General features: G+C 58.0%; 117 protein-coding genes (2 of these 117 cut by a window edge). 34 read left to right on the top strand and 83 right to left on the bottom strand.

Annotated elements, in window-relative coordinates; genetic code table 11:
- The 7 genes from pstA to GVI59_RS07680 all read left to right on the top strand — a co-directional run.
- Positions 1-676, top strand: the 3' portion of a protein-coding gene (pstA, locus tag GVI59_RS07710) for a phosphate ABC transporter permease PstA (protein WP_173573777.1). Its footprint begins 146 nt before the window's first position; 676 of the gene's 822 nt are visible here — the last part of the coding sequence; the start codon falls outside the window, past its left edge; the stop codon is at positions 674-676.
- A 4-nt stretch (positions 677-680) separates the two neighbouring features.
- Entirely contained in the window at positions 681-1,472 is a 792-nt protein-coding gene (gene pstB, locus GVI59_RS07705) for a phosphate ABC transporter ATP-binding protein PstB (RefSeq protein ID WP_173573702.1), read from the top strand.
- 12 nt (positions 1,473-1,484) lie between these two features.
- Positions 1,485-2,183: a phosphate signaling complex protein PhoU gene (phoU, locus tag GVI59_RS07700; RefSeq protein WP_173573701.1), complete on the top strand. Its 699-nt coding sequence runs from the start codon at positions 1,485-1,487 to the stop codon at positions 2,181-2,183.
- A gap of 9 nt (positions 2,184-2,192) precedes the next feature.
- A complete protein-coding gene (phoB, locus tag GVI59_RS07695) occupies positions 2,193-2,903 on the top strand; it encodes a phosphate regulon transcriptional regulator PhoB (protein WP_173573700.1) in 711 nt (236 codons plus the stop codon).
- Positions 2,904-2,933: 30 nt separating this feature from the next.
- Entirely contained in the window at positions 2,934-4,109 is a 1,176-nt protein-coding gene (locus tag GVI59_RS07690) for a sensor histidine kinase (protein WP_173573699.1), read from the top strand.
- 189 nt (positions 4,110-4,298) lie between these two features.
- Entirely contained in the window at positions 4,299-5,315 is a 1,017-nt protein-coding gene (gene pstS / locus GVI59_RS07685) for a phosphate ABC transporter substrate-binding protein PstS (RefSeq protein WP_173573698.1), read from the top strand.
- A gap of 515 nt (positions 5,316-5,830) precedes the next feature.
- Positions 5,831-7,141: a DUF763 domain-containing protein gene (locus tag GVI59_RS07680; RefSeq protein WP_242013007.1), complete on the top strand. Its 1,311-nt coding sequence runs from the start codon at positions 5,831-5,833 to the stop codon at positions 7,139-7,141.
- A 406-nt stretch (positions 7,142-7,547) separates the two neighbouring features.
- Here the strand turns inward: GVI59_RS07680 and rplS are convergent, their stop codons facing one another.
- From rplS to GVI59_RS07630, 10 genes are all read right to left on the bottom strand, one after another.
- Positions 7,548-7,943: a 50S ribosomal protein L19 gene (gene rplS / locus GVI59_RS07675; RefSeq protein WP_010667942.1), complete on the bottom strand. Its 396-nt coding sequence runs from the start codon at positions 7,941-7,943 to the stop codon at positions 7,548-7,550.
- Positions 7,940-8,671 (bottom strand): tRNA (guanosine(37)-N1)-methyltransferase TrmD, encoded by a 732-nt coding sequence (gene trmD / locus GVI59_RS07670; protein WP_173573697.1) that lies wholly within the window; start codon positions 8,669-8,671, stop codon positions 7,940-7,942. The genes rplS and trmD overlap by 4 nt, the downstream gene beginning before the upstream one ends.
- On the bottom strand, positions 8,668-9,192 hold the full coding sequence (rimM, locus tag GVI59_RS07665) for a ribosome maturation factor RimM (RefSeq protein ID WP_173573696.1): 525 nt from the start codon (positions 9,190-9,192) through the stop codon (positions 8,668-8,670). The genes trmD and rimM overlap by 4 nt, the downstream gene beginning before the upstream one ends.
- A 30-nt stretch (positions 9,193-9,222) precedes the next feature.
- Positions 9,223-9,573, bottom strand: coding sequence for a 30S ribosomal protein S16 (gene rpsP, locus GVI59_RS07660; protein ID WP_173573695.1), 351 nt, complete (start codon positions 9,571-9,573; stop codon positions 9,223-9,225).
- A gap of 44 nt (positions 9,574-9,617) precedes the next feature.
- A complete protein-coding gene (gene ffh, locus GVI59_RS07655) occupies positions 9,618-11,030 on the bottom strand; it encodes a signal recognition particle protein (protein ID WP_010667938.1) in 1,413 nt (470 codons plus the stop codon).
- Positions 11,031-11,260: 230 nt separating this feature from the next.
- Positions 11,261-12,415: a Hint domain-containing protein gene (locus GVI59_RS07650; RefSeq protein ID WP_338422077.1), complete on the bottom strand. Its 1,155-nt coding sequence runs from the start codon at positions 12,413-12,415 to the stop codon at positions 11,261-11,263.
- 704 nt (positions 12,416-13,119) lie between these two features.
- Positions 13,120-14,580, bottom strand: coding sequence for an NAD-dependent succinate-semialdehyde dehydrogenase (locus tag GVI59_RS07645; RefSeq protein ID WP_173573693.1), 1,461 nt, complete (start codon positions 14,578-14,580; stop codon positions 13,120-13,122).
- 109 nt (positions 14,581-14,689) lie between these two features.
- Positions 14,690-15,460 (bottom strand): exodeoxyribonuclease III, encoded by a 771-nt coding sequence (locus tag GVI59_RS07640; RefSeq protein WP_173573692.1) that lies wholly within the window; start codon positions 15,458-15,460, stop codon positions 14,690-14,692.
- Positions 15,461-15,580: 120 nt separating this feature from the next.
- Positions 15,581-15,922 carry an iron-sulfur cluster insertion protein ErpA gene (gene erpA / locus GVI59_RS07635; protein ID WP_173573691.1) on the bottom strand — a complete coding sequence of 114 codons (342 nt, stop codon included), beginning with the start codon at positions 15,920-15,922 and terminating at the stop codon, positions 15,581-15,583.
- A gap of 178 nt (positions 15,923-16,100) precedes the next feature.
- Entirely contained in the window at positions 16,101-16,439 is a 339-nt protein-coding gene (locus tag GVI59_RS07630; protein ID WP_077811719.1) for a P-II family nitrogen regulator, read from the bottom strand.
- A gap of 213 nt (positions 16,440-16,652) precedes the next feature.
- Here GVI59_RS07630 and GVI59_RS07625 point away from each other — a divergent pair, with 213 nt between their 5' ends.
- A complete protein-coding gene (locus GVI59_RS07625) occupies positions 16,653-17,882 on the top strand; it encodes a UbiH/UbiF/VisC/COQ6 family ubiquinone biosynthesis hydroxylase (RefSeq protein ID WP_173573690.1) in 1,230 nt (409 codons plus the stop codon).
- Positions 17,883-18,159: 277 nt separating this feature from the next.
- Here GVI59_RS07625 and GVI59_RS07620 read toward each other — a convergent pair whose 3' ends face one another.
- The 4 genes from GVI59_RS07620 to GVI59_RS07605 all read right to left on the bottom strand — a co-directional run bounded on the left by GVI59_RS07620 (position 18,160) and on the right by GVI59_RS07605 (position 21,407).
- Positions 18,160-18,453 carry a hypothetical protein gene (locus GVI59_RS07620; RefSeq protein ID WP_173573689.1) on the bottom strand — a complete coding sequence of 98 codons (294 nt, stop codon included), beginning with the start codon at positions 18,451-18,453 and terminating at the stop codon, positions 18,160-18,162.
- A 196-nt stretch (positions 18,454-18,649) separates the two neighbouring features.
- Positions 18,650-19,729, bottom strand: a complete 1,080-nt coding sequence (gene hisC, locus GVI59_RS07615; protein WP_173573688.1) for a histidinol-phosphate transaminase — start codon at positions 19,727-19,729, stop codon at positions 18,650-18,652.
- Positions 19,726-20,235 (bottom strand): ankyrin repeat domain-containing protein, encoded by a 510-nt coding sequence (locus GVI59_RS07610; protein ID WP_173573687.1) that lies wholly within the window; start codon positions 20,233-20,235, stop codon positions 19,726-19,728. The genes hisC and GVI59_RS07610 overlap by 4 nt, the downstream gene beginning before the upstream one ends.
- 89 nt (positions 20,236-20,324) lie before the next feature.
- A complete protein-coding gene (locus GVI59_RS07605; RefSeq protein WP_242013006.1) occupies positions 20,325-21,407 on the bottom strand; it encodes an MBL fold metallo-hydrolase in 1,083 nt (360 codons plus the stop codon).
- A gap of 220 nt (positions 21,408-21,627) precedes the next feature.
- On the opposite strand from GVI59_RS07605, the gene GVI59_RS07600 reads away from it, so the two are divergent.
- Positions 21,628-22,977, top strand: coding sequence for an aspartate aminotransferase family protein (locus GVI59_RS07600; RefSeq protein WP_173573685.1), 1,350 nt, complete (start codon positions 21,628-21,630; stop codon positions 22,975-22,977).
- A gap of 35 nt (positions 22,978-23,012) precedes the next feature.
- Positions 23,013-23,414: a tautomerase family protein gene (locus tag GVI59_RS07595; protein ID WP_173573684.1), complete on the top strand. Its 402-nt coding sequence runs from the start codon at positions 23,013-23,015 to the stop codon at positions 23,412-23,414.
- Between the two features lie 51 nt (positions 23,415-23,465).
- Here the strand turns inward: GVI59_RS07595 and GVI59_RS07590 are convergent, their stop codons facing one another.
- On the bottom strand, positions 23,466-23,981 hold the full coding sequence (locus GVI59_RS07590) for a 3'-5' exonuclease (RefSeq protein ID WP_173573683.1): 516 nt from the start codon (positions 23,979-23,981) through the stop codon (positions 23,466-23,468).
- A gap of 464 nt (positions 23,982-24,445) precedes the next feature.
- Here GVI59_RS07590 and GVI59_RS07585 point away from each other — a divergent pair, with 464 nt between their 5' ends.
- The 5 genes from GVI59_RS07585 (at position 24,446) to dgt (ending at position 30,886) form a co-directional block, all read left to right on the top strand.
- A complete protein-coding gene (locus tag GVI59_RS07585; RefSeq protein ID WP_173573682.1) occupies positions 24,446-25,828 on the top strand; it encodes an ethanolamine ammonia-lyase subunit EutB in 1,383 nt (460 codons plus the stop codon).
- A gap of 1 nt (position 25,829) precedes the next feature.
- The gene (eutC, locus tag GVI59_RS07580; RefSeq protein ID WP_173573681.1) at positions 25,830-26,630 is read left to right on the top strand and encodes an ethanolamine ammonia-lyase subunit EutC; all 801 of its coding nucleotides are present in this window, start codon (positions 25,830-25,832) and stop codon (positions 26,628-26,630) included.
- Positions 26,627-27,982: an ethanolamine permease gene (gene eat / locus GVI59_RS07575; RefSeq protein WP_173573680.1), complete on the top strand. Its 1,356-nt coding sequence runs from the start codon at positions 26,627-26,629 to the stop codon at positions 27,980-27,982. The genes eutC and eat overlap by 4 nt, the downstream gene beginning before the upstream one ends.
- 35 nt (positions 27,983-28,017) lie before the next feature.
- Positions 28,018-29,496 carry an outer membrane beta-barrel protein gene (locus tag GVI59_RS07570; RefSeq protein WP_173573679.1) on the top strand — a complete coding sequence of 493 codons (1,479 nt, stop codon included), beginning with the start codon at positions 28,018-28,020 and terminating at the stop codon, positions 29,494-29,496.
- Positions 29,497-29,653: 157 nt separating this feature from the next.
- Positions 29,654-30,886, top strand: coding sequence for a dGTP triphosphohydrolase (gene dgt, locus GVI59_RS07565; RefSeq protein ID WP_173573678.1), 1,233 nt, complete (start codon positions 29,654-29,656; stop codon positions 30,884-30,886).
- Positions 30,887-30,967: 81 nt separating this feature from the next.
- On the opposite strand, the gene GVI59_RS19290 is transcribed toward dgt, so the two are convergent.
- The 6 genes from GVI59_RS19290 to GVI59_RS07535 form a co-directional block, all read right to left on the bottom strand.
- Positions 30,968-31,843: a CatB-related O-acetyltransferase gene (locus GVI59_RS19290; protein WP_277876332.1), complete on the bottom strand. Its 876-nt coding sequence runs from the start codon at positions 31,841-31,843 to the stop codon at positions 30,968-30,970.
- A gap of 282 nt (positions 31,844-32,125) precedes the next feature.
- On the bottom strand, positions 32,126-35,146 hold the full coding sequence (locus GVI59_RS07555) for a glycosyltransferase (RefSeq protein ID WP_173573677.1): 3,021 nt from the start codon (positions 35,144-35,146) through the stop codon (positions 32,126-32,128).
- Positions 35,147-35,273: 127 nt separating this feature from the next.
- The gene (locus GVI59_RS07550; protein WP_173573676.1) at positions 35,274-35,813 is read right to left on the bottom strand and encodes a protein-export chaperone SecB; all 540 of its coding nucleotides are present in this window, start codon (positions 35,811-35,813) and stop codon (positions 35,274-35,276) included.
- Positions 35,814-35,909: 96 nt separating this feature from the next.
- Complete coding sequence (locus GVI59_RS07545; RefSeq protein WP_173573675.1) at positions 35,910-36,218, bottom strand: hypothetical protein; 309 nt, start codon at positions 36,216-36,218, stop codon at positions 35,910-35,912.
- A gap of 239 nt (positions 36,219-36,457) precedes the next feature.
- Complete coding sequence (locus tag GVI59_RS07540) at positions 36,458-37,273, bottom strand: aminotransferase class IV (protein ID WP_173573674.1); 816 nt, start codon at positions 37,271-37,273, stop codon at positions 36,458-36,460.
- Positions 37,270-38,625, bottom strand: a complete 1,356-nt coding sequence (locus GVI59_RS07535; RefSeq protein ID WP_173573673.1) for an anthranilate synthase component I family protein — start codon at positions 38,623-38,625, stop codon at positions 37,270-37,272. The genes GVI59_RS07540 and GVI59_RS07535 overlap by 4 nt, the downstream gene beginning before the upstream one ends.
- A 110-nt stretch (positions 38,626-38,735) precedes the next feature.
- Between GVI59_RS07535 and GVI59_RS07530 the strand changes: the two genes are divergently transcribed.
- Complete coding sequence (locus tag GVI59_RS07530; protein WP_242013005.1) at positions 38,736-39,833, top strand: DMT family transporter; 1,098 nt, start codon at positions 38,736-38,738, stop codon at positions 39,831-39,833.
- Positions 39,830-40,180, top strand: a complete 351-nt coding sequence (locus GVI59_RS07525; RefSeq protein ID WP_173573672.1) for a hypothetical protein — start codon at positions 39,830-39,832, stop codon at positions 40,178-40,180. Before GVI59_RS07530 ends, GVI59_RS07525 begins: the two co-directional genes overlap by 4 nt.
- A 72-nt stretch (positions 40,181-40,252) precedes the next feature.
- On the opposite strand, the gene GVI59_RS07520 is transcribed toward GVI59_RS07525, so the two are convergent.
- The 3 genes from GVI59_RS07520 to GVI59_RS07510 all read right to left on the bottom strand — a co-directional run bounded on the left by GVI59_RS07520 (position 40,253) and on the right by GVI59_RS07510 (position 45,487).
- The gene (locus GVI59_RS07520) at positions 40,253-40,999 is read right to left on the bottom strand and encodes a DNA/RNA non-specific endonuclease (protein WP_173573671.1); all 747 of its coding nucleotides are present in this window, start codon (positions 40,997-40,999) and stop codon (positions 40,253-40,255) included.
- 101 nt (positions 41,000-41,100) lie between these two features.
- Positions 41,101-44,103, bottom strand: a complete 3,003-nt coding sequence (locus GVI59_RS07515; RefSeq protein ID WP_173573670.1) for an SGNH/GDSL hydrolase family protein — start codon at positions 44,101-44,103, stop codon at positions 41,101-41,103.
- A 415-nt stretch (positions 44,104-44,518) separates the two neighbouring features.
- The gene (locus tag GVI59_RS07510) at positions 44,519-45,487 is read right to left on the bottom strand and encodes a mitochondrial fission ELM1 family protein (protein WP_173573669.1); all 969 of its coding nucleotides are present in this window, start codon (positions 45,485-45,487) and stop codon (positions 44,519-44,521) included.
- 583 nt (positions 45,488-46,070) lie between these two features.
- Between GVI59_RS07510 and eno the strand changes: the two genes are divergently transcribed.
- Both eno and GVI59_RS07500 read left to right on the top strand, forming a co-directional pair.
- Positions 46,071-47,348 (top strand): phosphopyruvate hydratase, encoded by a 1,278-nt coding sequence (eno, locus tag GVI59_RS07505; RefSeq protein ID WP_173573668.1) that lies wholly within the window; start codon positions 46,071-46,073, stop codon positions 47,346-47,348.
- Between the two features lie 184 nt (positions 47,349-47,532).
- Positions 47,533-47,862, top strand: coding sequence for an FtsB family cell division protein (locus GVI59_RS07500; protein WP_018308182.1), 330 nt, complete (start codon positions 47,533-47,535; stop codon positions 47,860-47,862).
- Positions 47,863-48,072: 210 nt separating this feature from the next.
- Here the strand turns inward: GVI59_RS07500 and rpmG are convergent, their stop codons facing one another.
- Positions 48,073-48,240 carry a 50S ribosomal protein L33 gene (gene rpmG, locus GVI59_RS07495; protein WP_010668957.1) on the bottom strand — a complete coding sequence of 56 codons (168 nt, stop codon included), beginning with the start codon at positions 48,238-48,240 and terminating at the stop codon, positions 48,073-48,075.
- Between the two features lie 157 nt (positions 48,241-48,397).
- On the opposite strand from rpmG, the gene GVI59_RS07490 reads away from it, so the two are divergent.
- On the top strand, positions 48,398-49,603 hold the full coding sequence (locus tag GVI59_RS07490; protein WP_173573667.1) for a molybdopterin molybdotransferase MoeA: 1,206 nt from the start codon (positions 48,398-48,400) through the stop codon (positions 49,601-49,603).
- A 77-nt stretch (positions 49,604-49,680) separates the two neighbouring features.
- Here GVI59_RS07490 and GVI59_RS07485 read toward each other — a convergent pair whose 3' ends face one another.
- Positions 49,681-51,726: an NAD(+) synthase gene (locus GVI59_RS07485; protein WP_173573666.1), complete on the bottom strand. Its 2,046-nt coding sequence runs from the start codon at positions 51,724-51,726 to the stop codon at positions 49,681-49,683.
- Positions 51,727-52,037: 311 nt separating this feature from the next.
- On the opposite strand from GVI59_RS07485, the gene accD reads away from it, so the two are divergent.
- From accD to GVI59_RS07465, 4 genes are all read left to right on the top strand, one after another.
- Positions 52,038-52,961, top strand: a complete 924-nt coding sequence (accD, locus tag GVI59_RS07480) for an acetyl-CoA carboxylase, carboxyltransferase subunit beta (RefSeq protein ID WP_173573665.1) — start codon at positions 52,038-52,040, stop codon at positions 52,959-52,961.
- Between the two features lie 105 nt (positions 52,962-53,066).
- Positions 53,067-54,398, top strand: coding sequence for a bifunctional folylpolyglutamate synthase/dihydrofolate synthase (locus GVI59_RS07475; RefSeq protein WP_173573664.1), 1,332 nt, complete (start codon positions 53,067-53,069; stop codon positions 54,396-54,398).
- 79 nt (positions 54,399-54,477) lie between these two features.
- A complete protein-coding gene (locus GVI59_RS07470) occupies positions 54,478-55,590 on the top strand; it encodes a hypothetical protein (protein ID WP_242013004.1) in 1,113 nt (370 codons plus the stop codon).
- 466 nt (positions 55,591-56,056) lie between these two features.
- Positions 56,057-58,138, top strand: coding sequence for a hypothetical protein (locus GVI59_RS07465; RefSeq protein ID WP_173573663.1), 2,082 nt, complete (start codon positions 56,057-56,059; stop codon positions 58,136-58,138).
- Positions 58,139-58,277: 139 nt separating this feature from the next.
- Here GVI59_RS07465 and gabT read toward each other — a convergent pair whose 3' ends face one another.
- The 7 genes from gabT to GVI59_RS07430 form a co-directional block, all read right to left on the bottom strand.
- Positions 58,278-59,558: a 4-aminobutyrate--2-oxoglutarate transaminase gene (gabT, locus tag GVI59_RS07460; protein ID WP_173573662.1), complete on the bottom strand. Its 1,281-nt coding sequence runs from the start codon at positions 59,556-59,558 to the stop codon at positions 58,278-58,280.
- A gap of 179 nt (positions 59,559-59,737) precedes the next feature.
- Positions 59,738-60,649 carry a LysR family transcriptional regulator gene (locus GVI59_RS07455; RefSeq protein ID WP_173573661.1) on the bottom strand — a complete coding sequence of 304 codons (912 nt, stop codon included), beginning with the start codon at positions 60,647-60,649 and terminating at the stop codon, positions 59,738-59,740.
- Positions 60,650-60,820: 171 nt separating this feature from the next.
- Positions 60,821-61,609: an ABC transporter permease gene (locus GVI59_RS07450; protein WP_173573660.1), complete on the bottom strand. Its 789-nt coding sequence runs from the start codon at positions 61,607-61,609 to the stop codon at positions 60,821-60,823.
- Positions 61,606-62,457: an ABC transporter permease gene (locus GVI59_RS07445; protein ID WP_173573659.1), complete on the bottom strand. Its 852-nt coding sequence runs from the start codon at positions 62,455-62,457 to the stop codon at positions 61,606-61,608. The genes GVI59_RS07450 and GVI59_RS07445 overlap by 4 nt, the downstream gene beginning before the upstream one ends.
- Entirely contained in the window at positions 62,457-63,587 is a 1,131-nt protein-coding gene (locus GVI59_RS07440; RefSeq protein ID WP_173573658.1) for an ABC transporter substrate-binding protein, read from the bottom strand. Before GVI59_RS07440 ends, GVI59_RS07445 begins: the two co-directional genes overlap by 1 nt.
- Positions 63,588-63,635: 48 nt before the next feature.
- Positions 63,636-64,652, bottom strand: coding sequence for an ABC transporter ATP-binding protein (locus GVI59_RS07435; protein WP_173573657.1), 1,017 nt, complete (start codon positions 64,650-64,652; stop codon positions 63,636-63,638).
- A 5-nt stretch (positions 64,653-64,657) separates the two neighbouring features.
- On the bottom strand, positions 64,658-66,088 hold the full coding sequence (locus GVI59_RS07430; RefSeq protein WP_173573656.1) for a gamma-aminobutyraldehyde dehydrogenase: 1,431 nt from the start codon (positions 66,086-66,088) through the stop codon (positions 64,658-64,660).
- Between the two features lie 502 nt (positions 66,089-66,590).
- On the opposite strand from GVI59_RS07430, the gene GVI59_RS07425 reads away from it, so the two are divergent.
- From GVI59_RS07425 to GVI59_RS07405, 5 genes are all read left to right on the top strand, one after another.
- Entirely contained in the window at positions 66,591-67,103 is a 513-nt protein-coding gene (locus GVI59_RS07425) for a dimethylamine monooxygenase subunit DmmA family protein (protein WP_173573655.1), read from the top strand.
- Entirely contained in the window at positions 67,100-68,041 is a 942-nt protein-coding gene (locus GVI59_RS07420) for a PDR/VanB family oxidoreductase (RefSeq protein ID WP_173573654.1), read from the top strand. The genes GVI59_RS07425 and GVI59_RS07420 overlap by 4 nt, the downstream gene beginning before the upstream one ends.
- A 33-nt stretch (positions 68,042-68,074) precedes the next feature.
- Entirely contained in the window at positions 68,075-69,151 is a 1,077-nt protein-coding gene (locus GVI59_RS07415) for a heme-dependent oxidative N-demethylase family protein (RefSeq protein WP_173573653.1), read from the top strand.
- A 31-nt stretch (positions 69,152-69,182) separates the two neighbouring features.
- Positions 69,183-70,670: an APC family permease gene (locus GVI59_RS07410; RefSeq protein WP_173573652.1), complete on the top strand. Its 1,488-nt coding sequence runs from the start codon at positions 69,183-69,185 to the stop codon at positions 70,668-70,670.
- Positions 70,671-71,059: 389 nt separating this feature from the next.
- On the top strand, positions 71,060-71,932 hold the full coding sequence (locus GVI59_RS07405) for an EamA family transporter (protein WP_173573651.1): 873 nt from the start codon (positions 71,060-71,062) through the stop codon (positions 71,930-71,932).
- A gap of 44 nt (positions 71,933-71,976) precedes the next feature.
- Here GVI59_RS07405 and GVI59_RS07400 read toward each other — a convergent pair whose 3' ends face one another.
- The 50 genes from GVI59_RS07400 to rplK all read right to left on the bottom strand — a co-directional run bounded on the left by GVI59_RS07400 (position 71,977) and on the right by rplK (position 112,283).
- On the bottom strand, positions 71,977-72,828 hold the full coding sequence (locus GVI59_RS07400) for an energy transducer TonB (RefSeq protein ID WP_173573650.1): 852 nt from the start codon (positions 72,826-72,828) through the stop codon (positions 71,977-71,979).
- Positions 72,825-73,292 carry a TonB system transport protein ExbD gene (gene exbD / locus GVI59_RS07395; protein WP_173573649.1) on the bottom strand — a complete coding sequence of 156 codons (468 nt, stop codon included), beginning with the start codon at positions 73,290-73,292 and terminating at the stop codon, positions 72,825-72,827. Before exbD ends, GVI59_RS07400 begins: the two co-directional genes overlap by 4 nt.
- A gap of 6 nt (positions 73,293-73,298) precedes the next feature.
- Positions 73,299-74,021, bottom strand: a complete 723-nt coding sequence (gene exbB / locus GVI59_RS07390) for a tonB-system energizer ExbB (RefSeq protein ID WP_173573648.1) — start codon at positions 74,019-74,021, stop codon at positions 73,299-73,301.
- A gap of 34 nt (positions 74,022-74,055) precedes the next feature.
- Positions 74,056-74,775: a tetratricopeptide repeat protein gene (locus tag GVI59_RS07385; protein ID WP_173573647.1), complete on the bottom strand. Its 720-nt coding sequence runs from the start codon at positions 74,773-74,775 to the stop codon at positions 74,056-74,058.
- A gap of 13 nt (positions 74,776-74,788) precedes the next feature.
- Positions 74,789-77,071, bottom strand: a complete 2,283-nt coding sequence (locus GVI59_RS07380) for a TonB-dependent receptor (protein WP_173573646.1) — start codon at positions 77,069-77,071, stop codon at positions 74,789-74,791.
- A gap of 374 nt (positions 77,072-77,445) precedes the next feature.
- Positions 77,446-78,129, bottom strand: coding sequence for a Fe2+-dependent dioxygenase (locus tag GVI59_RS07375; RefSeq protein WP_173573645.1), 684 nt, complete (start codon positions 78,127-78,129; stop codon positions 77,446-77,448).
- A 225-nt stretch (positions 78,130-78,354) separates the two neighbouring features.
- Positions 78,355-79,245, bottom strand: a complete 891-nt coding sequence (locus GVI59_RS07370) for a TIGR01459 family HAD-type hydrolase (RefSeq protein ID WP_173573644.1) — start codon at positions 79,243-79,245, stop codon at positions 78,355-78,357.
- Positions 79,242-80,315: a quinone-dependent dihydroorotate dehydrogenase gene (locus tag GVI59_RS07365; protein ID WP_173573643.1), complete on the bottom strand. Its 1,074-nt coding sequence runs from the start codon at positions 80,313-80,315 to the stop codon at positions 79,242-79,244. The genes GVI59_RS07370 and GVI59_RS07365 overlap by 4 nt, the downstream gene beginning before the upstream one ends.
- A 294-nt stretch (positions 80,316-80,609) precedes the next feature.
- A complete protein-coding gene (locus tag GVI59_RS07360; RefSeq protein WP_173573642.1) occupies positions 80,610-80,786 on the bottom strand; it encodes a DUF1328 domain-containing protein in 177 nt (58 codons plus the stop codon).
- 123 nt (positions 80,787-80,909) lie between these two features.
- Positions 80,910-81,137, bottom strand: coding sequence for a hypothetical protein (locus GVI59_RS07355; RefSeq protein ID WP_173573641.1), 228 nt, complete (start codon positions 81,135-81,137; stop codon positions 80,910-80,912).
- 69 nt (positions 81,138-81,206) lie between these two features.
- Complete coding sequence (locus GVI59_RS07350) at positions 81,207-81,998, bottom strand: ABC transporter ATP-binding protein (protein WP_173573640.1); 792 nt, start codon at positions 81,996-81,998, stop codon at positions 81,207-81,209.
- A complete protein-coding gene (locus tag GVI59_RS07345) occupies positions 81,995-82,762 on the bottom strand; it encodes an ABC transporter permease (RefSeq protein ID WP_173573639.1) in 768 nt (255 codons plus the stop codon). Before GVI59_RS07345 ends, GVI59_RS07350 begins: the two co-directional genes overlap by 4 nt.
- A gap of 22 nt (positions 82,763-82,784) precedes the next feature.
- Positions 82,785-83,831, bottom strand: coding sequence for an ABC transporter substrate-binding protein (locus GVI59_RS07340; RefSeq protein WP_173573638.1), 1,047 nt, complete (start codon positions 83,829-83,831; stop codon positions 82,785-82,787).
- A 282-nt stretch (positions 83,832-84,113) separates the two neighbouring features.
- Positions 84,114-84,539 carry a 50S ribosomal protein L17 gene (rplQ, locus tag GVI59_RS07335; RefSeq protein WP_173573637.1) on the bottom strand — a complete coding sequence of 142 codons (426 nt, stop codon included), beginning with the start codon at positions 84,537-84,539 and terminating at the stop codon, positions 84,114-84,116.
- Positions 84,540-84,563: 24 nt separating this feature from the next.
- The gene (locus GVI59_RS07330) at positions 84,564-85,583 is read right to left on the bottom strand and encodes a DNA-directed RNA polymerase subunit alpha (protein WP_173573636.1); all 1,020 of its coding nucleotides are present in this window, start codon (positions 85,581-85,583) and stop codon (positions 84,564-84,566) included.
- Positions 85,584-85,708: 125 nt separating this feature from the next.
- Complete coding sequence (rpsK, locus tag GVI59_RS07325; protein ID WP_010666031.1) at positions 85,709-86,101, bottom strand: 30S ribosomal protein S11; 393 nt, start codon at positions 86,099-86,101, stop codon at positions 85,709-85,711.
- Between the two features lie 110 nt (positions 86,102-86,211).
- A complete protein-coding gene (rpsM, locus tag GVI59_RS07320) occupies positions 86,212-86,589 on the bottom strand; it encodes a 30S ribosomal protein S13 (RefSeq protein WP_010666032.1) in 378 nt (125 codons plus the stop codon).
- A gap of 139 nt (positions 86,590-86,728) precedes the next feature.
- Positions 86,729-87,397, bottom strand: coding sequence for an adenylate kinase (locus tag GVI59_RS07315; protein WP_173573635.1), 669 nt, complete (start codon positions 87,395-87,397; stop codon positions 86,729-86,731).
- Positions 87,394-88,755: a preprotein translocase subunit SecY gene (gene secY / locus GVI59_RS07310; protein WP_173573634.1), complete on the bottom strand. Its 1,362-nt coding sequence runs from the start codon at positions 88,753-88,755 to the stop codon at positions 87,394-87,396. Before secY ends, GVI59_RS07315 begins: the two co-directional genes overlap by 4 nt.
- 124 nt (positions 88,756-88,879) lie before the next feature.
- Positions 88,880-89,371 (bottom strand): 50S ribosomal protein L15, encoded by a 492-nt coding sequence (gene rplO / locus GVI59_RS07305; RefSeq protein WP_010666036.1) that lies wholly within the window; start codon positions 89,369-89,371, stop codon positions 88,880-88,882.
- A 1-nt stretch (position 89,372) separates the two neighbouring features.
- Positions 89,373-89,558 carry a 50S ribosomal protein L30 gene (gene rpmD / locus GVI59_RS07300; protein WP_010666037.1) on the bottom strand — a complete coding sequence of 62 codons (186 nt, stop codon included), beginning with the start codon at positions 89,556-89,558 and terminating at the stop codon, positions 89,373-89,375.
- Positions 89,551-90,129 (bottom strand): 30S ribosomal protein S5, encoded by a 579-nt coding sequence (gene rpsE / locus GVI59_RS07295; protein ID WP_010666038.1) that lies wholly within the window; start codon positions 90,127-90,129, stop codon positions 89,551-89,553. Before rpsE ends, rpmD begins: the two co-directional genes overlap by 8 nt.
- Positions 90,130-90,142: 13 nt before the next feature.
- Positions 90,143-90,505, bottom strand: coding sequence for a 50S ribosomal protein L18 (gene rplR, locus GVI59_RS07290; protein WP_173573633.1), 363 nt, complete (start codon positions 90,503-90,505; stop codon positions 90,143-90,145).
- Positions 90,505-91,038: a 50S ribosomal protein L6 gene (rplF, locus tag GVI59_RS07285; protein ID WP_173573632.1), complete on the bottom strand. Its 534-nt coding sequence runs from the start codon at positions 91,036-91,038 to the stop codon at positions 90,505-90,507. The genes rplR and rplF overlap by 1 nt, the downstream gene beginning before the upstream one ends.
- Before the next feature lie 10 nt (positions 91,039-91,048).
- The gene (gene rpsH, locus GVI59_RS07280; protein WP_010666041.1) at positions 91,049-91,447 is read right to left on the bottom strand and encodes a 30S ribosomal protein S8; all 399 of its coding nucleotides are present in this window, start codon (positions 91,445-91,447) and stop codon (positions 91,049-91,051) included.
- Positions 91,448-91,456: 9 nt separating this feature from the next.
- A complete protein-coding gene (rpsN, locus tag GVI59_RS07275; RefSeq protein ID WP_010666042.1) occupies positions 91,457-91,762 on the bottom strand; it encodes a 30S ribosomal protein S14 in 306 nt (101 codons plus the stop codon).
- Between the two features lie 144 nt (positions 91,763-91,906).
- Positions 91,907-92,473 (bottom strand): 50S ribosomal protein L5, encoded by a 567-nt coding sequence (gene rplE, locus GVI59_RS07270; protein WP_010666043.1) that lies wholly within the window; start codon positions 92,471-92,473, stop codon positions 91,907-91,909.
- 10 nt (positions 92,474-92,483) lie between these two features.
- On the bottom strand, positions 92,484-92,804 hold the full coding sequence (gene rplX / locus GVI59_RS07265) for a 50S ribosomal protein L24 (protein WP_010666044.1): 321 nt from the start codon (positions 92,802-92,804) through the stop codon (positions 92,484-92,486).
- Positions 92,804-93,172, bottom strand: a complete 369-nt coding sequence (rplN, locus tag GVI59_RS07260) for a 50S ribosomal protein L14 (protein ID WP_010666045.1) — start codon at positions 93,170-93,172, stop codon at positions 92,804-92,806. The genes rplX and rplN overlap by 1 nt, the downstream gene beginning before the upstream one ends.
- A 16-nt stretch (positions 93,173-93,188) precedes the next feature.
- Positions 93,189-93,461: a 30S ribosomal protein S17 gene (rpsQ, locus tag GVI59_RS07255; protein WP_099347534.1), complete on the bottom strand. Its 273-nt coding sequence runs from the start codon at positions 93,459-93,461 to the stop codon at positions 93,189-93,191.
- An 11-nt stretch (positions 93,462-93,472) separates the two neighbouring features.
- Entirely contained in the window at positions 93,473-93,706 is a 234-nt protein-coding gene (gene rpmC / locus GVI59_RS07250) for a 50S ribosomal protein L29 (protein WP_010666047.1), read from the bottom strand.
- Position 93,707: 1 nt separating this feature from the next.
- Complete coding sequence (rplP, locus tag GVI59_RS07245) at positions 93,708-94,124, bottom strand: 50S ribosomal protein L16 (protein ID WP_010666048.1); 417 nt, start codon at positions 94,122-94,124, stop codon at positions 93,708-93,710.
- A gap of 13 nt (positions 94,125-94,137) precedes the next feature.
- Complete coding sequence (rpsC, locus tag GVI59_RS07240) at positions 94,138-94,815, bottom strand: 30S ribosomal protein S3 (protein ID WP_077811585.1); 678 nt, start codon at positions 94,813-94,815, stop codon at positions 94,138-94,140.
- A gap of 2 nt (positions 94,816-94,817) precedes the next feature.
- Positions 94,818-95,225, bottom strand: coding sequence for a 50S ribosomal protein L22 (gene rplV / locus GVI59_RS07235; RefSeq protein WP_173573631.1), 408 nt, complete (start codon positions 95,223-95,225; stop codon positions 94,818-94,820).
- A 1-nt stretch (position 95,226) separates the two neighbouring features.
- On the bottom strand, positions 95,227-95,505 hold the full coding sequence (gene rpsS / locus GVI59_RS07230) for a 30S ribosomal protein S19 (protein WP_010666051.1): 279 nt from the start codon (positions 95,503-95,505) through the stop codon (positions 95,227-95,229).
- A gap of 13 nt (positions 95,506-95,518) precedes the next feature.
- A complete protein-coding gene (rplB, locus tag GVI59_RS07225; protein ID WP_010666052.1) occupies positions 95,519-96,349 on the bottom strand; it encodes a 50S ribosomal protein L2 in 831 nt (276 codons plus the stop codon).
- A 16-nt stretch (positions 96,350-96,365) separates the two neighbouring features.
- Entirely contained in the window at positions 96,366-96,662 is a 297-nt protein-coding gene (locus GVI59_RS07220; RefSeq protein ID WP_173573772.1) for a 50S ribosomal protein L23, read from the bottom strand.
- A 35-nt stretch (positions 96,663-96,697) separates the two neighbouring features.
- On the bottom strand, positions 96,698-97,312 hold the full coding sequence (gene rplD / locus GVI59_RS07215; RefSeq protein ID WP_173573630.1) for a 50S ribosomal protein L4: 615 nt from the start codon (positions 97,310-97,312) through the stop codon (positions 96,698-96,700).
- A 5-nt stretch (positions 97,313-97,317) separates the two neighbouring features.
- The gene (rplC, locus tag GVI59_RS07210; RefSeq protein WP_026200129.1) at positions 97,318-98,001 is read right to left on the bottom strand and encodes a 50S ribosomal protein L3; all 684 of its coding nucleotides are present in this window, start codon (positions 97,999-98,001) and stop codon (positions 97,318-97,320) included.
- 10 nt (positions 98,002-98,011) lie between these two features.
- The gene (gene rpsJ, locus GVI59_RS07205) at positions 98,012-98,320 is read right to left on the bottom strand and encodes a 30S ribosomal protein S10 (protein WP_007282720.1); all 309 of its coding nucleotides are present in this window, start codon (positions 98,318-98,320) and stop codon (positions 98,012-98,014) included.
- Positions 98,321-98,466: 146 nt separating this feature from the next.
- Complete coding sequence (tuf, locus tag GVI59_RS07200) at positions 98,467-99,657, bottom strand: elongation factor Tu (RefSeq protein WP_173573629.1); 1,191 nt, start codon at positions 99,655-99,657, stop codon at positions 98,467-98,469.
- 103 nt (positions 99,658-99,760) lie between these two features.
- Positions 99,761-100,237: a 30S ribosomal protein S7 gene (gene rpsG / locus GVI59_RS07195; protein ID WP_173573628.1), complete on the bottom strand. Its 477-nt coding sequence runs from the start codon at positions 100,235-100,237 to the stop codon at positions 99,761-99,763.
- Between the two features lie 14 nt (positions 100,238-100,251).
- Positions 100,252-100,623: a 30S ribosomal protein S12 gene (gene rpsL / locus GVI59_RS07190; protein WP_010666058.1), complete on the bottom strand. Its 372-nt coding sequence runs from the start codon at positions 100,621-100,623 to the stop codon at positions 100,252-100,254.
- Between the two features lie 515 nt (positions 100,624-101,138).
- Positions 101,139-105,308, bottom strand: coding sequence for a DNA-directed RNA polymerase subunit beta' (gene rpoC, locus GVI59_RS07185; RefSeq protein ID WP_173573627.1), 4,170 nt, complete (start codon positions 105,306-105,308; stop codon positions 101,139-101,141).
- Entirely contained in the window at positions 105,305-105,451 is a 147-nt protein-coding gene (locus GVI59_RS07180) for a hypothetical protein (RefSeq protein ID WP_173573574.1), read from the bottom strand. The genes rpoC and GVI59_RS07180 overlap by 4 nt, the downstream gene beginning before the upstream one ends.
- Entirely contained in the window at positions 105,444-109,616 is a 4,173-nt protein-coding gene (gene rpoB, locus GVI59_RS07175; RefSeq protein ID WP_173573626.1) for a DNA-directed RNA polymerase subunit beta, read from the bottom strand. The genes GVI59_RS07180 and rpoB overlap by 8 nt, the downstream gene beginning before the upstream one ends.
- Before the next feature lie 271 nt (positions 109,617-109,887).
- Positions 109,888-110,262, bottom strand: a complete 375-nt coding sequence (rplL, locus tag GVI59_RS07170; RefSeq protein ID WP_173573625.1) for a 50S ribosomal protein L7/L12 — start codon at positions 110,260-110,262, stop codon at positions 109,888-109,890.
- A gap of 95 nt (positions 110,263-110,357) precedes the next feature.
- Positions 110,358-110,882 (bottom strand): 50S ribosomal protein L10, encoded by a 525-nt coding sequence (gene rplJ, locus GVI59_RS07165; protein ID WP_173573624.1) that lies wholly within the window; start codon positions 110,880-110,882, stop codon positions 110,358-110,360.
- Positions 110,883-111,151: 269 nt separating this feature from the next.
- A complete protein-coding gene (gene rplA, locus GVI59_RS07160) occupies positions 111,152-111,844 on the bottom strand; it encodes a 50S ribosomal protein L1 (RefSeq protein ID WP_173573623.1) in 693 nt (230 codons plus the stop codon).
- Positions 111,845-111,848: 4 nt separating this feature from the next.
- Positions 111,849-112,283, bottom strand: coding sequence for a 50S ribosomal protein L11 (gene rplK, locus GVI59_RS07155; RefSeq protein ID WP_173573622.1), 435 nt, complete (start codon positions 112,281-112,283; stop codon positions 111,849-111,851).
- Between the two features lie 205 nt (positions 112,284-112,488).
- On the opposite strand from rplK, the gene GVI59_RS07150 reads away from it, so the two are divergent.
- The 5 genes from GVI59_RS07150 to GVI59_RS07130 form a co-directional block, all read left to right on the top strand.
- Positions 112,489-113,139, top strand: coding sequence for a regulatory protein RecX (locus GVI59_RS07150; RefSeq protein ID WP_173573621.1), 651 nt, complete (start codon positions 112,489-112,491; stop codon positions 113,137-113,139).
- On the top strand, positions 113,139-113,651 hold the full coding sequence (locus GVI59_RS07145; RefSeq protein ID WP_173573620.1) for a CHAP domain-containing protein: 513 nt from the start codon (positions 113,139-113,141) through the stop codon (positions 113,649-113,651). Before GVI59_RS07150 ends, GVI59_RS07145 begins: the two co-directional genes overlap by 1 nt.
- Positions 113,652-113,830: 179 nt before the next feature.
- Positions 113,831-114,091: a twin-arginine translocase TatA/TatE family subunit gene (locus tag GVI59_RS07140; protein WP_173573619.1), complete on the top strand. Its 261-nt coding sequence runs from the start codon at positions 113,831-113,833 to the stop codon at positions 114,089-114,091.
- Positions 114,092-114,138: 47 nt separating this feature from the next.
- The gene (locus tag GVI59_RS07135) at positions 114,139-114,813 is read left to right on the top strand and encodes a methylthioribulose 1-phosphate dehydratase (protein WP_173573618.1); all 675 of its coding nucleotides are present in this window, start codon (positions 114,139-114,141) and stop codon (positions 114,811-114,813) included.
- Between the two features lie 2 nt (positions 114,814-114,815).
- Positions 114,816-115,343: the 5' portion of a 1,2-dihydroxy-3-keto-5-methylthiopentene dioxygenase gene (locus GVI59_RS07130; RefSeq protein ID WP_173573617.1), read on the top strand. The gene runs 18 nt beyond the window's last position; 528 of the gene's 546 nt are visible here — the first part of the coding sequence; the start codon lies at positions 114,816-114,818; the stop codon falls past the right edge of the window.

Raw genomic sequence — 115,343 nt, 5'->3', positions numbered from 1 at the left:
GGCCTCGCCGGGACTGAACGGCGGTCTGGCGAACGCCATCGTCGGCAGTCTGATCCAGACCGCCGTGTCGATCCTGATCGGCGCGCCGATCGGCATGATGTGCGGCATCTATCTGGCGGATTACGGACGTGGCTGGATGGCCAGCACCACGCGGTTTGTCTCGGACATGCTGCTGTCCGCGCCGTCGATCCTGATCGGCCTGTTCATCTATGAGCTGGTTGTGGTGCCGACAGGGCAGTTCTCCGGGCTTGCCGGTTCGCTGGCTCTGGCGATTCTGGCGCTGCCCATCGTGGTCCGCACGACGGAAGACATGCTGCGTCTGGTGCCTGTTTCCCTGCGGGAAGCCGGGATCGGGCTGGGCGCGTCCAAGTGGCGTGTCATTCTCTTCATCTGCCTGCGTGCGGCCCGCACGGGTGTCCTGACCGGCGTGCTGCTGGCCGTGGCCCGCGTGGCGGGTGAGACAGCCCCGTTGCTGTTCACTTCTCTGGGCAATCTGGACTGGTCCGTCAGCCTGACACGCCCGATGGCCAGCCTCCCGGTCACCATCTATCAGTATGCGGGTTCGGCGTTTGACGACTGGGTCCAGCTCGCATGGACCGGCGCCCTGCTGGTCACGGTAGGCGTCCTGATCATCAATATTCTTGTCCGTGTCGGCTTTGGCCGTAAGGGAGCATAAACGAATGACCACCCAGACAGACAACGGACAGGCTGTCACTGAAAAACCGGCGATTTCCGTAAAATCGCTCGACTTCTATTACGGCGAGCACAAGGCGCTCCGTAACATCTCCATGGATTTCGCCCGCCGCAAGGTGACCGGCATGATCGGTCCCTCCGGCTGCGGCAAATCCACTCTGCTCCGTGTGCTCAACCGGATGTATGACCTCTACCCCGGCCAGCGGGCCACCGGCGAGGTCGTGTTTGACGGTCGCAACATCATCGGACAGGGGATTGACCTCAACCGGCTGCGCGCCCGGGTGGGCATGGTCTTCCAGAAGCCCACGCCGTTCCCGATGTCGATCTATGACAACATCGCCTTCGGTGTGAAACTGCACGAGAAACTCTCCCGCTCCGAGATGGATGGTCGTGTCGAGGACGTGCTGCGGCGCGTCGCCCTGTGGGCGGAGGTGAAAGACCGCCTGAAGGCTTCCGCGACGGCCCTGTCCGGTGGCCAGCAGCAGCGCCTCTGCATCGCCCGCACCATCGCCACCCGTCCGGAGGTCGTTCTGCTTGACGAACCGACCTCCGCTCTCGATCCTGTCTCCACGGCCCGCATCGAAGAACTGCTTGATGAACTCAAGAAAGAGTTCACGATCGCCATTGTGACACACAACATGCAGCAGGCGGCGCGCTGCGCGGATCAGGTTGCGTTCTTTTATCTTGGTGAACTTGTGGAAATGGACAGCACTGACCGGATGTTCACGGCACCGAGGGAAACCCGGACGCAGGATTACATCACCGGTCGATTTGGCTGAGGAGAGCAGGCGATGACTGAATCGACACACACCGTCAAAAGCTACGAGCAGGAACTCGAGCATCTCGGCAGCCTGATGGCCCGGATGGGGGGACTGGTCGAGCGCCAGACAGCACAGGCCGTAAAAGCCGTGGTGGAAGGTGATGAGGAAGCGGCTCTGGAAGCGCCCGAGCTTGATCCGGAAGTCGACGAACTGGAGCGGGAGGCCGAAGCGCTGGCCATCCGTATCCTCGCCCTGCGTTCGCCGATGGCTGTCGATCTGCGCACCATTGTCGCGGCCCTGAAGATCACCGGTGATCTGGAACGGATCGGCGACTACGCCTCCTCCATCGCCCGCCGGGCCATGAAGCTCGAGACGGAAGGCAACATCTCCCTGGTGGGTCTGCGGAATATGGGTCATCTGGTGCAGAACAACCTGCGCCGCGCCATCGACGCCCTGACCACCAAGGACCGGGATGGCGCTGTCGCGGTGTGGCAGTCCGACACGGCGGTCGATGAGCTCTACACGGCCATGTTCCGTGAACTGATGACCTACATGATGGAAGATCCCCGCAATATCGGGACCTGCATCCATCTGCTGTTCGTGGCCAAGAATCTTGAGCGTATCGGCGATCATACGACCAACATCGCCGAACGCGTCTATTATGCCGTAACGGGCGAAATGCTGCCTGCCGTTCGCCCCCGCGGCGGTCGCAGCTATCCTGCTTCCTGAGGAATATGAATGTCGGAGACATCCGGTAACAGTGGATTACGCATCCTTGTAGTGGAGGATGATCCTGCCCTGCAGGTCATGCTGCGCTACAATCTGGAAAAACAGGGGTACCGGGTCGAGGTCGCCGGAGACAGCGAGTCAGCACAGGCCGCCTTTTCCAGCTTCCGTCCCGCTCTGGTCCTGCTGGACTGGATGCTGCCCGGCGGAGCGAGCGGGCTTGATCTCTGCCGACGCTTTCGGGCCTCCCCGGGCGGTCATGAACTACCCATCATCATGCTGACCGCCCGCTCCGAGGAAGCGGATTCGATCCGTGGTCTCGAGACCGGCGCGGATGATTATCTGACCAAGCCCGTCAGCATGGCGACTCTGGAAGCGCGTATCCGGGCGCTCCTGCGCCGCACTCAGGCCCCGGCGGAAACACTGGCGTTCGAGGACATCGTTCTGGATCTGGTCAAACACCGTGTGGAACGCGGCGGACGTTCCGTGCAGCTTGGACCGACGGAATTCCGTCTGCTTGAATTCTTCATGCGTCGTCCGGGCCGGGTCTTTTCACGCGAGGAAATCCTGCGGTCGATCTGGGGCGAGAACATCCACGTCGAAATCCGCACTGTGGACGTGCATATCCGGCGACTGCGCAAGGAGATCAACGGTCCGGATGAAAAGGATCTGATCCGCACCGTACGCTCGGCGGGTTACGCGCTGGACAGCGAGGGCGAATAACATCCCCGCGCTTCTCGGAAAGAGCGGGACATGACGGCGGCAGATATTGTGGCCTGCCTGCTTCCTGTCTGCCTGACAGGTGGACTGGCCGGATGGTTCCTGCGGGGACGCAGTCTGTCCCGCGTGCTGCCCGGCAGCGTGCGGGCCCGGAGGGAAGAAGTCGGCACCTCCTCGGTGTCTCTGGAGGAAGTGCTCGACCTTCTTCCGGAAGCCGCCGTTCTACTGGACGGGCATGGCGCGCTCCGCTTCGCCAATATTGAGGCGCGCGAAGCGTTTGGTGACGCCCTTGGCACGATCATGCGCTACCCGGACGTGTTTTCCGCCATGCGGCACCTCAATGGCGTCATGGTGAAGGCCAGCGCCGAGTTCGTGCTGACGGTTCCTGTGCGACGGGTCGTGCGGGTCGATCTTCGTCTGTTACCTGAAGTGCTGGCGACCGGACCGGCCCATATTCTGGCCATTCTGACGGATTGTTCGGAACGTGACGCCGTTGAGAGAATGCGTTCCGACTTCGTGGCCTACGCCAGCCACGAGCTGCGCACACCGCTGACGGCCCTGATCGGATTCATTGAAACCCTGCGCGGTCCTGCCGCCGATGACCCTGCCGCGCAGCAGCAGTTTCTGGCGATCATGGCGACCCAGGCGCACCGGATGCAGCGTCTGATCGAGCAACTGCTTGAACTGTCCCGCGCCGAAATGCTGGAGCACCGCAAACCGCGGGGCAGCATAGATGCGAAACACGTCGTTGAGCTTGTCCGCGATGAACTGAGCAACCTGTGCGCCGCACGGCACGTTCAGCTGGAGACGAAAGCGACCGACATTCCTGTTCTCGGAGACCAGGAACAGATTATCCGGGTCATTGTAAATCTCGTCGAGAATGCGGTGAAATATGCGGGCGCGGATGGCCGTCCCGTCAGGATTTCGCTGTCCGCGGAACACAAGGTCCTGCTGGGACGGCCGGGGGTGGCGTTTGTCGTGCAGGACAATGGCGTCGGTATCGACGAGGAACACCTCCCCCGTCTGACCGAGCGATTCTACAGGGTGGATGGGAATCGCAACGCGCCCGCCTCCGGCTATGGACTGGGACTGGCGATTGTCCGTCATATCGTGGACCGACATGACGGGAGTCTGAAAATCACCAGCCGGATCGGACAGGGCACCCGCTGCGAGGTCTGGCTACCCTGTGTACGGGAAGCCCGGGCGTAGTATCTGCCCATAAGCCTCCGGCATTGTCAGGGCGCTCATTCCTGCTGTCTGGCAAAGAAGGAAGATCAGTGTCAGTCTTTAAAGGACTGTCATCAACTCATCATTTTCCCTCGCGGGTTCCGTGAGGTAGAGCGATGCATCGGCGGCCTTGGTCCCATCGGCCGCTGCGCTATTTCAATGGAGTTGGGAATGCTCAACAAAACCCGTTTTCTCACCGCTCTTCTGCTGACAGCGGCGCCGGTCATGGCTCATCAGGCGCACGCCGCCGACATCACCGGCGCTGGCTCGAGCTTTGCCGCACCGATCTATCAGGCCTGGGGTGACGGTGCGAAGTCGGCGATTGGCGTTTCCCTGAACTATCAGAGCGTCGGTTCCAGCGCCGGCCAGAATCTGGTGACGGCCCGCACGGTCGATTTCGGTGCGTCCGATGCGCCGATGGCTGACGACAAGCTGACATCGTCCGCTCTTTACCAGTTCCCGACGGTCATCGGCGGCATCGTGCCGATCGTCAACATTCCGGGCATTGCATCCAACCAGCTGAAACTGAACGGTTCCGTGCTGGCGGACATCTATCTCGGCAAGATCTCCAACTGGAATGACCCGAAGATCGCCGCTCTCAACCCGGGCGTTTCCCTGCCGGACGTCGCCATTGCTCCTGTGCATCGCGCAGATGGCTCCGGCACGACCTTCGTGTTCACATCCTACCTGACCAAGATGTCCGCTGACTGGAAAGATCAGGTCGGCGCCGCGACATCCGTTCAGTGGGCCGGTGGCGCAGGTGCTCGCGGCAATGATGGTGTCGGCTCCTCGGTGCGTGCGACCGAAGGTGGCATCGGTTACGTCGAGTATGCCTACGCCCGTCGCAACAGCATCCCGACAGTCCAGCTGCAGGACAAGGATGGCGAGTTCGTATCCCCTGACCTCGGCAGCTTCTCCGCCGCTGCGGCTTCGGCTGACTGGGATCATGCATCGCACTTCGCTGTCGATCTGCTGAACGGCGCTGGCAAGAACGTGTGGCCTATCGTTTCCGCAACATTCGTGCTGGTTCCGACCAACCCGAAGGACGCGGCTCGCGCCGACGCGGTTTACAAGTTCTTCGACCACTCCTTCCGCACGGGTGATGCAACGGCTCAGAAGCTCGATTACGTCGCTCTGCCAGAAAGCGTGAAGCAGAAGATCGAAGCCGGTTATCCGGGCAAGAAATAATAGTTTGCCTTATCGCTCCGGGCTGAGGCCCGGAGCATCCCTGAACACTGTCAGGCTTTCATCTGGTTGTCCTGCTAAATGCACCAGAAACGAGAACAGACGTTTTACTCACCTTATCCCGATCTGTTTCAAGTCAGCCTGAATGGTGCGCTCCTGATAAAGCAGCGCCCGTTGATGACATCCCGTTTCAAATCAAAAATCCTCATAACCTGAAAAAGCGAACAGGCTTTCTCCGGCAGGACATGCCTGCCCTATGGAGAAGCGATCCGGTCATGGAGTTCGGCAGAGAACGGCATGGGCTGCATCCTTCTGTGAGAGCCCCTATGCTTCGCCAGTCCGTTTCATTGAGGACACAGGCTGAGGAAGCCATGATCGCATCCCTCCTGTCGGTTCTAAATCACCCCTGCCCGGAAGCGTCCGATCACAGGTGGAACCTCGGCTTCCGATACTGCGATACCAGGCATGGCGAATAACTGATAAAACCATTTCCCAAGGCAAAAGCAGGGTGAGTGGACATGACGCGTCGATCCGGAAGTGCCGATATGCCGCTGCATGGCGGTCGCGTGCCGCAGTGGCTTGCCGATCGGATGAGCAGTCTGGGAGCCGTGATCACACAGGCCATTGTCCATCATTACGGACGCGATGAATTTCTGCGACGTCTGGCCCATCCCTTCTGGTTCCAGTCCTTTGGCGCTGTCATGGGCATGGACTGGCATTCTTCAGGCATAACAACCAGCGTGATGGGAGCCCTCAAGCGCGGGCTGGCCCCCTTGTCCGATGAACTGGGCCTGCATGTCTGTGGCGGTCGGGGCCGACATTCCCGGCACACGCCGGATGAACTGACTGCCGTGGCGGACATGACAGGGCTGGACGGCGCGGCGCTGGCGCGAGCGAGCCGACTGGTCGCCAAGGTGGACAGCGCTGCGGTTCAGGACGGCTTTAACCTGTATCTGCACAGTTTCGTGCTGGCGGATGATGGCCGCTGGGTGGTCGTGCAGCAGGGTATGAACGGGGGAAGCCGCTATGCCCGTCGCTATCACTGGCTGTCGGAAGGGCTGACGAGCTTCGTTGCCGACCCTCACAGCGCCATCGACGGAAAACCGCTCGGAAACATCGTCAATCTTGCCGATCGGCGCGCGGACAGGAGTCGTGTCGCGCAACTCGACCTGTTGCGTGATCTGGGACCGGACAAGGTGGCGCGTGAAGTATCCGCGCTGAGAACCGCGGAACAGGCCGCTCCGGAACAGGGAATGTTGCCGCATCTGGTGATGCCGGAACATCATGATGTGCGCTCTGGTGACGTGATGATCCGGCGGCTGCATGGCGCGCTTGCCGCGGCGGCCGATCGGGGACCGGAGGACTTTCAGGATCTGCTTCTGACGCCGGGCGTAGGCGCGAGAACCGTGGAGGCATTGGCCATGGTGGCGGAAGTCGTGCACGGAACGCCCTGTCGTTTTGCCGATCCCGCCCGTTTCTCCATGGCGCATGGTGGAAAAGACCGCCACCCCTTCCCTGTGCCGACCGAGGTGTATGATCGCACCATCGCCATGCTGAAAGGCGCTGTGGAGCAGGCGAGTCTCGGAAATGATGAACGGCTTGAGGCCATTCGCCGGCTGGATGCCCAGGCGCGACGTCTGGAGCAATGGGTCTCAGGCCCCTCGCTGGACGACCATATCGCGGCGGAAAGAGCTCAGTCCCATGCCTATGGAGGTCGAAGCGTGTTTGGCTGGGAACCACCTTCGAAAGCAAAAGCTGAACGACCAAAGGCTGAAGCAGTTCGGGTGGAGAAAAAGCGCAGACCACCCCGGTTTGCGCTTACGCCTTGAGGCAGGAACAATCCGTTCCGTTTCTGATCCATCCTCGACCGGCATTTAAAAGACAGCCGGAATGCATCCGCTTCAAAAGCGTTCATCGTGGACACGATACATGACGCTGCTTGCACTGTGATGGGAGCACGATTCTCACAGGTTTCCACTCAAGGAAAACTGTCGCAGCTTACGGCAGGTCCGTGTCAGATTTTATGGATGGAATAGAAAGCGGATACTGCTGACAGAATGGAAGCAGTTCTGAGGCATCGCAGGATGCGTGGAACGCAAAGAAACGGCTTTTTCAGCGCGTTCAGTTCATCACCACCATCGTCAGTCCTGACTGACGGAACGCCGGGAAATCAGCGTTGAAAGCCTTGCTGCCCGGAAAATCTTACCAGATCTTCCGGGCAGAACCTGAATACTATCAGGCGCTGGCTTTTGCCTTGGCAGCCGGTGTCACGTCACGGGGACGCTCGGCGATACGGGCGGACTTACCGCTACGGCCACGCAGGTAGTACAGCTTCGCACGACGGACCTTACCGCGACGGACGACCTTGATCTCGGCAAGCGTCGGCGCATAGAGCGGGAATACACGCTCCACGCCTTCACCATTGGAGATCTTGCGAACCGTGAAGTTGCTGTTCAGGCCCTTGTTGGAGCGGGCGATGACAACGCCTTCGTAAGCCTGAACGCGCTCGCGCTCGCCTTCCTTGACGCGGACGGACACGCGGACGGTGTCGCCAGCCTGGAAAACAGGTACTTCACGAATGGCGGTGAGGCGGGCGATTTCGTCGGCCTCGTACTGCTGGATGATGTTCATAGGGACTGTCCTTCCTGAACGGATGGTCTGGAACTACTGTGCGACAGATGGGCTGCCCACAGGTCGGGCCGACGCTCGCGCGTGACCCGCTCGGATTGTTCGCGCCGCCAACGGGCGATGGCCGCGTGGTTTCCGGACAGAAGGACGTCCGGCACCGAGCGGCCCTGCCATTCAGCGGGGCGGGTATAGTGAGGATATTCAAGAAGACCGTCGGAAAAGCTTTCCTCGACACCGCTTTCCGCAGAGCCCATGACGCCGGGCAGCAGCCGCACGCAGGCATCCAGCAGCACCAGCGCCGCCGTCTCCCCACCTGAAAGCACATAATCCCCGATCGAGACCTGCTCGATGGAGCGTGCTTCCAGAACGCGTTCGTCCACACCTTCGTAACGCCCGCAGAGCAGGGTCACGCCCGGCCCCGCCGCGTAACGACGGATATCGGCCTGGGCCAGCGGACGACCACGCGGGGTCAGGTAGACGCATGGAGCGCCATCCTGCCGCGAGACAGAGTCCAGCGCCGTGTCCACCACATCCGCACGCATCACCATGCCCGCACCACCCCCGAAGGGTGTGTCGTCCACGGCGTTGTGACGTCCGAGCCCGAAGGCCCGCAGGTCGCGCACATCGCAGTTCCACGTTCCGTTCTCCAGCGCCCGACCGGCCAGTGACTGGCCAAGCGGTCCCGGAAACATCTCGGGGAACAGGGTGAGGATTGTCGCCGTCCAGCTCATGCCTTCTCCCCTTTCGGCACCTGCGCTTCCTCGCCGATCACCTCCACCGGACGCACGACGATCATGCGACGGTTAGGAAAATCGATTTCGGGTACACAGGCCTTGGAAAAAGGCAGGATCAGACCGCTATCGAGTTCGAGACTCGTACCCGCGCCATAATCATGCACCGTGACAACCCTGCCGATCGAAGCCCCCTCTTCCACAGCGTCCAGACCGAGCAGGTCACTGTGATAGAACTCGTCCTCGTCCGGCTCAGGCAGCACGTCGCGGCTGACATAGAGCTTGCGGTTGACCAGCGCCTGCGCCGCTGTCCGGTCGGCAAGTGGCTTGCCCTGCGCGTCACGCAGTTCCGCCACACCGCCCGAACGCCAACTCAGCGTCCAGCGATCACCACGATCATCCGTCAGCACCCCATAGGAGACCAAGGAGTCCTCATCGGTGGCGTAGCTGTGCACATGCACAAGCCCGCGCACACCGTGCGGCCTCCCTATGACTCCAATCTGGATGCGTTCGTCAGTCATGGCGAGAAAGCGTCTTCCGGTCTTTCAGCCTCAGGCTGCGGCTTCAGCGGCAGCGGCAGCGGCCTTCGCACGCTCCTGCGCCTTCTTCTTCGGCGCTGCCTGCTTCGGCTGCTCGTTCCAGGTCGGCTTCGCGATCAGGCCGGCATTGCCGAGGAAACGGGCGACACGGTCGGTCGGCAGAGCGCCCTGAGACAGCCAGTGCGTGATGCGCTCGCTCGTCAGCTTCACGCGGTCAGCGTGGTCGGACGGCAGCATCGGGTTGTACGCGCCAACCTTCTCGATGAAGCGGCCATCGCGGGGTGAACGGCTGTCAGCAATCACGATGTGGTAGTAAGGACGCTTCTTTGCACCAGCGCGTGCAAGGCGGATTTTGAGGCTCATTCAACTACTCCGGTAAAGCCAGAAAAAGATAAAAAGGGGACAGGTCAGCCGAAGGGAGGCCGGCCACCGGGACCACCGGGGAAGCCGCCGGGGCCTCCCGGCATGCCGCCCCCGGACATGAGCGCGGAGGCCTGCCGCATCAGGCCTTTCAGCCCGAGCTTGTTGACCCGCTTCATCATGGTGGACATGTCATCGAACTGCTTGAGCAGCTTGTTGACTTCCTGAACTGTGGTTCCAGACCCGGCGGCGATACGCTTCTTGCGCGACGCCTTGATGATGTCGGGCGTCTTGCGCTCCGCCTTGGTCATGGAGGAAATGATGGCCTGATGCTTCTTGAAGATCGTGGTGTCGAGCTTCTTCTCGTCCACCATGTCCTTCATCTTGCCCATGCCCGGCAGCATCCCGAGGATGCCCGAAATCGAGCCCATCTTCTGGATCTGCTTGATCTGCGACACATAGTCATCGAGATCGAACTTGCCGGCCATCATCTTCTTGGCCAGCCGCTCTCCCTCTTCCTGATCGAGCGTATCAGCAGCTTTCTCGACCAGACCGGCGATGTCACCAAGGCCGAGGATACGGCCCGCGACACGCTCCGGATGGAACTCCTCCAGCGCGTCCAGCTTTTCGCCCGAGCCCGTCAGCTTGATCGGCGCGCCGGTGATCGCACGCATGGACAGCGCAGCGCCGCCACGGGCGTCACCATCCATACGGGTCATGACAACGCCGGAAACGCCAACGGCCTCATTGAACAGCTTGGCCGTGTTGACGGCGTCCTGACCCGTCATCGCATCGACGACGAGCAGCGTTTCAGCCGGATGCGTGACGTCACGGATCTGACGGACTTCATCCATCAGCGCTTCATCAATGGACAGACGGCCCGCCGTATCGAGAATGACGACGTCGTAGCCTTCACGACGCGCCGTATCCATCGCACGATTGGCGATCTCGACCGGCGTCTGGCCTGCGATGATCGGCAGGGACGCCACTTTCGCACGCTCGGCAAGCTGCTGGAGCTGAAGCTGCGCGGCCGGACGCTGCGTATCGAGGGAGGCCAGCAGCACCTTCTTGCGCTCGCGGGTCGCGAGACGCAGGGCGATCTTGCCAGACGTGGTGGTCTTACCTGAGCCCTGCAATCCGACCATCAGGATCGGCACAGGCGGGGCTGCGTTCAGGTTCAGGGGAACCGCGCCCGCACCGCCGAGGGCGTCGATCAGCGCGTCATTGACGATCTTGGCGACGGCCTGACCGGGGGAGATGCTTTCCAGCACCTCCGCGCCGACAGAGCGCTCTTTGACCTTATTGACGAAGTCCTTGACGACCGGCAGCGCGACGTCCGCCTCCAGCATCGCCAGCCGAACCTCGCGCATGGCCTCCGCAACGTCGGCCTCGGTCAGCGTGCCGCGCTTGCCGAGATCGCCAATAACGCCGGAAAACTTGTCGGACAGAGATTCGAACAAGAACCGTTTCCCCAAAAGAATACGCGCCACTGCGCGAATACTCGCGGGGTGGCGTGACTTATGTGCAGGTCATGTCCCTACGCTCCGCAGGCGCAGGAGTCAAACAGAAACGCCCAATTCCGTCGCGCTGGATGACACAAAAAAAGTCCTGCCGCCCGGTAGCAGGGCGGCAGGACTGTCGAATCACTCTCACTCGGTTATGCAGGGCAGCACTACGCGCCCTGAGCTACTCAAGCAGTCTGGACGTCATCGGCTCCAGCCACCTCAGCCAGCCTGTAAGGACCGCCTGCGAGAATACGGACCGCAAGCTGGGCAAACGCACCGGTTTCATGCCCTTCGAACGACAGCAGAGCATTGCCATCCGTCCATCGCGCGCCCTCCGCATCGCGGCACTGCCAGCCAGACAGTTCCGTCTCCGTCAGATGTGGCGTCAGGACATGCGGCTTGCCGCTGTCAAACAGCTTGATCTCTCCGATGGCGACGCCGAGCGCGCGCCGGTCATCCACAAACACCCCCATGACATCGCTGGGGCGGCTGGTGCGGGAAACGATCCGCACCGATTTGACGCCGGACGGAAGCCGGAAGGCGGTGTAACCATCCACCTGACGCGATTCCCTGATGACCTGCCCGCTTTCCGTAACAAGATGGAGATCCGCATCATGCGTCAGAACCGGCAGCGCAGCATGCATCGGGACGTCACACTCGATCGCCCGGGCTTCAATGCGACGATAAATCGGCTCGACAGAGGCGCTGTCCGTTTTCAGCGGAGCAGCGGCATCCGTTTCCCACCGCAGTCCACGACTACCGATCCGGGCTGCTCCGGCAACCTGCCTGAATGCATGACGGTCTCCTGTGTCGAGATAGCTTTCCGTCAGCACGCCATCCGCCATGATGATGGCGTGGTTTTCAGTCTCAATGTGATAGTAATCGTAGGAAAGAATGGACCGGTCATAGAAGATGGATCTGCCATTCACCAGCATCCGGACAGGAACAAATCCGCCATCCAGATACAGGCAGTGTTCGGCAGTCACCAGCATATCCTGAGCAGGCACGGCGGGGGCGATGGCGTCTTTCAGAACACGCACCGGATAACCCGCCTCATCCTCATGAGGCAGAGGACGGACCACGGCATGGGATTTTCCAGCCCACACCACCTTGCGCGCAACAGGAGCGCCGCCCGCATCTGACCATGTATTCAGGATGTCGCCTTCCTGAATATCTTCGACGCGCACGTCGCCGGAAACTGTCGAGATCAGTGTTCCCGCAAGAAAACAGGCAGTGATTTCATAGTAACCACCAGACTGCGGAACAACATCCGTCAGATTTTTCTGAACGTAGTGCGCTCCAGCTTCTATCGACGATCCCAGATTCAGAAAATCACCCACGATCCGGAAAGATATGCTTTTCCCATCCGCAGTGTCATAATTTATGATCGTTATATCAGTCGCCTTGTTATAAACGACAGTGGAATCTGAAGAGATATTCCCAGAGCCAATCTCTATACTGAAATCAGCATTGTTTGACTGGTTGATATATACCTGAGTACCTGACGAAGCCGCCTGAATGGAATCCAGATATATTGACGCTCCGGAAGCACTCACGTTGATATAGTTCGTTCCATACTTACTGAACGAACTACTACTTGTATGTAGAGAGCTGTTTTGTGAATTGAGATTATAGACGGTCATGACGCAAGGCCTCTCCGTGAAGGAGTGAATTTCGTCTATTTTATTAACCATAAGTGAATCATGAAAGGTCAATTTTTATTTTTAATTAAAAATTTACGTCGTTATGTAAATTAAAAACCAGTTTCTCATTATCGACATCAATTCTGCGATATTAAAACAATTTAAGTATAACACTTACAATGTCAGAGAGCGCATGCGCTTCACCCCACATGCGGGCGACACTATTTCCGAAAGATTTCTTTTGGCAGAAACGTGCGCGGCACGAATAGAAGCTCAATAAAAAGCAGAGAATAAACAGTATTTATTGCACTGCTTTTTGCGACTTACCGAGAAAAACCAGCAACAAAAGATCTGAAAGCGGCCCAGTCAGACCTCTCGCCTGGCTGGGCACGTGCTTCAGATTACAGCTTGAGACCCGCCATATGGAGCGCCTTGACCTCAAGGAACTCGTCGATGCCTTCCGCTCCGCCTTCACGGCCAAGCCCGGACTGCTTCACCCCGCCGAAAGGCGCACATTCCATCGACACCATGCCGGTATTCACGCCGACCATGCCATATTCCAGCGCCTCGCCGACACGCCACGCCCGGCTCATATCCGTCGTGAAGAAGTAGCTGGCCAGACCGAATGGCGTGTCATTGGCCTTGCGGATCGCTTCCGCTTCATCGCTGAACCTGAAGATCGGCATCAGCGGCCCGAACGTCTCTTCGCTGAACACACGCATCTCGGTCGTCACGCCTTCCAGCACGACCGGCGTGGCGAAGTTGCCGTTTGTCTCAAGAGGCGCGCTGACATAGCGGGCGCCTTTGGACAGAGCGTCCTCGACATGCTCGCGGACCTTCTTCACGGCGCCTTCATTGATGAGCGGCCCCATCGTCACGCCCTCCTCAAGCCCGTTACCGACCTTGAATTTGGCGACCTCTTCCTTCATCCGGGCGACAAACCGGTCGTGGATGCCGTCCTGCACAAAGATGCGGTTGGCGCAGACGCAGGTCTGTCCGGCATTACGGAACTTGCTGGCCAGAGCGCCAGCAACAGCCGTTTCCAGATCGGCGTCATCGAAGATAATGAACGGCGCGTTTCCACCAAGCTCCAGACTCAGGCGCTTGATGGTGTCGGCTGACTGGCGCATCAGCAGCGCGCCGACATGTGTGGAGCCGGTGAAGGACAGCTTGCGCACGACCGGGCTGGAGGTCAGTTCCGGGCCGATTTCCTTCGCGTCGCCGGTCACGAGAGAGAACAGCCCCTTCGGCAGACCGGCGCGCTCGGCCAGAACGGCCAGCGCCAGCGCGGAATAAGGCGTCAGTTCGGACGGCTTGAGCACCATGCTGCATCCGGCGGCGAAAGCCGGACCGCACTTGCGGGTGATCATGGCGTTGGGGAAGTTCCACGGCGTGATGGCGGCAGTGGTGCCGACCGGCTGCTTCACGGTAAGGACGCGGCGATCCTTCTGCGGCGGCGTAATGACGGCCCCGTTGATACGACGGGCTTCTTCCGCGAACCACTTGATGAAGGTAGCGCCGTATTTCACCTCACCCTTCGACTCGGACAGAGGCTTGCCCTGCTCGACCGTCATGATGAGCGCCAGATCTTCGGCGTTCTGCAGAATCAGGTCATACCACGCCATCAGGAGGTTGGCGCGCTCATCAGGACTGGTGGTTTTCCACTTGGTCTGCGCCCGGTCCGCGGCTTCGATCGCCCGCTGGGTCTCCGCGGCCGTACAGGCCGGAATCGTTCCGATCACTTCACCCGTCGCCGGATTGGTGACGGACAGCGTCTTGCCGGAAGACGACGTCATCCATTCGCCCGCGATATAGGCCTGTTCACGGAAGAGAGATGGATCGGAAAGATTGGCAATGCCCATGATGGACCTCCGGATGAGCGGCGCTCTGTTGAGATGCCGGCATTCTGTCACCCAGAGTTAGAGTGACATCCCGCCAGACAGATTAACCTTTCTGACGCTGGAGGGTTTTTCAGTCCAGCGTGATCATGACGGGAACATGGTCGGACGGCTGAGGCAGCGCCCGCTCGGCCTTGTCCGGTTCCGCTTTGACAAGACGCTCCGCCACGGCGGGCGAGAGCAGAAGATGGTCGATGCGGAGTCCCATATCACGGTTGAAGGCCCCGGCCTGATAATCCCAGAACGTATAGATCGTCTCGTCGGGATGAAGCGCCCGCACGGCGTCCGTCAGGCCAAGCCAGAGCAACCGCCTGAAGGCCGCACGGCTTTCGGGGCGGACAAGAGCATCCGTGGCGGACAGCGCGCCGGGGGCGAGATCCCGGTCTGTCGGACAGACATTGTAATCACCGGCAAGAATGAAATTCGTGCCCGCCCGCAGCATGGTTTCCGCATGACGGGCAAGAGCGTCCAGAAATTCCAGCTTGCCGAGAAAACCGGCTTCACCGCCGGAATTGCCATTGGGGAGATACAGATTACCCACGGTCAGGGAATCAAGCCTGACCTCAATATAACGCGCCGGCGGCTCAGGGTCGCCCAGACCCGGCAGGCTGCGAGCCAGAACCTCGACAGGACGGCGGGAAAGAACCGCCACGCCATTGTAGGATTTCTGCCCGACACAGTGAGAGATATAACCGGCTTCTTCAAAGACCGAAGCGGGAAACAGATGGTCCTCGCATTTGATTTCCTGCAACAGAAGCAGGTCCGGTTCGTTGCGCTTCAGCCAGTCGAGGACAAGAGACTGACGCTGGCGGATGGAATTGACATTCCAGGTCGCAATTTTCATGGCGTTATGGCGGCCTTGTGAACCGGGTGTGCGGACGGACCTGTATGTGCAGGTCCGATGGAAGACCGCGCTGTCGTTCTGCTGCGAAGGAAACAGGTCACGGCGGAGGAAACGACTGCGTCAGGCGAGCGAGAAGCTCGTGCCACATCCGCACCCGGAGGCCGCATTCGGGTTCTTCACCGCAAAATGCGCGCCCATCAGTTTGTCGACAAAGTCGAGTTCGCCGCCATTCATCAGATCCAGACTGACGGGATCGACCACGACGCGGATACCGTGACTGGTGACGACAAAGTCATCCGGCGACGTTTCCGGATCGAGTCTGAACTCGTACTGAAAGCCGTTGCACCCTCCCGCTGAAACGGAAACGCGCAGGGCGGACGTCGATTCGGCAGCCCCTTTCGTCGCGATGATCTCGGCGATGCGTCGGGCGGCGGCGTCGGAAACGGTGAAGCTCTGGGTCATGGGAGGATAATGGGTTGTCGAAGCGTCAATGTGAAGAGGGACAGGTGCGAGAGAGCTTCGCGACAGAAGAACTGGTGAAAGATTGTCTCAGGAAGTGACCGGATGACTTCCGACACCATCCGTCGGCAGGCTGCCGGCAGGCAGCCTTTCCCGGAGGATGTCGCCGGTCTGGACAGGCTTAAAGCGCCTCGTCACCACTTTCACGTGTGCGGATACGCACAACGCGGTTCAGGTCGCTGACAAAGATCTTTCCATCACCGATTTTCCCGGTATGGGCAGACTGAAGAATGGCCTCGACCACCTGATCGACAAGCGCGTCGGAGGTTGCGATTTCAATTCTGATCTTCGGCAGAAAGCTGACGTGGTACTCCGCGCCGCGATAAATCTCGGTCTGCCCTTTCTGACGACCGAAGCCTTTGACTTCAGACACGGTCAGCCCTTGGATCCCCAACGGCGAGAGCGCGTCGCGGACGTCGTCGAGCTTGAAGGGCTTGATAATTGCCGTGACGAGCTTCATCCCAGTTCCTCTTTAATCACCAGAAAATTCACAACGATGCCGTAATGGCTTTGCCAAGGAAGCATATTGTTTCCTTCCTGTCACGTCATATGGAACACATCGCTTGGGATAGCTCGAACGCTCAAAGCATGTCATGAGTTCCGCCACTGAGACCGGGCTGTTTTCTGCGTATGCGGGCCCGGCATAAATTGTTGAATTCATGGAGGCCTCGGTATGTCCAGCATGACGGAACAGGGCACTGGCGAAACAGTCACGGACGTTGCGGTCTGCATTATCGGCGCGGGTCCCGTGGGGGCCACGCTGGCCTGCCGCCTTGCCAGGGATGGGGTTCCCGTGGCTGTCGTGGACCGCTCAGCGCTGCCGCCGATGGAGAATCCGGAATTCGACGGCAGGGCCTACGCCATCGCCGCCGGCTCAAAAAACCTTCTCGAAGCCGCCGGTGTCTGGGAGCATCTTCCGCAGATCGCCTGCCCCATCGAGGATATTCTCGTCACGGATGGCAGACCGGGCCAGCCTCCTTCCTCGTTGTCCCTTGAATTCACCCGTGAAGACTCGACGCAGCCTTTCGGCTGGATGGCGGAAGCCCGCGCCCTGCGTGTGGCCCTGAACGCCACGCTGCACAATTCTCCGCTGGTGACGGTGCTGGCGCCTGCCGACGTCTCGATCATGCGGAATGAAAGCGGCGTGACCGTGAAAGCCACGGATGGCCGCACGATACGGGCGCAGCTTCTTGTGGCCGCAGACGGTCGCGGCAGCCGGACACGGTCCAGGGCCGGTATTCCCATCACGAAACTCGCCTATGGACAGAGCGGCATCGTCTGCGCGATCGCCCATGAGTACCCGCATGACAACGGCGCGCTGGAGCATTTCCTGCCGGGCGGCCCCTTCGCCCAGCTCCCGATGACCGGGACCGCCGAGCATCCTTATCTTTCAGCAATTGTCTGGAGTGAAAAGGACGCGATGGCCCGGCGGATCGCCGCCCTCCCGGAAGAACAGTTCAAGCGCGAGCTGAAGCGTCGCATCGGTGATCGGCTGGGAGACGTCACGCCAGTGGGTCGCCGCTGGGTGTATCCGCTCGCAGCGCAGTATGCCCAGCGCTACACCGCCACACGTCTTGTGCTGGCGGGTGACGCAGCGCACGGCATTCACCCCATCGCCGGGCAGGGTCTCAATCTCGGGTTCCGGGATGTGATCGCACTTTCGGATATTCTGATCACCGCGCACGGCAAGGGGGAGGATCTCGGCAATCCGGCCCTGCTGGCCCGCTATCAGGCGCGATGCCGCCCTGCAAACATGATGATGTTTGTGGCGACCGACGCGCTGGATCGTCTGTTCAGCAACGACAATCCGGTGTTGCGCTTAGCGAGGGATGTCGGGATTGCGACTGTTCAGCGTCTGCCGCGTCTGCGGAAGGCGTTCGTCAAACATGCGATGGGTGTCTGATCCGACAGGTCTTCTGTCTGACTTTGTAGATTACTGGGGCTCTGCCCCGCACCCCGCCAAAGGCTCGCCTTTGGAAACCGTTTAATCCGGGTCAAGGCCCTGGGTGCTTTGCGGGTGCGAACAGCGTCTGCTTACGGATCATTGGCTTTTCTTCCGACAAGTATCATCGGTCGCCGTAAAAACAGAAAAGGTCCGGGGACACCGGACCTTTGAGCCTGCCGAAATCATGATTCCGGCAGGCAACGACACCCGCAGGTGTCGCGCCATGGACAGTCATTCAGCCCGTCAGGTCTGAACGGATGCGACTACGTGGCCGACGGGGGGCTTCCCCTGCGCGGGCAGCAGCCGGACGCTGTGTCCGATTGTCGGACGAAGACTTCAGAGCGGGAGCCGCAGTCAGTTCGGCCTCAAGCTGGGCGATACGCTTGCGCACGCTGTCCCGCAGGGCGGGAGCCGTGTGCGACTTCATGGATGCCAGCGTTTCCTTGAGGTCACGAAGCTGCTTCTGCTTCTCAGCAAGAGTACGGCGGATCGGCTGATTATCCGAAAGCTGGCCGTGAAAAGCACGCATGTTTCAAAACCCAATCAGGCAGGACAAAAGGTTACCCCCATATCTGGAGGACAGATTCTAACAAAAAGTGAAAAAACAGACTCTCTCACCTGTCCTTTACGACTGACCAGTCCTGCCGACGGGCGAGAACGACAGACGTGAGAGGGCTGTCTGTTTTTCGGAGTGCGGGGAAGTGTTCAGAAAATGGAAGTCGGCGTTAATCCGGCGACTGATCATTTCTGTGCAGGATATCCTGCAACGCCTTCACCAGTGCTGCGCATTGCGCATCGGTTCCGACCGTGATCCTGAGCCAGGATGATGTTCGCGGGCCTTTAAGATGGCGCACGATTATCGCCCTTTCTCTCAACGCGGCCGCCAGCATGGCAGCCTCACGATCCTGATGCCGAGCGTAAACAAAGTTGGCGCTGGAAGGCAATACCTCAAAACCGAGTTCCGCGAGGGAACCCGACAGAGCCGTCCGGGTCGCCATCACCCTGTTGACGCATTCGGCAAGCCATTCTTCGTCTTCATAGGCCGCCAGAGCGCCAGCCTGCGCCAGACGATCAAGCGGATATGAATTGAAGCTGTCCTTTACACGGACCAGCCCTTCGATAAGGGCCGGATCACCGACAGCAAAACCGACACGCAGGCCAGCCAGTCCCCGTGATTTGGAGAATGTCTGGACCACCAGAAGATTCGGATAGCGGCTGACAAGTGAGACAGCGGATTCAGCGCCGAAATCCACATAGGCTTCATCAATCAGCACCACCCGGTCCGGATGCGCAGCCAGCAGCTTTTCTATGTCCCCAAGCCCCAGCGCAATCCCGGTCGGCGCATTGGGGTTGGCCAGCACGATGCCGCTGTTCGGACGGTTGAAATCCCCGATCCGCACACGCAGCCCGTCATCGAGCGGAATGGTCTCGAAGGGCAGACCGTAAAGACCGCAATAGACCGGATAGAAACTATAGGTCACATCGGCGAACAGCACCGGCTCGCCATGGTTGAAGAACGCCTGGAACGCGTGCGCCAGAACCTCATCCGAACCATTGCCGACAAAGACGTGATCCGCCGTCACCCCCTCGCGGCGGGCGACAGCCTCACGCAGGGCTAGAGACGCCGGGTCGGGATAGAGGCGGAGCGTCTCGTCGGTCGCCGCCTGCATGGCCGCAATCGCCTTGGGAGACGGACCGTAGGGACTCTCGTTGGTGTTCAGCTTGATCAGATTGGTCAGACGAGGCTGCTCACCGGGAACATAAGGCGTGAGGCGATGAACCAGCGGACTCCAGAAACGACTCATGAAGAAATTCCAAAAAGAGTGAGCATATCCGGCTGTCCCTGTGTGACCGCCATTTCGCGGGCGCTCTGGCCTTCGCCATCCTTCCGGTCCGGATCAGCGCCTGCTTCAAGCAGATAACGCACCATATCCGTGCGCCCGAACATGACGGCGAACATCAGCGGCGTGCGCCCGACACTGTTGACGGCGTCCACAGCCGCACCGTGCTCGATCAGGATTTCGGCAATCGGGCGATCGCCCTTGAACGCCACGCCGGCCAGCGCCGTCGCACCCTTGGCGTCCGTCTTGTCAACGGATGCGCCGGATTCGAGCAACTGCTTCACCGTCTCGCCGCGCCCGTTATAGGCGGCCAGAATCAGCGGCGTGTATCCTTTGTCATTCGTGGCGTCAGGACTCAGACCCGCCGCGATGAACTCGCTGACAAGATCCGTCTGACCGTCACGCGCAGCCTCAAGGAACAGGGCTTCGATTTCCGCCTGATCGAATGTCTCGCCTTCATGTTCTGGCATCTGGCTCTCCCTTCCCGGTTCCACTGCAACGCCCCGCACGGAAGGCGCTTCTGGTCTTCTACGTTATTCGTCCGTCTCTGCGAAGGACGCTACCGGCGTAACAGGCGCGTTTCACCAAACCCGAGCGGCGCAAAAGCGTCCGGCGCAAGTCCGGCCCATTCCGCCGTCTCCCTGAGACAACGCTCCGGCTCACCCAATGGCTCCTGCGACAACGGAAAAGTTCCGAAATGCATGGCGATCCCGTGACGTGCCTGCAACTGCCGAAACGCCTCCACCGCTTCCACCGGGTCCGTATGAACCTTGCGAAGCAGCGGACGCGGCGCATACGCCCCGATCGGCAGCAAAGCTATATCAGGCGCGCCGAGCCGGGTGCGAATCTCCTTCCAGTGAGGTCCGTGCGCGGTATCACCCGCAAAGAAGACAGAAGGAATTTCCTGTGATTTCGGAAAGCGCAGAAAAAAGCCGCCCCACAGACGCTTCCCGGCGTCAGTCAGACCACGCTGCGTGAAATGACGGGCTGGCGTGCATACAACCTCAAGGTCACCGATCCGCACATTCTGCCACCAGTCCAGTTCGGACACCCGCGACAGACCGGCCTTGCGAATCAGATCGCCCGTCTGCGCCGTCGTCACGACCACGGGATTGTCCCGACGGGCCAGCGCCCGCAGAGATGGCAGATCGAGATGGTCATAATGACAATGCGAGACCAGAACGACGTCGATGGGCGGCAGATCGGCCAGTTGGTATGCTGGCGGCCGGAAGCGCTTCGGCCCCATAAACGGCAGGGGCGAACAGCGTTCCGAGAAAATCGGGTCCGTCAGAACAGAGAGCGTGCCGCCATCCGGCAATGGGAATCTGAGAAGGAAGGTGTCGTGACCGATAAAGGTGACAGCAACCTCCCCCTGCCCCGGCACGGCGTGCGGATTTCCCGGCACATCCGGCTCAAGGTCTTGCGGCGGCTTTTCCCGAAGACTCGCTATCATCCAGCGCAGAAACACCAGAGGTCTTACCCCCCGCCGTTTTTTACCTGCCTGAGCCGCCGACTGCGGAGGAGCCGGCGGCTCAGGCCAGGCCGGAGGCCTTGGAGCTTCCCGCCAGTCTTCCGGAAGAGGTGAATTGACGAAAATCTCTCCGTTGCAATGATCGGAAAGCGGAAGGACTGTCTGTTTCATGACGGGAAAATAGCACCGGGAAGGGAAGACGCCATCAGAACTTCTGACCACAGTCCGTTGATAGATCTGCGGGACATTCCCTTTACCGATTGCGTCATGTCCTCCTGGCGTCACAGGAAATGGCAGAAAAGATGTGCCGCGCATGTCTATACGAAATCGCAATGATCACGTAACACAGACGCGAATATCCCCGAGCGGGGAAAAAGCGGGAGCCTCAAGCATGCCTGAACTGAAAAACGAGTTCGATTGCGCCAAAAGCCTCAGAGAAGGGCGCTACTGGATGCCGTTCACGGCCAATCGTCGGGTCAAGGAACAGGGCATGGCCCGCGTTCTGGAGAGCGCGAGCGGGCCTTATTACACGACAGCTGACGGTGTGAAGCTGTTTGATACCCTGTCCGGCCTGTGGTGCTCCCCGCTCGGACACGCCGATCCACGGATCTCTGAAGCCCTGAAAAAGCAGGCTGACACACTCGACTATGCGCCGGGCTTCCAGCTTGCCAATCCTGTCACGGTCCGCCTCGCCGAGCGCATCGCCAACATGGCGCCGGCCGGACTTGAGCATGTCTTTTTCGCCAACTCCGGTTCGGAGGCCGCCGACACAGCCCTGAAGGCCGCCATCGGCTATCATCGACTGCGTGGCGAAGGCGGCCGGTTCCGTCTGATCGGCCGTGAGCGTGGCTATCACGGCGTCGGACTGGGCGGCATGTCGGTCGGCGGCATTGTCCCCAACCGCAAGATGTTCGCCACGATCATGGCGCCGGGTGTGGACCATATCCGTCACCCCTATGATCACGCCAAGGTCGCGTTCTCCAAGGGGCAGCCCGAGTGGGGCGCGGAGGTGGCCGAGGATCTGGAACGTGTCATCGCACTGCATGACGCCTCCACCATCGCGGCGGTCATGGTGGAACCGGTACAGGGTTCCACTGGCGTGCTGGTGCCGCCGATCGGCTATCTTGAGCGTCTGCGCGAGATCTGCACCAGGCACGGCATCCTGCTGATCTTCGACGAGGTCATCACCGGTTTCGGTCGTATGGGCGAGAACTTCGCCTCGCAGCGTTTTGGCGTGAAGCCGGACATGATCACCTTCGCCAAGGCCGTGACCAACGGCATTGTCCCGATGGGCGGCGTGATCGTGAGCGACGAGATCTACAATACCTTCATGACCGGCCCCGAAAACGCGATCGAGTTCGCGCACGGCTACACCTATTCCGGCCATCCGCTGGCGGCTGCCGTGGCGCACACGGTTCTCGACATCATGGAAGAGGAAAGTCTGGTCGCCCGCGCCCGCTCACTGGAGCCAGTGCTGGAGGAGGCCATTCACAGCCTGCGCGACCTGCCCATCGTGCATGACATCCGCAATATCGGTCTCACGGCGGGCGTCGATCTGAAGCCACGGGAAGGCGCGCCCGGCGCACGAGGTCTTGAACTGTTCGAAAAAGGGCTGAAGAGCGGGCTTCTCCTGCGCTGCACCGGCGAGACGATCTCTTTTGGTCCTCCGTTCATTTCGACACCTGAGCAGTTGCGTGACATGGTGGCGACCGTCCGCAAACTGATTACCGAGCTGGACTGATCCCGGCTCCCTTCCGACAAGACAAGGAGATTTTCATGCCTCTTCTGCATTTTCACGTCTACGAAGGCCGCAGCGAAGCCGAGATCAAGAAGCTGCTCGACACCACGCATGAAGCCATGCTGGAGGCGTTTCAGGTGCCCCGTGGCGATCGCTACCAGATCGTCACCGAGCACAAGCCGTCACACATGATCCTTGAGGATACGGGCCTCGACATTCCGCGCACCAAAAACATGGTGCTGTTGCAGGTCTTCAGCCGTCCGCGTGGCGATGGCGGGCTGGCTCTGTTCTATCGCCTGCTCACGGACCGTCTGGAAGCGGAATGCGGGATCAAGTCGTCCGACGTCATGATTTCCGTGGTGGAGAACAAGGACGCCCACTGGTCGTTCGGTCTTGGCCGCGCCCAGTTCCTGACAGGCGAGCTTCCTCTCCGCAAGTAATTGCGACCGGGCAGGCCTGATGCGCTTCGGGCCTGCCCCGCTCTATCACTATTACGTCACGCCATCCCGGAGATCTTTCCAGATTCTCCACAACTCCAGCGCATCCGGCAAAGCCCTGTGTCTGGGTGCTGTCCGCTTTTCTTCCCGTACGCGAACCTGAGCCAGCAACGTGGCGTCTTCCTCCGCCGACGCGCCCCCGTGCGCCAGTCGGAGTGCCTCCACCCATGCTTCCAGCACAGGATGGACAGCGGGCTCCTTCTCCCCGACAACAGTGCACAATCTTTTCAACCAGCCGCGATCGAATGCAGGCGCATCCGTGACAATCCGGCAGTTTTCCGTAGCCGCCAGAAAGCGCTGCGCCACGAGGGCCGCAGGACTGCCTTCCCGCATGAGCGTGTCCCGGCTCAGCCCATGTAAGGCTTCGGCTTCCTCCGACCAGTCTGTCCACCCCGGTTCCGGCCGGATCAGGAAGCTTTCACTCCGTCCATCCTCTCCTACCCAGGCAATTTCGATGGGATAGCTCTCAACATTGAGGGAGGAGGCCTCATTATCCAGAAAAATGAACATGTTAGCTCCAGCATCGTATGCCTGTGCCGGATATTCCGCCGGACTTTGAGCACCACACAGGACAGAAACAGACGTATTTCAGGGGAATCTTTGCATCATTTTATGTCCATTCAACGCCAGATCATATAATTTTTCCTTTATTTTCAGTTGATTAATATTTTTCATTTTTCGTCCTCCATATTTTTTATGTCAAAACATTGCTGATTGTTCTTTTGTTTCATGATTACGATTTTCCATTTGCTTCATACTCAACCAAAAAAACCTCCAGATTCCGAAAAAACCGTTTTTTTGACACGACCCATGCAAAGCTACTCTGCACGGCGAAAACACCTTCCGGATTGAACGCCTCTTCTTTGGTGTTTTGACGTATATCCGGTATGTTTCGAAAACGCATCGTTCTGCGCATCAGACATCAATCACACAAGCCGGGCCTAGCCCGAAACTGGACGGCAGGAGCTTTCGGGATGAGCTTCCATCATACGCTCGGCGGAGAACGCTACGGGTTTGATGACCTCAAAGGGCTGCTCGCAGCGGCTTCCTCACAGAGATCCGGGGATGAACTGGCAGGCCTTGCCGCCACATCCGACGGTCAACGCATGGCCGCCCGCTATGCACTGGCGGAACTGCCTCTCAGCACCCTCCTGAGCACCGATCTCGTTCCGTATGAAGAAGACGAGGTCACACGCCTGATTGTGGACACCCACGACAAGGCCGCCTTCGCTCCCATCGCCCATCTGACGGTTGGTGGTTTCCGTGACTGGCTCCTGTCGCATGAAGCCGACACCGCCACACTCGCCGCCGTAGCGCCCGGCATCACGCCCGAAATGGCCGCCGCCGTCAGCAAGATCATGCGCAATCAGGATCTGATGAGCGTTGCACGCAAGATCAGGGTCATCACCCGGTTCCGCAACACCATCGGGCTTGAGGGACGCCTCGCCTCCCGTCTGCAGCCCAACCACCCGACGGATGATCTCAAGGGCATCGCCGCCTCCACGCTGGACGGGCTGCTCTACGGCATGGGTGACGCGGTCATCGGGATCAATCCCGCGACCGACAGCGTCGCCAACGGGCTGGCGCTGCTCGACATGCTCGACCACGCCCGCCAGCACTACGACATTCCCACCCAGACCTGCGTTCTGACCCATGTGACCAACACCATCGAGATCATCAACCGCGGCGGCGCGGTCGATCTGGTGTTCCAGTCCATCGCCGGCACCCAGAAGGCCAACGAAGGGTTTGGCGTCAACCTCGCCATTCTCAAGGAGGCGCATGACGCCGCTCAGGGACTGAAACGCGGTACGGTTGGCGACAACCTCATGTATTTCGAAACCGGACAGGGTGCGGCTCTTTCAGCCGACGCGCATCACGGCATTGACCAGCAGACCGTGGAGGCGCGGGCCTACGCCGTTGCGCGGGCCTACAGGCCGCTGCTGGTCAACACGGTCGTGGGCTTCATCGGTCCCGAATATCTCTATGACGGCAAGCAGATCATCCGCGCCGGTCTTGAGGATCATTTCTGCGCCAAGCTGATGGGTGTCCCGATGGGCTGTGACGCCTGTTACACCAACCACGCCGAGGCCGATCAGGATGACATGGACAACCTGATGGTGCTGCTTGGGACGGCGGGCATTTCCTTCCTGATCGGCGTGCCGGGCGCGGATGACATCATGCTCAACTATCAGAGCCTGTCCTTCCACGACATTCTGACATTACGGACGCTGCTGAATCTGAAACCGGCGCCGGAATTCACTGCGTGGCTTGAAAAAATGGGCCTGTATGACAGTGGCAATGACAGAATGCTGCCTCTGTCTCCCAGCCAGACACTTCTTGGCCAGATGATTGCCTGACATGACAGACAAGATGCTCCCCACCTCACCGACCAAAGGCGGCAGTCCGGACCCATGGCACGGACTGCGCTCCCTGACCCGCGCACGCATCGGGCTGGGCCGTAGCGGAAATGCGCAGCGCAGCACGGATGTTCTTGCTTTTCAGGCGGCGCATGCGCAGGCGCGTGACGCAGTGCACGCGCCTCTCGACATCGACACGATGCAGGCACAACTGAAGGACGAGCCCTACCTGATCGTTCACAGCCGGGCACCGGATCGCCCGACCTATCTGCGACGGCCTGATCTGGGACGACGTCTTGATGCAGAAAGTCTTGCCGGTCTGAAAAAAGGCAATTGGGACGCCGTGTTTGTCGCAGCGGATGGTCTCTCATCCGTCGCCACGACTGAAGGCGCGGTCGCCCTGTACCACGCGATGAAAGAGCGCCTGAAAGACTGGTCGATTGCGCCTCTTGTTATCGCAAAGGAAGGCCGTGTCGCCATTGGCGATGAGATCGCCGCCGCCATGGGCGCGAGCATGGTCGTCATGATGATCGGCGAACGTCCGGGCCTCAGCGTTGCGAACAGCATGGGCGCCTATCTCACATATGCGCCACGCGTTGGCTGTCCGGATTCGGCCCGCAACTGCCTTTCCAACATTCACCCACATGGCCTGAACACAGCCGTAGCGGCTGACAAACTCGCCTGGCTGATGCGCGAGGCCAGGCAGAGAAAGCTGACAGGCGTCGATCTGAAAGATGACGCACCGGGAAGCACACTTCTCGAACAGGCACCACCCGCTCTTGATAAGGACACACGCGCATGACAACGGGTGCGACAAAACTCCACAAGACACTGAGCGCTTTCCATTTATGGGGCATCGGTGTCGGTCTTGTGATTTCCGGCGAATATTTCGGCTGGAGTTATGGCTGGGGAACAGCCGGAACGCTTGGCTTCATGGTCGCCACGATTTTCGTGGCCCTGATGTACACGTCCTTCATCTTCAGTTTTACGGAACTGACGACAGCCATTCCCCATGCAGGCGGCCCCTTCACCTACAGCTTCCGTGCGCTGGGTCCACTGGGTGGACTGATTGCCGGCCTTGCGACTCTCGTTGAGTTCATCTTCGCCCCCCCAGCAATCGCTCTTGCGATTGGTGCGTATCTGAACGTGCAGTTTCCAGCCCTGTCGCCAAAAGTTGCAGCTGTGGGCGCCTACATCATCTTCATGGCGCTCAACATTATTGGCGTTCACATTGCGGCATCTTTTGAACTCTTTGTTACCATTGCCGCCATTATCGAACTTCTGGTCTTCATGGGTGTGGTCGCACCCGCCTTTTCATGGAGTAATTTCGTCCATGACGGCTGGGGCGTTGCTCCCCATTTCGGTCTTGAGGCGATGGGAGGCATTTTTGCCGCCATTCCTTTTGCCATCTGGTTCTTTCTCGCCATTGAAGGCGTGGCGATGGCGGCAGAAGAAGCGAAAGATCCAAAACGCTCGATTCCCGTGGCCTATATCGCAAGTGTGCTGACGCTCGTTTCTCTTGCTTTCGGTGTCATGATCTTTGCCGGTGGCGTTGGCGACTGGAAAGCGCTGGCGAATCTGAACGATCCTCTGCCCGAAGCCATGAAACGCGTTGTCGGAACCAACAGCGGCTGGCTGCACATGCTGGTATGGCTTGGACTTTTCGGTCTGGTCGCCTCCCTGCACGGCATCATCATGGGCTACGCCCGTCAGATCTTCGCCCTTGCCCGCGCCGGATTTCTTCCTGCGGTTCTGGGAAAACTCCATCCGCGTTTCCAGACGCCCTACGTCGCCACCATTGCGGGTGGAATCGTGGGAATCGCTGCTATTTTCTCTGACGATGTTGTTTCGATTGCTGGCCAGTCCCTGACGGCCACACTCGTCACGATGTCCGTTTTCGGCGCTCTGACCATGTATATTCTCAGCATGATCAGCCTGTTCGTGCTGCGTCGCAAGGAGCCGAACATGGAGCGTTCCTACCGTGCGCCGCTCTATCCGATCCTTCCAGCACTCGCCCTGAGTTGCGCAATTGTCGCACTGACTGCGGTTATTTTTTACAACACAACAATCTTCTTGATTTATATCGCGTTCGTAATGATCCTGTCCGTGTTCTTTATGATGAGATCCACAAAGAAGCGTCTGCAGGCTTCCTGAGCCAGTCAGAGTCGATCGCAAGAGAGGGAAGTTATATGATCGAAAAATACCGCAGAAAAGGCCTGCTTCTTTCATCCACACTGGTGACAGCAAGCCTGATCCTGCCGTATGCGGCCCACGCACAGACTGTGCCATCGCCTGCCCCGACGGCGGCCCCCGTCGTCAACCTCACCACACCGAACGCCAGCACGGCGCCTGACGCCGTCGCTGACAACAACAAGCTTGTCGATGACGACGTTGCGGAAACTGAAGAAAGCCTGAAAGTCGTACAGGGCAACATCTTCCACCCCAAAGCAGGCAAACCCCTCTCCTACTGGGATGGACTGGTGGGACACCTCACCGTGGAAGCCGGTATCGCCGGCAACCCCTGGACACGCTCGGCCCGCAACTTCGGACAGTTCTATGTTGACCGCGCCAACACCGTTACGCTCAACCAGATCATGGGCTCCCTCTCCCATCCTGTAACGAACATCGGTGATGGCTACGGCTTCGGCTTCAACTTTGAAGTCATGTATGGTTCGGACGCCCGTTTCGATCCGACCGCAGGCATGGGTGACGGCTCTCTGACGGGCCTGTACCAGTGGGTGCCGACGCAGGCGCATGTTGATTTCCACATGCCCTGGCTCCTCAAGCGTGGTATCGATATCCAGCTCGGCCAGATGTATGGTCTCCTCGGTTCCGAAGGCACACCGGCTCTTGCCCGTCCCTTCTATACCTTCAACTATGCATCGGATTACATCGTACCGTTCCAGGTTATCGGTATCTATACCACGCTTCACCTGAACAAGTATGTTGACTGGGTTCTGGGCATTGACGCCGGCAACTCCACGTCCTTCGGCAATGCCGGTAACAACAGCCGTCCGAAAGGAACCTTCGGTTTCGCCTTCAACAATCTCATGGACGGCAGGCTGAGCTTCCATCTCCTCGGCCACTTCGGACCTCAGGGCAACAACGGCGAATCCCGTGCAGCAGCCGGCTGGTACAGTGCAGGCGTCGGCAGAATCGCCAACGAAAAGATGCAGTATAACGGCGATATTCTTGCGACCTACAAGCTCAACAAGAAGATGACCGTCACTGTTGACGGCACCTATCTTCATGATGATCTGACACGCGATGATGTCTATGGTGTCACTGCCTATTTCGCTTACGACATCAACCCGAACCTGACCTTCAACGCCCGCGGTGAAATCCTGCGTGACAACACCGGCGGCACGATCGCGGAATATTCGAGCTTCACATCCTTCACCAAGGCGCTCACCAACCAGCCCTATCCATACTATGTCGCTGCGCCAACGACGTTTGGTGCGCTGACGGTCGGTGTCACCTACCGTCCGGAGTTCATCAACAAGCATGTTGGCTTCGGGCAGTTCACGTTCCGCCCGGAAATTCGCCTCGACAAGTCGCTCAACGGCACCCGTCCCTTCAACCAGGCCGGAACACCTGAGAATCCGGTTGTCAACAACGGCACCAGCAACATGCTCTGGTTCAACGCCGATGCGATCTGGGCCTTCTGATCCAGTCACATAACCAGACTATTTATCCGGGGAGCGCTGTGCGCTCCCCATTTTACTGGAATATTTTCCAGAGCGCAGAAAGCCCGTCACAAGCGCCTCTCGCCATGATCCTGTGAACATGATCTTATAGGCCAACCAACCACCATGGATGGGCCTGATGGTCACAGCTCCTTTTGCAGTCAACGCACACGCCTCACGCGGCAGACTCTATGACGAGCCCGCATCTCCCACACGCTCGCCCTGGCAGCGGGATCGTGATCGGGTCATCCATTCTTCAGGCTTTTGGCGGCTCCAGTACAAAACACAGGTTTTCATCAATCATGAAGGGGATTTCTTCCGTACGCGCCTGACCCACTCCCTTGAGGTCGCACAGATTGCCCGCTCCATGGCCCGTCATTTCGGCGCTGATGAAGACATCACGGAAGCCATCGCCCTGGCCCATGACCTTGGCCATACGCCCTTTGGACATGCAGGCGAAGACGCCCTTTCCCTCGCCATGGAGCCATGGGGCGGGTTCGATCACAACACGCAGGCTCTCCGGCAGGTGACAGTTCTGGAGCAGCGTTATCTCCAGTTCGACGGCCTCAATCTGACATGGGAAACGCTGGAAGGGCTGGTGAAACATAACGGCCCTGTCAGCCATGTTTCCGGCTGGCTGCGCGATTATACAGCGGCGCATGATCTCGAGCTGAACACCTTCGCCTCGCTTGAGGCGCAGCTGGCTGCTTTGGCGGACGACATCGCCTATCACGGACATGATCTGGACGATGGGATAAAGTCAGGCCTTCTCACACTGGACGATCTTGTCGATGTACCGGTGGTCAGCGACGCCTTGCGGGAAGCGCGTCGGATCGCTTCGTCCCTGCCGCCGCGCCCGGTCACGGCTTTTGGCGCAGGCAGCCGCACCGGCGACGCACCCACGACTTCCAGCGCGTCCATCGCCACACAGGATCAGCGTCTCCGCCACGAGATGGTACGCCGCATAGTCCATGCACTGGTCTCGGATGTTCTCACGCAAACCCGGAAAAATCTTGTCGAACTCGCCCCGGAGTCCGCCAACGACATTCGCCATGCAGCCAGGCCGGTTGTGAGTTTCAGTCCCGCCATGGGTGAAGCCAACGCACAGATCCGTTCGTTCCTTTTCGCCAATCTTTACCGGCACTGGAAAGTCAAACGAATGACGCACAAGGCGAAGCATGTCGTTGCCGAGCTTTTCGATACGCTGGGCTCATCCCCCGGCCTTCTGCCGGATGGATGGCGTGAACAGGCCGATACCGCAGCTGATGAAGCTGGACGCCGCCGGGTCGTCGCCGACTATCTGGCGTCCATGACCGATCGCTTCGCCATGGAAGAACATCGACGTCTGACAGATTTGTCCGTGCCGGGATGACATCTCCCCCCAATCTCTCTGTGAAACCAAAACAGGACAGCTCACGAACTTGCCAGTCAAGACAATTCATTCAATCTCTGCTCAAGGAGAGAATTTTGCGACGAAATCATCTATATTCTCAGACATTATGCATTCAATGTTTTCATTTATTTTTTCATCACTCCAATCCCACCATTTTATTGAAAGCAATAATTCTATAATATTTTCTGGAAATCTATACTTCAATATTTTTGCCGGATTTCCTCCAACCATTGAATAGGGCGGAACGTCTTTTGTAACGATTGCTCCAGCCGCAATAACAGCCCCATCACCTATAACAATTCCACCTTTTATAATAACACCATATCCAATCCAAACATCATTACCAATAATTGTCTTTTTGTTGTATAAATGATCTTCAATTTCATCGAGAGGCTTCCAGAAATCATTCCCTATCGACTTGAATGGATAGTTAGAAACAAATTTATAATTATGATTTCCAACTATGAGTTTTACTTGTGGTCCTATACTTGTAAATTTACCGACCTTTAAATCATTACTGCCATTTGAATCAATTATTTCAAATGTCCCATATGTATGATCACCTATTTCCCTTGATGGAAAAATCTCTCTAGTTGGAGCAAATGGCTTTGGAGTATAATCTGCTTCACGAGAAGAAAGATAGAAAACCGGTCCATCTGCCTCATGCAGTATATGCTTCCCTTTCAAAATTATCTTATCAGGCGATAATGTTATATCATCAAATTCGGCAGAAACTTCCTTTTCTCTATTAAATATCAATAGTCTTCCATTAAAAAAATCCCAAAATCGTTCATTCGGATTTCTATAACCAGATATAGAACCATCATTTAGAAATTTTATATTTCCCGCCATTTCAAAATCATTTTCCCAACACCACCTCCAATATCTATTAGTCAGATGTTCTTTTAAAAATTGATCAAGACCATTGTCTATCATAGAAATCCATCACAGAGCATTTTTAAAACTTCATGGTGTATGCAGCATCTCCGGACAAACAAACACCACCGCACAGAACCTGTTTTTAAACTTCAGAAAAAGGAAAATTTTATATCTCTAGTCATATACTCCAAAAATAAAAAAATTATGCAGCCTATCCATAATCACAAAATGACCACACATAGCCATTCTTGAAAAAATTTGATAATTTTTCGACCGACTACAGAGCAATCATTATAATTCTTTTCTATCCAAAACGTTACTTCAGATAAAAGACCACATCTAAAAATTTACATTTCTTTCTTCAAACACATCCTGCAAAATGCTGTTCAGCCGCACCGCATAGGCTTTCGCGCTGTTTTCCTGCTCCAGCATGCGCAGCGCGCCGGTGCGCACCGTGTTCCACAGTTCCTCGTCCGCGTAGAGGTCCACCACGCGCTCGGCAAAACGCTCGGCATCGTTATCTCCACCCGACACAATTTCCAGACCATCGCGCCAGCCAAGCTGACGACAGAGCAGGCCGGACGCAACGACAGGTAATCCGTAAGATGCAGCTTCATGCACCTTGAACGGAATACCCCCTGCGTAGCGGGTGGGTGCGATAAAGATGCGGTGCGTCGCGTACAGTTCTGACGGATCTTTCACCGGTCCGAGCAACTCAACGCGGGGATCACGTCCCAGAGCGCTCAGATCAACACCCGCACCACGAAAACCGGCGACACTGAACCGGACATCCTCCGGCAGACGATCGCGCAACAGAGGCAGAACCTTCTCCACGAACCAGATCAGACTGTCATGGTTCGGCGAGTTAGGCTCGTGAATGGCCCCAAGAAAAAGCATATCACGGCGCTCGGCCCATGCCGCCGGTGTTGGCCTGACGGGGCACATGTGCCCGAGTTCAGCGACATTTTCAAAGCCCGCCTCATGAAGAGTGCGAACATCCAGCGGATTGACCGCGATAATCTTCCGACAGAACCATGCTGCCGCAAACTCGGCCCTCAGCGCTTCGTCCAGTGTTCGAGTCTGCGGTTCGTCAAACAACTGCGCCTTCAGCAGATCACGAGGAGACGTGACCGCCTCCGTGTCGAGCGCAACCGCATCAAGCGGCAACGCAGGAGCCTGTGCCGTCAGGATCGGCAACAGCCTGCCGATGTTATGCGTCCGGCCAATCCACACACAGTCCCAGGACCCGCTGCGCTCCTGCAGAAAAGCATCGAGTGTTTCAAACCCCCGATCGTGCAGAACCTCCACTTCGGGAGGAAAATCCGCATAGATCCGCGACAAGGGGTCAACCGATGCATAGATCGGAAATACCGTGACCTGATGACCAAGCGCCGCCATGGTGCGCACGATGTCATTGGAACGCACGAAGCCGGACCCGAGACTACGCACCGGAATCCTGTCCTCGATAAAGAGAATGCGTTTGCTCGATGGGCTGGCGGCGCTTCTGGCGCGCGCTACAAGCCGGGGTGACGGCGGGAAAGCCTGCGCAAAAACGGCGGCGTGACTCTGCTTCAGACGGTGACGATCCGCTTCATCAAAGGCGGACGCTTCCCTGTCGCTGACATCCTGCGCACTCAGGAACGCGGGTTCGTAGAGAACATGCCGCCCGAGGTCGGCAGCACGCAGACAAAGATCGGCCAGTTGCGCCGCTTCAGACTCCAGCCTCTCATCAAACCCTTCCAGCTTTTCCAGCAGGGCGCGGTCGATCAGAAGAGCCGGGACTGTCGCGCACGCGACAGGGCGACGGAAACAGGCGGCAGGCTCCTCCATCGGAGCGTTTTCAAGATAACGGGTCAGCGACCCATCCCGTCCGATCAGGGCGCCCGCTTCAAGAATACGACCGTCAGCCCGCAAGGTCCTGCCCGTCACGACGCCGATACGCTCCCGCGCAGCATCCGCCTGAGCGTCGAACGCTTCGAGAGCGGCATGCAGGCTGCCGTGAGCCAGACGTACACCCTGCCCCAGCCACAGAACCGCGGCTCCGCGCGTGCGGGGCAGCGCAGCCTTCAGCGCTTCGGCCCGCGTCGCCGACCGGTCCATTCTGATGATCTGCATACCACGGGCGTAATGCTGCAGACGCGTCGTATCGTCGCGTGATCCGGCGTCCACGACGATGACATCCAGAGACCCGGCATAGGTCATGCGCAGAGCAGACAGAGCAGACAGCGTCAGAGGAAGACGGTTGCGGACAGGAAGGATGACACTGAGACGCGGCTCATCCTGCGAGGTGAAATCCAGCGGACGGGCGGCGAGAAGCGGCAGAAGGTTCTCGGCCTTCCGCACTGCAAGCCCTTCGAACACTTTCAGATCGGGGCGTTCAAGCCCCGCATCGAGCGGCTGCTGATGCCGACGGGACAGCCAGTGCTCGAACACATCGCGCACCAGACCGCACTCGATATCAGCCCGGACCGTTCCCGAGAAAAAATAGGCGTTGAGATCGACATCCGGATGGGGACGACGGCGCTCGAACGCGCCATAGCGCAGGAAGTGATCGTAGGCGGAGCGGAGCTGCCCTGTTGCTATGGCGTCCGCGATATCGGGATACTGCTCCAGATAATAGGCTTCACTGAACCATTCCAGACCACAGAAATCGACCGGTGTCGTATTGGTCAGGAAATGGTGCAGCGGATTGCGGATCTGTCCCGATTTTACGGCTTCCGCCACTTCCGGATAGGTTTTCAGATACCATTCAGGATCGAAATACCAGCTGACCCTGAGTGTATTCTGCTCGGCCTCGTCAGCCAGAAAAGCCGCAAACGGCCCAGTCTCCGGGATGGAAAGCGCGCTGGCCTTTCCTGTCCCTTTCCCGAGAGCGCCGTCACCCCTGACGCGCGCGTGGGCGTAATAGAGATGCGGATCAAACAGCAGGTGGCCGGACCGGAATTCACGGTCTCCATACCGGAGATAGTGATCGTATCCGTTGAATGCTCCAAGCCGCTCCAGTGTGGCGCGGGTCAGGTCCGGATAGCGCGCAAGGTAGATAGTTTCTGAGAACAGCCAGTGCGGGGACCGGTTGATGTAACCGTCCGAACAGTAATGAGCGAAGCCGGACTCAAACGATCCCGCATGCACTGCGGCTGCGACATCGGGATTGACCTGCAGATACCATTCTTCATCAAAGAAACGGTTGGGTGAGAGATGCTGTTCTCCGACAGTCTCCGCATAGTGTGCAGCGAGCGCTTCCGGGTCCGCATCGGCCAGATCACCCAGCACATCCCGATAACGGACGCGATACCAGTCGGCGTCAAAGCGCCTCCAGAGAGGAGCATTATCAGCAGGAAGCGCAGAAACGACAGACACCCATGGCCCTTTCAACACCTGACGGAGAGAACTCTCCGAGCATGTCAACGGTTATGCTGTCGGAGACCATGTATGAAGACTTCTGACTCATCCGACAGCTGTCGCCTGCGGCATTACGCGTCTGGCGTCAACCTGCTGCCGGCTGTGAGCGACGGGACTGCCACAGGGCGAAAAAATCGATCTGCTGAATGATGACGGGAATGAAGCCCGCTTCCCGTGTCAGATCGGCCAGATAGTTCCGTGCAGCAGGGAACAGCATCTTCGGCGCTTCCACCAGCAGCATCGGCTCGAACGATTCTGACGTCACGTTGCGCAGGGTAAACATCCCCGAATAGGTGATCTGGGCTTCGAACAGTGTCGGCGCTTCGCTACCATCGACAGGCGCATCTCCACGTCCCACGCAATTCATCACCACGTCGACCTCGAAATCCGGCTGGTTCTCCGCGACCTGCCGCGCCATGACGTCGAGCGTCATGGATGTATTGGGACGCACGGGTGGACGGGTATGCAGCAGGGCGGAATCGAGCGCCCTGAACGACACACTGCGGATATATTGCGCACCCATCAGAAGCGTCGGCGTTGCAGGTGCCTTTGATCCGGAGCCGCCCACGCTGTCCGTAGGGTTTTCCGCACCTGTTACTGTTTCCATCGTATTCTGACCGGCCATACCTGAGGAGACTTTCCGTTACATATAAATCCTGTGCGCAGGAGGACTTAGCAAACTCCCCGCATGACTGCGAGTGTAATCCGGAAGCTGTTTCCATTAAATGAAGCGGCCATGTAAAATTCCAAGTGCAGGCATCGGGATCCAGCCTTTCGGCAATTCTCCCTTGTAAATCAGGGCGATATAATAGTCCGGCGCGGGGTCGCGCGCCTCGGCAAGGAATCGGGCGTAAGCCGTAACCTGTTCCGTTCGCCACTGACAGTCCGCCAGAGCAGCCTCACGCGAGACATGAATACTTGCAATCCGCCGTCTGCGTCCGATCATCGCCACCACGGCCCAGATCTTGTCCTTTCCGGACTGTCTGCTTTCCTTTTTCCCCGGCAGTTCGAACGGCAGAACAGTCACCATCACACCGGTCCTTTTTCATCTCTGTCGTTTTTTCCTGTCTGATAACCCACGCTACAGACAGGGAAACGACAGAAAGGAAGAGAACGATCCTTCACGAAACCACGCGGTTCAGAGGATGGCAAGATACTGGAGAGCGTCCGGGCGCTCCGGAAACCGGCAATGCCGTCCGTCCCGCGACATCATCGCACGCCCGGAGAAAACCGCTGGACTCGACTGTCCTTTCTCCTCTCTTCAGAGCATCAGGACATCGCTGTTCCGAACAGCAGCTCGCGTAAAACCGCTTCCTGTTCCGGATCTGCCTTGAGTTCATGTGCGTCGACAGACGCAACGGGTTGCAGGGACAGGGCCGACACCAGCCACGCCGCCCTCACCTCCCTCATGCGGGCGAGCGGCACGGACTGTTCGACGCACAACCCTGCCTCCAAGAGTCGGGCCCGCGATGTTCCCGGCAGGGCTCCGTCCTCCACCAGCGGCGTGACGATGCGTCCTTCCAGCATCAGCAGGATATTCGCAGCGCTCGCCTCCGCCACGTTGCCTTTTCCATCAAGCAGCAGGGCATCATCATGTCCCGCGGCGACCGCTTCCATCCGGGCCATGACCATCGGCAGGTAATTGAGAGATTTGACGCGAGACAGAGGTGAGCTTCCATCCCGCCTGTAACGGCTGACGCCCAGACAAACGGGTCCCGGCATGGCGTTCGAGGACGCGGCACAGGTCAGCAGGACCGTTGGCTGCACCTGTGCCGGGGGACGAAGCCCGCGCGGTCCACAGCCCCGTGTGACCGTGAGGCGCATGCTCCCCCCCACAAGGCCGGACGCAGTCAGAAGGTCGCCCACAGCCTGCCGGAGCATGGCCCGGTCGGGTGGCGGCAGAAACAGCGTCGTACACCCGACGGCCAGCCGGTCCAGATGCCGCTCAAGCAGGGGCACACAGCCCGCCGCCACCCGCATGGTCTCGAACAGCCCGTCCCCCAGCAGCAGGCCGCGATCGGCTGGATCTATTCCGGCCTCACTCGCTGGAAGAAGGACGCCATTCAGCCAGAGCAACGGGGTCATTCTCCGAACACCCTGAGCAAAGCCGCGCCTTTCAGCCGCATCTCGTCATATTCGCGCGCCGGATCGGACAGCCAGGTAATCCCCCCGCCAACACCGATCCTCAACCTGTCATCACAGCGCTCCACGCTCCGGATCACAACCGAACTGTCCATCGCCCCATCCCTGCCAATCCGGAAGACGCTGCCACAATACGCCCCACGCGCCGATCGTTCGACCTGATCGATAATTTCCATGGCGCGCTTCTTCGGCGCTCCTGTCACCGAGCCCGGCGGCAGCGTCGCACGCAGAAGATCAAACGCATTGAGACCGGACCTCAGACGCCCCCGCACGCAGGAAACGAGGTGCTGCACATGCGCGAACGGCTCGACCTCGCACAGTTGCGGCACCGACACCGAACCGATGTCACAGACACGCCCGATATCATTACGCATCAGGTCAGTGATCATGAGGTTTTCGGCATTTTCCTTTTCGTCCTGTCGCAACTGTTCAGCCAGACGCCGGGTTTCCGTCGCATCCTGCCCCAGAGGCGCGGTCCCCTTGATAGGACGGGTCTCGACAACGCCTTCAGGTGAGAGCGACAGAAACCGCTCCACCGATGCGCTCAGGAGAGAAAACGGACGGTCCGCGTCCAATCCGGCACAGCCTCGAAGAAAGGCGCCGAAAGGAGCTGGCGATCCCTTCCGCAGCAGGCCGTACACTGCGAGGTCATCAAAATCGGATGGCGCATCCGCCTGCCAGCGTAGCGTCAGATTGGCCTGAAAAATATCACCTTCACCGATCAGGCGGACAACTTTCCTGACAGCCGAAATCCATTGCTCCCGATCCATATCGGGCTGAAAATTCACGCGGATAGAACCGGACTGCGTCAACACACCTTCGCCAGATGGCAAAGACAGGGCGCTCTTCCCTGCCCTGAAACAGCGCCGCTCCAGCCGGTCAAAAGCAAAAACGGTGTCATAAGAGGCTGCGAGAATGTCCGGCGTCTCCGTCTGATGGCGCGACACCACCCCTTCCAGCGCCATACCCGTAGCATAAGACGTCAGACCAACCAGCCCACCTGAAAAAGGAAGTCCCGTATTCTCTGCGGACTGCAGCCGGGCGTGCATATCCTGCAGATGGCTCCACGCATCACCGGCGACAGACCGGCTATTTCTGACCACTCGATCCTGAAACGATACAAGTGTTTCAGTCGGTTCCACACACAGAAAAGACCAGCGAGCCCGCTCGTCGCCGGGGGTTGCGGCTGGAGTCCCACCACTATCGAGAAATGCGACCCACGGCGCGGCTTTCCAGGCCTGCAGAGCGGTCCACGGATCAACCCAGGGCAGTTCGGTGACAGAGAGGGAGCGCATTTCCGCTTCTTACACACACAGGAGCTTCAGGAGAAATATCGTCTTAAATCGCGACCATCTGATTCCATTCACGGGTTTCCACGCATCCTCGCGGCGAAGACGGCAGGAGAATGTCACCAGAGAAAGACGATCAGGGCGCGACACAGCACAGAATGAGGAGGCAATGCATTGTCTTTCAGAATCATAAACATAGCACCCGTGTGAAGTGGAAAATTCAGTGGGCAACCCTGTCATATTGTCCTAAAAGCACATTCATTGTCATTCAGGAACAAAATATGAGCGCCACGCCTTCTCGCCGGGAAGTAGATAAAACAGCCATATTGCTCATGATTTTTCTCTGCATGATATGGGGCCTCCAACAGACGGCAATCAAGGCGATTTCCGCCGATATGGCCCCTGTTTTGCAGGTAGGCATCCGATCGGCGTTAGCCGCTCTCATCGTTGGCCTGATAATCGTATGGCAGAAAGACTATCCGGCATTCCGTAAACTCCCGGTGTTCGCAACCCTTTCCGTCGGAATCCTTTTTGCGCTCGAGTTCCTCCTGACCGGTGAGGGACTCTGCTTTACGAGCGCGGCTCACATGTCGATCTTTCTTTATACTGCCCCAATCTTTGCGGCACTCGGTCTTCATGTCGGATTACCTGAAGAACGCCTTTCTCCGATACAATGGGGTGGAGTCGCATTGGCTTTTCTGGGCGTAATCGTGTCCTTTATGGGCCCCGACGGCGGCCTGAACGACCCTGCGCTCCGCTATGGCTGGGTCGGAGACATACTCGGATTACTGGCGGGTGCATCATGGGGTATGACAACCCTTATCATCCGCTTTACCAGCCTTTCAGAGGCGCCAGCGACGGTGACGCTGTTCTGCCAGCTTTCTGTTGCCAGTATCATATTGATACCAGCAGCGTTTCTTTCACATCAGACAACGTTTCATCCCACAGGATTTGTCGTCCTCGATTTTGCTTTTCAGCTTGTTCTCGTTTCCGTTATCAGTTTTCTGATCTGGTTTTCTCTTCTCAGAGTGTATCTGGCTTCCCGCCTTGGCGTGCTGTCGTTGATGACACCACTTTTCGGCATTCTGTTTGGAGCCGCACTTCTTCACGAAACTCTCAAGCCCGAATTTCTGGCTGGGTCTGCCCTGATCCTCACCGGCATCAGCCTTGTCAGCAGACATGCCCTTTTCAAAAAGAAATTACGTTACACATGAATGTTCTTTTCTTTTGGAAGACTCTTCTTTCAGGAACAATGCGGCCACCACCTCTGAACATGCGCCACCCACACGAACAGACCGCAGCAGGCCAAAGTTATTTAGATGGGTATTTCGAACCTTGCATGATTCGCAATAATTTTCACGGCAGACCCATCAATTCCGATTTTTTTAGCAATTACTGTGGAGAGACACATGCTGTCGCAACACAGATTCCTGCTTCCGACACCCCTTACGAACAGAAGCGTGATTTTGTCTGCACGGCCGCCCCAAGCATGGCACGGGCCTGTTTCCCGACAATAGAACATCCGCAGAAACCAACGCGCCAGATGGCATTACGCCGCTAAACAGGACAGGTCGCCTTCCGGTCTATCTCCTATAAAAAATATTCAGAAAAATTCTGAACTGACAAAGGACTGTCATGGCAAGAGGGTGCGGTCCAGAACGGTATTCCGATTTTTATCGGACAACGGAACGCCCGGAAACGGATCAATTCCCGTCACCCGTTCCAGTGAGGCCTGACTGACAGCATTGCATCGGTATGGCGTCGTGTTTTTGCAGACAATGACCGAAACAGATTTTTTCGATGGCAGATATACCGCTTTCCAGAGCGATGAAGGAATACGCACGTGATCAGGCCCGATCGTCCCCAACGGGGCACGAAAGGCCGGTCCGGTCACCACATAGGCTTCCCGGGACCGTTTCACTATTTTTCGGACATTGGCTTCAAGGTGGTTCCAGGCCCCCGAATTGAGACGTGCTGCCTGAGGAACGATATTGGACAGCAGGAATGTTTCTGCTCGGGCGTTTTTCGTAGAAACATCACCTGATGGCGTCAGGTGACCGCGCGACCATCCTGAGCGTTTATAGTCCATCAGTTCGGATCGACCCTCAAGCGGAAGCCTGAGATCTTCCTGAAAATCCGCTCTCCCCTCAAGCGCTTCCGCCTGAGTGATGCTGTCCGCCGTCAAATGCTCTGCACTCCATGCGGCTTCTTTTGCCTGCACTGAGTAACCTGTTGCGAAAGAGAGAGAACAGAGCAGAACCACTTCTCGAGAGGAAAAAGGCTGGCTTTGTGCTGCAAAATGATCGGAACATGCCGCGCTGGCGGAAATCGGTGTCAGAAATGCCAGCAGGACAGGAAGCCATAATGGGAGACGATTCATGCAGCAAAGTGTGCCGCATAGTCCGCATGCAGATCAACTCCCGGAAAAAATGGAACTTTCTGTGCCGGAGATTAAGCCTCCGGCACAGAAAACTGGCGCAATCAGAAAAATGTGTAGGACTGGTTTCTCTTGCTTTCCAGAGACGTCACCATGGAAGCCTGCACAACAGGCGCAACAAGTGCGTGTCCTGGAGCCAGCGGATGCACATCATCCGTGTAAATGTACCACCCCGTATTCTTCTCAAGAGTATTTGAGAGATCGGAACCGATATCAATCGCCGCCACTTTGGAATCACCCGGATAGGCAGAGCGATAACTATTCATGGCATTATTGAAAACGGCCAGCCATGACGCGGCATATTTCGGAGCATAATGGAACCCGAACGGAACAATCTGGAAAAGCCACGCATCCGGCGCTGCCTGACGATGGGCCACCATCGCCTGTGTCATGGCCGCCTGCGCATCAGACGTGTTGGATTTGCTCAGAGCTTCATTGGTCAGATAATTGACCGCAATGGCGACAGGCTCGGTCCCCACTTCTCCATACGCGGAAAGATGGTTGTTGCTGTCAAGCGCTGAGACGCCTGCATCGATCTTGTTCCACCGGCTTTTACTGTCATCATAGGTCCCGCCATTACCGGAGCTGGATCCGGAGACATAATAATAGGGCGGAACATCCGCACCACTATCTCCACTGATGAGATAGCCGGAGTAACCGCAGGCGGAGACACAGACTTCATATCCCAGAGCCCTCAGCCCCTGCAGAACCTGGAATGTGTAACCGTAAACGATATTGTCCTTGTTGTTATTCGCCTTGATACCTTCGGTGATACTGTCACCGATAATCTTGATCCATCCTTTTGCGCCCGCAACGGAAACCCCGGCACTCGAGTTGTCGTCAAGAGTCATGCCAGACACGACAAGATTGTTCGCCCCCTGATTCCAGCGAGAGTTCTGCGGCGTATTGCTCATAATGACGAAAAGGACATTTTCAGAAGACGGCGTAATTCCGGACAGCGTGATATCCCCTGTCGCTGCAACCGTCGTCCCGACCCCATTGAGATACAGCGTGACATACGCACCTGTCCCACTGGGGCCGAGGTGAAGGGTAGCCGTCGGACTGGCGGAAGCAGCCCATGTAAAGACAAAATAGGCCCCCACGTTCCATGTCCGGCACCATGAAGACCCCGTCCGTCCGGCGTCCCCGTACCAGTTACCAGGCGAGAAGAGGAAAGCAGGCGAATCAACCGCAATGGCCCCACCCGTGACCGGGGCGACCGGCGTTGCCGTTTGTTCTGCCGCTTTTGTCGTACCGACCGAATTGGTCGCACCAACCGTCACATATACCGGCGTGCCGTTTGTCAGACCGGTAATCGTATAGGAACCCGGAGCAGCAAGCGTGGTAACCGGAGAACTGCCTTCACCACCGGAGCTTGCCCCCACAAAAATCGGATAACCCGTAATGGCGGCGCCACCCGTAGAGGTCGACGCCACGACTGTCACAGTGACCTGCCCCGCACCCGGCGTAAGGGTAAAGGAAGGGGCCGACGGAACTGTAGCCTGCGAAATGACGGTCAGTGACAACGCTGACGGGTTGGTAAGATTTCCGCTGTTCGTCGTGGATAAGGAACCGGAACCGACCGCTGTGGGTGTGAAGGTGAATGAGGCCCCACTGGCGCTTCCCGCAGCAAGAACAACAGTCGCAGGAGAAAATGTACCCGCAAGTGTGCTCTTGGGTGTGACAGTCACTGCAGATGATGGAGCGGCGTTCGGCGTAACCGTATAGGTTGCTGCGGTATTCACAGCCAGACTGGAGGAACCGCTCAGCGTATAGGTCGTAGCGGCAGGCGCGACCGGCGTTGCGGTCTGTTCTGCTGCTTTTGTCGTACCGACCGAATTGGTCGCACCAACCGTCACATATACCGGCGTGCCGTTTGTCAGACCGGTAATCGTATAGGAACCCGGAGCAGCAAGCGTGGTAACCGGAGAACTGCCTTCACCACCGGAGCTTGCCCCCACAAAAATCGGATAACCCGTAATGGCGGTGCCACCCGTAGAGGTCGACGCCACGACTGTCACAGTGACCTGTCCGGAACCCGCAGCAAGGGTAAAGGAAGGAGCCGACGGCGCTGTCGCCTGTGCGCTGGCTGTCAGTGACAGCGCTGACGGATTGGCAAGGCTCCCATTATTGGTCGTGGACAAGGAACCAGAACCGACTGCGGAAGGTTTGAAAGTAAACGTAACACCACTGGAACTTCCCGCAGGAAGCGTGGCAGTCGCAGGAGAAAATGTGCCTGCAAGTGTGCATACGGGCGTGACAATTACCGCAGCAGCAGGCTCTCCGTTCGGTGTGACCGTATAGGTTGCTGCGGTATTCACAGTCAGACTGGAAGAGCCGGTGAGAGTATAGGCCGTTGCCGTAGTAGCGGCAGCATCGCCGCTATAAACAGAGATTTCCTTGATACCGGCAGCATTACTGCTGCTGGAGGAATAAGCACAAAGACCGAATGATCCAGCGACATTCTGAAGTGCCGCAGCGTTCAGAGTGGCATTGCCTGTGACTGTTGCGCTGCCAAGAGTGGCGCCAGCAGAATTGGTCACAGTAACGACCATGGATGACGTCGTGGACGTATCCTGTGTCAGCTGAACATCAACAGTAATCAGATCACCGCTGGCAGGCTGTGTCGAAAGGGACTGATTCAGAAACTGGGTAAGTTTTCCGGAGACTGAAGCAAAACCATGCAGATAAAAACCGGATGTATTATGATCAACGCTAAGCAGGTAACCCTGAAACGCCGTCGATCCTGTGCCGCGGTTTGTCCGAAGCATAAAATAGATTGTCTGATTGGTATCAATATGGACCTGAGCCGTAATACGACCCGACATCGCATCTTCCGACTGCGGACGGTACAGAGGTCCACCAGTCCAGGGGGTACCTTCCTGGATCGACGTCAGATAATCCTGTGTCGTATCGGACCCGAGTGTCGTGCTCGACCAGACATTGCCTACAAGATCAATCCATCCATCCAGAAGCGTCTGTCCGGCAGAAACCGGGCTTACTGCTGCCGTAACCGCGGTATCAGCAAGCTGCGTCCATGTGACCATATATAAAATTCCTTGAAATAAAGCGGATAAAATCCATTGAGTGCAGAGGTCGAAACAGGAGTAGCTGTCCCCGCCCATTTTGTAAGTTTCAAAAAATAGTCAGATAAAAATTCATAATTTTATATAGGGAATTTAAGTCTATTTTACCGCACCTGATGAAGAAGACTGCCTGCATAACAGACGCTTTCATCAGATCCAGCCAGATGATCACACTCTACTCATACACTGCTGTATGCTTTCATTCAGCATCACGAAGAAACACTTTTTATCGACACAACTGTTTGGGAAATAAATAAAAAAAAGATTTTCAAGAATCCGACAAACATGATGGCCACAACGCCGGCAAGACAATCCGGAACACGGCCCACTCTGATACTGTTTTATCCTGTCTCAGACAGAATGGATAACAGACGGATCACTCCCTGCCCCTGAACAGGTTTTCCAACCCGAGCCGCTGACACATCTGCTCCGCAACAACAGGAGTGTCGTCGAGAGGCTGGACATCCCAGCGCTCAAGCTCCCCTTCAAACATGCGGATCCTGCCACACTTTTCCAGCGTCTCGAGAAACAGTCCAATCCTGCGGGACTTTCCCGGCAAACGCTGCACATAAACCGGCGCTGCGCTCGCCACCGCTTCCGAAATCATCGACACGCTATCCGCGGTAACAACCAGCCAGTCTGCACAGGCGATCAGGCCACGATAGGGATTGTCATCGCCACCGCTCCACAATGTGCCGTGCACACTCTCAACGGCATCGCGCAGCACAGCTGTCGCCTCAGGCGCGGTCCGTCGGGACGTCGTGATAAAAAGATGCGCACCGGATCGACTTGCGACACTCGCCAGCCGATCCGCGAAACTCTCCGCCTCTTCGCGTCCAAGCCGAAAGCGCCCATTCGCGCCTCCGACAAGAACGGCAAGCAGCGGGCGACCTGACATGTTCAGTCTGTCCCTCCACCGCACACGGGCTTCAGCCAACTTCGTCGCAGTCAGACCATGCAGCGCCGTGCGGCTGAGCAGGACATTCGGCCCGTCAATCTCATCATGATAGTTGGCGATCACCAGATCGAACCGATCCGAACGAATACGGGGATTCTGAATCTGCACGACATGACGTCCGCTGTGATGCATCGCGGCTCCGACCGCCCCCCCCTTTCCCGCCACGCTGAACACCAGATCATCGTGTGATGGAACCGGCTTTGCCGACAATGCCGTCAGTGGGCGAGGCCAGAGAGAAGAGGGCAGGCATCGATGCAGCAGTCCCGTGGCCTGCACGGAATAGAACCGTGTGGGAAGGGCGACATACTCCGCCAGACCAAACGCCTGTGAGCGCATGCCAGCGAGATCTTCGGCCACAACAGCAATTCCGGAAGGAGCATAGAGCATTGCGGAAAACACCTCACCACAGGAGAAGCATGAGGAGCTGCCTCACTGATGCCTAAAGGAACGTCTGATTCCTTCCATCCTTTTATGGTGTTTTGTCCTGTTTACGAAACACTGAAAACGAATATCGCCTTCCATCTCCGAAAAAGAAGAAATGCCCTCTCTCTGCCGGTCGCATTCCGGTCACCGCAATGCACGGCATGTCCGTCATCCAGTCACAGTGTCATCTGCGCTATCCCGTCTGCCCAGCCCCCTGGTGATCACGCAACTGAGGAGAAGCCACACCGCAACGACGAAGGATCGGCCAGCCTGTCCCTTTGCGCCTTTCAGCCGCTCATATCATGGAGACACACGCTCCGGTCCCGGCATACTCGGCCCTGCTTACCGCTTTCCTGATTACGGTGCGGGAACATACACCGGAACCGCCTGCGTCATCTGCAGCAACCCGTAAGGGATGATAAAAGTTCATCCCGCAGTAAGCCATTTGGCAGTTGACAACTTTGTCTGAAGCGGTCCTCTAACAGTCCGGCGCCTGCCCGGCAGAGGTGAGCGCCTGCAATAAGAACGCAAGAAGCAGAGGCTAGTCATGAGCGCCATTGTCGACATCATCGCCCGCGAAATTCTGGACAGTCGTGGCAATCCCACCGTTGAAGTTGAGGTCGAGCTGGCTTCCGGCGTCACCGGCCGCGCAGCCGTTCCCTCCGGCGCATCCACGGGCGCGCACGAGGCTGTCGAACTGCGTGACGGCGACAAGTCCCGTTATGGCGGCAAGGGCGTCCTGAAAGCCTGCGAGAACGTCGAAAGCGAAATATTCCCGACACTTCAGGGGGCGGAATCACAGGACCAGATCGATATCGACAACGCGATGATCGAACTGGACGGCACCCCGAACAAGAGCCGCATGGGCGCGAACGCCATTCTCGGCGTGTCCCTCGCCATCGCCAAGGCATCGGCTGCTGAACTGGAAATCCCGCTTTACCGTTATGTCGGTGGCCCGTTCGCCCATGTCCTGCCTGTGCCGATGATGAACATCATCAATGGCGGCGAGCATGCGGACAACCCTATCGACATTCAGGAATTCATGATCCAGCCGGTCGGCGCACCAACGGTGGCCGACGCCATCCGCTGGGGCTCGGAAATCTTCCACCAGCTGAAGAAGTCGCTGTCCGCTGATGGCTTCGCCACCAACGTGGGTGACGAAGGCGGTTTCGCTCCCAACCTGAAATCCGCTGACGAGGCGCTGACCTACATCACCCGCGCCGTGGAAGCCGCAGGCTACCGTCCGGGCGAGGATGTGACGTTTGCGCTCGATTGCGCCGCCACCGAATACTACAAGGACGGCAAGTATGCGCTCGCAGGCGAAGGCAAGACCCTGGATGCAGGCGGTATGGTCGCTTATCTCGAAGACCTGACAAAGCGCTTCCCTATCGTCTCCATTGAGGACGGTCTGGCCGAGGACGACTGGGAAGGCTGGACCCTGCTGACCCAGACGCTCGGCAAGTCCGTGCAGCTGGTCGGTGACGATCTGTTCGTGACCAACCCTGTCCGTCTGGCGCGGGGCATTGAGGACGGCGTGGCGAACGCCCTGCTCGTGAAGGTGAACCAGATCGGCACGCTGACCGAAACGCTGGCCGCCATGGAGATGGCCCACCGTGCCGGCTACAAGTGCGTGATGAGCCACCGTTCCGGCGAGACGGAAGACACCATCATCGCCGATCTTTCGGTGGCCACGAACTGCGGTCAGATCAAGACCGGCTCGCTCTGCCGTTCTGATCGCACGGCGAAATACAACCAGCTCATGCGGATCGAGCAGGAACTGGCAACGGCCGCTGCCTATGCAGGCCGCACAATCCTGAAGAAATAGGATCCACACTCCTCAGTCCCCGGTCTTTTGCGGCCGGGGACAGGTTTGTTGCGACGTGAAAGCCGCTCAAACTTCCCGAAATGTAATTATTCAGCCATTTCGCCTTTTTTAAGCCACATCTTGCAATACGGTATGGGACAGGCTTGAAACCCTTGGTTCGATTCTCCCGGAGGTCCCGATTCGTATGCAGCTAGGCCGGATAATTCGTCGCGCCGTAAACGCGGTCCTCCCTCCCTCCGTCTTTCTCGCTCTCACCGGTTATTTCTGCTGGCAGGCCACGCAAGGCGCGCATGGCCTGAAATCCTATCACGAGCAGCTTCACCTGCTTGATGAGGCCCACGAGTCCCAGGCCAACGCCGTCACGGAGCAGGCGGCCTGGCGGCGTCGTGTAGCGGGTCTGAGCGAAGGCGCATTGAACGCAGATATTCTGGATGAGCGCGCCCGTGCGATGCTCAATCTGGCCAACCCCAACGATATCGTCGTGCCTTACGACAAGCACGCGCAGCTGTTCTAAAAATAATTCCGGGAACGCCGCCTTTTTGAAAAGGCGGCATAAAACTTTTATTTCAATAAGTTATCAAAAACCAAACTGGATCAAAGGGACTGCGTCCCTTTGTGGGGTTCGAGACAAAGCCCCATCAATCCATCCCGACACTCCAAAGAAAAAGCGCCGTTCCCGGAGGAATGGCGCTTTTCATATGGACTGCGTTTTAAGGCGCAGACCTTATTTGATTTTCGCTTCACGGAAGACGACGTGCTTGCGAGCGACAGGGTCGTACTTCTTCAGCTCGAGCTTGCCGGTCTGGGCGCGCGCGTTCTTCTTGGTGACGTAGAAATATCCGGTGTCTGCGGAGGAGACGAGCCGGATCTGGATGACGTTGGACTTTGCCATAAGATCCTCGGAATCGTGCCTGACCGCAGGTCCGGATTTGCACCCCTGATCGCGGCCGTGGTTCAAGTTCGGCGCAAATTGCGCATCCGAGGGCCTCAGGTCAAGCATTCATGCGCCCCAGACGCCCCGGAAGCCTCAAAAAGTTTGGAAAAAGCCCATGATCGAGGTCTCAGAAGCCCTTCACCGCATCCTTGCCGCCCTACCGCTGCTCGGTACAGAGACCGTGTCGCTGACCGAGGCCTGCGGTCGCGTCAGCGCCGCGCCGGTCACGGCGCGCCTGTTCAACCCACCGGCGGATGTCTCTTCCATGGATGGATACGCCGTCAGGGCGGCCGACACGGCGGAAGGCGCGAAGCTTCATGTCATCGGGGATATTCCCGCCGGTCATCCGAGCGACAGAACGATCACACCCGGCACCTGTCTGCGAATTTTCACGGGCAGTCTGGTCCCCGCAGGCGCGGACGCGATCCTGATTCAGGAAAACACCACCCGCGAAGGCGATCACATCACGGTGACGGAGCCAGTCACCGGCGGACGTTTCATCCGCCGCAAAGGACTGGATTTCTCGGAAGGCCAGACCATTGTTCCTGCGGGCAAGAGACTGTCGGCCCGCGACATCGGCGTCGCGGCGTCGGCCAACTGTCCCTGGGTTACGGTCCGCCGGCGTCCCCGGGTCGCCATTCTCAGCACAGGCGACGAGATCGTTCTGCCCGGTGACGCCGTACCGCCCGGCTCCATCGTCGGCTCAGCCGCCTTCATGCTCGCTGCCCTGCTGCGCAAGGCTGGAGCCGAGCCGATCATCCTGCCCGTCGCCCGGGACACGGTCGATTCGCTGACAGGCAGCACCCGGCATCTGGAGACGGTCGATCTGTTGCTGACCATCGGTGGCGCCAGTGTCGGAGACTATGACCTCGTCAAGAAAGCCCTCGGCGAGACGGGACTGGTCACGGATTTCTGGAAGATCGCCATGCGCCCCGGCAAGCCGCTGATGTTCGGTCAGATGAACGGAACACCCGTCATCGGGCTGCCCGGCAATCCGGTCGCGGCCTTCGTGTGCAGCTTCGTGTTCGTGCTTCCTGCCCTCCGAGCCATGTCCGGCGAGATCACGAAAAACGACGGCACCGAGCCCGCCCGTCTGACCACTGATCTGCCCGCTAACGACCAGCGTTTCGATTATCTCCGCGCTACGCTGAGCCGGGACGAAAACGGCGTTCTCTGGGCGAAACCCTTTTCGCGGCAGGACTCCTCCATGATGGCCCCGCTGGCCGACTGCGACGCGCTGCTGATGCGGGAACGCTTCGCGCCGGAAGCGAAACAGGGAGACGCCTGCCGGATTGTGCGCCTCCACGGGCTGGTGGACTGAAGGGGGCAATTCAGGGGCCTTGCCCCTCATCCCATCCAAAGGGCCATCTTTGGAAACCAGTTATCGGGATGCTGGGGCTACGCCTGCGGCACGTTCTTCTCCAGCTCTTCCAGCCAGACCCGCGCGTTCCCGTCAGAGGGCGCACGCCAGTCGCCACGGGGAGACAGAGAGCCGCCCGCCACCACCTTGGGACCATTCGGCATGGCAGAACGCTTGAACTGACTGCTCGTAAAGAAGCGCCTCAGAAACACAGCGAGCCAGTGCCTGATGGTCGGCAGGTCATAAGCCACGCGCTCATCCTCGGGGAAGCCGGGCGGCCACGCTCCGCTATCCACTTCGTTCCACGCATGCCACGCAAGGAACGCGATCTTGGACGGTCGGAAACCGTAGCGCAGGACGTGAAACAGCGAGAAATCATGTAGCGCATAGGGACCGATGGTGGCCTCCGTGCTCTGCACCGCCCCGTCCACGTCAGGCGGCACCAGTTCCGGTGAGATCTCCGTCGCAAGGATGGACTTCAGGATTTCCACGGTATCCGGACTGAACTGGCCGGATGACATGAACCACCGGATCAGGTGCTGGATCAGTGTTTTGGGCAGCCCCGCATTGACGTTGTAATGCGCCATCTGGTCACCCACGCCATAGGTGCACCAGCCCAGCGCCAGCTCCGAAAGGTCGCCTGTGCCCAGCACGATGCCACCACGCTGGTTGGCCAGACGGAACAGGAAATCGGTCCGCAACCCCGCCTGCACGTTCTCGAACGTGATGTCATAGACCGGCTCGCCCCGCCCGTAAGGATGGTCAATCTGCTTGAGCATCAGTTCCGCTGCGGGACGGATGTCGATTTCATCAGCAGTCACACCCAGCGCCAGCATCAGGGCATGGGCGTTGCGCTTCGTCGCATCACTGGTGCCGAAACCGGGCATGGTGAAGGCGAGAACCGCATTCCTTTTCAGTCCCAGTTCATCCGCGGCACGAACGGCGATCAGCAGGGCCTGCGTCGAATCGAGCCCACCCGAGACACCGATCACCATCTTCCGCGCCCCCATGGCCGCGAGGCGTGTCCGCAGGGCGGACACCTGAATGGTGCAGGCTTCGTAGCAGTCCTGCGCCAGTCGCGCCGGATCCGCCGGAACGAACGGAAAGCGCGGCACATCACGGATCAGCCCCAGATCAGACGCCGGAGGGCCAAATCTCCTGACGATCCGCCGCCATACCCCGCCACCATCCTCAACCGACGCATTCGTCGCGAAAGAGGTCATCCGCATCCGTTCCTGACGCAGCAGATCGAGGTCGATGTCAGCCAGCACATGCCGCGCGCCATTCGGGAAGCGGTCACTGGCTTTCAGCAGGTGGCCATTCTCGAAGATGGAGACCTGACCATCCCATGCCACGTCGGTGGTGGATTCCCCTTCCCCCGCAGCGGCATAGAGATAGGCGGCATGGCAGCGATCGGACTGGGAGCGGCAGAGCATATCCCGCACCTCCGCCTTGCCGACCGTGATGTCGCTGGCCGAAAGATTGGCGATCACGCTGGCCCCGGCCAGCGCCGCACGGGTGCTGGGCGGCAGCGGCACCCACAGATCCTCGCAGATTTCCACACCGACGCAGAAACCGGGAATGTCACGCGCCTCGAACAGAAGGTCCGTGCCGAACGGCGCCTCTCCTCCCGTTATGTGAATCATGTCTCCCACAACGCCTGCGCCCGGTGTGAACTGCCGGGCTTCATAGAACTCGCGATAATTCGGAAGGTAGGACTTGGGCACGACACCCAGAATCTCGCCATGATGAATGGCAATGGCGCAGTTATAGAGCGCGCCATGATGCCGCAGCGGCGCACCGATCAGAATAAGGGGAAGAAACGTAGCGGTAGCGCGGGCGATCTCTCCCACCGCTTCCTCAACGGCGTCCAGCAGCACATCCTGCTGCCGGAGATCGTCAATGGCGTAACCGGAAAGGCCCAGTTCGGGGAACACGGTCAGCACCGCTCCCTGTTCGGAGCAGGCCGACACACATTCAACGATGCGGGCGGCGTTCAGGCGTGGATCGGCAAGCCCCACCGGCAGGGTGCAGGCCGCAACACGGGCGAAGCCGTGCCGATAAAGGGAGTGGAAGTCCCGCATGGGTGCCCTCACGCAATCCGGAATGTATCAGAAGACCATTCTATAGTCGGAGCAACCGACACAGGCCAAACAGCTTCTTGTGTGAGCAGGCGCAGTCTCACCGGTCACTCCTGACCCACAGGGCCTGATCCATGAAAGCCTGTCTTCAAAGTGTCCGGCCAGCAAGACCGCCCCAGGGGCTCCTGTTCAGAGAAAACGTTCCCATACTTGGCAGAGCGCCGCAGGAAAGCTATTCAGTCCCCCTTTGCAACCGCCCCTGAGGTCATGGGATGGCGGCTGACCGTTTTGTTTTTTCTGTGCGGAGTTGAGGCATGAGCTGGCTGACCAAATATGTCCGCCCCAAGATTCGGGGACTGCTCAAGCGCGACGTTCCGGACAATCTCTGGACCAACTGCACGTCCTGCCACCAGATGGTTCTGGTGAAGGAGCTGCAGCGCACCCTGAATGTCTGCCCGCACTGCGGTTTTCACATGAAGGTTCCGGTTGCCGAGCGCCTTGAATGGACGTTCGACGCTGGCAGCTATACGCGCATCGAACTGCCCAAGGTCGCTGTCGATCCGCTCGGCTTCCGTGACCAGAAGCGTTACACGGACCGCCTGAAAGACGCCCGCGCCAAGACCGGCCTTGATGAGTCGCTGGCGGTCGCACACGGCAAGATCACCGGCTATCCGGCGGTCGTGGCGGTCATGGCGTACGAATTCATGGCGGGCACGATGGGTTCGGCTCTGGGTGAGGCGTTTGTCGCCGCCGCCCGTCTGGCCATTCTCCAGCGGTCCCCTCTGGTCATCTTCACCGCCTCCGGAGGCGCGCGCATGCAGGAAGGCCTGATCAGCCTGATGCAGATGCCGCGCACGACGGTCGCCGTGCAGATGCTCAAGGATGCGGGGCTGCCCTACATTGTTGTGCTGACCAACCCGACCACGGGCGGCGTCTCCGCGTCCTTCGCCATGCTGGGCGACGTGCAGATTGCCGAGCCGAAGGCCCTGATCGGCTTCGCCGGACCGCGCGTGATCGAGGACACGGTCCGCGAGAAGCTGCCGGAAGGCTTCCAGCGTTCCGAGTATCTGCTTGAGCACGGCATGCTGGACATGGTCGTCGAGCGCAAGAATCTGCGTGAGACCCTTGGCCGCGTGATCGGTCTGCTGACCGCAGCCCCTCCGGGAGACGTGTTCACGGAAACCCTGCCTGATCCGGAAGAGCCGGGCTCCGAAGACAATCCGCTTCCCGTCAGCTAAGCGGAAACCGGCCTCTTCACGGGGTGAGGCGCATGTGACTCACCCTGATCTGCTCTGACATGGCGGCCCTCGCCCCTCCCGGCGCATGCCCCGGAGTGAAACAGCATGACTGACACGTCTTCCCCCCGCAAACCAGCTCTCGGAGCGGAATTCACGGGCCGGACCGGGACCGTTCTCGAACGGCTGAATCGCCTCTATCCGGCTCTGATCGACCTGTCTCTGGGGCGTCTTGAAGTCCTGCTGGCCAAGCTCGGTCATCCCGAACAGCATCTTCCTCCCATCATCCATGTCGCCGGAACCAACGGCAAGGGCAGCACCTGCGCCAATCTCCGCGCCATCGGCGAGGCGGCGGGCTGGCGTGTGCATGTCATGAGCTCACCGCATCTGGTGGACGTGACGGAACGCTTCCGTGTCGCGGGCCGACTGGTCAGTGAAGAGGAGCTGGTCGCCACACTGGAAGAAATCGAGCGCGTGAACGGCGGCGAACCGATCACCGTGTTTGAAGTGCTGACAGCCGCCGGATTCCTGCTGTTCTCACGCCATCCTGCCGAGCTGGCCATCATCGAGGTCGGGCTGGGTGGCCGCTTTGACGCGACAAATGTTCTGCCACGCCCCGCCGCCTGCGCCATCACGGCCATCTCGATGGACCATGAGGCCTTCCTTGGCAGCACTCTTGCAGCCATCGCGAATGAAAAAGCCGGCATCATCAAGCCGGGCGTGCCAGTTGTCACCGGGCGTCAGCCTCAGGCGGTGCGGGACGTTCTGGAAGTGGAAGCTGACGCCAAAGACGCGCCTCTTCGGCTCCGCGACCATGACTGGGAACTCACCCGGAGCGCGGATGGGACATCCCTGCTTTACAGGGACGCAGCCGGGACTCTGACACTGCCGCTCCCTGCCCTGACTGGCGCCCATCAGGACGACAATGCCGGGCTCGCCGTCGCCGCCCTTCGCGCCAGCGGGCTTGTCGTGCCCGATTCGGCCTGGGCGGGAATCGCTCACACGCGCTGGCCCGCCCGGCTTCAGAAACTCGAAGGCACGCTCGCGGCCCAGCTCCCGGCCGGGTGGGAACTGTGGCTGGATGGTGGTCACAATCCCGGCGCGGGCGAAGCGCTGGTGCCTGTGCTGGAGCAATGGTCTGACCGCCCGCTGCATATTCTGGTTGGCATGAAGCAGACCAAGGATGCTTCAGGCTTTCTTGGACCTCTTCTCGATCACGCAACCTCCGTCCACGCCGTTGCGGAACCGGACCAGCATCTGGCGCTGCCTGTAGAAGCCATCGTGGAGGCCTCTCATGGAAGAGCGCAGTCCGGCCCTGACATTGCCACAGCTCTGGCGAATCTGTCTGACAGAGAGGGAAAGGCTGCTCGCGTCCTGATCTGTGGCAGTCTGTATCTGGCCGGAGTTGTATTGAAAAAAGACGGATGGAGCGCTGAATAGAAGACGTTCGTAAGGAGTAGTTAACCGTCTCGCCTTAGGAGAAACAGCAGGTACTGTTTCTCATCCGAGCGAGGCGCCTTTGCGCAAGATTCTCCTGTGTCTGGGCCTTTCCATGGCGGCTCTGTCTTCAACCCGGCAGGCTCATGCCCAGTTCGCTCCCGAGCACAGCGCGTCCTATCTGGATTCACGACGGGATTCCGAACTGCGCCACCAGACGCTCTCCCGGATGCTGATGACCATGAACATGGACCCCGGTGACGAGGGTGTGGTCGATACGTCGCCTCTGACGCAGTACCGCATGCCGACACATCGTTTTGAGCCGGAAGAGGGCCAGCAGCATCCTCCCCGTCAGCGCTCCGTACCCGACGAACAGCAATCCTATCATTCCGGTAACTTTTTCGGGGTGGCTTCACATATTCCGGCTGTCGTGCAGGTCAATCGGGAAATCGGGCTTTCCGTGACAGGCGCATGGAGCAACTACAAGGAGAAGCTCCCCTGGCAGGGCGCCAGTACCGGATATGACCGGGAGACCGGCTGGGTTCCGGGTTTCCAGCTTGATGTGGCCGACATGTTCGATACGTACGAGATCGACCATGTTTTCGTCGCCGCCCACTTCGCGCTTGGTGACGGCGATGTGTCCTACAAGGGATCAGCCTATAATCGTCTCGGCGATGTCTGGCCGCTCAACAGCACCTCACACCGCATGACTACCGACAGCCGGATTGAAATCGGCAAGGGCCTGATGGTCAATGATCGCTTCATGATCACCCCCACGATCGTCGGTGGGTACTGGTCATGGAACCGGGACATCCAGTCATCCGGCGGTGTCCCGAAAAGCTCGGAAGCCTATGGCGGTTTTCTCGCCGGCATCCAGGTACGTCTCGATTACGCCATTACCGATGCGTTCGTCCTCAGGGGGCGGCTCGCATGGACGGAGCTGCTAGGCTCACGCATGGACGCAGCAAACGCAAGGGGCACCTTCCATCTTCGTCCCCGTCCGGAATGGACGGCGGCTCTCGATTTCGACTATCGCATTGCCCGGTCGCTTCACGTGATCGGAGGCGTGCAATACACGTATTACTCTTTTGGCCGCAGTCAGCTCATCAATCAGCATAATGGTTTCTATGCGTTCGAACCCAGCAGCTGGACCAATGGCGTGACTCTTCATTCCGGAGTCGCTTACGGATTCTGATATCATTATCGGTTGAAATAACTTTGTGTTTTGCAGAGCGGGACAGACAAGCCACCGCCCTGCATCTCTTTTGATTTGGGCTGTCCGGCTTACAGGACTTCAAGACAATTCTCTCAGGATAAAAACCTGTATTCTTCCATATTTTCTTACATGGGAATGATGCACCCGCCTCCGGGGACGGTTAAGCAGCGATAAAGGCATGCGTGATCGAGGGATATTGCTTCATGAATCTGGAACATTCTGACCGGGCGATCATGCCCTATGCACTGAGACGACATGTTACCCCGGTCGCGCTCAAACGTAAGCATCCTGATCAATTCAGTCTGTAGTTTTATACAAAAAACCAAAGAGCATCAGAGTGTCATTCTCCGGCTCCTCAAAATCATTTTCTCAGAAATATATTTTTAAAAAACCTTTCTGCAAGCGCATGAATTGCAATCAAGACGACAATAAAGAGCACTGATATATGAGCGATACCTCCACGGTCATTCCCCTGATCACGCCCGCCTATACGTTAACAGGACCAGCATCCCTGTCCGTGGGTTCAAAAGCCATATTCAGCGTGACGCCGACAGCAGGCACGACATTGTCGGCACCCCTGGTCGTCACCCCGACATGCACACTGTCCGGCATCTTTACTCCCGCAACCGTTACCCTGCCTGTCGGTTCCACCAGCACTGTGACGTTCACGTTCACACCGACCGAAGCAGGCTCGGGAACCCTGAGCACGACAAACTCTGCTGGCCTGACTGATCCCATCGCTCTTTCCGTCTTCTCGATCGCTCTCTCCAATACCTTCACAACCTACACGCTGACAGGCGCTTCCAGCCTGACCGCTGGCGTTGCGTCCACCTACACCATCACACCCGGCGCCGGATCCGCCTCGACACAGACCATTACAATCACACCGCTCTGCACACTGGCAGGCACTTTTTCACCTGCAGTCATCTCTCTGCCAGCAGGCTCCACCAGCGCGGTCACATTTACCTTCACCCCGACGGCAAGCGGTGTGGGGACGCTCAGCACGAACAGCAATGGCGCTCTGACTGATCCGGGTGACCTGTTTATAACAGTTGCTTCCACACAGGCACCTTTTACCCAATACTCTCTGGCAGGACCACAAGCGCTGACCGTAGGTTCAGCCGCCACCTACACAATCACTCCGGGAAGCGGCACAGCCAACACAAAAGCAGTTACTGTCGTCCCCAGTTGCACACTGGCAGGAACATTCTCGCCGCAGACCAGCACTATTCCCGCAGGATCGACAGCGCCTTTAACTTTCACATTCACTCCTTTCGTTGCGGGAACTGGCAATTTTACCGTTACCAACTCAGCAGCACTGAGTAACCCGGCCGCGTTCACCGTCACCGCCATGGCGTTCAGCGCCGCCTATACGCTCACAGTCGACTCTTCAGCGTTTCTCTTCTCTCCCGGAAACTGGACCGGCGATGAAGGACGTGACGGCACCCTCTGGCGCAGCACCTGGAATCCGGGAGCATGGTTTCAGGTTTCATGGCTGGCTTCGGCAACTCCTACAGCCACCATACATCTTGGACCCGCAAATACCAGTGCATATATCACGTATTTTCTTAATGGTGTCGCCACCAGAGATATTGCCGCAAAAACCGATCTCACGCTTTCCAATATTCTGCCGGGACAGGTCAACAGGCTGGAAGCCTTTCTGACACGAACACCAAATGCAGACCGCTGGAACAAAGGCAGCAACTGTCTCACCATCAGCGGCATGACAATAGATCCGGCCTCCTCGGGCGCATATATCGTCGCAACGCGACCATGGGGCAAGCTGGTGGGAGATGATACGACGGAGGGCACATCGGCTGATGCCGGTAGCGATAATGTGCTTTCATCCTATGCATATTTCCTGTTACGCGGCATGGAAGCAGCAGGCTATCGGACCTGCATATCGGCCTGCACCGGCTCAGGCTACATCACTGCTGGCGACAGCACGAAAGACGTTCCGGCGTTTTACTCGGTAACGGGATCAAGCAATGGACTCGGAGGTGGATATAGCGACACAAAAAGTCGTTGGAATCTCGTTGATTCCGGCATTTCCGCCCTTGATAGCGACGGCCTTCTCAGCTCCTACGGTGATATTGGAACACCGCCGACATGGATTGCCTTCAATCTCCTGTCCCGTGATGCTCTGGCTTACGCCAACCAGTCTGATGCGCAGGCCGCAATGACACAGTGTCTCATCGCTCACCGAACTGCAGCACCTGACGCATGGCTGTTCGCCATCATGCCGTTTGGCTTCCGCTATGCCTCGACTTACAGCGCGACATGGCCACAACTTTTTACAAATGCCATCACCAATTACAGACTTTCAAACCCGGACGACGACAAGCTGGTTGTTGTGGATCCAGGAACCGATCTTGCCGTTCTTCTGGAATCCAACCGGAACTGGTACACGACGACTGATGGCAGCCAACTCCTTGAAACCGGACAGGCTATTTTTGCCTCTGTTGTCTCAAGCGCCATTCTCGGCAGCATGACAACACACAATGAAAGAACATACACTTACTATTGAGTAACGGAATTTTCTCTGATTTTCAGAAACAGACAACAGAGAATGTCGTTCTGTTTCCATACAAACCGACCATCATAAAAAAGGTGCTCCACTCACATGGAACACCTTTTTCTTTACTTCAGAAAACTGAACGCTGATTTCAGACCGCGAGAACCTTCTCAAGAAGATCCAGCCCCTCGTTCAGCAGTTCGTCACTGATGGTCAGAGGCGGCAGGAGACGAACCGTCTCACCCAGAACGCCACAGGACAGCACGATCAGACCAGCTTCTGTCGCACGCGCACAGATCTGGCCCGCTCCACCGGCTTTCACCTCGTCAGAACCGTGTGCGTCAAGCACATCGAAACCGACCATCGCGCCAAGACCATGAGCCTTGCCGACAGGCGTCAGGTCACTTCGCTCAGCCCAGCCCGCAATACGCTTGCTGATCGTCGCGCCGATATGCTCTGCACGGGCACAGAGTTTTTCCTTTTCGATAACATCCAGAACCGCGAGACCTGCGGCACAGGCGAGCGGAGAACCACCATACGTGCCACCAAGACCGCCGGGACGGACAGCATCCATGATTTCTGCACGACCCACGACGCCGGACAACGGGAATCCGCCACCAAGAGCCTTGGCGACCGAGATCAGGTCAGGCTTGACGCCCGAATGCTGGATGCCGAACAGCTTGCCTGTGCGGGCAAAACCGGTCTGAACCTCGTCTGCAATCAGCAGAATGCCGTGCTTCGTGCAACGCTCGCGCAGGCCTTCCAGCAGTTCCTTCGGGCTCACCCGGAAGCCGCCTTCACCCTGCACCGGCTCGATGATGATCGCAGCCACGCGGGATGGATCAATGTCCGCGGCAAACATCAGATCCAGCGCGTTAAGGCTGTCTGCAACCGATACACCACGAGCCGGGAACGGCGCATGGAAGACATCACCCGGCATGGTGCCGAACTGTGTCTTGTAAGGATTCACCTTGCCGGTCATGGCAGACGCAAGCAGTGTGCGGCCATGGAAACCACCGGTAAACGCAATAACACCTGACCGGCCTGTCGCAGCACGCGCGATCTTCACGGCATTCTCGGTCGCTTCTGCGCCGGTCGTGAAGAAAATGCTTTTCGCCGGTCCATCGAATGGTGCGGCAGCGTTCAGACGTTCTGCAAGGGCAATATAGTTTTCATACGGAGCAACCTGGAAGCCCGTATGGCTGAAATGTTCGAGCTGTTCCTGCACAGCCTGAATGACAGCCGGATGACGATGACCAACATTGACCACAGCGATACCTGCTGCAAAGTCAACGTAGCGACGTCCTTCGACATCCCACAGTTCAGCCCCCTGAGCGCGATCCGCGTAAATAGCGGTGGCCGATCCCACACCAACAGGAACGGCGGCTGCACGACGAGCCGACAGATCCTTATTGCTCTTGCCTGTACTCACGTTTCTTTCCCTATCCAAAAACTGCCCGGCTGGCTCGGCCTGACATCAAAATCCAAAGCATCCGGACAAGTGCTGTGACACAACCGGAGCGCACTGCACACGCCGCACTCCACATAATCCCACTTCCAATACTCTTCTACCCGTCAAAGAAGAAAAGTATTTCACTGCATACCTCCCATTTACCAGCCTGCAACACGATCCGTCCGCTGCAACGCCATGTCCATGAAATACTGCGCCGGAGCGGCCAGTGGCAGACCACGTCGCCACATCACCAGCAGATCCGCAGTCGGAAGTTCCTCCTGCACCGGCCGGGATTCTATCTTTTCACCTTCAAGCGACCATGGCCGATAGATCAGTTGCGGCAACAGGGCGATACCATGCCCGGCAGCCACCAGACTTCGTATGGCTTCAATGGATGTCGACCGGAAATAGGACACGGGCTGAAAAGCAAACTTCTCACAGACCGCCGTCATTCTGCTTTCAAGAATATCGGCAGCAAGCGTTATGAAAGGCTCCTGATCCAACTGCTTCAGGCTCACCTGCTTTTCCTGCGCAAGAGGATGTCCATGAGACAACCAGACATGATGAGGAGAAACCCCCATCACATGCGCACCACAGGCGCTGGGAACCGAACTGCCGAGACGCAGCATCACGGCAAGATCAAGTTCCCCGCTTACCAGCATGTGATCGAGATAATCGGACTGCTCCTCTATCAGTATTACATCCACCTTTGGAAAAGCGCGCCGGAATCGTGTCAGAAGATCGGGCAGGACATACCCCGCCACAACCTGCGTCACGCCGAGAGTAAGCGTGCCGACAAGCGCCTCTTCATCCTCGTCCTTCATGCTCTGCGCATCGGCGACGCCATCAAGAATACGCTGCACACGTTGGAAAAACTGCTGTCCACGACGGGTCAGAACAACACCGCGCGCATGACGGTCAAGAAGCCGGAACCCCATCTCGGCTTCAAGATCACGCAGGGCTTCCGTCACCGTTGACTGGGAAACCAACAGAACCATTGCAGCACCGGAGATCGAGCCGACCTCCGCAACAGACGCAAAATATCGAAGCTGGCGTAATGTCAGCGCCATAACGGACAGTTTTCCTCACGGATGCAGAGCGAGACCGACGAGGACTCACACCACTGCTCCCGATGTTTTCCGGAGAGTCTCACTTGTCACCCGACGCATTCAGCAGAACATCGCGAGTTTCATAACAGGACCCTGTCAACTCCGGCGCCAGCATACATTCCTTCATACGACCTACTCTCTGGATGCGGACGCGGCCAGCTTCTGACCAAGGATGATCGGCAGCAATGTCACCGCCACAACAGCAAATACCACAACATTCACCTCCGGCATGTGCTGCCCCAGACGAATGGCGCCGAAGATCCACAACGGCAAGGTTGTTTCGGAACCGGATGTGAAGGTGGACACGATCACTTCATCGAAAGACAGTGCAAACGCCAGAAGCATTCCCGATACAATCGATCCGCTCAAAAGAGGCAGAGTGATACTGGCAAAACCCCGAAAAGGCGTCGCACCCATATCCTGCGCCGCTTCAAGCAGCGAGCGGGGAAGCCGCCGTAGCCGCGCCATGACATTGCTGTAAATCACCACAGTGCAGAACGTTGTGTGCGCAATCACCAGCGTCACCATCGTGAAGGGAATCTCCAGCGCGGTGAAAAAACTGTTCATCGCAATGCCGGTCAGCACACCTGGCAACGCAATGGGAAGCGTGAGAAAGAATGATCCCACCTGAACCGCACGGGAAGAAAGACCATTCATCCCCACTGCCGCCAGTGTCCCGAGCACGGATGCAAGCAGTGTCGCCAAACCGGCCACCTCCAGAGAGACAAGCAGCGCACTCCTCACTTCCTCATCCGCCCAGGTGGCGTAAAACCATTTCAGAGAAAAGGAATGGATTGGCCAGACCTGCACGGATGACGCATCGAACGCGAACACCAGCACGATCAACAGCGGCAGCAGTAGAAACGCAAGCACCGCTGATGCTGCGCCCCAGAGAGCAAGATTACGCATCGAACCACTCATGCTCCGTCAAACGCTCCGAACCGCCGGGCAAGCAACATGTAGGCGCCGACCACCACGAGAAGGATCATGGAATAGGCGGCTGCAAACGGAATATTTCCGGACACGCCTACATTCGAATAGACCACGTTGCCGATAAACTCGGACCCCGCGCCCCCCACCAGCATCGGCGTGACATACTCGCCCAGTGTGACGGCAAAGGTAAAAACCGACCCCGCCGCCATGCCCGGAATGGCGAGTGGAAAGATCACGGTCCGGAATGTCTGGAACGGTGTAGCGCCCATATCCCCAGCCGCGTCAGGAAGAGAGGCCGGAATCCGTTCCAGAGCTGAAACAAGAGGCATCAGCATGAAAGGCAGCCACAGATAGGTGAACACGATCCATAAAGCGACATTCGTGAAAGCGAATGACTGCTCCGGCAATCCTGCCGTTCGCAGAAACCAGTTCAGCACGCCGTCATGGCCCAGAATCAGCCGCCAGGAATAAATCCGCGCCAGCATGCTCGACCAGAGTGGAAGCGCCACCAGCACGAGCAGAACCAGCTTCATACGCGGCCCAACCTTGCGGGCGATGACATAGGCCAGCGGCCACGCAAGGATGATATCCGTAATCGTGACCAGCACCGCAATACCGATCGTCCTCTCCGCAATAACACGGTAGGTACTATCCGTGGCGAGGATACGGAAATTGTCCAGCGTCCACTCGTGGAGTATCTCGCCGGACATTGAATCGACCTGCCAGAAAGCCGAAAGCAGCAGGGCAAACAGACTGCCAAGATAGAAGACCGTCAGCCACCCGAACGGGGGTAGCAGCAGGGCCAGATGCCCCAGAAGCTTCCGGCGGTCTGTCATTACTGTTTGACCTGCTGCCATGCACGCTGCCAGGCGGCATAATCAAGACAGTTACTCTGACCATTTCCACACTGTTTGACAGGTGTTTTCCAGAACTTGATCGTCGAGAAATAGGCCGCCGATGCATCAGCATGATACTGTTTGCACGAACCCGGCTGGGTCGCGTCCATCTCCGCACAGGCCTTGGTATTCGCAGGCGTCTCACCAAAAGACAGCGCCTGCTGCGCCTGAACTTTCGGCGTCATCACATGATTGATCCACAGATAGGCACAGTTCGGATGTTCCGCGTGGGTGCTGATCATCCACGTATCCGCCCAACCCGTGGCCCCTTCAGTTGGAATGGTGTCCTGCACAGGCACGTTCGCCGCCCGCAGCGTGTTGGCCTGATACGGCCACGCCGCACCGACCTGCGCATCTCCACTCTTGAAGAGGTCAACTTCGTCTGACGCCAGCGCCCAGTATTTCTTGACGAGCGGCCGCTGCTCTTTCAGCAACGCCACCACCGCATCCATCTGCGTCTGCGTCAGCTCATAAGGGTCTGTGATGCCAAGTTCAGGCTTTGTGTGCGACAGATACAGCGCCGCATCCGCAATCTGGATCGGGTTGTCCGGAACCGTGATAACGCCCGTATGCGCCTTATCGTAAATGACAGACCAGCTTGTCGGAGCTGTCGTGATCGTTTTCGTGTTCCACATGAGGACATTTGGTCCCCACTCATAGGAAATGCCGTAATGAACGCCCTTCACCGTGTTGAAGGACGGCTCCTTGAGTTCCGGCATGAGATCGGCATAGGCCGGAATCAGGCTTATGTTCACAGGCTGCACGTTCTTGCCGAAGATCAACCGAAGCGCTGCGTCGCCGGACGCCGAAACAACATCAAACCCCTTGCCGCCACCCATACGGGTCAGCGCCACCATCTCGTCGGACGAACCGACATACTTGCGATGGACCTTGCATCCGGTCTGTTCTTCAAACGGTTTGACCCAGGCGTCGTCGGCGTAACCCTCCCAGGCAACGACGTTCAGGTCGCCTTCGCCTTTACCGACAGAGGTCGGAAGATCCGCCGCATACGCCTGCGCCATCATCGCGGTGCAACAGGTAGCCAGAAGCAGTGCACTGAAACCCTTCATGGTCGTCATCCTTTCTTCCTGAAAACACAAGACATTCCGAAAATCCCTTTACGATGAAAGAGGATAGGCAGACTCTTTCGACCATACAGCCCGAACGGCCATATTCTCGTCCAACCCACGCGCCTGACGCGACGGCACCATGGCGGTGACACTCCTGTCACCGTCGGTCGTAGCCACACGGCAACGTGTGACCGGGCCGAGGTAGGAAATCTCCTGAACAAGACCCGACAAACCGGCCTCATCCGATGTCAGCGCATAATCCTGCGTTTCCAGCCGGATATCTTCCGGCCGCAGCAGAATCTCACCTCCACTTTCATTCAGGATATTGGATGATCCGATAAAACGGGCGACAAAACCGCTCGCAGGCCGCTCGTACAGCTCTTCCGGCGTCCCGATCTGTTCAATCACACCCTCCGAAAACACGGCAATGCGATCACTCATGCTCAGCGCCTCTTCCTGATCATGCGTGACATAAACAAAGGTTATTCCGGTCTGTTTCTGGATCTTCTTCAGTTCCACCTGCATCTCCCGACGCAGTTTCAGATCCAGAGCGCCCAATGGTTCATCAAGCAGAATCAGGGAAGGTTCATTCACCAGAGCGCGCGCCAGCGCCACACGCTGCCTCTGGCCACCTGAAAGCTGGGAAGGACGACGATCTCCCACAGCTTCCAGATGCACCATGGCGAGCGCTTTCGTGGCGCGCTCGGTCCGCTCGGCTTTATCCACGCCTCTGATCTTCATGCCGTAGGCGACATTGTCCTGAAGACTCATATGCGGAAACAACGCATAGTCCTGAAACATCGTGTTGACATCACGCCTGTATGGAGGAAGTCTTGTAACCTTGACGCCGTTGAGAAAAACCTCTCCGGAATCCGGCAACTCAAATCCACCGATCAGACGCAGGGTGGTGGTCTTTCCGGAGCCGGACGGACCCAGCATGGTAAAGAACTCGCCGCGCTGAATGGTCAGATCAATGCCTTTCAGAACCGGCTTGCCGTGACCGTAGGATTTGGTCAGGGCGGTCAGGCTGACCGCAGGCGCATGCAGGGAAGACTCATCCGTCATTATTGTCAGTTCCATTTTACCATGACATGCCGGGACACCGTGTAGTCTTCGATCGATCCGAGACTCATGTCCTTACCGTAACCGGAATTCCGGAATCCACCATGCGGCATTTCATTGACCAGCATGAAATGTGTATTGACCCACGTGCACCCGTACCGAAGGCGTGACGCAGCCTCCATGCCGCGACTGATGTTTCCGGTCCAGACGGAAGAAGCCAGTCCATAAGGCGAGTTGTTCACATTCCGGATGACTGCATCCATATCCCGGCAGCGTGTCACGGATACAACCGGACCGAAAACTTCCCGCTCCACAATTTCATCTCCGGGAAGCGCGCCAGCGATCACTGTGGGTTTGTAAAAATACCCTCTGCCTTCAGCCATATCTCCACCGGTTGTGATTTCGACATGAGGAAGTTCCGCCGCACGCTCGACAAAAGCGGCGACACGGGAACGCTGACGCGCGGAAATCAGAGGCGGGATCTCATTCCTTGCATCATTCCTGTGTCCAAAAGAGATTTTTTTGACTGAAGCCGTCAGATCGGCAACCAGACGGTCATATACCTTCTCGTCGGCATAGACCCGACATGCAGCCGTGCAGTCCTGTCCGGCGTTGTAATATCCAAAAGTCCGCACACCCTGCACAACCGCCTCCAGATCGGCATCATCATAGACGATGACAGGGGCCTTTCCTCCCAACTCCAGATGTGTCCGCTTCACGGAGCGGGCGGCGGCGGCAATGACCTTTCTTCCTGTCGCAATATCCCCCGTGAGCGACACCATGGCGACGTCCGGATGATCCAGAAGCTGCTGCCCGACAGAATTGCCTCTTCCCAGAACGACATTGACCACACCGGCTGGCATTATTTCTGCAAAAATCTTTCCAAGATGCAGAATTGTAAAGGGCGTGTTTTCAGAAGGCTTGATGACACAACTGTTGCCCGCGGCCAGAGCCGGGGCCAGTTTCCACGTCGCCATCAGCAACGGATAATTCCACGGCGCAATGCATGCCACCACGCCCACTGGCGCACGTCGCAGCATGGACGTGTACCCCGCCAGATACTCTCCGGCGATCGGCCCACTCAGATTTCTTGCTGCTGACGCGAAAAAACGGAAACAGTCAACGAGAGCCGGAATTTCATCACTCAGTATCAGGTGACGGGGCTTGCCTGTATTCCTAGCTTCCAGTTCGGCAAATGTTTCTGCGTCCCGTTCAATGGCGTCGGCCACTTTCAGCAGACACATGGAGCGTTCGGCCGGTGTCGTCATCGACCAGGCCGGAAAGGCCTCAGAAGCCGCCAGCACAGCCGCATCAACCTGTTCCGTCGATGCGCTTGCCAGTTCCATGATGACGTCACCCGTCATCGGCGCAAAGAGTGTCTCCTTCTCTCCCGCGCCTTCAACAAAGTCGGAACCAATCAGCATTCTGGTCAGTACCATACACGCCCCTCAAGCCAGCGAACCGTTGCGGACCGCCTGTTTCCTGAACCGTGGCATACGTTACGATACCAAACCAATATATAATGCCAATAAGAAACATCGGATATTCCGATACATTTATAAGAAATTGATATATAATAATTATTTTATTACTTTTCCTTTTGAGTCTCGGTAATTTTATGTTTTTCCGATGAATCTGCCATTCAGACTCTCCATTCACAGAGGTATGTCGATTTCAGCACGTACTGATGGGCTCTTTTTTCAGGATTCTCCTCTGAGCCATCGACTATGACGATAGTGCGATATTGGCATTAGAGACTGGTGCGATATCAAAACAATTGTCTAAGCTGAACGCGGCAATACCACGATCGCAGATTCACCCACCCGTGCATCTGCTGAAACGTTTTCACCACACACGAACATTGGGAGATGCTTGCAGATGATCCCGTCGTCCCCAGTAAAAAGTCGGCCGGTTTACTTACCGTTCGGGATCAGTCCGAATGTGCAGTTTTCATTGATATTGACGGACAAACCCACGCTCGATCCTTCCTGCCTGCGATCAGAAACAGATCCCGACACATTCGATGAAGTGTGGGTTGTACACGGCGGCAGTACGATTCTTCCGCAACAACATAATGGCCTGCGTTCCTTCCGGTCTGTTTCACAATTGACCGAAACACTTGCGGGACGTCTTGCTCACGAACAGATGGGGTTACGGCTCTACGCTGCCGGAAGTGAAGATTTCATCTGGAAAACAGCCCGTATCGCCGAACAGGCTGGTCTCTCCCGTGATGAATACAGCCTTTTCAAACTCGGTCCCCTGACACGCACCGTCATGTGCGCCCATTGCCATACGCTGACCCGAAACATCAGCATGACACTGATCACCTGTGACGGATGTGGCGCCACATTAGAAGTACGAGATCATTTCTCCCGCTTGCACGGCGCCTATCTCGGCGTTCAGGCCGATGCGGAAACCCCCGGCATCCTTCCCACCGTGGAGGCCCTGACATGATGGATACACTTGCTCTCCGCGTTGCGGAAAGAGATCTGCTTTCCCCGACCCTCCTTCGTCTCCGATTGACAAGCGCCAATGCGAACAAACTCCCATCCGTTACACCCGGATCTCATCTGGTGCTGGATCTTCCAGTAAAAGATGGCGCACGTCGCAACGCCTATTCCATCACACAGGCAGGGAAAGGGGGGACATTTTACGAAATCATCGTCCGCCACTCACCAACGTCACGCGGCGGCTCGGCATTCGTTCATAAAGAACTGACGGTCGACAGCATTCTGAACGCATCCTGCCCCTCCAACTTTCTCGCACTGGAAAGCACGGCAAAAAAGATACTCCTGATTGGCGGCGGTGTCGGCGTCACGCCACTTCTGGCGCTGGCCCGAGCACGCATGGAACGGGGCGAAACTCTGGAGTTTCATCAGTTCTGCACGCCTGAGGAAAAGCCGGTTTTCGAATCTCTTCTGGCCCCCTTTGGTCAAGGCGTTGCCTGTGTGCACGCAGGACGGAACGCCCTCGATTTTCAGACGCTGTTCCGGCGTCAGCCGCTGGGAACCTATATTTACACATGCGGCCCCAATGCGATGATGGAGCGTGTCCTTACGGAAGCAACCGCCATGGGCTGGCCGGAACGACGCATCCATCAGGAGAGTTTCGGGGCCGGCGGGGGCAATCCCTTTACCGTGACACTCGCCCGTACTGGCGGAACCATCCCGGTCGCGGAAGACCAGACACTTCTTGACGCGCTGGAATCCGCCGACGTTCCCATCACCAGCCTCTGCCGTGGCGGCGCATGCGGGATGTGCCGGACACCCGTTCTGGCAGGCACACCGGAGCACCGCGACCATTTTCTCTCCGCCGATGAAAAGGCGTCAGGACGCTGGATCATGCCCTGTGTCTCTCGTGCACACGGTGCGTGTCTCACCCTGGATCTCTGACTCTCCCTTTCCTGACCAGACGAGGTGACAATCATGTCAATCTGCTTTCATAGGGACGAGAAATTCCGCGTTCCGTTCCACTTCAGCAACAGTGATGCAGCTCTCCTGCGTTTTCCATTTCCTTTTCCAGAGGACAGCTACACCTATTCCGTCAACATCGAACCGCACACTCGGGGTGGTCCAACCGAAGCGTTCAGCGCACAGTTTGACGTGGACGAGCATTACATCGCCGAATGTCAGGATCGTGCGGAACTCCTTGCCGCAGAACCATCGCGTTGCACTGTCCTCCCGCACATGCATGATGCGGAATGGGATGCGCTGGAACTCATCATGTCAGACATGGTCAAAGATTATCCGGACCTGTTCACCTTGACGCGTGATGGAGATCAATGGACCTGGCATAATCGCCCCCTTGGCCTGCAGGACACATTTACCTTCGGGAACGCTTCCACCCTGCCCTGTGGACCCTTTGAGTATATCACCCGACAGGCTCAGGGGGATTTCACATTACAGGACCAGCGTGACGGCAACCTGTTCCTCGACGGCGTCACTGTTACAGGAGCCGCCGATTATTCCCCCGCCTTTGACCTGGGAATGTCCTTTGACGAATGGCATGGACCGGCCACCGTCGCTACGGAAATGGGTATTTTCGATCGGGCGTTGCAATATCTTCTGAAATTGCAGGTCGGGCGTCCCGTGCGACGTCTCAACTGGACACTGACCGTCAATCCCCGTTTCGACACATCCGCGGAGAATTATCCTGTCTGGGGCCCGGATCGCACGACGATCACACCGGATAACATCGGCAACTCCCTGTTTCTGAGGGTGGAATTGCAGAGTCTTTACCGCCTGCCCGGCTCCAACGCCATTCTGTTCAATATCCGCACCTATTTCGCCAGCTTCGGTGAACTGTGCCGGGTACCGAAATGGGGACGGCGCCTTCATCGCGTGCTCCGTGATCTCCCTCCGGAACTGGCAGCCTACAAAGGTCTGGTCCGTTTCCTGCCGACAGCAGTGGCTTACCTCGCCGCTTTCGATGACGGCTCCCCAACTTCACCGGGTATCGCGCCGGATATCCAGTCACTCCGTCCAGTCGGCTGCCCAGCCTGACGCCACGACCCCACGCAGCAAGGAATCTTTAATGGATCATTCCCATATCAGTTCACCGGAAGACGACGCCCGACTTGAGGCGCTCGGCGTAAAATCCGATTTCGACCGTTCCATGTCCATGCTTGAGAATTTCGCTCTCGGCTTTACCTATCTTTCGCCTGTCGTCGGTGTTTACACGCTGTTCGACAGCAGCCTGCAGACGGGCGGAAGCCCGATGATCTGGTCGTATGTCATCGCCGGACTAGGACAGTTTCTGGTGGCTCTCATCTTTGGTGAGGTTGTCTCACAGTTTCCGATATCCGGTGGAATCTACCCGTGGGCACGGCGTCTGGTCGGCCGCAAATGGTCATGGGTGACCGCATGGGTGTACGTCTGGGCACTTTTCACCACCATCGCGGCTGTCGCAACAGGCGCCGCGCCCTTCCTCGCCCTGCTGACCGGCGCGCCCAGCACGCCTTTCATCACGACAGCCATCGCCCTCGCGCTCATCATCTTTTCAACGGCATGCAACCTCGCAGGTACAAAACTTCTCGCCAGGGTCGCCATGTTTGGATTTGTATGCGAACTGGTGGGAGCCCTGTTCGTCGGAGGGTATCTGCTGGTGTTCCATCGCGTCAATTCGCTTGGATCACTGCTTGACCCGATGAATGCGGCTCCTGTGAATGGCAGCTATCTTCCGGCTTTTCTCGCTGCGTCCCTGCTCGGACTGTTTTCCTGCTACGGGTTCGAAGCCTGCGGTGATGTCGCTGAAGAAATTCCCAACCCTGGAAAACAGATTCCCAAAGCCATGCGCATGACGATCTATATCGGTGTCGGCGCCTCCATCTTTGCCTGCGCCGCCCTGCTGCTGGCTGTGCCCAATATCCCTGCCGTCATTTCCGGCGAAACACCCAACGCCCTGAGCGATGTCCTGCTGAACGCCTTTGGCTCCACCGGCACAAAAGGCGTGGCGGCCATTGTCATGGTCTCGTTCATGTCCTGCGTACTCAGTCTGCAGGCCGCCGTGAGCCGTCTGATCTACTCCTTCTCCCGTGACCGCATGATCCCCGGAGCAAAGGCGCTGTCCCGCATCTCTCCCCACAGTCACGTGCCGACAACAGCCCTATTCGTGGCAGGTCTCGTGCCGAGCGCCATCGCCGTGCTGGGATTCTTTGCCGCCGACGCCCTGACCACCATCGTCAGCTTCGCCGTGGTCGGCATCTACGTGGCTTTTCAGATGGTCGTGGCCGGAGCGCTCTATGCGCGTTTTCGTGGCTGGAAACCAAGTGGTGACTTCACCCTCGGACGCTGGGGAACAGCCATCAATATTGCTGCTCTCATTTACGGTGTTCTGGCGATCATCAACATTCTCTGGCCCCGCACGCCGGACGCCGCGTGGTACATCAACTATTCAATGCTTATCGGGCTTGTCGTCGTCGTTGTCTCGGCGTTGCTTTATCTTGCCGTCGGCCGTCCACATCTCCGCGGCACAACGGGTTATGCTGATGCGTGGCTGATTTCGCCCCGCAAGGGCAGGTAGTCTGAGAGATTGTTTCTTCAATCTCTTTCAACACGCTTCAGAAACGCCGCCTTTCCAGAAAAAGGCGGCACCTCAAAATTTTTATTCTGTTTTCAATACATCTTGTAAACAGATTCCCGGCGCTTTCTGGCTGACGTGCCACGCCACCCTCACAATCCTAAGGCGGATTTATCAGCAGTCATATCTTCAGAATAACGATCCGCATCGTTTCCCTGATACAGCCAACAGGCACGTTCTTCGATCACTCTTCAGGAATACGGAGACCGAACCAGTCGTTCCGCATATCCGGCATGTGAATACACGACACAATTTATCGCCGTTATGACCTTTTCGCTTCCTTCCATTATTGCCATAGCTTCGCCGTTCATCACCACGGCAAGATACTGATCATGCGCTCCCCGCTCTCCCGTCAGACACAGACCGAACTTCTGCCTCCCGGCGCGGTCGTGCTCGCCATGATCTCCATCACCACAGGCGTATCCTTTGCCAGAACCCTGTTTCCGCTGATTGGATCTTCCGCAACGACGGTCCTGCGGCTTGGCCTCGCCTCAATCATTCTATCCATCATCATGCGGATCTGGCGGATCAGAATACCCCTCCGCACCCTGCCGGCCATTCTCCCTTACGGAATGTCCCTAGGGATCATGAATCTGCTGTTTTATATGGCAATTTCACGCATCCCGCTCGGCGTCGCCCTTGCTGTGGAATTTATGGGACCGCTGACGCTCGCCGTTTCATTCTCCCGCAACAAAAGCGATTTTCTGTGGACCGGACTGGCTGTCATCGGTCTGTTTCTTTTGCTGCCGTTACGGCATGACCCGCATCCCGTCGATCCGACAGGCATGCTTTTTGCGCTCGGCGCAGGGGTCTGCTGGGCGATCTATATTCTGGCAGGCAAAAAAGCAGGCGCTGCTTTCGGGACGTATGCGCCCACTCTGGGAATGATTACAGGCACCCTGACAATTCTGCCTTTCGGCATCACCCGGTTCGGAAGCCAGTTACTTCACCTTCACGTCATTTGGGATGCTGTGGCGCTGGCTGCTCTCTCAAGCGCCTTCCCCTACTCACTGGAAATGTATGCGCTGCGTCGTCTCCCGACAAAGACCTTCAGCGTGCTGACCAGTGGCGAACCGGCAGTTGGCGCCATCATGGGCATGCTCCTGCTCGGTGAGCATCTTCCGCTTCCAGACTGGCTTGGCATCGCCGCCATCGTGACAGCCTCGCTTGGCACGACACTCATGAGCCGGCGAAAAGCCATTTAACTGAGCCGAGCTTTCAGCAGGCAGAAAGCTCACTCCACTTCAGCTTACTCATGAACATAAAAATCCACCGGTACCGTCAGCATGAGCGGTTCACCCGGCACACTGTCCGGCGGCGGCGGCAGAGGTTCCGCACGTCGAACCAAAGCAAGCGTTTCCTGATCAAGCAGTTCATAGCCAGAGCTTTTCCTGATACGTGCTGACAGGACATGACCTTTGCGATCCATGGAGAAAAACAGAAGCGGCGTTCCTTCCTGCCGTCTGGACTGCGCCTCGGGTGGATAGCGCTTGAAGCGCTCAAGTTGAGCGAGCACCTGGCCCTGCCAGGTCACTTTTTCATGGGATGCACGGGATGAGGACGCGGCGGAAGTCGGCGCAGCCGCGGCTTCTGACGGCGGTGCTGCCGAGGAGGGAGGAGCCGTATTTTCCAGCGCAGGCGGCAGTTTGACCGGTTGCAGCTTCTGCGGAACAGTCGGCGCCTTGATCTTCTTCTTGATAGGATGCGGCTTTTCCATTTTCGGCAAGGGAACCGGAGGGTTGGGCGCAGGAGAGAGCGGCGCGGTCAATTCTGGCAAAGGCTCTGGTTCAGGAACAGGCTGCGCCTGCGTCTGCTGAGGTCCGGGAGGCGCATCTGTCTGCGGTGTGGGCGTAGCAGCAGGCAGTGGTGCGAGGTCAATTGCGATGGCGGCGGGTGGAGGCGCGTCCACGGGTATTTCCACACGCGGCATATGGGTGACGGCCCAGAGCACGCCCAACGAAACACCCATCACAACCAGTAACGACACGCCCCAGCGTACATTCTCACGGCGTCGCTCAAGACGCTGTCTGATATCTTCCTGTTCGGTAAAGGAAAGCCGCCCACCGGGACCGTCATGGCGTGTGATGATGAATGCGCTCATGGCGTTTCCGGCGCCATCGCTGCGGGCGTCTGCGTGGACTCTGCGCCCTCCTCCTGCCCCTGAAGATTCACAAGAGCCACCTTGAGATATCCGGAAGACCGTAGCTTATCCATGACGCCCATCAAGGTGCCATAATCAACGGTCTTGTCCGCTCTCAGGAAAATCCGCTGTTCCTTGTCGCCCTTGGTCGCGGCTTCCAGCGCTGCGGCCAGTCCTTCAGGCGAGATGTCATCCTCCCCCAGAGCCAGACCGTGATCGGCCTTTACTGTGAGAAACACCGGATTGTCCGGTCGAGGCGCAGGTTTTTCCGTGGAGGAAGGCAGATCAACCGGCACATTCACCGTCGTCAGCGGCGCTGTCACCATGAAGATCACCAGCAGCACCAGCATCACGTCGATAAACGGCGTGACGTTGATCTCACTGGCCTCATGCGGCGTTTCGTCGGCATGGCGGATGCGGATCATGGCCCCTTACTCCGCGACAGCGTTGCGGGCGCTCAGACGCACAACCTGCCCCGTGCCAAGCAGTCCCCGCATACGCGCCAGATCACGCGACACCAGACGCAGGACGAGCGAGGCCACATCAGCCACCTGAGCGCGGCACGTCACTGTCCGCCGGGAAAGCGCATTGTAAATCACCACAGCGGGAATGGCGGTAACCAGACCGATGGCCGTCGCCAGCAGCGCTTCGGCGATGCCCGGAGCAACCACGGCAAGACTGGTCGCCTTTGTCGCGGCAATGCCGGTAAATGACGTCATGATCCCCCATACGGTGCCGAACAGACCGACAAAGGGCGAGATCGCGCCAATGGTGGCGAGAAGACCGGTCCCTTTCATCAACCGCCGGGCCTCTTCGGCTTCGAGACGCTCAAGCGCGAGAACGACACGTTCCTTGATACCGTCAGCATCATCTGCAATATCCGAAGATGCCAGCTCCTCTTCCCGCGCTGCGCCGATCATGGCAAGCGCCACGCCCGGACAAGCTGCCTCATCACACTGGTCCAGTGTATTTGCCTGCCGCAGGGCGCGTTTTGCAACCACAAGGCGGCGCTGAACGTGCGTGAATTCGATTGTTTTGGCCAAAGCGACTGTCCAGGTCAGCACGCATCCCAACGCCAGAAGCATCATGACGCTCTGGACCACGGGTCCGGCATTAAGGAACATGTCCCATGGGGAAAAGGAGAGAGCAGTCATGAAAAACCTCCTGTGAATAAATGGTGACACATTTTCAAAATCTGATATCAGATGGGGCAGTGGAACTTGCCCCTGCGTCTGATCTTCCATTCCCGGAAACAGGCTGTGCCTGACAGGAAGAGGCGTGAAGAAGTCTTTCAGATTCCAACAGGACAGGACGAAGGTCCGGGTGAAGAGGGACGCTCTCAAGAAGCCCCTTCACCGCCAGAAAGACGTCACAGAAACCAAGAGAAAGCGCTTTCCTGAAAGCGAAAGCAGCTTCCTTTATCTCGTTTCTTACAAGATGAAGGCGGCCTGTATTGACGAACCCCCAGCAGTCACCCGCCATCGCAGCGGCATGAAAGAAAGTTGCCGCTTCTTCCGGGGCCAGTTGCCCCGACAGTCCATCCTCATGCAGAAGACCCAGCATATTCAGCGCCTTGGCGACGCCTTTCCGGGCGGCTTCTGTGTAAAGCCAATAGGCCATGACCGGGTTTTTCTCACCCCCCTCCCCTGAGAGACAGAGATCGGCAAGATTGAACAGCGCCCAGCCGTTTCCCTTTTCAGCGGCAGCCTGAAAATACGTTGCCGCCACAGCAGGGTTACGACGAACGCCCCAGCCACGTTCATACGCCCGTCCCAGCATGTTCAGCGCATCCGCCGAACCACTGCGGGCGGCCGCTTCGAACAGGCCGAATGCTCTTTCGCCATCGCCATGATTCAGACAGATCTGCCCCAGCGCCAGAAGCGCTGAGTTGGATCGTTCATTGTCCATGCTGGACTTTTCTTCAGAATGTGAGACCGACATTGCCTATGAAACTCCGTCCGGGCGCGGGAACGACACGGCTGGACGAGAATGCCGAAGCATAGTTCAGATGATCGGTCAGGTTGTTCGCATTGAAGGAAACCCGATAGTGCTTGACCTCCCAGGAAACCATTCCATTCAGTGAGAAGGTATATGGAATACGGGCCGTATTGGTGACATCCGGCCCCGCCCAGTATCCGGAAGCATACTGCGCGCCTCCGGCAACTTTCAGCTGGCCCCAGCCCTTGTTCAGCACGTAATCCTGAAGATCGAAGGAACTCCACACCGAGAAATTGTTGTGTGAAACCTGAGGCGCTTCATTCCCTTTGGCGGTGGCGCTGTTGGTGACCTTGCCATCCATGTAGGAATAGGTGCCGTAGATATTCCAGTTTTTCGTGATCTTGCCCGTCAGGCTGACTTCGACACCACGCACGCGCCGTCCGCTTCCCTGATCGGCAAATCCGCTGACCATGTCGCCATTTGCGTCATAGTAGAACGAATTGTTTTCATTGATCTGGAAGAACGCAAGCGTTGCGCCCAGTCGATTATGGAAGAAATCCGCCTTGCTGCCGAATTCGAACAGATCACTGCGCTGAGGTTTGAAATCCTTGGAATTGGATACCGTTTCACCCGTATTGCCTGACAGCGTGACCATTGAGGACACGTCCGTTCCCGTCGGCTTGTAAGAGCGCGAGAAGGTGAAATAGAACGACGCCATTTTCACTGGTGAGTAAACGATACTTCCCGACGGGCTCCAGCGGTCGGCAGACTGCGACTGACGCTGCTGACCATCGCCACCGACATACGTGCTGTTGAAATGATCCCAGCGCGCCGTGCCGAACAGGCTGAGCTGCTTGGTCAACTGGATACGATCCGAGAAGAACAGTCCAACGTCTGTCGCATCGGCGTTTCTGTAGCCGGACTTGGGGAAAGTCACATAACCGCCGCCACTGGAATGCGTCGGATTGCGAATGGTCTGGTTGGCGACGCGGTTATACCATGTGCCGTAATAACGATCGTCATCTTCGTAATTGACGTCAACACCAGCCTTGATCTCGTGTTTTACGCTGCCTGTATGGAAGTGGAAGTTCCCCATCAGGACGTTCTGCGCGCCCCAACCCTTCTGGTTGTACGCCGCGCCTCCGCCCGCACCGTAACTGAGCGCCGGATTGCCACCCGCCATGAACTGCGAAACGCAGGCCGCCGTGGAACACGCATTCGGTGTCGTCGCGGTGTATTCACGCTCATACTTGGTCAGACGCGTATCGTTTGTCAGCGTGAACCACCGTGTGATTTCGGATTTTACCTGCGACGTCAGGTTGTGAATATCCGAGTTGTCGCGGTCAAAGGAACGGACGTAACTCGTATCCCGGCTCAGACCATGACTGGTGATCGGACGGGAAATACCATCCGCCATCTTCAGCATCGGCACACCGTAGTCAGGCACGTTATCGCTGTGCATCCACTGCCAGTTCAGATGCCATGACGTTTTGCTACGCAGACCGACACCCAGATCGACAGCTGTTCCGTAACGGTTGTTTTCAACCAGTTCGCGACCGGGCACACCAGCGCGGTTATACAGGCCGTTGACGCGCAAAGCGATGTCGTCATTGATCTGGTAATTGACGTCGGCATTGCCGCGATAGAGTGATGCGCTTCCGAAAGCCTGATCGTAGCTATACGAATCTCCGGCATGAGCGTGTTTCAGCGACTGGTTGATGATACCGCCGACATTGCCCGCGCCGAAATATTCGCCGGACGGTCCCTTGATGACCTGAACGCTATCGATGTTGAACATATCGCGCGTGTAGGTGCCGAAATCCTTCAGGCCATCCGTATACATGTCGCCACGCGCCTGCAGGCCGCGGATACGGAACTGGTCGCCGTTCAGACCACCATTGCCCTCACCTGTGGAGAGCGTGATGCCCGGCACGTTCGCCAGCGCCTGATCCAGCGTGTAGGCGCGCTGCTCCTTGATGATTTCCTGAGGAATGACGGTGATGCTCTGGGGCGTATCCCGCACGGAAGCCGGCATCCGGGCGATCCCCAGAACCGTGCTGTTCGTATTGCCTGCCGCCACGCCTTCATCCTGCTGGCCTTTGACCTTGAGGGTCGGCAGCGCAATGGAGGGTTCGGACTCTGTTGTGTCCGTCGTCCGGGCCGTCTGCGCCTTTGCTTCTCCCACACCAAACCCGGCCGACATACCGACCGCCACAGCCAGACCGACTTTGGGCGTTCGCCCGGCCACCCGCGCAGACTGATTCATTTCCGTGCTCCTGACGCTGGCCGCAACCGGCTCTCGGCGTCTTCAGTAAATGTCACTTGATATTGCGAGCCCAGTTACCTGCAATCGCGAATGATTCGCAATATCTAAAGTTACCATTTCCATATCCGAACGTAATCTTTCTGTTGCAAACGATTTCCCACAGACTTCATAATTGTTCTATTTTTTATAAGGCTTTGTTTTTAATCGCATTTGTAAATGCTCAAAAAAATTCCCTGTAAAAAGCATGGCATGACCTATTTTCCATCTGTGACAAAAATGCCTCACCCTCTATGAGCCGGAAAATGGCAGATCATTCGTTACATACCTAGAAATCTTTTGACATATTCCCTCCCACGCTACCCTTGATTCCCGCCTCACAACTCAGCCCACTCGCGAACGAGGTTATGATAGGTTGCAGTCAGGCCAAGAACAGCCGGATGCTCGTCCGACAGATCTCTTCGCACTTCAATGATGGACTGATCGAAATTATAAAGAAGCGTTCGTTTTCCATCATCTTTCACCATCGACTGCGTCCAGAAAAATGAGGCCCAGCGACTGCCACGTGTGACGGGTGCCACGGAATGCAGGCTGGTGGCCGGATACAGCACCAGATCTCCCGCAGGAAATTTCACCTTATGACTGCCGTATGTATCTTCGATCACAAGCTCCCCGCCGTCATATTCTTCCGGCTCACTGAGGAACAATGTGGAAGATACATCTGTCCGGATCCGAAAACCTGTGCCGGGTAAAGGACGGATCGCGTTATCGACATGCGCGCGGAACTGCATGCCTTCGTCATAGCGATTGAAGAGTGGTGGAAAAACACGCAGCGGCAGGGCAGCTGTCGTGAACAGCGCACTCCGTCCCAGCGCCCTGAGAATAAGATCACCCAGCGCGAGAGACACTTCGGAATCCTGCGGAATCTGAAGATTATATTTGGCTTTTGCCGATTGTTCACCCGCAGTCACCTTGCCGTCGACCCATTTCGATCCTTCAAGGGATCGACGACAATGAGCCACTTCGTCCGGCGTCAGGATCCGGGGAATATGCACGAGCATCAGAGCAACTTTCACTGCAGAAAAAGGACATTCATTCCGCGCTATATATGAAAGTAATATTCATTCGCAATTTTATTCGAACACCTGCCATCCCCTCCTCTCCGGAAGGCTGTGCGACGTGTTCATAAAAAAAGCACGGCTCAGAACGAGCCGTGCCTCTGCATGGAACTGTTCAAAAGGAAGACCTCACAGCACCCTTGAGTCAGAACCCTCTATGTCAGCACCTTACAGAACAAATGCCGGGACACTCGCAACAGGCGCCAGCCCGGCCCCGTCTGCTTCTTCCTGCGCCAGCGCCGGATCATCCGCCAGCCCTTCTCCGTGAATACCCGCCAGCACCCACAGCGCATCCACGCCGACGTTCGCAGCCCCCCGAATATCGGTAGCCAGCGCATCGCCTGCCGCCAGAATACGGTTTTTCGGGATATCCCCCAGCAGTTCGAACACAGGCTCATAGACGGGCGGAAAGGGCTTGCCGATCCACTGCACCACGCCGCCTTTCTGCTCATAAGCCCGGGCCAGAAGTCCGGCGCAGATCAGGCGGACACCATCGCGCATCACTTCCATGTCCGGATTGGCGCAGATCATCGGCAGATCACGCACGGCGCAGGCCGAGAGAATCTCCAGATACGGCTCCAGTTCCGTCTGCCCCCGTCGTTCGTCCGGCCCCGTGTTCAGCACGAACGTCGCATCGGCAGGATTGCTGACAAGCTCCACGCCCAACCCCTCGAACATCGAGAGGTCGTGCTGGCCGCCGATATGAAACACCCGCTTGCCGAGCGTTTTCACCCACGGCCATGCTCGCGCCACCGACGGGTCCGTGCATCCGGCAAGGACGCGCCAGGTGACTTCACCGCTGGTGATGATTCCATCGTAAAGCGAACCATCCACACCCATCGTCGCCAGCTGATCACGGATGATCGCCGCCGGACGCGGAGCATTGGACAGCAGGACAATGCGCTTACCCCGTTCTTTCAGAGCACGAAGGCAGTCGAGCACGCCCGGAAAAGGCCGGACCCCGTTATGCACGGTCCCCCAGAGATCGACGATGAAGCCGTCATAGCGATCCACCAGCGGGGCAATGCCCTGAAGCGCCTCAATCTTCCTCTGACTCACAGATCCGCTCCTTTCAGATCACCGATCGATTCGACGCCCTGCTCACGCATGATGCCCTGCACTTCGCGTTTGAGACGTCCAATGAGAGCCGGTCCTTCATACGCAAAGGCGGAATACACCTGCACCAGATCCGCGCCGGCGCGGATCCGGTCCACCACGTCCGCGCCGGTTTCGATCCCACCGCATCCGATCAGCGCCAGACGCCCGTTCACGAGCCGGGCGACTTCCCGCAGCATGGTCAGCGCCCGCCCCCGCAAGGGACGACCCGAGAGGCCACCAGCTTCACCGGCAAAACGACTGCGGAGCGTTGCGGGGCGAGCCAGTGTCGTATTGCTGATGATCAGACCATCCGCACCGCCCGCGACGGCAGCTTCCACGATCGGCGCGATTTCTTCATCCGCAAGATCAGGAGCAAGCTTGACCAGCAAAGGCGGCCGTTCCTCATGCACCGCTGAAATGGCGGAGAGAAGTCCGGCCAGACGTTCCGCTCCCTGAAGCGAGCGCAGTCCCGGCGTGTTGGGAGAGGACAGGTTCAGCACGACGTAATCGGCGTAATGCTTCACGCGTCGGATCAGGTCCGGATAGTCCTTTTCAGGATCAGCGCCGACCTTGTTGATACCGAGATTGGCGCCGACCGGCACACCGGGATGATACCCCTTGCCACGCTGAAGCTTTGCCAGACGCACGGCGAACCGGTCGATCCCGTCATTGTTGAACCCCATGCGATTGATGACCGCACGGTCTTCATCCAGCCGGAACAGGCGGGGTTTCGGGTTGCCGACCTGCGGGCGTGGCGTCACCGTTCCCGCTTCGACAAAACCGAAGCCGATCCGCGCCAGAGGGCGGATGACACGGCCGTTCTTGTCGAAACCCGCCGCCATGCCGATAGGATTGGGAAAGCGCATGCCCAGCGTCCGCACAGCAAGAGCCGGGTCATCTTTCTGGCGTTTGGCCGGGACACCGACGCCCAGTGACAGAGCGTCGATGGCAAGCTTATGTGCCTGCTCAGGATCGAGCTTCCTGACGAGGGGAAGCATGGGAGAAATCAGAATATCAGTCAGGTCTTTCATGACGCGGATGCTGCCTGATCAGCGACCATCTGAAAAGGGGAGCATGACGGAGACTGGCTCCATGCCTGACCCTGATCCTTATTCTTCAGGAGCGCACTCCCTGCGGAGATCATGCGAAAGCAGAGCTCTGCCCTTCCTCCATGTATTTCAACAAGCCGGGATTAAAATTGTGGGTTCAGGAGAAAACCCAGACACGTCATGGACCTGTCTTTGCAAACGATCCAAACGCCATAAAAAAACGGAAACACCTTCCGATGCTTCCGTTTTCTTTCTCCCGTGTGACGGCTCCCCGCCCTATCTGGAAGCGGCCCCCACACCTATGATTACCAGCGCGAACAGCACCACGCAGATGATCACAGCGATAAAGAACAGAATTTTCGCCATGCCTGCAGCAGCACTGGAGATGCCCCCAAACCCGAACAGGCCTGCGACGATCGAAACAATCAGAAAAAACAGAGCCAGCCTGAGCACGTCTCTTCTCCTATGGTGAGAATGTATTACTAGCCATAAACAGCTACTGTGCGAGCGGGTTGCATAAAAAACTGAATCTAATAGGAAATTCTTTCAGAAAATTTCGCTCATCAAGAGCTAGTTTTACCGACGCGCCAGCCACGCTCCAAAGACGCTTCCCACAAGCAAGGCAATACCAACAGTCAAACGGGGCGTATCCACGGTGACATCCCGCAACACGTCACAGCCATCTTCAAGGATATCGCTCAGGCGTGAACCTGTAGCCTGTGCGCCACCAGAAATGGTGTCCTGGAGAGACTCAATACCACTTTCCAGAGTGTAGTTGTCCTCATCGGGGTGACTGTTAGCCATTACCTTCTCCTCTTTCAGGCTTCAGGAGCCGTGCTCTACTTCAGCTTCATATCCCGATAACGCCCGGGTTTATATCTCCGCCGCCTGCCAGTAAGGCGTATTCCCCGGATCTTCCTCACCCGCGATCAGGCTTCTCAGACGACCGGCCAGCGCCCGCAGCCCCGGAGAGGACGGATCACGGGGCCGTTGCCCCACCCTGAGATCGCCTCGTACGGATGCCGGTTTTCCTGCCAGCACGATAATACGGTCCGCCAGCAGTAACGCCTCGTCAATGTCATGGGTCACAAACAGCACGGTTTTTTTCGTCTTCTGCCAGATCGCCAGCAGTTCGGTCTGAAGACTCTTTCGCGTGATCGCGTCCAGCGCACCGAAAGGTTCATCCATGAGCAGCAGATCGGGATTCACCGTCAGCGCCCGCGCAACGCCCACGCGCTGTCGCTGACCGCCGGAAAGCTGACGCGGCCAGCGGGTGGCTTCGGCGGAAAGCTTCACAAGCTCCAGAGCTTCCTCAGCCCGCTGACGCCGCTCACTCCGGCTAAGCCCAAGCCCTTCCAGACCAAGCTCCACATTTCCCCGCACCGTCCGCCAGGGCATCAGCCGTGCATCCTGAAACACCAGCGCGGACCGTCGGCTTCCGGTCTGCTCACGAGCGGTCGACAGTGTCGTCGTCCCTTCGGTCGGTGCGATCAGCCCCATGATCACACGCAGAAGAGTCGATTTCCCCACGCCGGACGGACCAAGAACCGCGACGAACTGGCCTTCCTCGATGTCCAGATCGACATGACGGAAAATGAAATTTTTTCCGCCATCATGAGAAAGGCCCGCATCCTGTACACGCACCAGAGATGTCATGTCACTCATCCCTGCCACCTCAGAAGACGGTCACGCACCAGACCGAAGAGAAAGTCCGTCAGGGCGTAGAGACCTGCCATCGTAATCATGTAGACTACCACAATATCCGTCGCGAGAAGACTGGACGCCTGCATCATGCGCGCTCCCACTCCCGGCACGCCGAACAGTTCCGCCGCCACAACCGACATCCAGCCCTGGCCCAGACCGGTCCGCAGGCCCGCCAGCAGACCCGGCATCGCGGCGGGCAGTGTCACATAGTGCAGACGCGCCAGAAATCCACGATGCCCGAAAGCAGCCGCCACTTCATACAGTTCCTGATCCACCGATTTCACGGCCCCGTAGGCGGCGTAGAAATTGATCCAGAAGACCGAGATGGCGATGACGAAAGTTGCGCCCACATTGTTCAGGCCGAACCAGAGAATGGCGAATGGCACCCAGGCCAGTCCGGGTATCGGTCGCAGCAGGCGCACGATACCCCCTGTCAGGGCGTCCACCAGAGGAACAGAGGCACAGACAAGTCCTGCACCGGCTCCCAGAACAGAACCGATCAGCAACCCGGCGACATAGTGAACAAGACTGTCCTTGATGGCCTGCACCCAGAAGCCACCTGATACTTCCGAGACAAAAGCCGCCCAGAGTTCGGTTGGCGCGGGGAGCAGACCGGGAGGCACGAGATGAAACTGCACTGACGCCTGCCAGATTGCCAACAGCAACAGCAGACCGACGGCGCCAAGACCTGCCCGGCCTCCAGCGCCTATACGCAAACCATTCATCCCGAATCCTCTAATCCTGCGCTTAGGGCGCAGGCTGACGCCACATCTTCAGATCAAACAGATCCTCTACCGGTAATGCCGAACGCAGAACACCCTGCTGCACCTCAAAATCCTGAAGCGCCTTCACACCTGGAATGATTTTCTCAGGATCAGAAACGAACTGCGCCGCTGAGTTCTTCAGAGCCTGTTCGATCACTGCGGGCTTCATCAGTCCACCTCCAAGGGCTTTCGCCACAAAAGGAGCGGCCTCTTCCGGATGCGCTGCAATAAGATCTGTTCCCTTGACGAACAGCGATGTCAGTTTTCCTGACCAGACCGCATGTTCAGCTGAATTCGGGCTGACCACCGCGAGAACCGATCCCGGCTGTCCCGGCAGCAGATCGTGCCCTGTCGCCAGAATGCGGGCTTCCGGAACCCGCGCCTGAATAATGGTCAGGGCTGGCTCACGCAGGATGGCGGCGTCAACCGCCTGCGCCAGAAACGCCTGCTGTGCTGCATCAATATCAATGCCCACAATATCGACGGTGGAAAGATCCTGACCTTCCTGCGCTTTCAGCCAGTAACGCAGAACCGTATCCGGCACGGAACCTGTCGGCTGCGCCGCAATCTTGGGCTTACGTCCGGCAGCTTTCGTGAAATCCCCGATGCGGGCGGTCAGCTGTTCCTTTGTCAGCCCACCAGGCTTCGCGGCATCCAGCCCTTCGGCGAGCTTGCCGCGTGAGATCACTGACAGCTCCTCAATAGCCCCGCTGGCGACGACCTTCACGTCTACACCGCGCGATCTCACCTGCAGCAACGGCAGGACACCGGCGACATAAGCGTCAATACGCCCGGCGACGAGCGCCTGAATGGCCTGCGGACCGGAGGTGAACCTGACCAGTTCCAGATCCAGTCCTGCCGCTTTCGCCCATCCTTCTCCGTCCACAACAAACAATGCGGACGATCCGAGAACCGGAATATAGCCAACGCGAACCGGGGCTGCGGTCGCTGCCTGCGCAACGGCAAGTGTCATGCCGGCAACGGCGACCACGCCCGTCACCAGCTTTTTGAATTTATTCCGGAACGTCATAAACGACCCCTGTTCGCGAGTGCATCACTGAAGATTTAGCAGCTCTATCACTCCGAGGAGCGCGCAACAACAATACAAACAAAAAATGATCGTTGTTTTTGATTACCACTATTCTATTTTGTGTTTATTGAGTCGATTTTCAGAAATCGCAGCAAAGGGAATCAGGACCAAAGCTGGCCGCGCTCTGCATAGGGTTCGAGGCACCCCCTAAACGACCATCTTCCTCGCATTTACGCAAAAAAAAACCGGCCCAAAGGACCGGTTTTTCTAAACTGAAATGGCTTAGGCAGCCAGATCAGCCTCTTCGTGAGCGACAGGACGCGGACCGCTGTCCTGACCCTTCGCATTCACGTCACGATCGACCAGCTCGATCACAGCCATGTCAGCCGCATCGCCATAACGAACGCCAGCTTTCAGGACGCGGGTGTAACCACCGGTGCGAGCCTTGTAGCGGTCAGCGACAGCCGAGAACAGCTTGCTGACAATCGTGTCATCACGCAGCTGGGCATAAGCCTGACGACGAGCATGCAGATCACCGCGCTTACCGAGCGTGATCAGCTTCTCGACAACCGGACGAAGTTCTTTCGCCTTCGGCAGAGTCGTCGTGATCTGTTCGTGCTTGATAAGAGCGACCGCCATGTTGCGGAACATCGCTGCACGATGGGTGGAGGTAACGCCGAGCTTCCGACCGGCAACACCATGACGCATTGTTAAGTCTCCTGTTGTCGCGGATCAGAAGGGCTCGTCGAGCCGCTTCGCCAGATCCTCAATATTCTCCGGCGGCCACGCCGGAACATTCATGCCAAGTGAAAGTCCCATGGTGGTGAGGACTTCCTTGATCTCGTTCAGTGATTTACGACCGAAGTTCGGCGTACGGAGCATTTCCTGCTCGGTCTTCTGAACCAGATCACCAATATAGATGATGTTGTCGTTCTTCAGGCAGTTCGCCGAACGCACCGACAGCTCAAGCTCGTCAACCTTACGCAGCAGGTTACGGTTGAACGGCAGGTCATCCTGCGGCTCCGTCGTGACGACAGGACGCGGTTCGTCGAAGTTGATGAACAGCTGCAGCTGATCCTGAAGAATACGCGCCGCCAGAGCGACAGCATCCTCAGGCGTCACGGCGCCATTCGTCTCAACCGTCAGCAGCAGACGATCATAGTCGGTCACCTGACCCACACGGGTCGGCTCGACCTTGTATGACACGCGCTTCACCGGCGAATAGATCGCGTCGATGGGGATAAGCCCGATCGGTGCGTCTTCCGGACGGTTTGCCGCAGCCGGAACATAGCCTTTGCCGATGTTCACGGTGAATTCCATACCCAGCTTCTCACCCTCATCGAGGGTGCAGATGACCAGATCCGGATTCATGATCTCGATGCCATGGCCCGTCTGGATCTGACCGGCCTTGACTTCGCCCGGTCCGGTCGCCGTCAGCACCATGCGCTTCGGGCCCTCGCCGTGCATGCTGAGAGCGAGCTGCTTGATGTTCAGGACGATGTCCGTAACGTCTTCACGCACACCCGGCACAGCCGAGAATTCATGCAGAACGCCGTCGATCTGGATCGCGGTGATCGCCGCGCCCTGAAGAGAAGAAAGAAGAACGCGACGCAGAGCATTCCCGAGCGTCATACCAAAGCCACGTTCCAGCGGCTCGGCAACGATCGTCGCCACGCGAGACGGGACGGAGCCGGGTTCGACTTCCAGCTTCTCCGGCTTGATCAGTGATTGCCAGTTTTTCTGGAGCACCAAGGTCTCGGCCTTTCAATAAGGGGGCCGCAACAAGACGGCGGAAACCCCGACCGAAAGCCGGGGCAACTTCAATAAAGACCCTACCCCGGAAAGTGGCGGACCACTTTCCGGAACAGGAACCTCAATCAGACGCGACGACGCTTGCGCGGACGGCAGCCGTTGTGCGGCACAGGCGTCAGATCGCGAATCGAGGCGATCTGGAAGCCAACAGCCTGAAGAGCACGCAGAGCGCTCTCACGTCCCGAACCCGGACCCGACACTTCGATGTCCAGCGTTTCCATACCGTGCTCGCGAGCCTTGCGGCCTGCGTCTTCAGCAGCAACCTGTGCCGCATACGGTGTGGACTTACGCGAACCCTTGAAACCCTGCGCGCCAGCGGAAGACCATGCGATGGCATTCCCCTGCGCGTCGGAAATCGTGATCATCGTGTTGTTGAACGTGGAGAGCACATGCGCCACGCCCGAGATAATGTTCTTGCGTTCTTTCTTGCGGATACGCGGTGCAGCGGCCTTCGCCATGTCTGTCGCCTTGCCTTTTCACTGTAAGGGCGGATTGAGCCCGCCCGGCAACTGCCGGCACAAAACCGGCAGATACCTGAATTTGTCTGATACGCCCGCAGGCGTATTGATTAACGCGCTACTTTCTTCTTACCGGCGATGGCAACAGCCTTACCCTTACGGGTGCGCGCATTGGTATGCGTCCGCTGTCCATGCACAGGCAGGCCGCGACGGTGGCGAAGGCCACGGTAGCAACCGAGATCCATGAGACGCTTGATGTTCATCGCAACTTCACGACGGAGGTCACCCTCGACGCGGTAGTCGTTATCAATGGTCTCGCGGATCTTCATGATCTCGTCGTCGCTCAGTTCGTTGACGCGCTTCGCGTCAGGCAAACCAAGGTTCTTGCAGATCTGCTGAGCTTTTGTCTGACCGATGCCGTAAATATACTGCAGTCCGATCACAACACGTTTGTTCGTTGGGATATTAACGCCGGCAATACGCGCCACGCCACACACTCCTAGTCCGCCCGACTGCGCGTCCGGCGTTGATTCGAATTAATTTGCCGCCCTTTTGATCGCCAGGCGACCATGCGGTCCAGAGCGCGCGCAATAGACCGGGCAGGCATGAAGAGTCAATCCAGATAGATCACTTTTGCGTGAGCTTCTCGACTTCAGTCATCGTTGAATCGATCTGTCCGCTCACTTCATCGATCGGCGCCATACCATCAATGAACGCAACCATCACCTTTTCCTCATAATAAGGCAGGAGAGGAAGTGTCTCGTTGCGGTAGGCTGTCAGACGGGATGTCACCGTCTGACGGTTGTCATCCGCCCGACGCGTAAACTCATGCGAACCGCAGAGATCACATGTTTCGGCCACCTGTGTCGGCTTGGACACGTCATTGTAGCTCGCGCCACATTTGGCGCAGGAGAAACGACCGGCGATACGATCGGCCAGAGCGTCCTCATCCACTTCCAGCATCAGGACAACGTCAATCTTGCGGGAGAGGCGTGCGAGGACAACGTCCAGCGCCTCGGCCTGTGCCACCGTCCGCGGGAAGCCATCAAGAATGAAGCCTTTGGCGCAGTCAGGCTGCTGAATACGGGATTCCAGCATGCTAACGATGATCGTGTCGGGAACAAGCTTCCCGGCATCCATCAGCGACTTTGCTTCACGCCCGATATCGGAACCAGCCTTCACTTCAGCGCGCAGCATATCACCCGTTGAAATCTGGGCGATACCATAGCGCGCCTCAAGCCGCTTGGACTGGGTCCCTTTTCCCGCACCCGGCGGGCCAAGAAAAATAATATTCATTTGCGGACGATCCTCCGATTGGAACCGTTCTTTCTACTGCGTTGAATCAGCCCCTGATACTGGTGCGCCACCAGATGAGACTGGATCTGGGTGACCGTATCGATTGTCACCGACACGATGATGATCAGGCTTGTACCACCAAAATAGAAAGGCACATTATAGCGACTGATCAGGATCTGCGGCAGCAGACAGACAGCAACAAGATATAGCGCACCGATCGTCGTCAGACGGGTCAGAATTCCGTCGAAATAAGCCGCCGTCGATGCACCCGGACGAATCCCCGGAATAAATCCACTCTGCTTGCGCAGGTTGTCAGCCGTTTCTTCGGGATTAAACGTGACCGCCGCATAAAAGTAAGAGAAGAAGACGATCATCAGTGCATAGAACAGCATGTATAGCGGCTGCCCCTGCCCCAGAGACTGTCCCAGGAAGGACAGCCAGCCCGGCATCCCTTTTCCGTTCATGAAGCCCGCAATCGTTACGGGAATCAGAAGCACGGAAGAAGCAAAAATCGGTGGGATTACCCCGGCCGTATTGACCTTCAACGGCATATGCGTCGATTCGCCGCCAAAAACGCGATTACCCATCTGACGCTTGGGATACTGGATCACGACACGCCGCTGCGCCTGCTCCATGAACACGATGAAGACGATCGTGAGAGCCGCCAGCACAAGAAAAACCAGCACGAAGAACGGTGAGAGCGCGCCTGTGTATCCAAGCTGAAACAGCGTCGCCAGGGCATGAGGCAGATTGGCAACGATACCGGCGAAGATAATCAGTGAAATACCGTTGCCGACACCGCGGGACGTGATCTGTTCGCCAAGCCACATCAGGAACATCGTTCCGCCAACCAGCGTAAAAACGCAGGAGACGAGGAAAAAGAGTCCAGGATTGACCACGGCGGAACCGGCTGACGAACTCATTCGCTCAAGACCAACCGCAATGCCGTAAGCCTGAAAGAACGCGATCGCGACCGTCAGGTAACGGGTATACTGATTGAGCTTTTTCCGTCCATGTTCGCCCTCTTTCTTGAGAGCCTCCATCGAGGGAATGGCGGTCGACATCAACTGAATGATGATCGAAGCCGAAATGTAGGGCATGATGTTCAGTGCGAACACGGTCATACGCCCGAGAGCGCCGCCCGTGAACATGTCGAACATGCCCAGAATACCACCCTGATGCTGGGCCAGAAGCTGCCCCATCACCTTCGCGTCAATGCCCGGGACAGGGATATAGGTGCCCAGACGATAGACGATCAGGGCTCCCAGCGTGAACCAGATCCGCTTCTTGAGTTCCGTCGCCTTGGCGAAGGAGCCCAGATTGAAATTGGCCGCGAGTTGCTCAGCCGCCGAGGCCATACGCCTGTCCTTTCACAAAAAACAGCGCCACCGCAAAGCGGGGCGCTGTCGTGGCAGACACCAACGCCTGCAAATCAAACTTACATAACCCGGAAGACAGACTGAATCCGCCTCCCCAGTCATGTCAGGAAGCCGCGTTGGCTTCTTTCCGAGCTGCAACGAGAGTCTTTACAGATCCGCCAGCTTTCTCGACTGCTGCAATAGCCGATGCAGATGCACCAGCAACTTCAACAGTCACCGCCCGGGAAATCTCACCGTCAGCAAGCAGACGGATACCGGCATATTTGCCCGTACCGACCAGACCAGCCTTACGAAGAGCTTCCTCATTGATCACTGATCCGGCTTCAAGCTTACCATCAGCAATAGCCTTCTCAAGTGTACCAAGGTTCACCGGAGCATAGACCTTACGGAAGATATTCTTGAATCCCCGCTTCGGCATACGACGATACAGCGGAAGCTGACCACCCTCGAAGCCATTCAGGGAAACGCCTTCACGAGCCTTCTGACCTTTTACACCCTTACCCGAGGTCTTGCCCTTACCAGAGCCGATACCACGTCCAAGGCGCTTCTTGCGATAACGAGAACCCTCATTATCGCGGAGTTCATGAAGTTTCATTTCAATCCTCCACCTTCACCAGGTGGGCTACCTTGTTCAGCATACCCCGGATCGACGGTGTATCCTGCAGCTCGCGCGTACGACCGATCTTGTTCAGACCCAGACCGACGAGCGTTGCCTGCTGACCTGGCTTACGTCCGTTACCGGACGCAATCTGTGTAACACGAACAGTTTTGGCTTCAGACATCTGCGCCCTCCGCTACCTGCTCGCGCTTGCCAAGAATGTCAGAGACTTTCTTGCCACGACGGTTAGCAACTGCACGCGGGCTCGCACAACGCTCCAGCGCCGCGAACGTCGCCTTCACCATGTTATGCGGGTTACGCGTTCCAAGCGACTTGGCGACAACGTCGTTGATGCCAAGGCTTTCGAACACGGCGCGCATCGGACCACCAGCGATGATTCCTGTTCCAGCTTCCGCCGAACGAAGAACAACCTTACCAGCGCCGAAATGACCTGCGACGTCATGATGCAGCGTACGGCCTTCCTTCATGGGAACGCGGATCATGCCGCGCTTCGCCTTTTCAGTAGCCTTACGGATCGCTTCGGGAACTTCACGGGCCTTACCCGCTCCATATCCGACGCGACCTTTCTGATCACCCACAACAACCAGCGCAGCAAAAGCAAAGCGACGACCGCCCTTAACCACTTTTGCAACACGATTGATCGTCACGAGCTTGTCGATCAGATCATCGCCTTCACGGTCCTGACGCTGATCGCGGTCGCGACCACGACCACCTTCTCTCGGTTCACGTGCCATTACGCGCCCCTCCTCAGAACGAGAGACCGCCCTCGCGGGCAGCCTCCGCGAGCGCCTTGATGCGCCCATGATAGATATAGGAGCCGCGATCGAACACAACCTGCGTCACACCGGCGGCAACCGCACGCTCCGCGACAAGCTTGCCGATTGCCGATGCGGCATCCCGGTTTGCTCCAGTCGCACCGCCCGTACGGAACTCCTTGTCCAGAGAGGACGCTGCAGCGACCGTAAGGCCTGCGGCATCGTCGATCACCTGAGCATAGATGTTCTTGCCTGAACGGAACACCGACAGGCGCGGACGCCCGCCGGCCTTGCGGCGGAGCTGGAACCGAAGGCGCTTGCGCCGCCGTTCCCGCAATTCCTGCTGAGTGCTCATTACTTCTTCTTGCCTTCCTTGCGACGAATGGTCTCGGTCTCATAACGCACGCCCTTGCCCTTGTAGGGCTCCGGCTTACGGAAGTTGCGGATATCCAGCGCAACCTGACCGACACGCTGCTTGTCAATTCCTTCGACGACCACGGCTGTCGGACGCGGTGTCGTGATCTTGATTCCCTGAGGAATCGGATACACGACGTCATGGGAATAGCCGAGGTTCATAACAAGATTGGATCCCTGCACAGCAGCACGGAAACCCGTTCCTGTAATCTCCAGCGTCTTCGAATAGCCTTCGGAAACGCCCTTGACCATGGAAGCGACGAGAGCACGAGTCGTGCCCCACATCATCCGGGCCTGGGTCAGAGAACCGAGAGGCTTGACCGCAACCTTACCCTCGTCGACCGTCGTCTCAACTAGGGGAGACAATGGAAGCTTAAGCTCGCCGAGTTTACCCTTAGCCGTCAGAATGCCAGCATTGATGCTGACAGTCACTCCGGCAGGAACCTCAACGGGATATTTGCCTACGCGTGACATCTATCCCTCCTCAGAATACGCGGCAGAGAACTTCGCCGCCAACATTGGCGGCGCGAGCCTCTGCATCGGAGAGAACACCACGGGGGGTCGACAGGATCGACACACCAAGGCCAGCATAGACCCGCGGCAATTCCTTGATCTTGGAATAAACGCGACGTCCCGGACGCGACACGCGGTGGATCTCTTTGATCACCGGCTCGCCTTCCGAATATTTCAGCTCGATACGGATCTGGGAAATACCCTTACGGATTTCCTCAACCGCGAAGCCACGAATGTAGCCTTCACGCTTCAGAGCCTCAAGCACACTGGCGCGCAGCCGTGATGCCGGTGCAACACACGCGGCATGACGAGCGCGCTGTGCGTTACGGATACGGGTGAGCATATCACCCAAGGGATCAGAAAGTGACATTGCCGCCCCTTACCAGCTAGCCTTGACCACGCCCGGGATCTGGCCATTCGAAGCCAGGTCACGCAGCGCAATACGGCACAGCTCAAACTTACGGTAGTTACCGCGCGAACGACCTGTCAGCTTGCAGCGCAGGCGCACACGAACGCGGGAACCATTCCGGGGAAGCTCGGAAAGCTTGAGGGAAGCCTCAAAGCGATCTTCCATGGGAAGGGTGCGATCCATCACGATATTTTTAAGCGCCAGCCGCTTCGCTTTATCGCGCTGAGCCATATAGGCGCGCTTAGCGTTACGATTGACGGCGGAAATCTTGGCCATGCCTGATTTACCCTCCGGAACCTGCCGGACCATTCCAGCGGTTTTCCAAAACCTTACATACTACCTGACAGCAACAGAGTTCCCGTCAGGCTAAAACACCCTGCGCCCCACAAAGGACGCAGGGAACGATCAAGCCGTGTTGGCTCACCCCATAAAGGGAAGATCAAAAGCTTTCAAGAGCGCCTTTGCCTCGGCATCCGTCTTCGCGGTTGTCACGAAGATGATGTCCATGCCACGAACCTGGTCAACCTTGTCGTATTCGATCTCCGGGAAGATCAGCTGTTCTTTCAGCCCCAGAGCAAAGTTGCCACGTCCGTCAAAGCCCTTGTTCGCAGGCAGACCGCGGAAGTCACGAATACGAGGCATCGCAATCGTCACGAGACGATCAAGAAACTCATACATCCGTGCGCGACGCAGGGTTACCTTGCAGCCGATGGGAAGACCTTCACGGATCTTGAAACCCGCGATTGCTTTTTTCGCCACTGTCTTGACCGGACGCTGACCAGCGATCAGCATCATTTCATTCAGAGCAGCGTCAAGCTTCTTCTGGTCACCAGCAGCCTCGCCCACGCCCATGTTGAGAACGATCTTCTCAAGGCGGGGAACCTGCATCACATTCTTGTAGCCGAACTGCTCACGCAGCTTGCCGGCCAGCTCAGCTTCATATCGTGCCTTGAGGCGAGGGACGACGTGCGTATTTTCGGTAGCCATCAGTCCCTCCTCAGCCTTCGATCACTTCGCCGGTCGCCTTGGCGACACGAACCTTGCGACCATCATCAAGAACACGGAAACCAACCTTGGTCGGCTTACCGCTCTTCGGATCGATCAGAGCAAGGTTGGAGAGGTTCACCGGCGCTTCACGCTCGATGATACCACCTTCCTCACCCATGCGCGTTGCGCGCTTGTGGCGCTTTGCAACAGCAACGCCACGGACAACAGCTTTGTTCTCGACCGGCAGAACCGAGAGAACTTCACCGCGAACGCCCTTGGAAGACCCTGTCGTCACAACGACCGTGTCACCCTTTTTGATACGAGCAGCCATTACAGCACCTCCGGCGCCAGCGAGATGATCTTCATGAACTTGCGCGCACGCAGCTCACGGACAACCGGGCCAAAGATACGCGTACCGATGGGCTCCTGCTGCTTGTTGATCAGCACAGCCGCGTTGCGGTCGAAGCGAATCGCACTGCCGTCTGCACGACGCACCGGGTAGGACGTCCGAACGATGACGGCCTGATGGACGTCACCCTTCTTCACCTTGCCACGGGGAATCGCTTCCTTGACGGAAACGACGATCACGTCGCCGACCGAGGCAGACTTCCGCTTGGAACCGCCCAGCACCTTGATGCACTGCACCTGACGTGCGCCTGAATTATCGGCGACCTCGAGGTTGGTCTCGGGATGGATCATTTACCTTATACCCCTGTTACGCAGCGTTCCCGGACGCAGCACCACCAACGACTTCGCCGTTGCGTGAGATGACCGTCCAGGTCTTGCGCTTGGAAATCGGCGTGCATTCTTCGATGCGAACCGCGTCTCCAATCTTGCATACGTTAAGTTCATCATGCGCCGCATACTTCTTAGAGCGACGAATGAACTTCTTATAAAGCGGGTGCATGATACGACGATCGACAAGAACGGTAATCGTCTTGTCCATCTTGTCGCTGGTCACACGCCCGCTGAGAATGCGCTTAGGCATTAGCCGCTCCCTCAGGAATTGGCCGCAGCACCAGCCGCGGCAGTCTTCTTCGCAGCCTGAGCTACGATCGTCTTGATACGGGCAATATCGCGGCGCACAACGCGTACGCGGCTTGCCCCTTCATTCTGACCGGTGGCCTGCTGGAACCGAAGATTGAACTGCTCGCGCTTCAGATCAAGAAGAAGCGCCTGCAACTCATCAACGGATTTCACACGCAGATCAGCCGGCTTTAGTGCCTTGCTCATCTTATGCCTCTCCGATTCGGGTCACGAACTTCGTCTTGATCGGAAGTTTCGCAGCACCAAGAGCGAGCGCCTCACGCGCTACTTCTGGTGGAACCCCCTCGATCTCGAACAGGATACGACCCGGTCTAACACGGGCCACCCAGTATTCCGGAGATCCCTTGCCGGAGCCCATACGCACTTCGGCAGGTTTTGTCGAGACCGGAAGATCCGGAAAGATACGAATCCACACGCGACCAGCACGCTTCATCGCACGGGTGATCGCACGACGGGACGCCTCGATCTGGCGCGCCGTAATACGCTCCGGCTCAAGAGCCTTGAGACCGAACGCGCCGAAATTCAGCTGCGTGCCGCTCTTGGCCAAGCCATGAATGCGGCCCTTGTGGGCCTTGCGGAATTTAGTCCGCTTTGGAGAAAGCATTGTTCTCTATCCCTCAGCGCTGCGGCGCCTGCTCAGCGGCGCGACGATCCTGGGCCATCGGGTCCTGGGCAAGGATCTCACCTTTGAAGATCCAAACCTTCACACCGCAGGTGCCGTAGGTCGTTTTCGCTGTTGCAGTTCCATAATCAATGTCGGCACGAAGCGTATGCAGCGGCACACGACCTTCACGATACCACTCGATACGAGCGATTTCAGCACCACCAAGACGACCCGAGCAGTTGATTCGGATACCCTGGGCGCCGAGACGCATGGCCGACTGGACTGCACGCTTCATGGCGCGACGGAATGCCACACGACGCTCCAGCTGCTGGGCAATGTTCTCAGCCACCAGTGTCGCATCGATTTCCGGCTTGCGGATCTCAACGATGTTCAGGGCGACTTCCGTGCCAGCCATCTTCGTCAGCTCCTTGCGGAGTGCGTCGATGTCCTGACCCTTCTTGCCGATGACAACGCCCGGACGCGCAGCATAGATCGTCACACGCGGCTTCTTCGCCGGACGCTCGATGACCACGCGGGAAACACCCGCACCAGCCAGCTTGCGACGCAGGAATGCGCGCAGTTTCAGATCTGCATGCAACAGCCGGGAATAGTCGCCATCTGCATACCAGCGGCTGTCCCAGGTGCGGTTGATACCGAGCCGAAGCCCGATCGGATTGACTTTATGTCCCATCGTCAGGCCGCCTTCTCTTCCGTCTTTGCCTCACGCTCGGGCGCACGCTCGGCCACGACAATCTTCAGATGACTGAAGAATTTCTCGACGCGAGCGGAACGACCACGACCACGTGCATGGAAGCGACGCATCACGATCGACTTGCCCACATCGGCTGTCTTCACAACCAGCTGGTCAACGTCCAGCTGATGATTGTTCTCGGCGTTCGCAATCGCGCTCTCAAGTGTCTTCTTCACGTCCTGAGCGATACGACGCTTCGAGAACGTAAGAGTCGCCACTGCCTGAGCAGCCGGCTTGTTGCGGATCAGACCGGCAACAAGACCAAGCTTGCGGGGGCTCACGCGGATATTCCGCGTGATTGCCTGTGCTTCGTTCTCAGCCAGAACGCGAGGATGCTTGGATTTGCTCATCTCAGCCTCGCTTCGACTTCTTGTCCGCACCGTGACCATGGAAGGTACGGGTCGGAGAGAATTCGCCAAACTTGTGGCCAACCATGTTCTCAGTCACCTGAACCGGGAGGAACTTGTGACCGTTATAAACACCAAACGTCAGACCAACGAACTGCGGAAGGATCGTGGAACGACGTGACCAGATCTTGATCACCTCGTTACGACCCGACGCGCGGGACGCCTCGGCCTTGTTCAGCAGATACCCGTCTACGAACGGGCCTTTCCAGACGGAACGTGCCATCTCTTATTGCCCCTTACTTGCCGGTCTTCCGGCGACGGATGATCAGACTGTCCGTACGCTTGTTGACCCGTGTCTTGTAACCCTTGGTCGGCTTGCCCCACGGCGTAACCGGATGACGACCGCCCGAGGTCCGGCCTTCACCACCACCATGCGGATGGTCGACCGGGTTCATGACAACACCACGGTTATGCGGACGACGGCCGAGCCAGCGCATACGGCCAGCCTTGCCCATGTGCTGGTTCATGTTGTCCGGATTGGACACCGCACCGACCGTTGCGAAGCATTCGCCGCGAACAACGCGAAGCTCACCGGACTGCAGGCGGATCTGGGCATAGCCAGAGTCCTTGCCGACCAGCTGAGCATAGGTGCCAGCCGAACGAGCCATCTTGCCGCCAGCGCCCTGCTTCAGCTCGATGTTATGCACGATCGTTCCGACGGGGATCGAAGCCAGCGGCATAGCGTTGCCCGGCTTGATATCAACGCGGGTGCCCGCGATGACCTGATCACCAACCTTCAGACGCTGCGGAGCCAGAATGTAGGCCAGCTCGCCGTCTTCGTACTTGATCAGCGCGATGAACGCCGTACGGTTCGGATCATATTCCAGACGCTCTACGGTACCCAGCACGTCCAGCTTGCGACGCTTGAAGTCGACATAGCGATAGGACTGCTTGTGCCCGCCGCCACGAAACCGCGACGTTGTGCGACCATGATTGTTACGACCGCCGGACTTGTTCTTGCCCTCGGTCAGCTGTTTGACCGGCTTGCCCTTCCACAGGTCAGCCCGGTCCACCAGCACCGTGCCACGAAGGCTCGGCGTGACGGGATTAAAGTGCTTCAATGCCATGTGTAGATACCCCGCGTCACGCCAGCTTGGCGGTCAGGTCAATGGACTGACCCTCCGCCAGCTGCACGAACGCCTTCTTGATATCGGAGCGCTGTCCGGGACGCCCCTTGAAACGCTTCGTCTTGCCCTTCTGAACCAGCGTGCAAACGCTGACAACCTTGACGCCGAAGAGTGTCTCGACCGCAACCTTGATCTCAGGTTTCGTGGCCGAGATGGCAACCTTGAAGGCCACCTGATTCTTCTCGGACATCGCCGTCGCCTTTTCGGTGATCAGCGGCGCGCGCACGATGTCAAAGAGCGCTTCGCGCGACATCTTTTCCGCCTTCTTGCGGATCGCAAGCACGTTTGTCATGCCAGCCGCTCCTTGAGGCCTTCAACGCCAGCGCGAGTGATCGCAAGGACGTCATGGTTGAGAATGTCATAGACGTTCGCACCGATGGTCGGCAGGACGTCAATCTTCGGCAGGTTGCGAGCAGCGCGAACGAAACCTTCGTTCACTGTGCCGTCAACGATCAGAGCCGACGTCAGTCCCAGAGCCTTCAGCTTCACAGCCAGCTCAGCGGTCTTCGTCACGCCATCAGCCGCATCGAGAACAATCAGCTTGCCGTCTTTCGCCTTCTGGGAAAGAGCGGAGATCAGACCGAGACGACGCACCTTCTTGGGAAGGTCATAGCCGTGATCGCGGACAACCGGACCATGAACCGCACCACCGGTACGATACTGCGGCGCACGCAGCGAGCCCTGACGAGCGGAGCCTGTGCCCTTCTGGCGGTACGGCTTCTTCGTCGTACCGGAGACTTCGCCCATGCCCTTCACCTTGTGGGTGCCGGCGCGGCGCTTGGCCAGCTGCCAGTGAACCACACGCGCCATGATGTCGGCACGCGGTGCAACAGCGAAAATCTCGTCGGGAAGCGTGGCGGTGCCGGCGCTGCCGTTATCGAGAGTTTTGATATCGAGTTCCATCGTCCTCAGCCCTCCGCCGTCGCAACGGCTGCCGGATATGGCGCCTCTGCATGACGGGCCTTCTTGATCGCGTCACGGACCATGACCAGTCCGTTCTTCGCGCCCGGGATGGAACCACGAATCATGACCAGATTCTTCTCCGGATCGACCGCAGCCACTTCCAGGTTCAGTGTCGTCACGCGCTCATCACCAAGGTGACCAGCCATCTTCTTGTTCTTGAAGGTCTTGCCGGGATCCTGACGGTTACCAGTAGAACCATGTGAACGGTGAGAGATGGACACACCGTGAGAAGCTTCGAGACCGGCGAAGTTCCAGCGCTTCATCGCACCGGCAAACCCCTTACCCTTGCTCGTGCCTGTGACATCCACCTTCTGGCCAACCACGAAGTGGGAGGCGAGGATACGGGTGCCTGGCTCGAGAACGGCGTCGGCAGCAACGCGGAATTCGCGCACGGCCTTCTTCGGCTCGACCTTCACGCGGGCATAATGGCCGCGGTTCGGCTTCGTGACATTCTTCACCTTGGCCTTGCCAAGACCGAGCTGCACGGCGGTGTAACCGTCGCGTTCTTCGGTACGGGCATCAACCACCTGCACATCATCGAGATGCAGGACAGTGACGGGCACATGAGTGCCATCTTCCTTAAACAGCCGGGTCATACCCAGCTTTCTTGCGATCAATCCGGTACGCATCGTCTGGACCTTAGAGTTTGATCTCGACATCAACGCCAGCGGCGAGGTCGAGCTTCATGAGGGCGTCCACGGTCTGCGGGGTCGGCTCGACAATGTCGAGCAGCCTGCGGTGAGTCCGAATTTCGAACTGTTCGCGGCTTTTCTTATCCACGTGGGGTGAGCGGTTCACGGTGAACCGTTCGATATGCGTCGGCAGCGGGATAGGACCCCGAACCCGCGCACCCGTACGCTTCGCCGTGTTGACGATCTCTTTCGTGCTGTTGTCGAGCACGCGATGATCGTACGCCTTTAGGCGAATGCGGATGTTCTGGTTGTCCATCGTCTTGTTTCAGTCCAACTTTCTAATCCGGTCAGGGTCTGCCCGGGATATCCCGCCGCCAAGTAAGACCCCGGCCGGATCACTCCGACCGGGGGTACTCAGTTCAGGGCCCGCCCAATTCAGGGCTATGGGGCACCTGCCCCGTCTTACTCAGTGATCGAAGCGACCACGCCTGCACCAACCGTGCGGCCACCTTCGCGGATAGCGAAACGGAGACCTTCATCCATGGCGATCGGAGCAATCAGCTCGACATCCATAGCGATGTTGTCGCCCGGCATGACCATTTCCGTGCCTTCCGGCAGGTGAACCACACCAGTGACGTCCGTCGTACGGAAGTAGAACTGCGGACGGTAGTTCGTGAAGAACGGCGTGTGACGACCACCCTCTTCCTTGGTGAGGATGTAAGCCTCAGCCTTGAACTTCTTGTGCGGCGTGATGGAGCCCGGCTTGGCCAGAACCTGACCACGCTCGACGTCCTCACGCTTCGTGCCACGCAGCAGAGCGCCGATGTTGTCACCAGCCTCACCACGATCAAGCAGCTTGCGGAACATTTCAACGCCGGTGACGGTCGTCTTGGTCGTCGGACGGATGCCAACGATCTCAACTTCGTCACCAGTATTGACAACGCCACGCTCGACACGGCCGGTGACAACCGTACCACGACCGGAGATCGAGAACACGTCTTCGATCGGCATCAGGAACGGACGGTCAACCGGACGCTCCGGCTGCGGGATGTAGGAATCAACAGCGTCCATCAGATCTTTGACGCGGTTTTCACCAACTTCCGGATCACCATCTTCCAGAGTGACAAGAGCGGAACCCTTGATCACCGGAATTTCGTCGCCCGGGAACTGGTAGGAAGAAAGAAGCTCACGCACTTCCATCTCGACCAGCTCAAGCAGCTCCGGATCATCAACCTGATCAACCTTGTTCAGGAACACGACCAGAGCCGGAACGCCAACCTGACGGGCGAGCAGAATGTGCTCACGGGTCTGCGGCATCGGGCCATCAGCAGCGGACACGACGAGAATCGCGCCGTCCATCTGCGCAGCACCGGTGATCATGTTCTTCACATAGTCAGCGTGACCCGGGCAGTCGACGTGAGCATAGTGACGCTTCGCCGTCTCGTACTCAACGTGAGCCGTGGAGATGGTGATGCCACGAGCGCGCTCTTCAGGAGCAGCGTCGATCATGTCGTATGCCTTGAACTCAGCACCACCGGCCTTGGCCAGGGTCTTCGTGATCGCAGCGGTGAGCGACGTCTTACCATGGTCAACGTGACCAATGGTGCCGATATTACAATGCGGCTTATTACGCTCGAATTTAGCCTTTGCCATCGTTTCTCTCCGTTACCCACCAGACAGGTGGGATGCGGTTGTTAGCAATTTCCGTTGCAGCCCCCAACCCGGGATACTGCAACGCACACAAAAAAAGCGCCTGTTACCAGCGGTAGTGGCTGAAAGCCTTGTTGGCTTCCGCCATACGGTGCGTATCTTCGCGCTTCTTGACCGCGGCGCCACGATTGTTCACGGCGTCCATCAGTTCATTGGAAAGACGATCCTGCATCGTGCTTTCACCACGCTTACGTGACGCATCGATCAGCCAGCGAATGGCCAGAGCCTGACGGCGATCGGTGCGAACCTCGACGGGCACCTGATACGTTGCACCGCCGACACGACGGGAACGAACCTCAACGGCCGGCTTTACGTTGTCCAGCGCCGCATGGAACATGGCGACGGGATCAGCCGAAGCGCCACCACGACGATGCAGAACATCGAGAGCACCGTAAACGATGCCTTCTGCAGTGGACTTCTTGCCATCATACATCAGCGCATTCATGAAGCGCGTAATGACGATGTCTCCAAATTTCGGATCCGGTAGGATCTCACGCTTTACAGCGCGGTGACGGCGACTCATGCCTCGATATTCCCTTACTTAGGACGCTTAGCGCCATAGAGCGAACGACGCTGACGGCGCTTTGCGATACCCTGAGTATCAAGCACACCGCGAAGGATGTGGTAACGGACACCCGGAAGATCCTTCACACGACCACCACGGATCAGGACGACGCTATGCTCCTGAAGGTTATGACCTTCACCCGGAATATAGCTCACCACTTCATGACCGTTCGTCAGACGCACTTTCGCGACCTTACGGAGCGCGGAGTTCGGCTTCTTTGGAGTGGTTGTATAAACGCGAGTGCAAACGCCGCGCTTCTGCGGGCAGCCCTGCAGGGCCGGCACCTTGTTGCGCTTTGCCGCAGGCTCGCGCCCCTTGGCGATCAGCTGGTTGATGGTCGGCATGCGCCCTTCCCGATCCTTACACAGTTCGGCCGGCGAACCCTCACTTCGGTTGCCGACTGTCATCCAAAATCACTCCCCGGATACAGCATCCGGAAAGCCTATGTTTACATCCGGCCTTAACGCACTCGCCAGGGAGCACATGGAACCGCATGCTGTAATTGCTTTGACAACAACCTGCCCGGACAGTGAGCCGGAATGCATGAAGCTGAGGTCGCGGAACCTAGGCCCCGGAACCATGTGAGTCAAGAAAACTCACGCGATTCGGATCAGTTTCCCGGCCTGCTGACAATAACATCCCGTTGGAACCGGCCTTTTGGCGTCGTTACGCAACGAATTGCGCGCCTAATAACCCGGAATCGCCTGTTTGACCAGAGAAAACGGGCATCACGCCATAGAAAAGAGTCCAGCGTGACATGCGCTATCTGCACTGGGTGTTTTCTGATGCGTATTCAGAAAAAAGAAAGACCGGGACTAAGCCCGGCCTCTCCTTAATCGCAGGATGTGAGAGTTGCTGATTACTCAGCAGCCTCATTTCCATGCTCAAGACGCTGACGATCCTGACGCGCTGCAACAGCACGCAGTTTGTTCATCACGCTGCCTGTTCCTGCCGGGATCAGGCGGCCCACGATGACGTTCTCTTTCAGGCCATTGAGCGTATCCACCTTGCCTGCCGTAGCAGCCTCGGTGAGCACACGCGTCGTCTCCTGGAAGGACGCTGCGGAGATGAAGGACTGCGTCTGCAACGAAGCCTTCGTGATACCCTGAAGCACCGGCATCGCGACAGCCGGACGATCTCCCGCATTCATGCGCTTGGTGTTTTCCGCCTCGAACTCGATGCGGTCCACCGTCTCGCCGATCAGGAAGGTGGTGTCACCCGGCTCCAGAACCTCAACTTTCTGCAGCATCTGGCGAACGATCACCTCGATGTGCTTGTCGTTGATTTTCACGCCCTGCAGTCGATACACATCCTGAATCTCGTTCACGAGATAATCGGACAGCGCCTCGACGCCCATGACTTTCAGGATGTCATGCGGCACGCGTGGACCGTCGACCAGCGGATCGCCCTTCTGGACAAAGTCGCCTTCCTGAACGGAAACGTGCTTGCCCTTCGGCACCAGATATTCGGTCTCTTCACCTGTCTCATCGTTCTTCACGATGACACGGCGCTTCGACTTGTAATCCTTGCCGAATTCCACGCGACCTTCGTTCTCGGCGATGATGGCGTGATCCTTCGGACGACGCGCCTCGAACAGTTCGGCAACACGCGGCAGACCACCGGTAATGTCACGCGTCTTGGAACCTTCACGCGGAATACGCGCCAGCACGTCACCCGCATGGACCTGAGCGCCATTCTCAACGGAGAGCAGCGAGTCAGGCGACAGGAAGTAACGCGCATCATTGCCGTTATCCAGCTTGATGACGTTGTTGTTGCTGTCCTTCAGCTGCAGACGCGGACGCAGATCGACACCCTTGGAAGCCTGCTTGTAATCCACGACCACTTTCGAAGTCAGGCCCGTCACTTCATCCATACGCTCGACGAGCGTGATGGAGTCGATCAGGTCGAGATATTCGACGGTTCCCGCCTTCTCGGTGATGATCGGCAGGGTGTACGGGTCCCACTCCGCCATCTTCTGGTTACGACTGACGGCCTGACCGTCTTCCACCAGAAGTCGCGCACCGTAAGGCACACGGTAGCGTGCACGCTCCGTACCATTCTCGTCCGCGAGGATGATTTCACAGTTACGCGCCATGACAATCGGCACGTTCTGCGAGTTCTGCACCACGTTGCGGTTGCGGATGGTCACCTTGCCGTCACGCGACGCTTCAACCATCGACTGCTCGGCGCCACGCTGGGCCGCGCCACCGATATGGAAGGTACGCATGGTGAGCTGCGTTCCCGGCTCACCGATGGACTGCGCGGCGATCACGCCGACAGCTTCACCAATGTTGACCGGTGTGCCTCGGGCAAGGTCACGACCGTAGCAATGGCCGCAGACGCCTACGCGGCTGTCACACGTCAGAACAGAGCGGATCAGAACCGTCTCGACAGCGGACTTCTCGATGATTTCGGCATCAGCCTCTTCAACGAGATGATTCCGCTTGAAGACGACCTCACCCGTGGTCGGGTTCACGACGTCAGCCGCCAGCGTACGGCCCAGGATCCGTTCGGAAAGCGAGGAAACAACCTCGCCGCCATCCATAACCGCACGAATGGTCAGGCCACGCTCGGTACCGCAATCGTTCTCGACGATGATGCAGTCCTGCGCCACGTCGACCAGACGACGCGTCAGATAACCGGAGTTGGCCGTCTTCAGAGCCGTGTCGGCGAGGCCCTTACGGGCGCCGTGAGTCGAGGTGAAGTAATCGAGAACCGACAGACCTTCTTTAAAGTTGGCGATGATCGGCTGTTCGATAATCTCACCCGACGGCTTGGCCATGAGACCACGCATACCGGCAAGCTGCTTCATCTGTGCCGGCGACCCACGGGCACCGGAGTGGCTCATCATCCAGACCGAGTTGATCGGCTTGCCGATCTCTGCTCTCGACAGTTCCTTGGTCATCGCAGCCTGCACTTCGTCCGTGCAACGCGACCAGGCGTCAACCACCTTGTTATAGCGCTCGCCAGCCGTGATCAGACCATCCTGATACTGCTGCTCGAACTCCTTGACCTCTGCGGACGTGCGGTCAACCAGCTCTTTCTTCTCGTGCGGGATGATCATGTCATCCTTGCCGAAGGAGATGCCGGCTTTCGCAGCGTGGCGGAAACCAAGCGACATCATGCGGTCACAGAAGATCACCGCTTCTTTCTGACCACAGTGACGATAGACCGCGTCAATCACGTCAGACACGTTCTTCTTGGTCAACTGCTTGTTGATCAGAGAGAACGGCACCGAGCTGCTTTTCGGCAGGATCTGGGCGATCAGCACGCGCCCCGGTGTCGTGACAACATTCTCCGCATAAGAACTACCGTCTTCGCGGGTCATCTCAAGACGCATACGAATCTTGTCGTGGAGCTTCAGAGCGCCTGTCGACAGGGCGTATTCGACTTCGTTGATCGAGCCGAAAGACGGAGCGCCTTTCTTGAGAAGCTCACCGGTCTTCTCGTCATATTCATTGCGATCGAGTGTCGCCCCGAATTCCGGTGTCTCAAGGCTGAGATAGTAGAGACCAAGAACGATATCCTGCGACGGCACGATGATCGGCTTGCCGTTCGCCGGGCTGAGAATGTTGTTGGTCGACATCATCAGCACACGGGCTTCGAGCTGGGCTTCGAGCGACAGCGGCACATGAACGGCCATCTGGTCACCGTCGAAGTCCGCGTTGAAGGCGGTGCAGACCAGCGGATGAAGCTGGATGGCCTTACCTTCGACAAGGATCGGCTCGAACGCCTGAATGCCAAGACGATGCAGGGTCGGCGCGCGGTTCAGCATCACGGGATGCTCGCGGATCACCTCTTCAAGGATATCCCAGACTTCCGGACGTTCCTTTTCCACCATGCGCTTTGCAGCCTTGATGGTGGTGGCGTGACCGTATTTCTCGAGCTTGGAGTAGATGAATGGCTTGAACAGCTCCAGCGCCATCTTCTTGGGCAGACCGCACTGATGCAGCTTCAGCTCAGGTCCGACCACGATGACCGAACGACCGGAATAGTCGACGCGCTTACCGAGCAGGTTCTGACGGAAACGTCCCTGCTTGCCTTTCAGCATGTCGGACAGCGACTTCAGCGGACGCTTGTTGGCGCCGGTGATGGCGCGTCCACGACGACCGTTGTCGAACAGGGCGTCAACAGACTCCTGCAGCATGCGCTTTTCGTTACGGACAATGATGTCCGGCGCACGCAGCTCCATGAGCCGCTTCAGACGGTTATTACGGTTGATGACGCGGCGATACAGATCGTTCAGATCGGACGTCGCGAAACGACCGCCATCCAGCGGAACCAACGGACGCAGCTCGGGCGGGATCACTGGCACGATGTCCAGAATCATCCACTCCGGCTTGCAGCCGCTCTCGGCGAACGCTTCGATCAGCTTCAGACGCTTGACCAGCTTCTTGCGCTTGGCCTCGGACGTCGTCTCCTTCAGTTCCTGACGGAGCTTGACCTTCTCGGCGTCGCAATCAATGCGCTCAAGCAGCTTCTTGATGGCCTCAGCGCCGATACCGACTTCCGCGTGCTCATCGAGCACGTCGAGATACTGCTCTTCCGTCAGAAGGCTGAACTGCTTCAGGGGTGACGTGCCCGGCTCCAGAACCAGATAGCTCTCGAAGTAGAGAACCTTTTCCAGATCTTTCAGCGTCATGTCGACCATCAGGCCGATACGGCTTGGCAGCGACTTCAGGAACCAGATATGCGCGACCGGACTTGCAAGCTGGATGTGACCCATCCGCTCACGACGGACCTTCGCCAGCGTGACTTCAACACCGCACTTTTCGCAGACGATGCCGCGGAATTTCATGCGCTTGTATTTACCGCACAGGCACTCGTAGTCCTTGATCGGACCAAAGATACGCGCGCAGAACAGACCATCGCGTTCCGGCTTGAACGTACGATAGTTGATCGTCTCCGGCTTCTTGATCTCGCCAAACGACCAGGACCGGATCTGCTCGCTGGACGCAAGCTGGATCTTGATCTGGTCGAAGGTGGCTGCCTGACCAGTCTGGCCAAGGATTTTCATGAGTTCATTCATGCGCCGAAAACCTCCAGGACGGGTGTCACGCGGCCGCGCTCCGCGTCACGCCGGGCGTTCTGCCCCGCGCTCCGTTTCATTGAAAACAGGTCGGCGTCGAGAGGCTGAAGCCCCTCGACAAGATTAAATGGGAAATCAGTCACCACTGTTTTCCAGATCCACATTCAGACCAAGCGATTTCAGTTCCTTGATGAGAACGTTGAAGCTCTCAGGGATACCGGCCTCGAAGTCGTCCTGCTCACGAACGATGGATTCGTAAACCTTGGTACGACCGGAGACGTCATCGGACTTGACCGTGAGCATTTCCTGCAGCGTGTAGGCTGCGCCATACGCCTCAAGCGCCCAGACTTCCATCTCACCGAAGCGCTGGCCACCGAACTGCGCCTTACCACCCAGCGGCTGCTGCGTGACAAGCGAGTATGGACCGATCGAACGGGCATGGATCTTGTCGTCGACAAGGTGATGCAGCTTGAGCATGTAGATGTAACCGACCGTCGTCTTGCGCTCGAACGGCTCGCCTGTGCGACCGTCAATGAGCTGGGACTGACCGGAACGATCGACACCTGCCTTCTCAAGCATGTTCTCGATATCAGGGATCGAGGCACCATCGAACACCGGCGTCGCAATCGGCACGCCCTTGCGCAGGTTATTGGCAAGCTCGACGAGCTGGTCGTGAGACATGTCGGCGATATCGGCCCTGAAGACCTCATCACCATAAACGTCTTTCAGCTCTTCCAGCAGAACCTGCTTCTTTTCGCCATCACGCTGATACTCGTCGACCATACCGCCAATGCGGCGACCGATGTTGGCGCAGGCCCAGCCCAGATGGGTCTCGAGAATCTGCCCGACGTTCATTCGTGACGGCACACCGAGCGGGTTCAGCACGATATCGACCGAAGTGCCATCCTCAAGGAACGGCATGTCTTCAACCGGCACCACGCGAGAGACGACACCCTTGTTTCCGTGACGACCGGCCATCTTGTCACCCGGCTGAAGCTTACGCTTCACGGCGACGAAGACCTTGACCATCTTCATCACGCCCGGCGGCAGCTCATCACCGCGCTGGAGCTTCTCGACCTTGCTGTCGAAACGGGCCTGAATCTTCTGGATGGCCGCATCGAATTCACGACGCAGGGTTTCCAGCTCAGCCGTGACAGAGTCGGACGCGACGCTTACGTTGCGCCATGCGCCACGCGGAATCTCGGCCAGAACCTCTTCCGTGATCGGCGTGCCTGATTTCAGACCCTTGAAGCCCGTTCCAGCCGTCTCACCGAGCAGACGCTCACGCAGACGGTTGTAGAAGGAACGCTCCTGAATGGCGCGCTCGTCATCACGGTCCTTCGCCAGACGCTCGATCTCGGCGCGTTCGATCGCCATCGCACGCTCATCCTTGTCGACGCCGCGACGGGAGAAGACGCGGACGTCAACGATCGTGCCGGTCGTGCCAGGCGGCAGACGCAGGGACGTGTCACGAACGTCCGAAGCCTTTTCACCGAAGATGGCGCGGAGGAGCTTTTCTTCCGGCGTCATCGGGCTTTCGCCCTTCGGCGTGACCTTACCGATCAGAATGTCGCCCGGGTTCACCTCGGCGCCGACATACACGATACCTGCCTCGTCGAGGTTGCGAAGGGCTTCTTCACCGACATTCGGAATGTCGCGGGTGATTTCTTCCTGACCAAGCTTCGTGTCACGCGCCATGACTTCGAATTCCTCGATATGGATCGAGGTAAAGACGTCGTCGCGAGCGATACGCTCGGAGATCAGGATGGAATCTTCGAAGTTGTAGCCGTTCCAGGGCATGAACGCGACGAGCACGTTACGGCCCAGAGCCAGTTCACCCAGCTCCGTGGACGGACCATCGGCAATGATGTCACCAGCCGCAACCTGATCACCCACGCGGACCAGCGGACGCTGATTGATGCAGGTGGACTGATTGGAGCGGGAATATTTCCGCAGACGGTAAGTATCAACGCCCTGCGTCGCACCGGTTGAGTCCGTTACACGGACCACAATGCGGGCGCCGTCGATCTGATCGACCACACCGCTGCGGCGGGCGACGATGGTTGCACCGGAGTCATGGGCGACAGCGGCTTCCATGCCCGTTCCAACCAGTGGCGCATCAGAGCGCACCAGAGGAACAGCCTGACGCTGCATGTTCGATCCCATGAGCGCACGGTTGGCGTCATCGTTCTCAAGGAACGGAATCAGCGCCGCGGCGACGGAAACAAGCTGCTTCGGGGAAACGTCACATGCCGTCACGTCAGTCGGAAGAACCTGACGGAAGTCACCGTTTCGGCGAACCGAAACGAGATCACCGGTCAGGGTGCCGTCCTTGTCCTGCTTGGCGTCAGCCTGAGCAACGACCAGACGTTCCTCTTCCATGGCGGAGAGGTACTTCCAGCCATCCTGAAGCTTGCCGTCCTTCACGAGACGATAAGGTGTTTCGATGAAGCCGTACTTGTTCACCTTGGCATAGGTCGCCAGTGAGTTGATCAGACCGATGTTCGGGCCTTCCGGCGTCTCAATCGGGCAGATACGGCCATAATGGGTCGGATGAACGTCACGGACTTCGAAGCCTGCGCGCTCACGGGTCAGACCGCCCGGGCCAAGCGCCGAAAGGCGACGCTTGTGCGTGACTTCCGAAAGCGGATTGGTCTGGTCCATGAACTGCGAAAGCTGTGAGGAACCGAAGAACTCACGCACTGCAGCAGCAGCCGGTTTCGCGTTGATCAGATCATGCGGCATGACCGTGTCGATATCGACAGAACCCATGCGCTCGCGAATGGCGCGCTCCATACGGAGCAGGCCGATGCGATACTGGTTTTCCATCAGTTCGCCAACGGAGCGGACACGACGGTTACCGAGGTTATCGATGTCGTCGATCTGGCCGCGGCCATCCTTCAGGTCGCACATGACCTTCATGGCGCGCAGGATATCTTCCTTGCGAAGGACGCGCACCGTGTCAGGGCACTCGAGACCCAGACGCATATTCATCTTCACGCGACCGACAGACGACAGGTCATAGCGGTCGGGATCGAAGAACAGGCTGCGGAACATCGCCTCGGCCGTTTCGGCCGTCGGCGGCTCACCCGGACGCATGACGCGATAGATGTCGATCAGCGCCTCATCACGGGAGTTGTTCTTGTCCACCGTCATGGTGTTGCGGATCCAGGGACCATTGGCCTGATCAACCGCAAGGGTCGGCAGCTCGGTGATTCCGGCTTCTTCCAGCGCCAGCAGACGGGCTTCCGTCAGCTCTTCGCCGCCTTCACCATAAATCTCACCCGTGTTCGGGTTGACGATATCATGGGCGATGAAACGTCCGAGCAGGTCAGCTTCAGTGACCAGCACTTCCTTGGTCGTTTCCGCAATCTTGCGAACGGCGCGGGCGGTCAGCTTCGTGTCAGCTTCAGCAACGACTTCGCCGCTATCAGCGTCGATCAGGTCGGACAGAAGCTTCTGTCCCTTGAAGGCTTCCGGATCAAAGGCGCGCGCCCAGCCCTTGGCGGTCTTCTGGAAGATGACCTTGCCATAGAAGTAGTCAAGGATCTCGTCGGAATCCATGCCGCCGATGTCCATGGCGGCGACGTCACCGCCCTCTTCCGCCTTCTTCTTGCGCGCAGCCTCGGAATTGGCGCCTTCGAGCGCATAAAGCAGCGTCGTCGCCGGCAGCTTGCGCTTGCGGTCGATGCGGACATAGATCAGGTCCTTGGCGTCGAATTCGAAGTCGAGCCAGGAGCCACGATACGGAATAACGCGGGCCGAGAAGAGATACTTGCCGGAAGAGTGGGTCTTGCCCTTGTCATGATCGAAGAAGACGCCCGGTGAACGGTGCATCTGACTGACGATCACACGCTCGGTGCCATTGACGATAAAGGTGCCGTTATCGGTCATCAGGGGCATGTCGCCCATGTAAACCGGCTGCTCCTTGATGTCGCGGATCGAACGGGAGCCCGTGTCCTCGTCAACGTCCCAGACGATCAGACGGAGAATGACCTTCAGCGGCGCCGCATATGTCAGGCCGCGCTGGATGCACTCCTCAACGTCATATTTCGGGTCCTCGAATTCGTACTGAACGAACTCAAGACGACCACGTCCTGCGAAATCGTTGATCGGAAAAACGGAACGGAATACTTCCTGAAGCCCCGTCTGTGTCCGCGCATCAGGCGATACGTTCGCCTGAAGAAAGGCCTCATAGGAGGCGCGCTGAACATCGATGAGGTTAGGCATCGGCGCAACTTCGGGAATCCGCCCGAAACTCTTGCGGATCCTTTTACGCCCCGTGAACGATTTGGTGATTGCGTTCATGTCTATCCTGCCTCGTCCCTGCCGTCGGACCATCCGGCCACCCCGTTCCCGACAGGGAAGGAGGGCGGCCAGACGGTCCGGCCTGTAATGCACACTTCACACGATTTGCGCCGAAACCCAGCACAAGCCGCCTGATCCGTGAACCGTCGTAGCAATTTACCCTTACAGGGAGTCACTACAGACGAACAGGCGGAGACCGTAGACAGCCTCCGCCCAGAACCAACTCAAAACAGTGACGGCACGCAGAGGTGCCGCCAGAAGATCGAGATAATTATTTAATCTCAACCTTAGCGCCGTTCTCTTCGAGAGTCTTCTTGATCTTCTCGGCTTCGTCCTTGCTGGCGCCTTCCTTGATGGTCTTCGGAGCGCCTTCGACAAGGTCCTTGGCTTCCTTCAGACCCAGACCGGTGATCGTGCGGATTTCCTTGATCACGTTGATCTTCTTGTCGCCAGCAGCAGCAAGGATCACGTCAAATTCGGTCTTCTCTTCAGCCGGAGCTGCAGCAGCACCCGGAGCAGCGGCTGCAACAGCAACCGGAGCGGCGGCGGAAACGCCCCACTTCTCTTCGAGAAGCTTTGACAGCTCAGCAGCTTCGAGAACTGTAAGAGCGGAAAGCTCGTCAACAAGCTTGTTCAGATCGGCCATGATATGGTCTTCCTAATATAGATACTGATTCCGGATGCACAACCCGAAAGAGACGGGTCATGCGCATTTTCTCTCTCCCCTTACGGGGAGACGCATCAGGCTGCGTCCGCCTCGCCCGTCTTGGCATAGGCACCAAAGACCCGAGCCAGCTGGCCTGCCGGCGCCTGGAGAACACCCGCGATACGCGTAGCCGGCGTGGAGATGAGCCCCACGAGCTGCGCACGAAGCGTGTCCAGAGACGGCAGCTCGGCCAGCGCCTTGAGCCCGTTGACGTCAAGCGTCTGGGTTCCAAGGGCGCCACCAAGCAGCACCAGTTTCTCATTGGTCTTGGCGAACTCGACGATCACTTTCGCCACTGCGACAGGATCAGCCGACCACGACAAAGCGGTCGGCCCCTTCAACAGCGGCGCAATGCCATCGAATCGGGTCCCATCCAGGGCGAGAGTGGCCAGCCGGTTCTTCGCGACCTTATAAGTCGCTCCCGCAGCACGCACCTTGCGACGCAGGTCAGTCACATCGGCAACTGTCAGCCCGTCATTACGGGTGACAACCACCATGGACGTCTCTGCGAACACGGCAGCGAGCGAGGCGACAAATTCGCGCTTCTCCGTACGGTTCACTTCCCGTCTCCGTGTTAGCCCACCCACTCAGGGAGGATGAGCCGGTTACCCAAGGACCGTCAGCGGAGCTGACAATCCGGTTCGCCTGTCCATGTCACGATACGCACGGAGAGCAGATCGAAATCCACAAACCAGCACCCTCGTCTTCCGGTCGCGCCACAGGGGCATTAAGGCTCAGAGCCACATCCGGTCTTGGACAGGATCAGATGGCGCGAGAGCGCCACCCTGGAAAGCCGGGAAGCTGAACTTCCCGACGATCATTCTTTGTGTCAGCCGCCGAAAGCGGAGACTTCAACACTCACACCCGGACCCATGGTCGAGGAAAGAGCCACCTTCTTCAGGTAGGTTCCCTTCGCACCGGTCGGACGAGCCTTCTGAACGGCATCCACGAAAGCGCGGATGTTTTCAGCCAGCTTGTCAGCATCGAAAGAAGCCTTGCCGATACCGGCATGGATGATACCGGCCTTCTCGGCGCGATACTCGACCTGACCGGACTTCGCAGCCTCGACAGCGCCCTTGACGTCCATGGTCACGGTGCCGAGCTTCGGGTTCGGCATCAGGCCGCGCGGGCCGAGCACCTTACCGAGACGACCGACGAGGCCCATCATGTCGGGGGTCGCAATGCAGCGGTCGAAGTTGATTTCGCCAGCCTGCACCTTTTCCATCAGGTCTTCCGCACCGATCACGTCGGCGCCGGCAGCCTTGGCTTCCTCAGCCTTCGGACCACGGGCGAACACACCGACGCGCAGGGTCTTGCCTGTGCCGTTCGGCAGGGAGAGCAGACCACGGACCATCTGGTCAGCGTGACGCGGGTCAATGCCGAGGTTCAGGGAGATCTCGACCGTCTCGTCGAACTTTGCTTTCGCATTGCTCTTCACGAGAGCCAGAGCTTCATCGAGAGCATACTGCTTCGTGCTGTCAACAGTAGCGCGGGCAGCGGTCAGACGCTTGTTCTTTGCCATGATCTCAGCCCTCCACAACCTGCAGGCCCATCGAACGGGCGGAACCCATGAGCATACGCACGGCGCCATCAATGTCGTTGGCGTTCATGTCTTTCTGCTTCGTCTCGGCGATCTCACGCAGCTGCGCGATGGTCACCTTGCCGACAGCGGCAGACTTGCCGACCGTCTGGCTACCCTTGGAAACCTTGGCGGCCTTCAGCAGGAAGTAGGTGTTCGGCGGCGTCTTGGTGATGAAGCTGAACGTGCGGTCGGCATACGCGGTGATGACCACAGGAATCGGCATGCCGGGCTCCATGCCCTGCGTCTTGGCGTTGAACGCCTTGCAGAATTCCATGATGTTCAGGCCACGCTGACCAAGAGCGGGACCAACCGGCGGAGACGGATTCGCCTTGCCTGCCGGTATCTGAAGCTTGATGTAGCCAACGATTTTTTTGGCCATATCCGGGACTCCTTTATATTGAACCCGAACCGCGGTTCTGGCGAAATCCTCCGACGCCCAGGGCGCACGGACAACTCTCCCGCGTTTCGTAAGAGCCGGGGCCATACGCCTGCTTCCCCTCCCCGTCAAGTATGCGTGACAGAGAATCGGAGTCCTGTGACGCGGCAAGTTACATCCGTTCTGCCGTCATGATAGAGTGAATTTCATGTCACGACGTCCGGATATCGGCGCGCCACGCCCTCTTCCTCCGCCTCCCGACCGGAGATCTCTACGGGAAGCCGCTCTCGCTCATCTGGCGCGGTTCGCCGCCACGGAAAGAGGACTCGCCCTCGTCCTGGAACGCCGGATCACCCGCTGGGGGCGCAGGGCTGTCGAGGACGGACAGGACTCTTCCACAGTCACGGAAACGGTGAATGGTCTTCTGCCGCTGGCGACGACCATCGCGCAGGACATGGTCGCGCTGGGTGCGGTCAACGATCACGGCTTCGCCAAATCCCGTGCGGCCCGCCTGACCCGCAGCGGTCGCTCACGACGGGCCGTTCAGGCGCAGCTCGCCGCCAAGGGTATCGATTCGTCAACCAGTGAACAGGCGCTCGATGAAACGCTTGGTCAGGACGAAACAGCCCGCGACGCAGAGATTGCCGCTGCACTCATTTTTGCCCGCAAACGCAGGGCTGGCCCTTTTCAACGGGAAGAGGTGCCTGACGAAGACAACGACAATCACTCCGAAAAGAAAGCCCGTCTTTATGGCGCATTCGCCCGCGCAGGCTTTTCCCGCGATGTCGCTGACAGAGCGCTCGGGATGGACCCCGATGAAGCCGAAACCCGCATTCTGACCCTGAAAGCCAGTCTGTGATGCCCCCCGTCTCCCGTCCACTACCTTTCAGCAACCGTTTCTTCCGGAAGGTTCTCTGCTGCCTGCCTGTCTTACTGCTCGCCGGGTGTGGCGGCGGTGGCACCGGCAGAAGCTGGCATGGACGCCTGCAGTGCGCTCCCTGGGCGCGGGAACATTCATCCATCGCCCTGAAAGGAGCGGCTGCGTCCTGGTGGCGTAGCGCCGATGGACAATACGCCCGCGCTCCCCGCCCGACGCCGGGCGCAGTTCTTGTATTCCGCTCGACCTCCCGCCTGCCGGACGGCCATGTCTCGGTGGTCCGCTCCATACGGGGCACGCGCGCCATTCTCGTCGATCAGGCGAACTGGAATCCCGGACGGGTCGATCACGCCGTTCCCGTGGTCGATGTCTCTCCGCGCAATGACTGGACACGGGTGCGGGTATGGTGGAGCCCGACCGGCACCATGGGGCGCACGGTCTATCCGACCTACGGTTTCATTCTTCCCGCCCGGCCCGGCGGGTGGATTTCGTAAGGAAATAGACATGAAAACCCCATTGGCTTTCCAGCGCTGGGGCGTGTAATAATGGTATCAACGCTTCAATATGCGTTTCAGGCGGTTATTCCCCCTGAAGTCCATGCAACACCAACTGAAACTTTACCCGTCCGTGCCTCTCTTGCCCGGCGGTTTCTTCAGGTTGAGGAGTCGACACAATGGGTAGCTTCAGCATCTGGCACTGGCTGATCGTTCTGGCCGTTGTCCTGATCGTCTTTGGCGGCAGCGGCAAAATCAGTACGCTGATGGGTGATTTCGCCAAGGGCATCAAGTCCTTCAAGAAGAATCTTGATGACGACGAGTCCATGGAACATCCTTCATCAACACCGGACGGACGCATCTCGCCGCCGCCAGCCAATCCCGCGAATTTCTCCACGGAACAGCGTCCCACGACGTCAAGCGGCCCCAACACCCACTGACATCCGGTCGCCCTGGGCGGCGGCCCGCATCAGGGATTCGTCACACGATGAGTTTTGTCACCGACACAGACCGCTCCCATGCGGTCTCCGACTCCTCCGATACCGCATGGGACAGGGCTGTCGAACAGATCATCCATGCGGGTCGTCGCATGGACCAGCGCGGCTGGGTGCCTGCGACAGCGGGGAATCTCAGCATTCGGCTGGCCGATGGCAGGATCGCCGTCACACGCTCCGGCGGTCATAAAGGCTTTCTGACCAGACGGGGCGTCATCGAGGTTGGACTCGATGGAACCTCCATACGTCCGGAAGACCGTCCAAGCGCCGAGACGCTCCTGCATTGCCAGATCTATGCGCATTTCCCAGATGCGGGCGCTGTCCTGCACGGACATTCCGTCGCCTCGACGGTGCTGTCCATGGCGACCGCTGACCCGGAGCTTTATCTGGCCGATTACGAAGTCCTGAAGGTCTTTGAAGGTCAGACAACGCACGAGACCCGCCTTGCCGTGCCCGTCTTTCCGAACGATCAGGACATTGCCCGTCTTTCGCGGAGCGTGGCCCTGTTCCTCAATGACATGAAGGCCGGATACATTATCCGCGGGCATGGCGTGTATGTCTGGGGTCCCGACATGGACACGGCGCTCGCCCGTCTGGAAGGACTGGAATTTCTCCTTGCCTGCGAGCTGGAGCAGGTGAAACTTCGCGCTGTGGTTCAGGAAGCCTGATCATGAGCAGTCTTACGGTTTATGATGACACCCGCCCCGGCCAGCCGGAATTCTCCAGTCATGACGCTGAGGCGATCGCCGCCCGACTGAGCCCCCTCAACGTGCGGTTTGAGCGCTGGACCGATGTCGAGCCTCCTGCACGCGACGCGGGGCAGGATGTCGTGCTGGGTGTCTATCGCCCCTATCTCGACAGACTGATGGGCGAAACCGGCGCAGGCTCGGCTGATGTCATCAGCATCGACGTCAACACCCCGAATCGGGCGGCGCTGCGCGAGAAGTTTCTGTCCGAGCATATCCATTCGGAAGACGAAGTGCGCTTTTTCGTGCATGGACAGGGTCACTTCGTCCTGCATGTCAACGGCAAGGTCTATGATGTCGGCTGCACTCAGGGCGACCTGATCTCCGTTCCGACAGGAATTCCTCACTGGTTTGACGCCGGGGAAACACCGGATGTCGTTGCGCTCCGTATCTTTACTCACAAGGAAGGATGGATCGCGGATTATACCGGCGACGATATCGCTCTCCGCTTT

The organism is Acetobacter sicerae (genome assembly GCF_011516765.1).
Taxonomy (GTDB): domain Bacteria; phylum Pseudomonadota; class Alphaproteobacteria; order Acetobacterales; family Acetobacteraceae; genus Acetobacter; species Acetobacter sicerae.
Note: the sequence above shows the minus strand (reverse complement) of the source record. Positions and strands in the feature narration are given on the sequence as shown.

Bases quoted from the DNA above. Each gene is read 5' to 3' on its own strand.
- GVI59_RS07220 (WP_173573772.1), bottom strand. From the start codon at position 96,662: ATGTCGCGCGAAGCGCTCTTTGACATCGTGCGCGCGCCGCTGATCACC.
- GVI59_RS07475 (WP_173573664.1), top strand. From the start codon at position 53,067: ATGACTGACACGTCTTCCCCCCGCAAACCAGCTCTCGGAGCGGAATTC.
- rplR (WP_173573633.1), bottom strand. From the start codon at position 90,505: ATGAGCACTCAGCAGGAATTGCGGGAACGGCGGCGCAAGCGCCTTCGG.
- rplO (WP_010666036.1), bottom strand. From the start codon at position 89,371: ATGAAACTTCATGAACTCCGCGATAATGAGGGTTCTCGTTATCGCAAG.
- rpoB (WP_173573626.1), bottom strand. From the start codon at position 109,616: ATGAACGCAATCACCAAATCGTTCACGGGGCGTAAAAGGATCCGCAAG.
- GVI59_RS07430 (WP_173573656.1), bottom strand. From the start codon at position 66,088: ATGGTACTGACCAGAATGCTGATTGGTTCCGACTTTGTTGAAGGCGCG.
- rpsH (WP_010666041.1), bottom strand. From the start codon at position 91,447: ATGTCACTTTCTGATCCCTTGGGTGATATGCTCACCCGTATCCGTAAC.
- GVI59_RS07385 (WP_173573647.1), bottom strand. From the start codon at position 74,775: ATGGACAATGAACGATCCAACTCAGCGCTTCTGGCGCTGGGGCAGATC.
- GVI59_RS07450 (WP_173573660.1), bottom strand. From the start codon at position 61,609: ATGAGTGGTTCGATGCGTAATCTTGCTCTCTGGGGCGCAGCATCAGCG.
- GVI59_RS07440 (WP_173573658.1), bottom strand. From the start codon at position 63,587: ATGAAGGGTTTCAGTGCACTGCTTCTGGCTACCTGTTGCACCGCGATG.
- GVI59_RS07375 (WP_173573645.1), bottom strand. From the start codon at position 78,129: ATGCTCGTGCATATTCCCCGGATCCTGACGCCGGACGAAGTGGCTCAT.
- GVI59_RS07605 (WP_242013006.1), bottom strand. From the start codon at position 21,407: ATGAAACAGACAGTCCTTCCGCTTTCCGATCATTGCAACGGAGAGATT.
- GVI59_RS07140 (WP_173573619.1), top strand. From the start codon at position 113,831: ATGGGTAGCTTCAGCATCTGGCACTGGCTGATCGTTCTGGCCGTTGTC.
- GVI59_RS07410 (WP_173573652.1), top strand. From the start codon at position 69,183: ATGGATCATTCCCATATCAGTTCACCGGAAGACGACGCCCGACTTGAG.
- rplQ (WP_173573637.1), bottom strand. From the start codon at position 84,539: ATGCGTCATGGTGTTGCCGGTCGGAAGCTCGGCGTTACCTCCACCCAT.
- rpmD (WP_010666037.1), bottom strand. From the start codon at position 89,558: ATGTCTGAAGCCAAAACTGTTCGTGTTACACAGATTGCGTCCGGTAAC.
- rpmC (WP_010666047.1), bottom strand. From the start codon at position 93,706: ATGAGCAAGGCACTAAAGCCGGCTGATCTGCGTGTGAAATCCGTTGAT.
- rpsP (WP_173573695.1), bottom strand. From the start codon at position 9,573: ATGAGCCTCAAAATCCGCCTTGCACGCGCTGGTGCAAAGAAGCGTCCT.
- trmD (WP_173573697.1), bottom strand. From the start codon at position 8,671: ATGAGCTGGACGGCGACAATCCTCACCCTGTTCCCCGAGATGTTTCCG.
- exbB (WP_173573648.1), bottom strand. From the start codon at position 74,021: ATGACTGCTCTCTCCTTTTCCCCATGGGACATGTTCCTTAATGCCGGA.
- rplD (WP_173573630.1), bottom strand. From the start codon at position 97,312: ATGGAACTCGATATCAAAACTCTCGATAACGGCAGCGCCGGCACCGCC.
- GVI59_RS07490 (WP_173573667.1), top strand. From the start codon at position 48,398: ATGATCGAGGTCTCAGAAGCCCTTCACCGCATCCTTGCCGCCCTACCG.
- GVI59_RS07545 (WP_173573675.1), bottom strand. From the start codon at position 36,218: ATGGTGACTGTTCTGCCGTTCGAACTGCCGGGGAAAAAGGAAAGCAGA.
- GVI59_RS07315 (WP_173573635.1), bottom strand. From the start codon at position 87,397: ATGAATATTATTTTTCTTGGCCCGCCGGGTGCGGGAAAAGGGACCCAG.
- GVI59_RS07415 (WP_173573653.1), top strand. From the start codon at position 68,075: ATGTCAATCTGCTTTCATAGGGACGAGAAATTCCGCGTTCCGTTCCAC.
- rplS (WP_010667942.1), bottom strand. From the start codon at position 7,943: ATGAACATCATCCAGCAGTACGAGGCCGACGAAATCGCCCGCCTCACC.
- GVI59_RS07340 (WP_173573638.1), bottom strand. From the start codon at position 83,831: ATGACGTTCCGGAATAAATTCAAAAAGCTGGTGACGGGCGTGGTCGCC.
- rplN (WP_010666045.1), bottom strand. From the start codon at position 93,172: ATGATCCATCCCGAGACCAACCTCGAGGTCGCCGATAATTCAGGCGCA.
- eno (WP_173573668.1), top strand. From the start codon at position 46,071: ATGAGCGCCATTGTCGACATCATCGCCCGCGAAATTCTGGACAGTCGT.
- GVI59_RS07380 (WP_173573646.1), bottom strand. From the start codon at position 77,071: ATGAATCAGTCTGCGCGGGTGGCCGGGCGAACGCCCAAAGTCGGTCTG.
- rplP (WP_010666048.1), bottom strand. From the start codon at position 94,124: ATGCTTTCTCCAAAGCGGACTAAATTCCGCAAGGCCCACAAGGGCCGC.
- rplC (WP_026200129.1), bottom strand. From the start codon at position 98,001: ATGCGTACCGGATTGATCGCAAGAAAGCTGGGTATGACCCGGCTGTTT.
- rplV (WP_173573631.1), bottom strand. From the start codon at position 95,225: ATGAGCAAATCCAAGCATCCTCGCGTTCTGGCTGAGAACGAAGCACAG.
- pstS (WP_173573698.1), top strand. From the start codon at position 4,299: ATGCTCAACAAAACCCGTTTTCTCACCGCTCTTCTGCTGACAGCGGCG.
- eutC (WP_173573681.1), top strand. From the start codon at position 25,830: ATGACAGACAAGATGCTCCCCACCTCACCGACCAAAGGCGGCAGTCCG.
- rplA (WP_173573623.1), bottom strand. From the start codon at position 111,844: ATGGCAAAGAACAAGCGTCTGACCGCTGCCCGCGCTACTGTTGACAGC.
- phoU (WP_173573701.1), top strand. From the start codon at position 1,485: ATGACTGAATCGACACACACCGTCAAAAGCTACGAGCAGGAACTCGAG.
- rpsG (WP_173573628.1), bottom strand. From the start codon at position 100,237: ATGAGTCGCCGTCACCGCGCTGTAAAGCGTGAGATCCTACCGGATCCG.
- GVI59_RS07535 (WP_173573673.1), bottom strand. From the start codon at position 38,625: ATGCGCTCCCTCTCTGTCACCGAACTGCCCTGGGTTGATCCGTGGACC.
- GVI59_RS07600 (WP_173573685.1), top strand. From the start codon at position 21,628: ATGCCTGAACTGAAAAACGAGTTCGATTGCGCCAAAAGCCTCAGAGAA.
- GVI59_RS07690 (WP_173573699.1), top strand. From the start codon at position 2,934: ATGACGGCGGCAGATATTGTGGCCTGCCTGCTTCCTGTCTGCCTGACA.
- GVI59_RS07350 (WP_173573640.1), bottom strand. From the start codon at position 81,998: ATGAGTGACATGACATCTCTGGTGCGTGTACAGGATGCGGGCCTTTCT.
- GVI59_RS07420 (WP_173573654.1), top strand. From the start codon at position 67,100: ATGATGGATACACTTGCTCTCCGCGTTGCGGAAAGAGATCTGCTTTCC.
- rpmG (WP_010668957.1), bottom strand. From the start codon at position 48,240: ATGGCAAAGTCCAACGTCATCCAGATCCGGCTCGTCTCCTCCGCAGAC.
- GVI59_RS07525 (WP_173573672.1), top strand. From the start codon at position 39,830: ATGAATGTTCTTTTCTTTTGGAAGACTCTTCTTTCAGGAACAATGCGG.
- GVI59_RS07345 (WP_173573639.1), bottom strand. From the start codon at position 82,762: ATGAATGGTTTGCGTATAGGCGCTGGAGGCCGGGCAGGTCTTGGCGCC.
- GVI59_RS07455 (WP_173573661.1), bottom strand. From the start codon at position 60,649: ATGGCGCTGACATTACGCCAGCTTCGATATTTTGCGTCTGTTGCGGAG.
- GVI59_RS07585 (WP_173573682.1), top strand. From the start codon at position 24,446: ATGAGCTTCCATCATACGCTCGGCGGAGAACGCTACGGGTTTGATGAC.
- GVI59_RS07540 (WP_173573674.1), bottom strand. From the start codon at position 37,273: ATGACCCCGTTGCTCTGGCTGAATGGCGTCCTTCTTCCAGCGAGTGAG.
- rpoC (WP_173573627.1), bottom strand. From the start codon at position 105,308: ATGAATGAACTCATGAAAATCCTTGGCCAGACTGGTCAGGCAGCCACC.
- pstB (WP_173573702.1), top strand. From the start codon at position 681: ATGACCACCCAGACAGACAACGGACAGGCTGTCACTGAAAAACCGGCG.
- GVI59_RS07135 (WP_173573618.1), top strand. From the start codon at position 114,139: ATGAGTTTTGTCACCGACACAGACCGCTCCCATGCGGTCTCCGACTCC.
- phoB (WP_173573700.1), top strand. From the start codon at position 2,193: ATGTCGGAGACATCCGGTAACAGTGGATTACGCATCCTTGTAGTGGAG.
- GVI59_RS07640 (WP_173573692.1), bottom strand. From the start codon at position 15,460: ATGAAAATTGCGACCTGGAATGTCAATTCCATCCGCCAGCGTCAGTCT.
- rpsC (WP_077811585.1), bottom strand. From the start codon at position 94,815: ATGGGACATAAAGTCAATCCGATCGGGCTTCGGCTCGGTATCAACCGC.
- rpsK (WP_010666031.1), bottom strand. From the start codon at position 86,101: ATGGCGAAGGCCGCTGCACCGCGTATCCGCAAGAAAGAACGCAAGAAC.
- rplX (WP_010666044.1), bottom strand. From the start codon at position 92,804: ATGGCTGCTCGTATCAAAAAGGGTGACACGGTCGTTGTGACGACAGGG.
- rpsE (WP_010666038.1), bottom strand. From the start codon at position 90,129: ATGGCACGTGAACCGAGAGAAGGTGGTCGTGGTCGCGACCGCGATCAG.
- GVI59_RS07485 (WP_173573666.1), bottom strand. From the start codon at position 51,726: ATGCGGGACTTCCACTCCCTTTATCGGCACGGCTTCGCCCGTGTTGCG.
- rplF (WP_173573632.1), bottom strand. From the start codon at position 91,038: ATGTCACGCGTAGGCAAATATCCCGTTGAGGTTCCTGCCGGAGTGACT.
- GVI59_RS07570 (WP_173573679.1), top strand. From the start codon at position 28,018: ATGATCGAAAAATACCGCAGAAAAGGCCTGCTTCTTTCATCCACACTG.
- erpA (WP_173573691.1), bottom strand. From the start codon at position 15,922: ATGACCCAGAGCTTCACCGTTTCCGACGCCGCCGCCCGACGCATCGCC.
- rpsJ (WP_007282720.1), bottom strand. From the start codon at position 98,320: ATGGACAACCAGAACATCCGCATTCGCCTAAAGGCGTACGATCATCGC.
- eat (WP_173573680.1), top strand. From the start codon at position 26,627: ATGACAACGGGTGCGACAAAACTCCACAAGACACTGAGCGCTTTCCAT.
- GVI59_RS07630 (WP_077811719.1), bottom strand. From the start codon at position 16,439: ATGAAGCTCGTCACGGCAATTATCAAGCCCTTCAAGCTCGACGACGTC.
- rplB (WP_010666052.1), bottom strand. From the start codon at position 96,349: ATGGCATTGAAGCACTTTAATCCCGTCACGCCGAGCCTTCGTGGCACG.
- rplK (WP_173573622.1), bottom strand. From the start codon at position 112,283: ATGGCCAAAAAAATCGTTGGCTACATCAAGCTTCAGATACCGGCAGGC.
- GVI59_RS07530 (WP_242013005.1), top strand. From the start codon at position 38,736: ATGTCACCAGAGAAAGACGATCAGGGCGCGACACAGCACAGAATGAGG.
- rpsL (WP_010666058.1), bottom strand. From the start codon at position 100,623: ATGCCGACCATCAACCAGCTGATCGCCAAGGGGCGCGAGCCTGCGGCA.
- GVI59_RS07400 (WP_173573650.1), bottom strand. From the start codon at position 72,828: ATGAGCGCATTCATCATCACACGCCATGACGGTCCCGGTGGGCGGCTT.
- GVI59_RS07680 (WP_242013007.1), top strand. From the start codon at position 5,831: ATGACGCGTCGATCCGGAAGTGCCGATATGCCGCTGCATGGCGGTCGC.
- GVI59_RS07500 (WP_018308182.1), top strand. From the start codon at position 47,533: ATGCAGCTAGGCCGGATAATTCGTCGCGCCGTAAACGCGGTCCTCCCT.
- GVI59_RS07590 (WP_173573683.1), bottom strand. From the start codon at position 23,981: ATGTTCATTTTTCTGGATAATGAGGCCTCCTCCCTCAATGTTGAGAGC.
- rpsN (WP_010666042.1), bottom strand. From the start codon at position 91,762: ATGGCCAAGATTTCCGCCGTCAATCGTAACGCTAAGCGCGCCTATATG.
- GVI59_RS07515 (WP_173573670.1), bottom strand. From the start codon at position 44,103: ATGGTCACATGGACGCAGCTTGCTGATACCGCGGTTACGGCAGCAGTA.
- GVI59_RS07520 (WP_173573671.1), bottom strand. From the start codon at position 40,999: ATGAATCGTCTCCCATTATGGCTTCCTGTCCTGCTGGCATTTCTGACA.
- secY (WP_173573634.1), bottom strand. From the start codon at position 88,755: ATGGCCTCGGCGGCTGAGCAACTCGCGGCCAATTTCAATCTGGGCTCC.
- GVI59_RS07510 (WP_173573669.1), bottom strand. From the start codon at position 45,487: ATGCTCTATGCTCCTTCCGGAATTGCTGTTGTGGCCGAAGATCTCGCT.
- GVI59_RS07550 (WP_173573676.1), bottom strand. From the start codon at position 35,813: ATGGCCGGTCAGAATACGATGGAAACAGTAACAGGTGCGGAAAACCCT.
- GVI59_RS07445 (WP_173573659.1), bottom strand. From the start codon at position 62,457: ATGACAGACCGCCGGAAGCTTCTGGGGCATCTGGCCCTGCTGCTACCC.
- GVI59_RS07435 (WP_173573657.1), bottom strand. From the start codon at position 64,652: ATGACGGATGAGTCTTCCCTGCATGCGCCTGCGGTCAGCCTGACCGCC.
- rplE (WP_010666043.1), bottom strand. From the start codon at position 92,473: ATGGCTACCGAAAATACGCACGTCGTCCCTCGCCTCAAGGCACGATAT.
- rimM (WP_173573696.1), bottom strand. From the start codon at position 9,192: ATGACTGACGAACGCATCCAGATTGGAGTCATAGGGAGGCCGCACGGT.
- GVI59_RS07610 (WP_173573687.1), bottom strand. From the start codon at position 20,235: ATGCCAGAACATGAAGGCGAGACATTCGATCAGGCGGAAATCGAAGCC.
- GVI59_RS07620 (WP_173573689.1), bottom strand. From the start codon at position 18,453: ATGCGTGCTTTTCACGGCCAGCTTTCGGATAATCAGCCGATCCGCCGT.
- exbD (WP_173573649.1), bottom strand. From the start codon at position 73,292: ATGATCCGCATCCGCCATGCCGACGAAACGCCGCATGAGGCCAGTGAG.
- tuf (WP_173573629.1), bottom strand. From the start codon at position 99,657: ATGGCAAAGGCTAAATTCGAGCGTAATAAGCCGCATTGTAATATCGGC.
- GVI59_RS07625 (WP_173573690.1), top strand. From the start codon at position 16,653: ATGTCCAGCATGACGGAACAGGGCACTGGCGAAACAGTCACGGACGTT.
- accD (WP_173573665.1), top strand. From the start codon at position 52,038: ATGAGCTGGCTGACCAAATATGTCCGCCCCAAGATTCGGGGACTGCTC.
- rpsQ (WP_099347534.1), bottom strand. From the start codon at position 93,461: ATGCCTAAGCGCATTCTCAGCGGGCGTGTGACCAGCGACAAGATGGAC.
- GVI59_RS07145 (WP_173573620.1), top strand. From the start codon at position 113,139: ATGCCCCCCGTCTCCCGTCCACTACCTTTCAGCAACCGTTTCTTCCGG.
- GVI59_RS07355 (WP_173573641.1), bottom strand. From the start codon at position 81,137: ATGGCTAACAGTCACCCCGATGAGGACAACTACACTCTGGAAAGTGGT.
- rpsS (WP_010666051.1), bottom strand. From the start codon at position 95,505: ATGGCACGTTCCGTCTGGAAAGGCCCGTTCGTAGACGGGTATCTGCTG.
- hisC (WP_173573688.1), bottom strand. From the start codon at position 19,729: ATGAGTCGTTTCTGGAGTCCGCTGGTTCATCGCCTCACGCCTTATGTT.
- GVI59_RS07405 (WP_173573651.1), top strand. From the start codon at position 71,060: ATGCGCTCCCCGCTCTCCCGTCAGACACAGACCGAACTTCTGCCTCCC.
- GVI59_RS19290 (WP_277876332.1), bottom strand. From the start codon at position 31,843: ATGATAGACAATGGTCTTGATCAATTTTTAAAAGAACATCTGACTAAT.
- dgt (WP_173573678.1), top strand. From the start codon at position 29,654: ATGGTCACAGCTCCTTTTGCAGTCAACGCACACGCCTCACGCGGCAGA.
- GVI59_RS07465 (WP_173573663.1), top strand. From the start codon at position 56,057: ATGAGCGATACCTCCACGGTCATTCCCCTGATCACGCCCGCCTATACG.
- GVI59_RS07150 (WP_173573621.1), top strand. From the start codon at position 112,489: ATGTCACGACGTCCGGATATCGGCGCGCCACGCCCTCTTCCTCCGCCT.
- GVI59_RS07365 (WP_173573643.1), bottom strand. From the start codon at position 80,315: ATGAAAGACCTGACTGATATTCTGATTTCTCCCATGCTTCCCCTCGTC.
- GVI59_RS07595 (WP_173573684.1), top strand. From the start codon at position 23,013: ATGCCTCTTCTGCATTTTCACGTCTACGAAGGCCGCAGCGAAGCCGAG.
- GVI59_RS07645 (WP_173573693.1), bottom strand. From the start codon at position 14,580: ATGGGCATTGCCAATCTTTCCGATCCATCTCTCTTCCGTGAACAGGCC.
- rplL (WP_173573625.1), bottom strand. From the start codon at position 110,262: ATGGCCGATCTGAACAAGCTTGTTGACGAGCTTTCCGCTCTTACAGTT.